Source organism: Shinella sp., from assembly GCF_049651085.1.
Lineage (GTDB): Bacteria > Pseudomonadota > Alphaproteobacteria > Rhizobiales > Rhizobiaceae > Shinella.
On record NZ_JBASBL010000007.1, the window covers coordinates 55728 to 167753 of the forward strand.

The window sequence follows — 112026 nt, forward strand, 5'->3', positions numbered from 1 at the left end:
GGCCGGTGTCGTTGAGCGGGATGTCCTTCTGGCCCTGCAGCCTGCCTTCTGCATTCCACGCGGTCTGGCCGTGGCGGATCATGTAGATAAGCAAGGCAGTTTCCTGAAATCGATCAGTCCTTGATGACGGAAATGTCCGGCGCGTCCACGGCCTTCATGCCGATGACATGGTAGCCGCTGTCGGCGTGGTGCGTCTCGCCGGTCACGGAACGCGACAGATCCGAGAGCAGGTAGAGGCCGACGTCGCCCACTTCCTCGATGGTGACGGTACGGCGCAGCGGCGCATTGTACTCGTTCCACTTGAGGATGTAGCGGAAATCGCCGATGCCGGATGCGGCAAGCGTCTTGATCGGGCCTGCCGAGACGGCGTTGACGCGGATGTTCTTCGGGCCGAGGTCGACGGCGAGGTATTTCACGCTCGCCTCGAGCGCAGCCTTGGCGACACCCATGACGTTGTAGTTCGGCATGACCTTCTCGGCGCCGTAATAGGTCAGCGTCAGCATCGCGCCGCCGTCGGTCATCAGCTTTTCCGCACGGCGGGCGACCGACGTGAAGGAATAGACCGAGATCTGCATCGTCTTGGCGAAGTTGCCGGGCGTCGTGTCGACATAGCGGCCGGTCAGCTCGTCCTTGTCGGAAAAGCCGATGGCGTGCACGATGAAGTCGATCTTGCCCCACATCTTCTCGACGTTGTCGAAGACGGCGTCGATCGAAGCCTCGTCGGAGACATCGCAGTCGCCTGCCAGCACGGCGCCGATTTCGGCGGCCAGAGGCTCGACGCGCTTCTTGAGCGCATCGCCCTGATAGGTGAACGCGATTTCGCCGCCCTGGGCGTGGATAGCCTTGGCAATGCCCCAGGCGATGGAGCGGTTGTTGGCGACGCCCATGATGACGCCGCGCTTGCCCTTCATCAGACCAGATGCCTGAACCATGGTTTGCTCCCTGATATCTGAAAGCAATTCCAGCAAGAGTGTAAAGTGGTGCTGCGTTCGGAATTGCTTGAAATAAGTTGAAAGTGCCTATGGCATAGGCGGCAATCCGGTTCAAGCGCGTGAGGGTTCAGGAACTGTTAGCATCCGTAACAATGGGTGCATCTTTCACGGAACGATCATAAATCGATTAGAGATAGAGCCCTTCCCGTAGCGAGCGCATCAGGTCGATCATCTTCGCATCCGGCTTCTCCCACAGGAGAAGGCGGATTTCGGCGACGAGATCGCCGCGTTCGCCGTTGTCCTTGACGAGACCTTCCCCCTCCAGGCGGATCGTCTGGTCGGAACCGGACCATGCCGGAACCGTGACCGTGAGCGGGCCGAGCGGACCGTCGATCGTCGTCTCGCAGCCGAGCACGGCGTTCTCGATGGTGATCGGCAGGTCGATCCTGAGGTCGAAGCCGTCGGTGCGGAAGCGGCCGGGCGCGACGCGCACGGTGATCACGGCGTCGCCGCGCTTGAGGTTCTCGATACGGTGGCCGGCTTCCTTGAGGCGGATCACCTGGCCGTCGGACGTTCCCGCGCCGATCGGCACCCGGATCGTCTGGCCTTCCGGCGTCTCGACGGTGGGGCGCACGCGATTGAGGATATCCTCGACCGTGACGGCGACGGTGGCCACGAGGTCGGGCGCCTTGTCGAGCTTGGCGCGGCCGCCGCGGATACGGCGAATGATGGCGGAGATGAGGGCGGCGGCCGGTGCGCCGCCGCGTGCCGGCATGGCGTCGACGGCCGCGGCGTCATCCACAGTTTTCCGTGCGTCCTGCATGGGCGCGCCGTCTGCCTGGGCCTGCGGTTGCGGGCGGGCCTGGCCCTGCTGCCGTGCATCGGCCTGCTGGCTGCGCGCATCCACTCCGAAGATGCGGGAGATCATGTCTTCTGCCGCTTCGTCCGACGTGCGGGGAGCTTCGGCCTTTGTCTTGCGCTCGGCCTGCTGGCGGCGCATCTGCTCCATGCGGCGGAACTCGGCCTCGCGCTGCTGGCGGTCGTAGCGGCTGCGCTTGTCCGGATCGCGCAGCAGATCGTAGGCGCGGCCGGCTTCGGTGAAGCGAACGGTCGCCAGCGGGTCGTCGTGATTCTGATCCGGATGCACGGCCTTTGCCACCGAACGCCAGGCGGCCTTGATTTCCTCCTGCCCGGCGTTTCGCTTCACGCCGAGGACCGAATAAGGATCACGCATAACTTCCACCCGCTTCCGTTTTACCGTCCATGGTAGCGATGAACGTCCTAACCGGTGGTTACGGGTCAGGGTTGAAAAATTGCAAACATGCGCGCGGAGGGCTCATCCCTGGCGATCGAAGGCCAAAAGCAGCCATTCGCCGGAATTTCCGAGGCACGTGCGGCCGCTGAAATTGGCGATGCCCTGATAGGAATGTTTTGTCGTGACGAAATCGCGGCAGGTGCGGCCGTTATTGTCGTGGTTTTCCGCGATGCTGCTGATGACGCCGGCGCTGCCCGAGGCCGAATTGGCCCATGGAATGGGGCTGCCGCCAGTGCGCAGGATATCGGCCGAGGAAACGGCGTTGCGCACGGTGATCTCGTCGGTCAGGCGTTCCGTATTGCCGTTCGTCACGGTGTTGGTGCGCACTGTCTTGTCGACATTGCTGTCCGAAAACATGTCAAGGCCGCTCATGCAGCCTGACAGAACCGCTCCGCAAATCATTGCGGCGGCGATACCGAGGCAGCATGTCCAGTATTGCTTTGTCTCCGGTCGTGTCTTTGCTATGACTTTCACTCCAGACTGCCTCACACAGCTAGATAGATCGGCATTGAATCGAATATGAGCGAAAATGCGTTAACAAGCGGTGACTTCACCGAGGAAAACGAACCCTATTCCCTGTTCGGAACCTGGCTCGAAGAGGCGGGCAAGAGCGAGCCGAACGACCCGAACGCGCTGGCGCTGGCCACCGTCGACGAGACGGGTCTGCCCAATGTGCGCATGGTGCTGCTGAAGGGTTTCGACAAGGAAGGCTTTGTCTTCTACACGAATTTCGAAAGCCGCAAGGGCGTTGAAATCCTCGGTGCGCGCAAGGCGGCGATGTGTTTCCACTGGAAGTCCCTGCGGCGACAGGTGCGCGTGCGTGGCGATATCGAGATCGTCACCGATGCGGAGGCGGACGAATATTATGCAACGCGCCCGCGCGGCAGCCGTATCGGCGCCTGGGCGTCCAAGCAGTCCCGCCCGCTCGAAGGCCGTTTCGCGCTGGAAAAGGCGGTCGCCGAATATACCGCGCGCTATGCGATCGGCGACATTCCCCGTCCGCCGCACTGGTCCGGCTTCCGCCTGAAGCCCGTCTCCATCGAGTTCTGGCACGACCGCCCCTTCCGCCTGCACGACCGCGTCGAATTCCGCCGCGCGGAGGACGGCAAGGGCTGGGACAAGGTTCGGATGTATCCGTGACCGGCGGCGCGGTGCGGCGGCAAGCTACCGCCGCATCAGCTTGAAGGGGATGCCCGAGGCAAGGGCGCCGACATATTTGGGCTTCTGGTAGAGCCCGTTCAGCGAGATGCGGGGGATTGCGGTCGGCGTGTCGAAGGAGCGCGCCGAAAGCGTGCCGGGCTCCGTCGTCACGGCGACGCGGAAGCCGAGGTCGCTGGCAAGGCGATGCTCGCGCGGCGAGACGGCGGCACGGTCGCCATAGGGATAGGCGAATGTTTCCGGACGCTCGCCGATGATCGCAGCGATCTGCTCGGCCGATTGGTCCATCTCGCGGCGTGCTTCCTCGTCGGAGAGCCGCGCCAGGGCGCGGTGGCTGACCGTATGGCCGCCGATGGAGGCGAGGGGATTGAGCGCCAGGCTCTTCAGTTCCGGTTCGCGCATGACGAGCCGTTCGGTGATCATCAGCGGGTCAATGTCATGCGCTCTCGCCACCGTATCGAGCTTCTCGATCGCGACGGCCTCTTCCACCTCCGACTGGATGAAGCGCACGAAGCGGCTGTAGGCCGCCTGTTTCAGATCGGGCGTGGCAAGCGGCATGGTGACGGGGCCGGAACCAAAATCGAATTCGAGATGCGGGGCGGCGCGCAACAGCTCTGTCAGCGTTTCCCACCAGATGCCATGCGTCTTGCAGGCAAGGCCGGGCGCGACGAAGACCGTGAACGGCACCTTGTGGCGGGTGAAGACCGGCTGGGCATGCAGTGCATTGTTGCGGTAGCCGTCGTCGAGGGTGAAGGCGGCGAACCGCTCGCCGGCGCGCGCAATGGCCAGCCGTCCCGGCATGTCGGCCAGCGCCACGAACTGGTAGCCTTCCTCCTTCAGATGCTCGATCGCCGCGTCGAGGAATTCAGGCGTGATTTCCAGATGCGCATTCGGATCGAAGGCATGCGGCGCCTTGGGCCGCACATGATGCAGCGTGAAGATCGCGCCCATGCCGCGGGCCGACGCCATCAGCCCTGTCCGTTCGGCCAGACACGCGACTTCCAGTCCGCCCGTGATCACGGCGCGCTTCAGCCGCTGTCGCATGACGCTTTGGATCGGCATGTCTTGTTCTTCTTTCTTGGTGGTGTCTTTCAGCCGTTATCGCATCCGGTGGGTATCCGAGTGGTTAACAACGGCTTTCCAATGGCGGGGTGGCGCGGGCCGCCCGGTCTGAAAGGTGAGGATGCGGATGACCTCCATGAAGATCGCGGTGACGGAGCCGAACATGTGCCAGTCCTCCAGGGCTGTTGTATGGCCTGGATTGTCCGCTCGCTTGCCACCGCCGCTCAAACGAGTTTATCGTCGATTTCAGATAACTTGAGATTATGCCATGAGACGCGGCCGGCTGCCCCTGACGGCATTGAGGACATTCGAGGCGGCAGGCCGGCTCGCAAGCTTCACGCTGGCCGCCGACGAACTTGCCGTGTCGCAGGCCGCCGTCAGCCGGCAGGTGAAGGAGCTGGAGGGCGAGCTCGGCAAGCCGCTTTTCGAGCGGCGCCATCGCAGCGTCCGCCTGACGCCCGCCGGACAGGCGCTTCTCGACGTGCTCTCGCGTTCCTTCGATGCGATGGATGCAGGCCTTGCGGAAATCCGCGGCCGGCGCGGGAGAGGGGTGCTGGAGATCAGCGCCGAGCCCTCCTTCGCCGCCTGCTGGCTCGTGCCGCATCTCGACGATTTTCAATCGGACCACCCGGAGATCGACGTCGTCGTCGAATCCGACGGCCGGCTCATCGAGTTCCGCAGGCACGAGGCGGAGATCGCCATCCGCCACGGCACGGACGCGAACGCCTGGCCCCGCGTTCAGGCCGAGCGCCTTGCCGAGGTGGACATGGTGCCTGTGGTCATGCCCTGCCTGGTGGAGGACGGCCCGTTATTGAACGAGCCGGCCGACCTCCTAGCCTATACCTTGCTGCATGAGGAGAACCGCAGCGCCTGGCACCGCTGGTTTGCCGCCGCCGGCCTGCCGGACGCCTCGCTTGGGCGCGCCCAGATTTTCACGGACGGCAATCTGGTGCTGCAGGCGGCGCTGCGCGGGCACGGCGTTGCCCTGGTCGACCGTTCCTTCGCGGCCGGCGACATCGCCGAAGGCCGCCTCGTGCAGCCTTTCGCCCTTTCCATTCCCTACGGCGCCTATTGGCTGGTCGCGCGTGATTTCAAGCGGCTCTCGCCGGAAGCACGCGCCTTCCGGGCGTGGCTTCTCGATCGTATGGCAACGAAGGGCGGGGACGGCGTCTGAGCCGTGCTGTGCAACGCGTGCAGCAGTTGGGCGGACGCTAGGCCTTCGTACCGCCGACCGTGATCTGGTCCATCCTGAGATGCGGCTGGCCGACGCCGACCGGCACCCACTGGCCGGCCTTGCCGCAATTGCCGATGCCGGTGTCGAGCTTGGTGTCGTTGCCGATCATCGAGACGCGGCGCATGGCGTCCGGTCCGTTGCCGATCAGCATGGCGCCCTTGACCGGCGCCGTCACCTTGCCGTTCTCGATGAGGTAGGCTTCGGTGCAGCCGAAGACGAACTTGCCGGAGGTGATGTCCACCTGCCCGCCGCCGAAGGAGACGGCGTAGATGCCGTTCTTCACCGAGGCGATGATCTCCTCCGGCGTCTTGTCGCCGGAGAGCATGTAGGTGTTCGTCATGCGGGGCATCGGGCGGTAGGCATAGCCCTGCCGGCGGCCGTTGCCGGTCGCCTTCATTCCCATGAGGCGGGCATTCTGCCGGTCCTGCATGTAGCCGACCAGCTTGCCGTCCTCGATCAGCACATTGTAGGCCGAGGGCGTGCCTTCGTCGTCGACGGTGATCGAGCCGCGACGGTTGTCGATCGTGCCGTCATCGACCACGGTGACGCCCTTTGCCGCCACCTGTTCGCCCATCAGCCCGGCAAAGGCGGAGGTCTTCTTGCGGTTGAAATCGCCCTCGAGGCCGTGGCCGACCGCCTCGTGCAGCATGACGCCCGGCCAGCCGTTGGACAGAACCACGTCCATCGTGCCCGCCGGCGCCTCGACGGCATCGAGATTGACCAGCGCCTGGCGCAGCGCCTCGTCGGCGCCCGTCCGCCAGCTTTCCCCGGTGAGGAAAGCGTCGAAGGTCGTGCGCCCGCCGATGCCGTAGCTGCCCGTTTCCTGCCGGTCGCCTTGACCGACGACCACGGAAATGTTGACGCGCGTCATCGGCCTGACGTCGCTGACGCGGTGGCCGTCGGCGCGCAGGATATTGACGACCTGCCAGCTCGCGGCAATGGAGGCCGTGACCTGCCGCACCTTCGGATCCTTGCCGCGCAGATAGGCGTCGATCTCGGTCAGAAGCGCCACCTTCTCTTCAAAGGTCGGCGAGCCGATCGGATTGTCCTGCGTATAGAGGCGGCGATTGGTGCCGACAGGCGCATCGGCATAGTCGCCGGAATAGCCGCGCGTCACCGCGCCTGCCGCATCCGCCGCGCGCTTCAGCGCGGAAAGCGTCATTTCGCCGGAATGCGCATAGCCGACCGCTTCGCCGGCAACGGCGCGAAGGCCGAAGCCCTGGTCGGTATTGAAGCTGCCACCCTTGAGGCGGCCATTGTCGAAGGAAAGCGATTCCGCCTGCGCGTGCTCCAGGAAGAGCTCGCCGTCGTCGGCGCCCTTCAGCGTCTCCCTGAGCGCCGCCTGCACGGACGCCTCGTCTGCATCGAAAAGGGAAAGGAGGTCGGTGTTCATGGCAGGCTCCGCAGGCATTTGAATACGGGGTTCATGTAAGTCCCCCGGCGGCGGGCGGCAAGCCCGCCGGGCAGATGCTTACGGCAGCGCGTCGTAGCCTTCGCCGAAGCCCTTGAGATCGACGGGGATGCCGATGCCCTCTTCCGGCGACTGGAAGACGATGAAGGTGGCCGTCGCGCCGGAGCGGAAGGTCTTGAGGAGTTCTTCCTCCAGCACCACTTCCGCATAGCATCCGTCGGCGAAGCAGCGCACGAAATAGGCGCGGCCGATATCCTTGCCGTCGACATTGAGGCCGAGGCCGTTGGGCAGCAGCACGCCGAGCGGGGCAAGCACGCGCAGGATCTTCGCCTTGCGGTCGGCGGTTTTCAGCACGACGACGGAGAGGCCGAGTTCCGGCCGGTCCTCGGCAAGAACGTTCTGCATCAGCGCGCATTGTTCGCTGGAAGCGCCTGCCGGTTGATCACATACGATCGACCATGCGCCATGGTTCGATTTCACCGTGCCGGGCTGCTGTGCCGTTGCGGCCGACGGAAGCGCCGCCGCGCCGAGCGCTAAGACGGCAAGGCCGAATGCCGCCCGGGACAGCCGGGAAAGGGAGGGAGAGCCCATGAAAACCTCAAAATCTCGAATCAGTCGCGGTATCTTTGAATAGGCGGCGGCGAAATGAAAAGCCCCGGGCGCTCATTTCCGATTGATTGAAGGCGGAAATTGGACGCGCGCCACATACATTATATATAGGCCGGCACGCGATTGCGCGAAATGGGTGCAGACGGCGCATCGGCCGGCGCGGGCAGGGGGGGGCGGCGCAGCCAAACCTTTCATGCTATAGGGAATTGTGAAGAAACTGTGGGGAGAGGCTTCACTCTTTTGCGTTTGCGCAAAAATGCCGCATGGGGTGTCGGCCATGGCGGTTGCGGCGCGCATGAAACTGTGGTTTTAAGCAGTCAGTATAGCAGGGATTCTGCGCATCTGTTTGATCCCAATCAAACGCCTTGGGGAGATATGTTGTGAAAAACAAAGCTCTTGCAGTTCTGGCCGCCATCGGCTGTCTGCTTTTTGCTTCGACCGCCTTTGCAGATCAGCCAGTCGACTGGCAGCTCGGCCTTCAGCCGGCCGCAACTTCGATCATGGAAGAGCTTCGCTGGTTCGAGCAGTACACATTGTGGTTCATCGTCCCGATCACGCTGTTCGTTCTCGTTCTGCTCATCGTCGTCGTCGTCCGGTTCCGCGAAAGCGCAAACCCGGTCCCGTCCAAGACCAGCCATAACACGGCGATCGAGGTCGTCTGGACGCTTGGTCCGGTCATTGCTCTCCTCTTCCTTGCAATTCCCTCGTTCCAGCTTCTGACTAGGCAGCTTGCGCCGACGGAAGAGCCGGAGCTGACGATCAAGGCCACCGGCTACCAGTGGTACTGGGGTTATGAGTATCAGGTCGGCGACAATCCGCTGACCTTCGACAGCCTGATGCTGCAGGAAGGCGATCGCGCCGCTGCCGGCAAGGAAGACAAGTCCGTCTATCCGCGCCTGCTCGCCGTCGATAACGAAATCGTCGTTCCCGTCGGCAAGCATGTCCGTCTTCTCGTTACCGCGGCAGACGTGATCCACGCCTTCGCGATGCCGTCCTTCGGCGTGAAGATCGACGCCGTACCGGGCCGCCTGAACGAAACTTGGTTCAAGGCCGACCGCGAAGGTCTGTTCTACGGCCAGTGTTCCGAGCTCTGCGGCAAGGACCATGCGTACATGCCGATCGCCATTCGCGTCGTCTCGCAAGAGAAGTACGATACCTGGCTTGCTGCCGCCGCGACCAATGTCGGCGAGGCAAACAAGGCCCTGATGGCTTCTGTCGAAGGTGCGGACAAGTCCGTCGCCGTCGCGCAGAACGCCGCGCAGTAATTCCAAGGAGTCTGATCCATGGCCGGAACATCCGCTGCCCACGGCGATCACAACGATCACCACGAACACAAGCCGCTTAGCTTCTTCCAGCGTTGGTTCCTTTCGACCAACCACAAGGACATCGGCACTCTCTACCTGATCTTCGCGATTATCGCGGGCATTATCGGCGGCGGACTGTCGGTCGTCATGCGCATGGAGCTGCAGGAGCCGGGTATCCAGATCTTCCATGGTCTGGCCCAGTTCGTCTACGGCTTCGAAGGCGATGCCGCCATCGACGGCGGCAAGCAGATGTTCAACGTCTTCACGACGGCGCACGCCCTGATCATGATCTTCTTCATGGTCATGCCGGCGCTGATCGGCGGTTTCGCCAACTGGATGGTGCCGATCATGATCGGCGCACCGGACATGGCGTTCCCGCGCATGAACAACATCTCCTTCTGGCTCATCATCCCGGCCTTCGTGCTGGTTCTGATGTCGATGTTCGCCGAAGGCCCGGCAGGCGCCTATGGCACCGGCGGCGGCTGGACGCTCTATCCGCCGTTCTCCACCTCCGGCCAGCCCGGCCCGGCCATGGACTTCGCCATCCTCGGTATCCACATTGCCGGCGCTTCGTCGATCCTCGGTGCGATCAACTTCATCACCACGATCTTCAACATGCGCGCTCCAGGCATGACGATGCACAAGATGCCGCTCTTTGCCTGGTCCGTGCTGATCACTGCCTTCCTGCTTCTGCTTTCGTTGCCGGTTCTGGCAGGCGGCATCACCATGCTGCTGACGGACCGCAACTTCGGCACGGCCTTCTTCTCGCCTGAAGGCGGCGGCGACCCGATCCTCTACCAGCACCTGTTCTGGTTCTTCGGTCACCCGGAAGTGTACATCCTGATCCTGCCTGGTTTCGGCATTGTCAGCCACATCATCTCGACCTTCTCGCGCAAGCCGATCTTCGGCTACCTCGGCATGGCCTATGCCATGGTCGCCATCGGCGCCGTCGGCTTCATCGTGTGGGCGCACCACATGTACACGGTCGGCCTGTCGCTCAACACGCAGCGTTACTTCGTGTTCGCCACGATGGTCATCGCGGTTCCGACGGGTATCAAGATCTTCTCGTGGATCGCGACGATGTGGGGCGGTTCCATCCGCTTCACGACCCCCATGCTCTGGGCGGTCGGCTTCATCTTCCTGTTCACCGTCGGCGGCGTCACGGGCGTCCAGCTCGCCAATGCCGGCCTCGACCGCGCCATGCACGACACCTACTACGTGGTTGCCCACTTCCACTACGTTCTGTCGCTGGGCGCCGTCTTCGCCATCTTCGCAGGCTGGTACTACTGGTTCCCGAAGATGACCGGCTACATGTACTCGGAGTTCATCGGCAAGCTGCACTTCTGGGTCATGTTCATCGGCGTCAACCTGATCTTCTTCCCGCAGCACTTCCTCGGTCTTGCCGGCATGCCGCGTCGTTACATCGACTATCCGGATGCCTTCGCAGGCTGGAACGCGGTCTCGTCCTACGGCTCGTACATCTCGGCCGTTGCGGTACTGCTCTTCCTCTTCGGCGTCGTCGAAGCCTTCGCAAAGAAGCGCATCGCTGGCAACAATCCGTGGGGTGAGGGTGCCAACACGCTGGAATGGCAGCTGTCTTCGCCTCCGCCGTTCCACCAGTGGGAACAGCTTCCGAAGATCAAGTAAGATCTTGAAACGATCGGGGCCGCCGGAAACGGCGGCCCCTTAAATCAAAGGCCGGGAGAACCGGCCGAAGGAGCGACGAAGAGAAATGACGGTTATCGAGCATCACGAAGCGGTTCCGGGCAGCGGCGAGGTCTACCTCTCCGAAGCGTCCCCGCGTGATTTCTTCGAGCTTTTGAAGCCGCGCGTCATGTCGCTCGTTGTCTTCACCGCCTTTGCCGGCCTCATCGTCGCCCCGGGCACGATCAACCCGGTGATCGGCGCGATAGCGATCCTCTGTATTGCCGTGGGTGCCGGTGCATCCGGTGCCCTCAACATGTGGTACGACGCGGATATCGACGCGATCATGTCGCGCACCGCCAAGCGTCCCATCCCTTCCGGCCGCATTCGCCCGAAAGAAGCGCTCGCCTTCGGCCTGACGCTCTCCGCCTTCTCGGTCGCGATCCTCGGCCTTGCGGTCAACTGGCTGTCGGCCGGCCTGCTCGCCTTCACCATTTTCTTCTACGCCGTCGTCTACACGATCTGGCTGAAGCGCTCGACGCCGCAGAACATCGTCATCGGGGGCGCATCCGGCGCCTTCCCGCCGATGATCGGCTGGGCCTGCGTTACCGGCGACGTCTCCATCGGCAGCGTTGTCCTCTTCCTCATCACCTTCCTGTGGACCCCGGCGCATTTCTGGGCGCTTGCCCTGTTCAAGATGCGCGACTATGAAGCCGTCGGCGTGCCGATGCTGCCGAATGTCGCCGGCGAGGCGACCACGAAGGTGCAGATTCTCATCTACGCGGTCCTGACCGCCGTCATCGCCGTCGTGCCGACGTTCCTCGGTTTCGCCAGCCTCGGTTACGGTCTCTTTGCCGCAGCCCTCGGCGCCGGCTTCGTATGGTATTCTGTCGGCGTGTTGCGCATGCCGGAGGGCGACCGCGCGATGGTGCCGGCCAAAAAACTCTTCGCCTTCTCCATCGTCTATCTGTTCGCGATTTTCTCCGGCCTGATGTTCGACTATGCGATCGCGTCATTCGGATGGGTATTCTAATGGAAACGGTAAATCTGACGGAAAGCCAGAAGAAGTCGCGTCGCGGCCGCAACGTTGCGCTCGGCGTGGTGCTCCTGGCGCTCGTTGTGCTGTTCTATATCATCACGCTGGTAAAGTTCACCGGCGGAATGGCGGGCTAGCATGAGCGAGACGAGCAAGGCCGAAAAGACCAGCCTCGGCAACGGGGCGATCGTCGCGATCTGCTGTTCCTTCGTGATCGGCATGGCCGGCATGGCCTATGCGGCCGTGCCGCTCTACGAGATGTTCTGCAAGGTCACCGGCTACGGCGGCACGACGCAACGCGTCGAGCAGGTCTCCGAGGTCATTCTCGACAAGACGATCAAGGTGCGCTTCGACGCCAACGTCGGCCCGGGCCTTCCCTGGAGCTTCACGCCGGTGCAGCGCGAGGTCGAGGTGAAGATCGGCGAGACCGTGCAGATCCTCTACAAGGCGCGCAACAATGCCTCGACGCCGACGACCGGCCAGGCGACGTTCAACGTGACGCCCCAGGCGGCCGGCGCCTATTTCAACAAGGTCCAATGCTTCTGCTTCACGGAAACGACGCTGAAGCCGGGCGAGGAAATGGAAATGCCCGTCGTCTTCTTCGTCGATCCCGAGATCGTCGATCCGGTCGAGACGAAGGACATCCACACGATCACGCTTTCCTATACCTTCTTCCCGCACGAGGGGACGAAGCCTGTGGCTTCGTCGGCGAAGATCAAGGTAGAAGGCGAGAACAAGCTTTGAAAGACACGTGTTCCCGGCTATGCCGGGGACTGAACGCGATACATTCGGGGATAATCAAATGGCCGATGCGCAGAAAAAACACGACTACCATATCATCGACCCAAGCCCGTGGCCGTTGCTCGCCTCCATCGGCGCCTTCGTTCTGGCGCTCGGCGGGATCGGCTACATGCGCTACAATTCCGGCGCGGCATTCAACCTGTTCGGAATGAATCTGGCGACGCCGTGGCTGTTCTACATCGGCCTGCTGATTGTGTTCTACACGATGTACGGCTGGTGGTCGGACACGGTGAAGGAGGCCCATGAGGGTCACCACACCCGCGTCGTCTCGCTGCATCTGCGCTACGGCATGATCATGTTCATCGCCTCCGAGGTGATGTTCTTCGTCGCCTGGTTCTGGGCCTTCTTCGATGCCAGCCTGTTCCCGGGCGAAGCCATCCAGGCCGCTCGCGTCGAGCATACCGGCGGTATCTGGCCGCCGAAGGGTATCGAAGTGCTCGATCCCTGGCACCTGCCGCTCTACAACACGGTCATCCTGCTGCTTTCGGGCACCTGCGTGACCTGGGCGCATCACGCGCTGCTGAACAACGACCGCAAGGGCCTCGTCAACGGTCTGGCGCTGACGGTTGTCCTCGGCATGCTCTTTTCCTACGTGCAGGCTTACGAATACGCGCACGCTCCGTTCGCCTTCAAGGATTCGATCTACGGCGCGACGTTCTTCATGGCGACCGGCTTCCACGGTTTCCACGTTCTCGTCGGCACGATCTTCCTGCTGGTCTGCCTCATTCGCGCCATGCGCGGCGACTTCACCCCGAAGCAGCATTTCGGCTTCGAGGCAGCTGCCTGGTACTGGCACTTCGTTGACGTCGTCTGGCTGTTCCTGTTCTTCGCCATCTACGTCTGGGGTGGCTGGGGCGCACCGGTCGCGCATATGTAAGCGAACGACGTTCGAATTTCGGAGACGGCCGCAGCGATGCGGCCGTTTCTGTTTTGGCGGCTGGCTGCTTTGTCGCAGCTTTTCGGTTGGACGCGGGCCGGGCCGGGCGCTACCTATCGCAAACGCGGCCTTGCGGCCGGAATCTGTTTGATTGGAACCACCCATGGACGAGGACAAGGCGCTCTATCCGCCGGTCGATCCCTTCAGCGCCGGTGCGCGGGGCCGTTGCCCACGCTGCGGCCAGGGCAAGCTGTTCGATGGCCTGCTGAAGGTGAAGCCTGCCTGCGGCAGTTGCGGGCTCGACTATTCCTTCGCCGATTCGGGTGATGGCCCGGTCGTCTTCGTGCTGCTCATCGTCGGCTTCATCGTGGTCGGTGCGGCGCTCTGGCTGGAGGTGAATGTCAACCCGCCGCTCTGGGTGCATTTCCTGTTGTGGATCCCGATGGTCCTTGCCCTCGGTCTCGTCCTGACACGCATCCTCAAGGGGCTGCTGATCACGCTGCAATATCGCAACAATGCACGACCCGGGGAGATCGACCGTGGCTGAGGTTCCCGCGAACTATAGCCCGCAACGGGGCAAGGGCAGGGCGGTCCTGGCATGGATCGCATTCCTCATCACGCTCGCCATCCTTTTGACGCTCGGCACCTGGCAGGTGCAGCGCCTGCACTGGAAGGAACAGTTTCTCGCCGAGATAGCCGAACGCCATGTCGCCACTCCCGTCACGCTGGGCGATATCGAGGCGATGGCGGCGAAGGGCGAGGATATCGAATACCGCCCCGTCACCGTTACGGGCGTTTTCGCCAACAACAAGGAGCGCCACTTCTTCGCTACCTGGCAAGGCAAGACCGGCTACTACATCTATACGCCGCTCCAGCTTGCCGACGGCCGCTTCCTGTTCGTCAATCGCGGTTTCGTGCCCTTCGAGGCGAAGGAGCCGGAAATGCGCAAGCAGGGCCAGCTCACCGGCGAACAGACCATCACCGGCCTTGCCCGCGCCCGCCTGGCGGAAAAACCGTCCTCCATCGTGCCCGACAACGATCTTTCCAAGAACATCTTCTACTGGAAGGATCTCGACACGATGGCTTCGAGCACCGGTATTCCGGCGGACAAGGTGGTGCCGGTCTTCGTCGATGCCGGCAATGCGCTGAACCCCAAGGGCTTGCCGATCGGCGCGGTCACGCAGTTCGACCTGCCGAACAACCATCTGCAATATGCCGTCACCTGGTACGGTCTTGCCGCCGCGCTGGTCGGCGTTGCCCTTTACGCGCTGTTTCGGCGAAAAGGCGATCGCCCGGCGTCGTAAAACGGCGAAGGGCCGGGGAATGCAGGCTTTCCGGCCCTTGCTTCGGTGCGCTGCCCGGCCTGTTCCGTCCTCTGCCTGAGGAAATGATTGTTTTTCCTTGGCGCGGTCGTGGTCGCCGGCCTATATGGAGGGACGATGGCGCTGCGGCGGATTTTCCGGCTCCCGGCGTTTCCGTGACCATCTTCCTTGTTGTCGTCCTCATTGCCGGATAATCGATGCGCATGATTGAAAACCGACCGGATCTGACCATCAGGCTATGTGGCCCGCGCGGTTTCTGCGCCGGCGTAGACCGCGCCATCCAGATCGTTGTGCTGGCGCTGAAGTCCTATGGCGCCCCCGTCTATGTCCGCCACGAGATCGTGCACAACCGCTATGTCGTGGAAGGCCTTGAGGCGAAGGGCGCGATCTTCGTCGAGGAACTGAACGAAATTCCGGAAGAGCATCGCAAGCAGCCCGTGGTGTTTTCCGCGCATGGCGTGCCGAAGTCCGTTCCGGCCGACGCCGAGCAGCGCAACCTTTTCTATCTCGACGCGACATGCCCGCTTGTCTCGAAGGTCCACAAGCAGGCCATGCGCCACCAGCGCCTCGGCCGCCATGTGGTGCTGATCGGCCATGCAGGCCACCCGGAGGTCATCGGCACGATGGGCCAGCTGCCGGAAGGCGCGGTCTCGCTGGTCGAGACCGTCGAGGACGCGGAAACCTATATGCCGCCGGACCCGGACAATCTCGGTTTCGTCACCCAGACGACGCTGTCGGTGGACGATACGGCCGGCGTGATAAAGCGCCTGCACGAGCGCTTTCCGAACCTTACCGCGCCGGCTGCCGATTCGATCTGCTACGCCACCACGAACCGGCAGGAAGCGGTGAAGCAGGCGGCGCCCGGCTGCGACCTCTTCCTCATCGTCGGCGCGCCGAATTCGTCCAACTCCAAGCGCCTCGTCGAAGTGGCGCTGCGGGCGGGCGCCACAAAGTCGGTGCTCGTGCAGCGCGCCTCGGAAATCGACTGGGAGACCATCGGCGACATCAGGACCGTCGGCCTGTCGGCCGGGGCGTCCGCGCCGGAAGTCATCGTCAACGAGATCATCGAGGCCTTCCGCGAGCGCTACAACGCCGTGGTGGAGCTTGCCGATACGGTCGAGGAGAACGAGCACTTCCTCGTCAATCGCGAGCTGCGCAACATCGAGCTGACCTCCGGCGACATGGCCTTCGTCAATGGGGAATGAGGCATTGCACGCCGCGATGTTCGCGCCGTGAATTGCCTTCATCCCGTCCCATCCGATTGATCCATCCTGCAATTTTGAGACCTGCCGTGGCCGTCTATACCGATATTAACGAAGACGATCTCTCCCGCTTCCTGACCGCCTATGACGCGGGCACGCTTTTGTCCTACAAGGGCATCGCCGAGGGTGTGGAGAATACGAATTTCCTGCTGCACACCACCAAGGGCGCCTTCATCCTGACGCTCTATGAAAAGCGCGTGGACCCGAACGACCTGCCGTTCTTCCTTGGCCTGATGCATCATCTCGCCGAGCGGGGCCTGTCCTGCCCGCTACCCCTGCCGCGCAGCGACGGCGCGCTGCTGGGCGAACTGTCCGGCCGCCCCGCCGCGATGATCTCCTTCCTCGAAGGCATGTGGCTGCGCAAGCCCGCGGCAAGACATTGCCGCGAGGTCGGCCGCGCGCTTGCCGAAATGCACCTTGCCGGCGAAGGCTTCGAGATCACCCGCAAGAACGCGCTCTCCGTCGATGGCTGGCGTCCGCTGTGGGACAAGTCGGCCGAGCGGGCCGACGAGGTGGAGAAGGGCCTTCAGGACGAGATTGCCGGCGAACTGGCCTTCCTCGAGGCCAACTGGCCCAAGGACCTGCCGGCCGGCGTCATCCATGCCGATCTCTTCCAGGACAATGTCTTCTTCATCGGCGACGAGCTGTCCGGCCTCATCGATTTCTATTTCGCCTGCAACGATCTCCTGGCCTATGACGTCGCCACCTGCCTCAATGCATGGTGCTTCGAGAAGGACGGCTCGTTCAACCTCACCAAGGGCATGGCGCTGCTTGCCGGCTACGAGAGCGTGCGTCCGCTTTCCGCCGGGGAAGTCGAGGCCCTGCCGTTGCTTGCGCGCGGCTCGGCGCTGCGCTTCTTCCTGACGCGGCTCTACGACTGGCTGACGACGCCCGCCGGCGCGCTGGTCGTCAAGAAGGACCCGCTCGAATATCTGAGCAAGCTGCGCTTCCACCGCCAGGTGAAAAACGCTGCGGAATACGGACTCTCCCGATGAAACATGTCGATATTTTTACGGATGGCGCCTGCTCGGGCAATCCCGGTCCCGGCGGCTGGGGCGCGGTGCTGCGCTATGGCGAGGTCGAGAAGGAATTGTCCGGCGGCGAGGCGCATACGACGAACAACCGTATGGAGCTCTCGGCGGCTGTCGCGGCGCTTGGCGCGCTGAAGTCGCCCTGCGAGATCGATCTCTACACGGACTCGAAATACGTCATGGACGGTATTTCCAAGTGGATTTTCGGCTGGAAGAAGAATGGCTGGAAGACCGCCGACAAGAAGCCGGTGAAGAACGGCGATCTCTGGCAGGCCCTCGACGAGGCGCGCATGCGCCACAAGGTCGAGTGGCACTGGGTGAAGGGCCATGCCGGCCACCCGGAAAACGAACGCGCCGACGAACTCGCGCGACAGGGCATGGCGCCGTTCAAGAAGGGCTGAAGAAATGCTCCTCTTCCCGCAAGCGGGGAGAGGATGCCGGTAGGCAGGCGAGGGGCATCGCCCCCCGCTCATGAAAAGCTCAGCTCAAAGCTGCTCGATCATTGCGGCGGCGCCCGAGACGGTCGCCTGGCCGGGGCTTTCCTCGACGTTCAGCGTCTTCACCACACCGTCTTCGACGAGCATGGAGTAGCGCTTGGAGCGCACGCCGAGCGTGCCGGCGGACAGGTCGATGTCCATGCCGAGCGCCTTGGTGAAGGCGGCATCCCAGTCGGCCAGGAAGCGCAGCTTGCCCGCGCCGCCCGTCGATGTCGCCCAGGCGCCCATGACATGGTGGTCGTTGACGGCGACGACGGCGATGTCGTCCACGCCCTTGCCGAGGATCGCGTCACGGTTTTCCAGATAGCCCGGAAGGTGGTTCAGCGAGCAGGTCGGCGTGAAGGCGCCGGGGACGGCGAACAGCACGACGCGCTTGCCCTTGAAAAGGTCGTCGGTCGAGATTTCGGCGGGACCGTCCGGCGTGCGCTCCTTGAGCTTGAGGTCGGGCAGCTTGTCTCCAACGGCAATGGTCACGGCGTCTCTCCTTACTGGTAAGCGTAGTGGCAACCGGCCCCGATGGGCCTTGCCGCGGCACTATAGGGGAGCGCTAGTCGATGGCAAGCGGGCTTTCCATCGACGTCTCGCCCGCGCGCAGGGTCAGGAGAATCGGGTTCTTTTCGAGATCGAAGACCTTCGGCCTGTGCAGCACCGGCACCTCGGAAACGAAGGCGTCGCCCTCGCGGCGCACGGAGGTCGCCGCGCCGAATTCGAAGCTCGACGAGGCGGAGAGGAAGACATCCGGCAAGGGGCCTTCGGTAGGAGCCTCGAAGCGGACCGTCACGCTCTTGCCATCGGCGGCCCATCGGCCCGACAGCGGCTTGAAACCATCGCCTGCGCCACGGGGAAGCGATGCCTCGGCGCCGGCGATCGCCGTTTCCTCCAGCGGGTTGGCAAAGGGTTCACTGGCCGCATCCACCGTCAGCTCCGCCTGTACGGGAATGCAGATATCCTTGCAGACACCGAGAAAGACGGTCGCGGTGATCGCCGTGCCCACGGCCTTGTCCAGTCTGAGCGGCAATTGGACGGGTTCGTCGTAACCGACATAATGCGCTTCGTCGTCGCCCAGCCGCTTGGGCGCGGGATAGCCGATCGAGACAAGCTCCGCGCCGCTGATGGTGATCGATGGTGGAATGCCACTGCCGCCCGGATTGCGCCAATAGGTCTTCCAGCCGTCATGCAGGCGAATATCGAGCATGGCGCGCACGGAACCGTCGGCGGCGGCCGGTAGCGCGACGAGGCGCACGTCGCCACCCGGCGTCTCGACCCAGGCAGAGGTCTCCGCGGCGGCGGTCGAATTGACAAAAAGCAACGCTGCGAGAGCGGTTTGCAGGCGGTTCATGATTCCATATCTAGCCCCGGCTGGGTGCCCTTTCCAGCAGCAAACAGCGCCCGGCGATCATAATTGCTTGATCGCAGGCCGTTTTATCCTTGCTTTTTTTGCAAGGCTGGCGCGGACTACCAGCGAAAAAGAACGCTTTTCATTTGGCGGCGAATTGATAGGCTGGCCCGCACTATGGCTATGTCAGTGCTGAAGAACAGGCGAGAGCGCGGCTTTCTTGACGGTCAGTTCCTGATCGCCATGCCAGGCATGTCTGACGCAAATTTTGCCCGCACCGTCGTCTATATCTGCGCCCATTCCGCAGACGGGGCCATGGGCTTCGTGATCAACCGGCCGCAGCAATTGAACTTTTCCGACGTGCTGCTGCATCTCGACCTGTTGGGAGAGGACGAGGTGATCCGCCTGCCGGGCGAAACCCGCGATTTTCCGATCCGCAGCGGCGGCCCAGTCGAGAGCGGGCGCGGCTTCGTCCTGCATTCGGACGACTATCTGTCGGAATCGAGCATTCCGGTCAGCGACGATATCTGCCTGACGGCGACACTCGATATCGTGCGCGCCATATCCCGCGGACGCGGGCCGCAGCGCGGCCTCATGATGCTCGGCTATGCCGGCTGGGGGGCAGGGCAGATCGAGAATGAGATCGGCGCCAATGGCTGGCTTTCGTGCCCGGCCGAGGAAGAGCTGATCTTCGATACGAACCTCGACAACAAGTACGAGCGCGCGCTCGGGCTCATGGGCATCTCGCCCGCGATGCTTTCCGTCGAGATCGGCCACGCCTGAAAGGCGGCGTACTTCATCTTTCTTTCGGGAACCTGCCAGCGCCCAGCGACGTTGTTTGGCTGCGTGAATGGTCACGCTCTGACAACAGGAGTACGACGGTGGGCAGCACGAGCGACAAGATCAAGGGTACGGCAAACGAACTGGCCGGCAAGGCCAAGCAGGCAGTCGGCAAGGCAACCGATAACCCAAAGCTGCGCGCCGAGGGCGCGGGCCAGGAACTCAAGGGCAAGACCCAGAAGGCCGTCGGTAAGGCGAAGGATGCCGTGAAGGACAAGATCGACCGCCTCTGATCCATCGGGGTGACCGGTGTCACCCGTCATTCGTGACAAATGCGTACCCGTGTCGCCTCTGGCCGATGCGGGTATTCGTATGAAGCCACATCCGCCCGCAAGGGGACGTCATGAAGCTCTTTACCTGCAGGACCTGCGGCCAGACCATCCATTTCGACAATCGTCTCTGCGTGCGCTGCGGTTCCTCGCTGGGGTTCCTCGCCGGGGATGTGACGCTGCATGCGCTGGTGCCGCAAGGCGAGGGGGCCTGGTCGATCGCGCCCGGCCAGGGCCTCTACCGGTTCTGCGCGAACGCCGCCCACGACGTCTGCAACTGGCTGCTGCCGGCCGGCAGTCCGCATGCCTTCTGTGAGGCCTGCCGCCACAACCGCATCGTACCGCTGACCGACCCGAAGGGGCTGGAGCGCTGGCGGCGCATCGGATCGGCGCAGCGTCACCTCTTCTATTCCCTGCTGCGTTGGAAGCTGCCGCATCCGACCCGCAAGGAGGATCCGGCCGGCGGCCTCGTCTTCGATTTCCTGGCGGACGAGGTGGATGCGTCCGGCAATGTCGTCAATGCCGCGATGACCGGCCATGAGGATGGGCTGATAGGCCTGCGCGCTGCGGAAGCCGACGACGAGGTGCGCGAAAGCGTGCGCGTCTCGATGGGCGAACCCTACCGCTCGCTGCTCGGCCACTTCCGCCACGAAATCGGGCACTTCTACTGGGCGCAACTCGTTCGCGACGCGGCGACGCTGGAAGAGGCGCGACGCCTTTTCGGCGATGAGCGCGCGGACTATGCGGGCGCCCTGCGGCGCAACTACGAGCAAGGCCCGCCGCCCGGCTGGCAGGAGAACTTCATCAGCGCCTATGCGAGTTCCCATCCGGCCGAGGATTTCGCCGAATGCTGGGCGCATCTTTTCCATATCGTGGATACGCTGGAGACCGCCCGCTCCTTCGGCCTCAACATCGACCCGAAGGGGCATGAGGAACTGGAGGCCGAGGTCACCTTCGATCCCTACCGTGCGCCAGGCGCCGGCCGTCTCGTCGATGCGTGGATACCGCTCAGCGTCGCGCTCAACGCCATCCAGCGCTCCATGGGGCAGCCGGACAGCTACCCCTTCGTCCTGCCGCCGCCCGTCGTCGAAAAGCTCGATTTCATCAACCGACTGGTGCGCACCGCGACGGTCTAGCTGCCGTCCCTTACGCCCGCTTCATCAGCGGAAACCGTTCCTTGAGCAGCCGCAGGACCGAATCGTAGCCGATCGGCGGGCCGAAGAGATAGCTCTGGCCGAACTCGCAGCCCATATTGCCGAGCTCGATGGCGTCCTCCTCCGACTCGATACCTTCCGCGACGACCTGCATGTCCAGCTCGCGTGCCATCGACACGACGGAGCGCAGCAGCACGGTGCGCTTGTCGGAACCGTCGCGCACCAGTGCCTTGTCGACCTTGATCGTGTCGAAGGGGAAGCGCGTGAGATAGGAAAGCGAGGAATGGCCCGTTCCGAAATCGTCGAGCGCGAGGCCGAGGCCGATATCCTTCAGCTTGGTGAGGATCAGGCGGGCCTGTTCCGGGTTTTCCATCACCACGGATTCGGTGAGTTCCAGCTTGATCTTCTGCGGCTCGCAGCGCGTGCGGGCGAGCGCCGCGCGCACATCGTTGTAGAGTTCGTTGTTGAGCAGCTGGGCGCTGGAGAGGTTGACCGAGACGAAGACGGGCAGGTCCCCGGTCTGGTGCTGCCAGTCCATCAGGTCGCTTGCCGCCTTGTCGAAGGCGAAGAGGCCGAGCTGGTTGATAAGGTCCGAACATTCCGCAATCGGGATGAATTCGGTGGGCGAGATGTTGCCGCGCTTGGGGTGATCCCAGCGCATCAGGGCCTCGAAGCCGGCGATCTCGGCATCCGAGAGGCGCACGATCGGCTGGTAGACGAGCGAGAGCTCCTTGCGCTCGATGGCGCGGCGAAGGTCGGACTCGATCTGGAGGCGGTCGGCGCCGAAGGTGCGGAAGGCAGGGCGGAAGGGTTCGACGCGGTTGCCGCCGGCCTTCTTGGCCCGGTACATGGCAAGTTCCGCATCGTTGAGCAGCCCCAGCGCATCCTCCTGCTGGTCGACCCAGGAGACGAGCCCGATGGAGGCCGTCAGGATGATCTCGCGGCCGCCGAAATTGATCGGCACCATGATGGCCTTGCTGACCGCATCGGCGAAATCGGCGACCTTGGCCGGGTCGCGCTCAGACATCAGGATGAGGCCGAACTGGTCGCCGGCGAGGCGCGCCAGCGTGTCCTGTGGCTTCATCAGGCGGCGCAGGCGGCGGGTGAGGGCGATCAGGATATTGTCGCCGGCGGCAATGCCGAGCGCATCGTTGACCTGCTTGTAGCGGTCGATATCGATGGTCAGAACCGTCGGGCGCACGCTCTCGGTGCTGGCGGTGAGCGACAGGAGCGATTGCAGGCGATCGAGGAACACCTGGCGGTTCGGCAGGCCCGTCAGGTTGTCGTGCAGGGCGTCCTGCAGCAGCCGGTCGACGGAATTCTTCTGTTCGGTGATGTCGATGATGGTGCCGACGCAGCGGATGATCTCGCCATTGGCGCCGAGCACCGGCCGAGCGCGGATCGACAGCCAGTGATAGTGGCCGTCCTCGGCGCGCACGCGGAACTGATGGTTGAGGCGGCCCCTGCGATGCTCCAGCAGCACGTCGAGCGTCGCGCGGAAACGGTCGCGGTCGTCCGGGTGCAGGCGCGGCAGCCAGTTGCGCGCCGGGCCGTGCATGACGCCGGGCGCAAGGCCGAGCTGGATGGAGATGTCCGGAATGGTGACGACGCGGTCGCGAGCCACGTCCCAGTCCCATACCGTATCGCCGGAGCCTGTCAGCGCCAGCGACTGGCGCTCGAGATCGGAGAACAGGCCCTGGCTATAGGCGCCGCCGGCAAAGGCGTGCTGCATGACCGTGAAGCCGATGAGAAGCACGATAAGCACGAGGCCGCCGCCGAGAGCGGGCTGGATGATGTCGTTGTTGAGCTGGCCCGTCACCGTCAGCCAGGCGCCAAACAGCCAGACGAGGATCAGCGACCAGGCGGGCACCAGAAGGATCGCGCGGTCGTAGCGGTTGAATCCGAGATAGGCGATGAGCACGATGCCGACCGTGCCCGTGAGGGCGAAGGAGAGGCGGGCAATGCCCGAGGCGATCGGCGGATCGTAGATCGCGACGCCGAACAGCAGGCCGAGGCCGAGGATCCAGGCGAGCGTCGCATAGGACAGATGCGCGTGCCAGCGGTTGAGGTTGAGATAGGTGAAGAGGAAGACGACGAGGCCCGCCGCAAGCGATACTTCCGTTCCCGCCCGCCATATGCGCTCGTCGCCGGCCGTGATGCTGATAAGCTTCGACAGGAAACCGAAATCGACGCAGATATAGCCGAGCACCGCCCAGGCAAGCGCCGCCGTCGCCGGCAGCATGGATGTGCCCTTCACCACGAAGAGGATGGTGAGGAACACGGCCAGCAGGCCCGCGATGCCGAGCACGATGCCGCGGTAGAGCGTGAAGGCGTTGACCGTGTCCTTGTAGGCGTCCGGTTGCCAGAGATAGATCTGCGGCAGCTCGGGGGTGGCCAGTTCCGCAACGAAGGTGACGACCGTGCCGGGGTTGAGCGTGATGCGGAAGACGTCCGCCTCCTCGCTCGCCTGCCGGTCCAGCGCGAAGCCTTCGCTCGGTGTGATCGAGATGATGCGCTTGGCGCCGAGGTCCGGCCAGAAGAGCTTGGATTGCACGAGGCGGAAATGCGGCGCGACGATCAGGCGGTCGATCTGCTCTTCCGAGACATTGGCGAGCGCGAAGACGGCCCAGTCGCCCTGATGCGCGTCCGAGGTGGCGCGCACCTCGATGCGGCGCACGATGCCGTCCGTGCCGGGCGCGGTGGAAACCTGGAAGGCTTCGCCGCGGCCGGTGTAGATTTCCGTGGTGGCGGTCAGGTCCAGCGCGGTGTCGTCACGGGAGATCTTCACCGGCTCGACGGCAAGGGCCCGGCCCGCGAAGACGCCGAAAAGCAGCATCGCCGTGAGAAGGATGAGGGCGAGCAACCGGCTGGCATGCAACGCTTGCGGCGCGGATGGAGACGTCATTGAAAGTGCACTGTCCTTCGGTACTGCCCAGTCCTGCCGCGCCCTTCGCACCGCTTACGACTGCCGGTCGGCCGCCAGAAGCGAGAACATCACGTGGTCGCGCCACTCCCCGTTTATCTTCAGATACTCCCGAAGGTAGCCTTCCTGCCGAAAGCCGACCTTTTCAAGGAGACGGATGCTTCTTGTATTGTCTGGAATACAGGCTGCCTCGATACGGTGCAACTGAAGGCTGGAAAAGATATAGGGTATGGCCAGTTCCAGGGCACCGAACATGTGGCCCTGGCCGGCATGGCGCTCGCCCATCCAGTAGCCGATCATGCAGCATTGCGCCGCGCCGCGCCTGATATAGCCGATGGTCAGCCCGCCGAGCAGCACGTTTTCCGCACGCGTGAAGACGAGCAGCGGCACGGCCTGGCCGGATGAAAATTCCTGTTCATTTCTGATGACGCGGGTGCGGAAGGAGCTTTCCGTCAGCTCGTCGTTGCGCCAGGCCGGTTCCCACGGTTCGAGGAAGCGGCGGCTTTCCGAGCGCAGCGAATACCATTGGCGGTAGTCTTGATAGCGGGGAAGGCGCAGCAGGTGCCGGTCGCTGGCAAGCTCAAGGGTGTCGGGCTGCCGGGACAAAAACCGAAAAACCGACCGTGTCATTCCATCCTCCGCACACGACGCGCCAGTGGCGCGCCATTCCTTCAGATTATGCCGAGAGGCTCGGCATCGTCAAATGGTGCGCCGGCAGAAAACAAAACCCGCCTCGCGGCGGGTTCGATACGAGCAGGGTATGTTTCAAGCCACCACGAGGTGGAATGGCAGATGACCGGAACAAGCGCCTGTCGAAAAGCGCGCCATCGTCATCATGCCCGGCGCTTGGCCGTTCAGCCGAGTACCGTGAGGCCCTTTACGGCGGACTGGATGTTCGAGCGCGAAATGCCGAGATCCTGGAGGGCGCGGTCGTCGAGGGCGCTGAGTTCGCGCATTGCACGGCGGTCGGCGACGTTCTTTTTGAGCTTTGCGAAGATGTTCATGGTCAACTCCTTTGGGTTGCCCATGATATAAACAATCGCGTGCCCGGGGAAAATGCATATGCTTGCAGCGGAGGCATGCTTCCATTGCATAGCGGCTGGTTGATGATGCCCAAGAATGCGGCGCGTGGCGGAAGCGGTCGCTATTCCAGGTTCTCCTGGATCAACTCGTCGGATACGTGAAGATCGGTCGTCTCCAGCCGGCCGGGGCCGAGATTGATGAATTTGTGCGGCACATTGGCGGGGCCGAACACGATCTGGCCCGCGGTCGCCTCAAGCTGCTGGTCGCCCACCGTAAAGAGTGCACGACCTTCGCGCACGATGAAGACCTCGTCATAGGGGTGCCGGTGGAGCGGTGGCCCGCGCCCGGGTTCGTCCGTGGTGTAGAACACGACCGAGACATTGGTGCCGAACCGTTTTCCCTCGAATTCGCCCTTCCAGACGTCCGGCTTTTCCGCCCATTGGGCGCGTTCGAGCAAGGCGGCGATTTTTTCCATGGGCTTCCTCCCTTTCCTTCGCTCAACGCGCGGCGGCAAAACCGTCCATCAGGATGAAGGTGCCCTCCTTGCGCTGGTGGGCGTCGATCTGCGGGACGAGACGGCGGAAATGCTCCGTGGAGCAGTGAAGGTCCAGCGCTGCGCGGTCGGGCCAGGTTTCGATGAAGATGAAATGGCCCGGGTCTTTCTGGTCCGTGAAGAGATCATAGCTGATGCACAACGGTTCGCGGCGGGTGAGGTCCACGAGCTCTTCATAGAGCGGCGTAACGATGCTGATCGCTTCGGGCCGAATGAAATCCTGCGCAATGACCTTCAGCATCCCTGTCTCCGCTGTCCACACGTTCGCCGCGACGACTATCGCAAAAGCCGTATCGTGGCGAGGGGGTCAGTCCGCCCTGGCGAAATGCGCCATCTGGTCGGCAAGCGCTTTCCTGAAGGCCGGCCGGGCGGTGGCGCGGGCGATGTAGGCGCGGCACGCGGGCTGTTCCGCCAGCCCGTCGAACCGATCGATCAGGCGAAGCACATCGGCCATCAGGATATCGGCGATGGAGAAGGGCCCGGCCAACCATTCGCGCTGCAATAGGATCGGTTCCATATGCTGTACCCGCGCCTTGAGAAAGGCGTCGAGGGGTTTGCGCGCGGGCGTATCTGCGGGAAAGCCGGAGAAGATCATGATCGACCAGGGCACGCTCGCCATCTCGATGGAATTGAGCGCGGCAAACGTCCATTCCGTGACCAGGGCGCGGCCATGCGGGTCGGTGGGGATCAGCTTGTCGCTGCGTTCGCCAAGATGGAGCAGGATCGCGCCGGTTTCGAAGATCGAGATATCGCCGTCCACCAGCCACGGCACCTGCCCGAACGGCTGGTGGACATAGTGCCCGGCCTTGCGATCGCGGAAGGGCACGCTTTCCACCCGGTAGGGCAGACCGGCTTCCTCCAGCGCCCATCGCACGCGCAGGTCACGCACATGGCCGCGCGGCGTCTCGGGCACCCAGTCGAAGGTCGTGAGGACAAGATCGGTCATGGGGCGTCGCGTCTCCTTTCCCGTCTAAAGACAAGAACGGACGAACGGTTCCCATTGCGACATTGCTGGCGGTGTTATTTTTTCCCCGGCGGCTGACCGTCGGGGAAAGGCCGTCGGCTCTCAGCCAGCCGCGCGCTCCGGCAAGGCGGCGCGTGACAGGGAGCGGGCGATGTCGCCGGTCGGCACGAGGTGTTCCAGCGGGCCGATTGCCGAGATGGTCGGCATCGTGTCGAAGAACAGGCGGCCGGCAAGGTCCGTCAGGCGCTCGATGGTGATGCCCTGAAGGCGCTCCATTAGTTCCTCGTTCGGGATCGGGCGGCCGTAGAGCATCATCTGGCGGGCGATCTGGCCGGCGCGGGCGGCCGGGCTTTCCTGCCCCATCAGGAGCTGGGCGCGGATCTGCGCGCGGGCGCGCTCGATTTCCTGCTGCTCGATGTTTTCCGACGACTTCTTCAGTTCGTCGAAGATCACCGGCATCAGCTCGGGTAGGTTCTCGCCGCCGGTCGCGGCGTGGATGCCGAAGATGCCGGTATCGGAAAAGCCCCAGTGGAAGGCATAGATCGAATAACAGAGGCCGCGATGTTCGCGCACTTCCTGGAACAGGCGGGAGGACATGCCGCCGCCGAGGATGTTGGCAAGGATCTGCGAACAGTAGAAATCGCGGGCGTGGTAGGCCTTGCCCTCGAAGCCGAGCAGGACCTGCGCGTCCATGAGATCGCGCGTTTCGCGAATGTCGCCGCCGGTATAGCGCGCCGGCTCGAAGACCGGCGAAATCTTCGGCGCGGTCGGCAGGCTGGAGAAGCGATCCTCCACCTGGTGCACGAATTCGTCGTGGTTCACCGAGCCGGCCGCGACGACGAACATGCGGTCCGTCGTGTAGTTGCGGTCGAGATAGCTGCGGATTTCGCCGGGAGAGAAGGAAAGAACGCTGTCGGGCGTGCCGAGGATCGCGCGGCCGATGATCTGGTCGCGGTAGGCGACTTCGGAGAACTTGTCGAAGACCACGTCGTCCGGCGTGTCGTTCGCAGCGCCGATTTCCTGAAGGATGACGTGCTTTTCGCGGCGCAGTTCTTCCTCGTCGAAGACCGATTCCGTCAGGATGTCGGCGAGGATATCGACCGCGAGCGGGACATGGTCCTTCAGGACGCGGGCGTAGTAGGAGGTGGTTTCCGTCGAGGTGGCGGCGTTGACCTCGCCGCCGACATTCTCGATTTCCTCGGCGATCTGCCGGGCGGAGCGGCGCTCCGTGCCCTTGAAGGCCATGTGCTCGAGCAGGTGGGCGATGCCGTGCTCGTCCGAGGTTTCGTTGCGTGAGCCTGACTTGATCCATACACCGAGAGCCACGCTCTCAAGATGGGGCATGTTTTCCGTTACCACGGTCAACCCGGACGAGAGCCGGGTGCACTCAACTTTCATCATGCGCACTTTCTGCGTTCCAGCATTTCCGTCTTCTCGAGAATGACGGAAATGGCCTCCCTGTGATCACGCAATTCCGGTCGCGAACGCTCCTGGAAATGCTCTAGCCCCGGATTCGCGAGTGGTTGCCGATGAAGGCTTCCACGACGTCGAGTTCCGCACTCAGGACGTCGAACCGCTCCTCCCTTTGCATCAGGTCAGCAAGCCACGTCGGAAGCGCCGGGTCAATACCGCATGCCGATTTTACTGCGGCGGGGAATTTCGCCGGATGCGCGGTGGCGAGCGTCACCATGGGGGCGTTCGCCTTCTCGTGCTTTGCAGCCACGAAGACCCCGATCGCCGAGTGCGGATCGAGCAGATAGCCCGTGTCCTTCAGCGTGTCGCGGATGGTTGCCGCCACCTGTTTTTCCGAAGCGCGGCCGGCGCGGAACTCCTTGCGGATCGCCTTCAGCGCACGCTCCTCGATGTCGAAGGCGCGCGATTGCTTGAGGCTGTCCATGGCACGGCGCACGGCGCCTGCATCGCGGTCATTGGCCTCGAACAGCAGGCGTTCGAAGTTGGAGGAGATCTGGATGTCCATGGACGGCGAGGTGGTGGCCTTGACGCCCTTCATCTCGTAGCGGCCGGTCTTCAGCGTGCGGGCGAGGATGTCGTTCTCGTTCGTCGCGATGACCAGCTTGTCGATCGGCAGGCCCATGCGCTTGGCGGCATAACCGGCGAAGATGTCGCCGAAATTGCCGGTCGGCACGGTGAAGGAGATCTTGCGGTCCGGGCCGCCGAGCGCGACGGAGGTCGTGAAATAATAGACGATCTGGGCCATGATGCGCGCCCAGTTGATCGAGTTTACGCCGGAAAGCTTCATCCGGTCGCGGAACTTCGTGTCGTTGAACATCGCCTTCACGAGATCCTGGCAATCGTCGAAATTGCCCTTGATGGCGAGTGCGTGGACGTTCTTCTCGGCGGAGGTCGTCATCTGGCGCTGCTGCACCGGCGAGACCTTGCCTTCCGGGAAGAGGATGAAGATATCGGTGCGCTCGCGGCCGGCAAAGGCGTCGATGGCCGCGCCGCCCGTATCGCCCGACGTGGCGCCGACGATGGTGGCGCGTTCGCCGCGAACGGCAAGCGCATGGTCCATCAGGCGGGCGAGCAGCTGCATCGCGACGTCCTTGAACGCCAGCGTCGTGCCATGGAACAGCTCCATGACGAAGGAATTGGGGCCGGTCTGCACCAGCGGCGCGATGGCCGGATGGCGGAAGGTGGCATAGGCTTCGTCGATCATCGCCCGGAACTTGTCCGCCGGGATATCGCCCTCGACGAAGGGCAGGAGCACCGTGAAGGCGATCTCTTCATAGGATTTTCCGCGCAGCGCCCGGATGGCCTTCTTGGAGAAGGTCGGCCATTCGCGCGGCACATAGAGGCCGCCGTCGCGGGCAAGGCCCGCCAGAAGCGCATCGGAAAAGCCGAGGGAAGGGGCCTCGCCCCGCGTCGAAACATAATCCACGTTCACAGGTCCTTGAAATCGTTGGGGCTTGCGGACGGGATCGTCCGCCGGTCGTTCGGTCGCTGTGCTGCCATCGTCCTTCCGACCCTATCCGAAAGGCCACGGCCGCCGCAGGTCTCCTTGCGGCAGGTCGTGGCAATGTCATTGCGTCTTGCCCGTTCGCCTGGCGGAAAACGGGCCTCTCCGAAATTCTGCGCGCGGTTTCATTCGACAATCGATTTTTCACCACGCCGCTGCTATAGACCATCGCCTAGGGTCGTGAAAAGGCCCGTAAAACGAGTTCCGAAGGGCTTGGACGCCGGGGGCGGGGCCTGATTGCAGGGGTTGAAGCAACGTGTTTGGAATGACCATCCGCCGTTTTCTCGGCATTTCCCTTCTCGCCGTCGTCGCAGGCTGCAACCAGACAGACAAGCCCGCCGATCTCGGAGTGACGAGCGATCCGTCCGGCGTTCAGGCCGCGCACCAGCAGCAGACACAGACCGCTGTCGTGCAGGGTTCGTGCCCGCAGGTCTACCTGCGTGACGGCACGGCCGTGCTCCAGCGCCACGGCAAGGGTGCCAAGGACGACCCGCAGAACCTTGCCTATCAGGTGACGCTGGCCGACACGACGCGCCAGTGCGTGCTGAACGAAAACCAGCTCGTGATGACCGTCATGGTGCAGGGCCGTATCGTGACCGGACCGGCGGGCGCCGGCGGAAACTCCGTCAACGTGCCGATCCGCGTCAGCGTTCTCGATGGCAGCACCTCGCTCTATTCCGAGGTCGTGCAGCATCCGGTTGCGATCCCGGCCGATGGCGGCGCGGCGCAGTTCGTCTTCACGAAGACGGGCGTCGCCATTCCCGGCGGCTCGGGCGGCTTCACCAAGGTCTATGTGGGCTTCGACGACGGTGCGGTGCGCAAGAAGAAATAACGGGGCCGAAAGCCCTTGCAGGACAAAGGCCGCGGAAGATGCTTCCGCGGCCTTTGTTTTTGGCATGTCGCAGGCCGCTGCATGGTTTTGCGCGGCCCGCGTGAAATCAGATCGCGCCCTGCCATTCCGCCAGCGCGGCGATGACATCCGGCAGTTCGTTCATGCGCGAGATCACTGTTTCCGCGCCGGCTTCCGTCAGGCGGTCGGCGTGGGACGGATAGGTGTGCGAGGCGCCGGTGAAGCCGACGACGCGCATGCCTGCGGCCTTGGCGCCGGCGATGCCATGCACCGAATCCTCGATGACCAGCGTATGGGCCGGGTCCGCGTCGAACTGTTTTGCGCCGTGCAGGAAGATATCCGGCTTCGGCTTGACGCGATCCGGGCCGAGATCCTTGGCCGAATAGATATGCGGCGCGAAGACCTCCTTGAGGCCGACCTTCGAGAGCATCAGTTCCAGGCGGTGCGAAGCCGAGTTCGAGCAGATGCAATAGGGCTTGCGGATGCGCGAGAGCATCGACTTGACGCCGTCGATCACCTGCACCTCTTCGGCAAGCCGCGCATCGAGCAGCTTTTCCGACTTATCGAGCAGGGAGGCGGAGAGCGGAATCGACGCCTCGCGCTCGATGGTGAGCAGGATGTTGTGCCAGGTCATGCCGGCGAAACGCTCGCCCATTTCCTCGACACCGATCGGGTAGCCCGCCTCGGTGAGCAGCCGCGATTCCACTTCCGCCGCGATGATTTCCGAATCGACCAGAACGCCGTCGCAGTCGAAAATGATGAGATCGAAACCGTCCATGACCTGCTGTCTTTCAAAGAAGCAATCCCGGCAAGCGCCTGAAGCGGTTTTCGTCCGGAACTGCGGGAGAATGATGGGGCGTGACCGCCCGTGAAGCCGCCGCTTCCCTACACGAAAGGGGCCTGTGCGACAATTGCCGATTCCGGGAAAGAGCCATGCAGCGGCTTGCGTTTCAGGGAAACAGCGCCATGAACCGCCGCTCGCCCTCGCCGGTGAAGCGGATGGCGCGGCTGTCCTTTTCGCGTTTCGCCCAGCCGTCGCTGATGAAGCGGGCCAGCATCGCCTCGCCGAGCGAGCCGGAAAGGTGCGAGCGCCGCTCGCTCCAGTCGAGGCAGGTGCGGCAGACGGGGCGGCGCTGTGCCCTCAGGGCGGGAACGTCGATGCCAAGCGCCGCCACGCGCGCCTCGCCGGAGGGCGTCAGCGTTGCGTCGTCGCCGTCGAGCGTCACGTCGCCATAGGCAACCATCCGGTCCAGCATGCGCACGCCGAAATCTCCGGCGAGATGGTTGTAGCAGACGCGCGCCTTGCGAAGCGCCGGATCCTTCGGGCCGGGCCGGGTGCGCAGCAATCCGCGGCTGGCCGCAAAACCCATGATGCTTTCGAGCAGCAGCCCCACCTCGTCGTCGGCAAGCGCGAAATAGCGGTGCCGGCCCTGCTTGCGCTGGGCAACCAGCCCGCCGGCCTCCAGCCTTGAAAGGTGGGAGCTTGCCGTCTGCAGGGTGATGCCAGCCGCACCGGCAAGTTCCGTCGCGGTCAGCGCCTGCCCGCCCATCAGCGCGGTCAGCATGTTGGCGCGGGCGGGGTCACCGATCAGCGCGCCGATCTGGGAAATGTCCGGTCCTTCTTTCATAGTTCGATGATAACCGAAGCATTCGCGTCCGGCAATGTGGGAAAAAGACTCCGTCAGACAAGGAGACCCCGATGATCACCTGCTTCATCCGCTACGAGATCGACCCGTTCCGCAAGGACGACTTTGCCGTCTATGCCCGCAACTGGGGACAGGCGATCCCGCGCTGCGGCGCCGACCTGATCGGCTATTTCGGCCCGCACGAGGGCTCTTCCACCATGGCCTACGGCGTCTACAACATCGAAAGCCTTGCTGCCTACGAGGCCTATCGCGCCCGGCTTTCGGCCGATCCGCTGGGCCGGGAGAACTACGCGTTCGCCCGCAAGGAGCGCTTCATCCTCAAGGAGGACCGCATCTTCCTGAAGAACGTCTCGCTGCCGCACGCGCCGAAGGTGACGCCATGATCGCGGTGATCTTCGAAGTGGTGCCGGCGCCCGGCCGCATGGACCTCTACCTCGATACGGCGCGGGACCTGCGCCCGCTGCTCGAAAACATCGACGGCTTCATCTCCATCGAGCGCTTCCGCAGCCTGACCGACCAGACGCGGCTGCTGTCGCTCTCCTTCTGGCGCGACGAGGCGGCGGTGAAGGCCTGGCGCAACACCGAGGAGCATCGCGCCGCCCAGTCCCTCGGCCGCAACAACGTTTTCGACGCCTACCGGCTGCGCATTGCGAGCGTCGTTCGCGACTATGGCCTCAACGATCGCGACGAAGCGCCGGAGGACAGCCGGGCGTTTCATGCGGCCTGAAGAGAAACGGCCCGCTCCTGGCGGGCCGCTTGCTGTTCGCGGTGCCTACTGCACCGTCACTTCCGAGCGCTCGCCGGCCGTAACTGTCGCCTTCGCCTCCTTCGGCGCCACGTCGCCCTCGTATGTCACGCGAACCACATAGTCGCCGGGCGGCACCGTATCCTGGACCTCGGCGCCGTAGCTGGTGGAGATGGACTTCTGCTTGCCCTGGATGTCCTTCTTCGCGTCGAGAATCTCGATGCTGGAGGCGTCGGGCGCAGTGATCGCCAGCACGCCGGCATTGATGTTGACGATGACTTCCGTCATCTCGCCGGCCTTGACGGTGAAGGGAACTTCTCCCGTCGCCGAGCCGAGCTTGGCGGTCATCACGAGGTCGCCGGGCGGCACGTCCAGTTTCGTGCCGGTGCCGTAGCTGTAGGCGATGCTCTTGCGCTTGCCGTCGATGGCCTTTCTGGCCTCGACCACCTCGAAGAACACGTCGCCGGAATCGACCTCCGGCCCGCCTTCCGCATAGACCGCCTTGTTGAGCACGATGCCCGCGCCGATCACCAGATCGCGCTCGAGCGTCTCGCCGGCCTTGATCGCGACGGTTTCCTCGACGCTGGAAGGCCCGATCTTGCCCCTCAGCCGCACGTCGCCGGCAGATGCATAGAATTTCGCCGTGCCGTAATAGGTCGTCGAATAGCCGCCGAAGGCGATTTCGACCGACGCATTGGAATCGGCCTCCGCATCCTGCGGCGTGCGCTTCGGGTTGATCGTCAGGTGGCCGGCATCGAAATTCACGAAGGGCCTGGCGATTGCCCCTTCCTTCACCTCGAAGGGCGCCTGGCGGTTGATCGCGCGTTGCAGCATCGCGACGGCGACATATTTGCCCGGCGGGTAGTTGCCGGAAAAAGCGCCCTTGTACTGGCTTTCGATGGAATCGCCGGAAGGCGCGCCGTTCGCATCCGCCTTGTAGATCTCCCAGAAGACATCGTCGCTCGTGCCAAGCGACGGGCCGCCTTCCGCAAGAACGCTGTCGAATTCGGTGTTGAACTCGATGGCCGGTTCCGGCTCGGGTGCGGCTTCCACGACTTCCTGTTTCGGCTTGGACATCGGCGCGTCCACCACCGTCTCCGTCAGCGCGGCGACAAGCTGGGGCGCGTCGGCGGCCTGGAAATATTTGCCGCCGGTGTTTTCCGCAAGGCAGGCGACCTGCTTGCCTTCCTCTTCCGTCAGGCCGAAGCCGACGACATGGGTGGTGAAATCGACGCCCTTGCTTTCAAGCGCCGAGGCGAGGGCGCAGGGATCGGCCTCGCAGGTCTCCAGCCCATCCGTCACCAGGACGACCGTCGCCTTCTCCTCGGTATATTTGAGGATGTCGGCAGCCTGCTCGACGGATTGCGTCAGCGGCGTCTTGCCCTTCGGGTTGAGGCCGTTGACGAAGGCGGTAATGGTGTCTTGCGTGCCTGCGCCAGGCGGCACGGCCAGCTCGATATCGTTGCACGAGCCCTTCTCGCGGTGGCCGTAGACCATCAGGCCCAGCTCGGTGCCGGAAGGCACCGATTTCAGCACCGTGCCCAGCGTCTCGCGGGCGATCTCGATCTTGCTTCGTCCGCCGATCTGGCCCCACATGGAGCCGGAAGCGTCGAGCACGATCATCGTCTTGTCGGCGGCGATGCCCTCGGTGGCGGCAAGCAGCCCCGCCACAAGCATGAAGACGGCTTTCAATCGCACGATTGTCCTCCTCCTTTGCGAAAGACGCAGCCACCCTCGTTCCCCGGATGCGGCTCTGTCACCCGGGAAACGTGCGGGGAGCGGCGTCTATTCGCCGCTGCTTGAATTCAATGTCTGGTGCCGCTGGCGAATGGTTTTCGCTTTTTCTCCAATCCCTTCAGTCTTTGGTAACCATCTTCGGTAACCATAAGCACCATCAAACGCCGTTCCCAGTAAGCGTATCAGCGAGTATCAAATGCCATCTGTTCTTTCGCTTGCAGACGTCTCCCGTTCGCCCCGCAAGAGCGGTTGGCTCGACACGATCATCAAGGGCGATTGCGTCGCCGCGCTCGAGGCGCTGCCGGACCAGTCCGTCGACGTCATCTTTGCCGATCCGCCGTACAACCTCCAGCTTGGCGGCAATCTGCACCGGCCGGACCAGTCGCTGGTCGATGCCGTCGACGACGAATGGGACCAGTTCGCCTCCTTCGAGGCCTATGACGCCTTCACCCGCGCCTGGCTGCTGGCCTGCCGCCGCGTGCTGAAGCCCTCCGGCACGATCTGGGTCATCGGCTCCTACCACAACATTTTCCGCGTCGGCGCGACCTTGCAGGATCTCAATTTCTGGATCCTCAACGACGTCATCTGGCGCAAGACCAACCCGATGCCGAACTTCAAGGGCCGCCGCTTCCAGAACGCGCACGAGACGATGATCTGGGCGACCCGCGATCCCAAGGCCAAGGGCTATACGTTCAACTACGATGCCATGAAGGCCGCCAATGACGACGTGCAGATGCGCTCGGACTGGCTGTTCCCGATCTGCAACGGCGGCGAACGCCTGAAGGGCGCGGACGGCAAGAAGGTGCATCCGACGCAGAAGCCGGAAGCGCTGCTTGCCCGCATCCTGATGGCGTCCTCCAAGCCCGGCGACGTGGTGCTCGACCCGTTCTTCGGTTCCGGCACGACCGGCGCCGTCGCCAAGCGCCTCGGCCGCCATTTCGTCGGCATCGAGCGTGAACAGGCCTATATCGATGCCGCCCGCGAGCGCATCGAGGCGGTCGAACCGCTCGGCAGCGGCACGCTTTCCGTGATGAGCGGCAAGAAGGCCGAACCGCGCGTCGCCTTCAACACGCTGCTCGAGAGCGGCCTTCTCCAGCCGGGCACCGTGCTGACGGATGCGCGCCGTCGGCACAGCGCCATCGTGCGGGCAGACGGCACGCTCGCCTCGGGCAGCGAGGCAGGCTCGATCCACCGTGTCGGCGCGAGGGTGCAGGGGCTTGACGCCTGCAACGGCTGGACCTTCTGGCACTATGCGGACGGGGCCGAACTGAAGCCGATCGACGCGCTGCGCGCCGTCATACGCTCGGGAATGGCCGGCCTCGAATAGATCGCCGTTTCCCGTTAAAACTGTTCTCCAGCTGCGACCTCCGGTGTTCCCTGCACCGGGGGTTGTGGCTTTCAGGGGCTATGGTCCCGCTATTGCCTGTCCCCAACTTCGGCACGTTCGATTCAGGTGATGTTAACCATCATGCGCTTACTGTCATCTGGCAAATACATCAGGCCAAGCAACGGAAAACGTTGTGGAAAGCCAAGGCCGATCAACCGGCAAGGCAGGCCGGATATCGCTTTTCCGGTTTTTGTACCTTCAGTCCCGGAAATGCGAAAACGCCCGGAGCCCAATAGGCTCCGGGCGTTTCGGTTTCTGGCTTTTTTCAAAGCGCGATGCCGTGCGCGGCAAGGTCGCTCTTCAGCTTTTCCGGATCGGTGAACAGCACGGCGTTCCAGCCGGCAAGGCGCGCGCCCTCTACATTCGCCGGGGCGTCGTCGATAAACAGCGTATGGGCCGGTGACAGGCCGAAGTCGCGTGCGTGCTTCTCGTAGATCGCCAGATCAGGCTTGATGAGGCCGACCTCGCCGGACACGGTGACGCCGCGCGGCATGTCGAGGAAGGGGAAGAGCTTGCGGGCTTCCTTGAACGTATCGGCCGCGAAATTGGTGAGCATGGTCACGTCGCGGTCCTGCCGGATCAGCGCCTCCATGATCGCGACGCTCTCCACATAAGCGTGCGAGACCATCTCGTGCCAGTATTTGCGGAAGGCGCGGATATGCTCGACGCGGTCGGGAAAAGCCTCGATCAGCAGCGCCTCGGCCTCCTGCCAGTCGCGCCCGCGATCCTGCTCCAGGTTCCAGTCGTGGGTGCAGACATTGGCGAAGAACCAGTTGCGGTCGGCATCATCAGGAATGAGGCGGGTGAAGGGAATATGCGGATCGTAGTGGATCAGCACCCTGCCGATGTCGAAGACAATGTGTCGGATTTCGATGCTGGTCATGCTTTCCTCGCCTTCTGAAATGCGTCGGGTATCGCTTGTTTTATTGCCTTCTTCATGACGGTCGGCAGCGCTTCGCCGTCGAGCGTCTCCTTCGGCTGCCACCACCCGTCGCCCGCGCCCGCAGTCCGCAACACCTTGGAACGGTAGACGGTGAGGCGCAACTCGAAATGGGTGAAGACATGGGTGACGGTACCGCTCGCCTGCCATTCGGCCGGGAAGGGCGCGGCCGCGATGTCCGTCTCGCCGTCGATGCGCGCCGTCCAGGCGCTGCCCGGCACTTCCGTCATGCCGCCGAGAAGGCCGGTTGTCCCGCGCTTGCGCAGGAACACCGCGCCCGCCTCGTCCTCAGCGATGAAGGCCGCGCCGAGCCGCACCGGCTTTTCCTTCCTGGCGGCCTTGCGCGGATAGAGTTCCGGGTCCTCTCGCCCGAGCACCCGACAGTCCGCGTTGAAAGGACAGAGCGCGCAGGCCGGCCGGCGCGGCGTGCAGATCGTCGCGCCGAGGTCCATCATCGCCTGTGCGAAATCGCCGGGCCGGTTCTCCGGCGTCATGGCGGCCACGAGCGCGCGCATTTTGGGCTTTGCGGCGGGAAGGGGCGTCTCGATGGCATGGAGGCGCGAGATGACGCGCTCGACATTGCCGTCCAGCACCGCGCTCTTACGGTTGAACGCGATGGCGGCGATGGCGGCGGCCGTATAGTCGCCGATGCCCGGCAGGGCCTTCAGCCCCGCCTCGCTATCGGGAAACACGCCGCCATGCTCGAAGGCGACGGCCTCGGCGCATTTCTTGAGGTTGCGGGCGCGGGCATAGTAGCCAAGCCCGGCCCAGGATTTCATGACGTCTTCCGTGTCGGCGCGGGCAAGATCGTTCACCGTCGGCCAGCGCCCGGTGAAAAGCGCGAAATAGGACTTCACCGCCCCGACCGTCGTCTGCTGCAGCATGACCTCGGACAGCCAGATGCGATAGGGATCGGGCGTCACGCCGCGCGCCGCCATCGGCGGGCTCACCCGCCAGGGCAGATCGCGGTGGTGCCGGTCGTACCAGGCTAGAAGGAGGTCTGCGGGCGCGGTCCGGTGGGCTTGGGTCATGGTTTGCCTGAACGGATCGGAGCGACCCTCTTTCGTAACGCGGTGCCTGGCGCAAAACCGCTGCACACTTTCGCTGGAATTGCCCTATAACTGGCGGAGTGATCCGCGATCTTCAAGTGCTTCGCGGCGGAAACAGGAATATTTTCCCTGCCGCAACTCCAGTGAAAATGTGCGGCGGGATCGAATGAAACACAGACAAGGCAAAGCGTGAACAGCAAACCCCAGAAGCAGCGCCGTGGCATCGTGCAGATCAGCGAAGTGGCCAATGCCCTGATCGATCCGGTTCTGGCCAAGCGCGCCGGCATCAACACGATGCTGCTCGGCTCGTGGGACGAGATCGCCGGTTCGCAATTTGCCGATTGCACGCGACCCGAACGCATCGCCTGGCCGCGCCGGGCCTCCGAGATGGCGGGCGAGGGCGGCGGTTATCAGCCGGGCGTGCTGACGATTGCCTGCGAAGGCGCGCGCGCGCTCTTCCTCAGCCACCAGCAGGGCGAGATCATCCAGCGAATCAACGGCTTCTTCGGCTTCCCGGCAATCAGCCAGATCCGCATCGTGCAGAAGCCGGTTGCCGCCCAGTCGCGCCGCCGTCCCAAGCCGTGTCCGCTGACCGGCGAGGCCGCGCGCCACCTCGACGAGCTGGTGGAGGGCATCGAGGGCGAAGCGCTGAAGGCGGCGCTGAAGAGGCTCGGTACTGCGGTGATCGGACGCCGCCGCTAGGCCGGATGCGATCATCGAACGGTCACAATTCTTTGAAGTTACTGGCCTCAACGCCGCTTGTTCCTGCCCCAAAGCAGGTATAACGGGGGTACGCAGAGCAATTCCGGGAAAAGTGCGAAGCGGTTTTCCGGCCTATTGCATCAACGGATCAAGAATTCCCTATCCCTTCCGACAGGAGAGACCATGTCCCTTTCCGAAATGAGCCTGATGAAGCGCCTCTTTTCCGGCGTTGCCGTTGCGGCGCTCGCCGTGACGCTGGCCGCCTGCTCCGACGACAAGAAGGAGGAGACCGCCAAGGCTCCCGAAACCAGCCAGACGGCGACCAGCGAAAGCGCAAGCTCGACGCCGGCGACGACCGAGGCCGAAACCACGACGACCGCCAGCACGACAGAGACGGCCCAGGCCCCTGCTGCCGAGGCGAAGTCCGTCGAGCTTCCCACCGCTGACGGCGATGTGGACATGGCCGAAGCGGTGAAGCCCGGCTCGCTGCCGGACATGACGCTCGGAGAGGCCAATGCGCCGGTGACCATCGTCGAATACATGTCGACGACCTGCCCGCACTGCGCGACCTTCCACAACAACACGTTCGATGCGATCAAGACGAAGTATGTCGACAGCGGCAAGGTTCGCTTCATCCTGCGCGAATTCCCGTTCGACCCGCGCGCTGCCGCTGCCTTCATGCTGGCGCGCTGCAAGCCGGCCAACCCGGCCGAGCTGTCTGACGCTTCGCAGTATTTCCCGATGATCTCCATGCTGATGAAGCAGCAGGAAACCTGGGCTGCGGCACAGGACGGCCGCGAAGCGCTGCTCCAGATGTCCAAGCTTGCCGGTTTTACACAGGAGAGCTTCCAGGCCTGCTTGACGAACCAGAAGCTTCTGGATGATGTGAACGCGGTACGTGAACGCGGTGCCAAGGAATTCGGCGTCAATTCGACCCCGTCCTTCCTCATCAACGGCAAGCGCTATTCGGGGGACATGTCGGTTGACACCATGTCGGCCCTCATCGACAGCATGCTCTGATCCTTCGACCGGATTTCCGGCGGGCGACGGCGGAAGCCGTGCGCCCGCTTTTTACTTTGAGGGCAAGGTGAACGCATGAAGTTCACCAAGCTTCGCCTGCTGGGCTTCAAGTCCTTCGTAGAACCCACCGAATTCGTCATCGAGCGGGGCCTGACCGGCGTCGTCGGGCCGAACGGCTGCGGCAAGTCGAACCTTGTCGAGGCGTTGCGCTGGGTGATGGGGGAGAACTCCTACAAGAACATGCGCGCGTCCGGCATGGACGACGTCATCTTCTCGGGATCCGGCAACCGACCGGCGCGCAACACCGCCGAAGTCGGCCTCTATCTCGACAATTCCGACCGCACCGCCCCCGCCGCCTTCAACGGCGAGGACGAGATCCAGGTCACGCGCCGCATCGAGCGCGAGAACGGCTCGGTCTACCGCATCAACGGCAAGGAAGCGCGCGCGAAGGACGTGCAGCTGCTGTTTGCCGACGCCTCGACCGGCGCGCGCTCGCCCTCGATGGTCGGGCAGGGCCGCATCGGCGAACTCATCCAGGCCAAGCCGCAGGCCCGCCGCCAGCTGCTCGAAGAGGCGGCCGGCATTTCGGGCCTGCATTCGCGCCGCCACGAGGCGGAGTTGCGCCTGCGCGCCGCCGAAACCAATCTTGAGCGGCTGGACGACGTCACCTCGCAGCTCGAAAGCCAGATCGAAAGCCTGAAGCGCCAGTCGCGCCAGGCGAACCGCTTCAAGGCGCTGTCGGCCGATATCCGTCGCCACGAGGCGATGCTGCTGCATATCCGCTGGGTGCAGGCCAAGGAGCAGGAGGGTGAGGCGGAAAGCCAGCTCAACCAGGCGACCTCGCTTGTCGCCGAGCGCGCGAATGCGCAGATGCAGGCCGCCAAGGACCAGGCCGTCGCCAGCCTGAAGCTGCCGGAATTGCGCGAGAACGAAGCGAAGCTTGCCGCCGTGCTCCAGCGTCTCCAGATCGCCCGCACGCAGCTGGAAGAGGATTCCGCCCGGCTGCTGCGCCGCCGCGACGAACTCACCCGCCGCCTTGCGCAGCTTGCCGAGGATATTTCCCGCGAAGAGCGCATGGTGGCTGACAATGCCGCCGTGCTGGAGCGGCTGACGACGGAAGAGGAAGAAATCGGCGAAATCCTCGCCGAGGCCGACGAGCGCGCGCAGTCTGCTCGCGAGGCGATGGACGGGGCCGCCGGGAAACTTGCCGAAAGTGAAGCCGCCCTTGCCACGGTCACCGCCGCGCGGGCGGAAGCGCAGGCAGTGCGCAACCAGCTTGAAAAGGCGATCCGCGATCTTTCCGAACGCCACCTGCGGCTCGACCAGCAGCTCGATGCACAGGCGCGCGAGCTGACCGAGATGGACGCCCGCATCGCCGCGCTGCCCGACCCGGAAGAACGCCGGGCGGACGTTCAGCGGGCGGAGGAAGCGGTGGAAGCGGCGGGCGAGTTGCTCGTGGCTGTCGAGGAGGCGCTGGAGGAGGCCCGCTTCAACGAATCCGCCCTGCGCGGTCCGGTCGATGGCGCCCGCGCCCGCCTTGCCGGTATCGAGACGGAGGCCCGCACCATCCGCCGCATGCTGGAGGCGGGTGTTGCCGGCGGTTCCTTCGCGCCGGTGGTCGAGGATGTCGATGTCGACCGGGGATATGAAACCGCGCTCGGTGCCGCGCTCGGCGACGATCTCGATTCTCCGGCGGATATCGCCGCCCCCGTGCACTGGCGCCTGTCGGGTGACGCTTCGGGCGATCCGGTGCTTCCGCCCGGCGTTTCCGCGCTGGATGCCCATGTCCGCGCGCCTGAGGTGCTGCACCGCCGCCTTGCGCAGATCGGTGTTGCCGGCAGCCTGGAACAGGCGTTGTCGCTGTTGCCGCAGTTGAAGCCCGGCCAGCGGCTCGTGACCCGCGAAGGCGCGGTCTTGCGCTGGGACGGCCATGTTACCGGCGCCGATGCGCCGAGTGCCGCCGCGCTCCGCCTCGAACAGAAGAACCGCCTCGCCGAGCTCCAGGCCGAGCTGGAAGAGGCTCGCGCCGCCCTTGCCGGCGCCGAAGCCGATCTTGCCCGCGCCACGGAAACGATCCGCGCCGAAACGCAGCGCCAGCAGCAGGCGCGCGAGGCGCAGCGCGCCGCCGTCCGTTCGCTTGCCGAAGCCCGCGAGGCGCTGGAAGCCGCCGAGCGCGCTTCCGGCGATTTCATCCGCCGCCGCGCCGTACTCTACGAGACGAGGGGACAGGTTGAGGCGCAGGTGGAGGAGGCGGCAGAATCGCTGGAGGATGCACGCGCCGCGCTGGAAGACGCACCGGATCTCGCCGATCTGGAACTCGGCCTTCGCAGCCGCACGATGGAAGTTGCGACCGACCGGGCGACGCTTGCCGAAGTGCGCGCTGCCCATGACGGTCTTGCCCGGGAAATGGCCGACCGCCAGCGCCGGCTGATGTCGATTGCCGCCGAGCGCGAGACATGGCGCAGCCGGGCGGCCAATGCGCAGGGCCACATCACGACGCTGCGCGAGCGCGAGGAGGAAGCCCGCGAGGAGATGGAGGAACTGGCCGAAGCGCCGGACGAGATCGAGGAAAAGCGCCGGGAGCTTTTGACCGGCCTCACCAATGCCGAAGCCGCCCGCCGGGAGGCCGCAGACGCGCTTCAGGAAGCGGAGAACCGCCAGCGCGAGGCCGACCGCATCGCCGTGACGGCCCTGTCGCAGCTTGCCGAATCGCGCGAAACCCGCGGGCGCGCCGAGGAGCGCCTTGTTTCCGCCCGCGAACGCCGGGTCGAGGGCGAGACGCGCATCCGCGAGGCGCTATCCTGCGCGCCGCACGAGGCGCTGCGGCTCACCGGCCATGCGGTCGATGCGCCGTTGCCGGACCCCCGCGAGCGCGAACGCGAACTCGACCGGCTGAAGATCGAGCGCGAGCGCCTTGGCGCGGTGAACCTGCGCGCCGAGGAAGAGCAGACGGAACTCACGGAAAAGCGCGATGCCATCGTCGCCGAGCGCGAGGATATCATCGAGGCGATCCGCAAGCTGCGCTCGGCCATCCAGAGCCTCAACCGCGAGGGCCGCGAGCGGCTGCTGGCCGCTTTCGACGTGGTGAACGTGCAGTTCCAGCGCCTCTTCACCCACCTTTTCGGCGGCGGAACGGCGGAGCTGCAACTGATCGAGAGCGACGATCCGCTCGACGCCGGTCTTGAAATCCTCGCCCGCCCGCCGGGCAAGAAGCCGCAGACCATGACGCTGCTTTCGGGCGGCGAGCAGGCCCTGACGGCCATGGCCCTGATCTTCGCCGTCTTCCTCACCAATCCCGCGCCGATCTGCGTTCTGGACGAGGTGGACGCGCCGCTCGACGACCACAATGTCGAGCGCTACTGCAACCTGATGGACGAGATGGCGGCCTCCACCGAGACCCGCTTCGTCATCATCACCCACAACCCCATCACCATGGCCCGCATGAACCGCCTCTTCGGTGTCACCATGGCCGAGCAGGGCGTCTCGCAGCTGGTGTCGGTTGACCTGCAGACGGCAGAACAGCTGCGCGAAGCCGTCTAGCTTTGCGAGGCGGCGGCGCGATGCGCGGCCGGAAAAATACAATTTGTAATTTTGAAGCACTGCCATACCCTGTCGCAGGATATTCCGGGAACGATATCCGGGGGGTGTCATGGCTGATGTTGTCGATGGCAATGGCGGGCCGCAGGACGGACGCGAGCAGCAGGCGGGAAAGGCCACCACACCGCAAGAGGCGGGCAGGCGGGTCGAGCCCCGGACGTTCGACACGGTCTTCAAGGAGGAACTCCGCGAGGTCGTCGGCGCGGCCGAAATGGAAACCAAAGCGGAGTGGGCGGCGCCGCGCAAATCGAAGGATTCCCGGGAGATCGGCCTCTCGCTGTCCGGCGGCGGCATTCGCTCGGCGGCCTTCAGCCTCGGCGTCGTGCAGGCCCTTCACGTCCATGGCCTCTTTCCCAAGATCGACTTTCTCTCGACCGTTTCCGGTGGCGGCTATACCGGCGCGGCGCTGATTGCCGGCATCAAGCGGCTTCAGGGCAAATTCCCCTTCGGGATCGATGAAACGACCGACCGGCTCGGCATGGGAGCGAACGAGATCGCCGACAACGATGTCGTGCGGGACCTGCGCGACCGCAGCCGCTACCTGATGCCGACGGGCAAATTCGACCTTGTCGTCTCGCTCGGGATCATCCTGCGGGGGCTGGCGGTCAATGCGGTCATGGTGGCGGCCGCGATTTTCCTCGCCGCTAGCCTGACGCTTCTCGCCAGTCCCACGCGGGAGGCGCTCGGCCTTTCCTGGGTCCATACCGCATTCGGAGAGGAAGCCGGCAGCAAGGTCTATCTTGGCACATGGCTGGTGCTGACGAAGCTATTGGGTGTGGCGCTCGTCCTCTGGCTTGTGCTGTGGGGGCTGGTCCGGTCCGCCGCGCGCGGCGACAGCGATCAGTCGGACCCCGGTTCCCGCTGGGCCGGGCTCACGGCCGTGTTTCTCGTGGTGATCTTCGTGGTCTTCCTCTGCGAGTTGCAGGCGCCGATCATCGCGAAGCTGCTGCAATGGCGCGATACGGGCAGCATCTGGACAGGCTGGTTCTCGTTCCAGACATCGGCCTTCGTGTTGCTTTCCGGCAATGCGCTCCTCACCGTCTTCTGGCGCACGCTCGTCGGCTACATGCAGGCCGCCGACAAGAACGGCCCGTGGCGCGCCCGCTTCGACAAGATCGTCAGCGGTCTGGTGCTCGTCCTGCTCGCCGCCGCGCTGCCTCTCCTGCTCTACGTTCTCTATCTCTGGGTGGTGGTGCTGGCCCTGCATGATCATGGCAAGGGGCTCCCTGCCGCGTTCGTCTTCCTGCCGGATCGCCTCGGAGCGATCTGGCTCCTGCTTCTGCCGCTCTGGCTCATGGTGTCGGTCGCCATCTGGTCCTTTATGGTCGGGCTCGTGGGCGAAACCCTCCTGAGCCGGCGCTGGTGGAAAGAAGGCGCGTGGCGGAGCGCGGGCAGCGTCCGCTCGCTTGTGGCGATCGTCCTGCTTCTGGCGGTCGTCCTGTTCGTCGGCTGGAACCTGGCGCCGCATCTGGAGGCGTGGCGGCGCGGGGTCTATCGCATCGCGATCGACTATCTGGCGCTCTCCATGGTGCTGGCGATGGTGGGCAGCCTTTTCACCGAGAATGCGAATTCCCTTCATCGTCTCTATCGCGATCGTCTCAACACCGCGTTCAACATGGGGGACGGCAACCGGAGCTATCGGCTCACGGAACTTGCCACGGTGGGAAGCGGCGCGGACGAGCGTCCGCTACGGCCGCAGCTGATCGTCAATGCGGCGGTCAATATCCAGCATTCCGAGCACAACAAGCGGGCGCGCGATGCGGATTTCTTCACCTTCACGCCGCGGCATGTGGGGTCGGAAACGACGCAATATGTGCCGACGGAAGAGTACCAGAAGGCGGAGCCGTCTCTCGATCTTGCCACGGTGGCGGCAATTTCGGGGGCCGCCGTTTCCTCCGCCATGGGGCGGGCGGGGATCCCGCTCGTTGCGCCGACGCTAGCGCTGCTCAACATTCGCCTCGCCTACTGGCTGCGCAACCCCAACCGTCTTGTCGTCGGCAAGACGGGCAGCAAGGCGTCCGCATCGGACTTCAAGATCCCCTATCTCTTTCTCGAGATGTTCAAGCGGCTCGATGAGAACCGGCCGAAGGTCTATGTCTCGGACGGCGGGCATATCGACAATCTCGGGCTCTACCAGCTCCTCAAGCGCCGCTGCGACGTGATCGTGGTGTCCGACGCGGAGGCCGATCCGGCCATGACCTTCTCCGCCTTCGTCGATGTCGAGCGCTTTGCCCGCATCGACCTCGGCATCCGCATGGACGTGCCGGTCGCAGCCATCCGCGAGGCGGTGCTGAAGCGGCAGGCAGAGCTGAAGAAGGCGGATGTCCTGTCCTTCAAGGCGCCGGCGCATGGCCACGCGGTCGTCGGAAAGATCAGCTATCCCGCGCTTTTCGAGGCGAACAGGCAGGTCGCGCCGGAGAAGGAGGGGATCCTCGTCTATATCAAGGCTTCGGTCACGGGCGACGAAAGCACCTATGTGCTCGACTACGAGAAGCGCTACCCGAGTTTCCCGCATGAATCGACCGGCGACCAGTTCTTCTCCGAAGAGCAGTTCGAGGCCTACCGGGCGCTGGGTTTCCACGCCATGTCGCATGGGCTGAAGGATTCGGACGGGACGGCGCAGTCCGATACGCTGCGCAACCGGCTCCAGATCATGCTGACGCGCGACCCGCCGGAACAAAATCCGCCCTGACGCATTGACCGGCGCCTGTGCGATCCACAGGCATCCAGTTCAATTGGGGATCAAACGTGAATAGAAATGCACTCTACATGATCATCGGCGCCCTCGTCGTCGTGGTGGCCGGGTTTTCCTACTATGCCTACCAGCAGGAAAAGAAGCCGGACGGCGTCGAAATCCGGGTGGACGAGCAGGGGCTATCCATCGAAGGAAACTAGAACATTTCCAGCTGAAGCGGCATCGCTATTGCGGTGAAAATCGTTTCATCTGGCGGTCGCAGGCCGCGTTCCTCCCGGAGCGCGGCTTTTTGCATGGGATTTCCTGCGTTGTTGCGCTGCCGTCGCAATTTTGACGCAGTGCAGCAAATAACCTGTCATGCCGCGTTTTCAAAGGGATGCACTTCCTGTAGATTGCGCTAACGCATTTGGGGAGGCGTCGATGGAGAAGTGGGTCTATACCTTTGGGGGAGGCCGTGCCGAAGGCAGCGCGGGCGATCGCAATCTGCTCGGCGGCAAGGGCGCGAACCTTGCCGAAATGTGCAATCTCGGCTTGCCGGTGCCGCCCGGCCTCACCATCGTCACCGCCGCCTGCAATCATTATTACGACAATGGCCGCGCCCTGCCTGAGGGCCTGAAGGCCGAGGTGCGGACAGCGCTCCGCCAGATGGAGACGATCACCGGCCGCGTCTTCGGCGATATGTCCAGGCCCCTCCTGCTGTCCGTGCGCTCGGGCGCGCGCGCCTCCATGCCCGGCATGATGGACACGGTGCTGAATCTCGGCCTCAACGACCACACGGTCGAGGCGCTCGGCCACGACGCCGGCGATGCGCGCTTTGCCTGGGACAGCTATCGCCGCTTCATCCAGATGTATGGCGATGTCGTCATGGGGCTCGACCACGAGGTCTTCGAGGAGATTCTGGAGGATGAGAAGGGCCGGCTCGGCCACGAGCAGGATACCGAACTCTCCGCCGTCGAGTGGCAGCACGTCATTGCCCGCTACAAGGAAATCATCCGGGAAGAACTGGGCGAGGAATTCCCGCAGGATCCCGAGGTCCAGCTCTGGGGGGCGATTGGCGCCGTCTTCGCCAGCTGGATGAACGCCCGCGCCATCACCTATCGCACGCTGCACAATATCCCCGCCGTCTGGGGCACGGCCGTCAACGTCCAGGCCATGGTCTTCGGCAATCTCGGCAATTCGTCCGCCACCGGCGTCGCCTTCACGCGCAACCCGTCGACGGGCGAGAACAAGCTCTATGGCGAATTCCTCGTCAATGCGCAGGGCGAGGATGTCGTCGCCGGCATCCGCACGCCGCAGAACATCACGGAAGAGGCGCGCATCGCGTCGGGTTCCGACCGCCCGTCGCTGGAAAAGCTGATGCCCGAGGCCTTTGCCGAGTTCCGCGGCATCTGTGACCGGCTGGAGCGGCATTACCGCGACATGCAGGACCTCGAATTCACCATCGAGCGGGGAAAACTCTGGATGCTCCAGACCCGCTCGGGCAAGCGCACCGCCAAGGCGGCCCTGCGCATCGCCGTCGACATGGCGACCGAGGGGCTGATCAGCGAAGGCGAGGCCGTCGCGCGCATCGATCCCGCCTCGCTCGACCAGCTGCTGCACCCGACCATCGATCCGCGTGCGCGCCGCGACGTCATCGGCTCCGGCCTGCCGGCCTCGCCCGGTGCCGCGACGGGCGAGATCGTCTTCACCTCGGAAGAGGCGGTGAAGGCGGAGGACGAAGGCCGCAAGGTCATCCTCGTGCGCATCGAGACAAGCCCGGAAGACATCCACGGCATGCATGCCGCCGAAGGTATCCTGACCACCCGCGGCGGCATGACGAGCCACGCGGCGGTCGTCGCGCGCGGCATGGGCACCCCTTGCGTGTCCGGCGCGGGCACGCTGCGCGTCGACCTGCGCAACGAGCTGCTGATCGCGCAGGGCATCACGCTGAGGAAGGGCGACATCATCACCATCGACGGGTCTTCCGGCCAGGTGCTGAAGGGCGAGATTCCCATGCTCCAGCCGGAGCTTTCGGGCGATTTCGGCCGCATCATGGAATGGGCCGACCGCACGCGCCGCATGAAGGTGCGCACCAATGCCGAAACCCCGGCGGATGCGCGCGCGGCCCGTTCCTTCGGCGCGGAAGGCATCGGCCTGTGCCGCACCGAGCACATGTTCTTCGAGGGCAGCCGCATCAATGTGATGCGCGAGATGATCCTGGCCGAGGACGAGGCCGGCCGGCGCGCGGCGCTCGGCAAGCTGCTGCCCATGCAGCGCTCGGATTTTGCCGAACTGTTCGAGATCATGCACGGCCTGCCGGTAACGATCCGCCTGCTCGACCCGCCGCTGCACGAATTCCTGCCGAAGAGCGACGAGGAGATCGCCGAAGTGGCGAGCGCGCTCGCAATCGACGAGACCGTGCTGCGCCGCCGCGTCGATACGCTGCACGAGTTCAACCCCATGCTCGGCCATCGCGGCTGCCGGCTCGCGATTTCCTATCCGGAGATCGCCGAGATGCAGGCCCGCGCCATCTTCGAGGCCGCCGCCGAGGCGGCCCGCACGACGGGCGCTGCCGTCGTGCCGGAGATCATGGTGCCGCTCGTCAGCCTCAAGGCTGAGCTGGATTATGTGAAGGCGCGCATCGAGGCGGTCGCCCAAGCGGTGATCGCCGAGACCGGCGTTGCCATCGAATATCTCGTCGGCACGATGATCGAGCTGCCGCGCGCGGCCCTTCGCGCCCATGTCATCGCCGAATCGGCGGAATTCTTCTCCTTCGGCACCAACGACCTGACGCAGACGACCTTCGGCATTTCGCGCGACGATGCGTCCGCCTTCCTCTCGACCTATATCCAGAAGGGCATCGTCGAGCAGGACCCGTTCGTGCAGCTCGATTTCGACGGTGTGGGCGAACTCATCCGCATCGCCGCCGAACGCGGCCGGCGCACGCGCAACGACCTCAAGCTCGGCATCTGCGGCGAACATGGCGGCGATCCGGCCTCGATCCATTTCTGCGAAGAGGCGGGGCTTGACTACGTGTCCTGCTCGCCCTTCCGCGTGCCGATCGCGCGGCTTGCAGCGGCACAGGCCGCCTTTAACGGCAATTCCAGCAAAAGCGCGTAGCGGTTTTGCGCCAAAACAAGGCCTGAACCGCCTCAGTGGCGGCGTTCGTGTACGACGATGACGGGCGGCGGCATGAAGAGCGCGTCGCGGCTCGACTGGCGCAGGCTTTGCCTGCGGTCGAGGTCGATGCGCTGAAGGCATTCGGCAAAGGCATCGGTGCGGGGGCGGAAGCCGTATGATGCGCAGCGGTTCTCATCGTTGGCGCGAACCTCCTCCGCCGTCTGGCACCCTGCCAGAAGGATGGCGGCGGCGGCGAGGACGGCTAGTCTTGGAAAGATCGTGGACATGCAGGCTCCGGGCGAACTGTTACGCGCCATGGAGATAGGCCTGTCGGCTCCTGCCGGCAAGGTCTCAGATGCGTTCGAGCACATCGACGAAGGCATCAGCGAAACGCTTCAGGCCCTCGGTGTTTTCATCGGGATGCTCCACCCGGATCGTCGCGCCTTCTGTATCGAGCAGAGCGAAAACCACGGCAAGCGCGCCGTCTTCGCCCTTCGGCACGCGTAGCGCCGCGATGCGCAGGCAGTCTTCAGCAAGGCCGGAGGCGGGCAGGTCGAAGAGGAAATCGCCGCCGACCTGTGTTGCGGCATGGCGCACCGCCTCGGCAAAGCCTTCCTCCTCGCCGGCAAAGCCGTCGAGCGAAAGTTCGAGTTCCAGAAGTTCCAGGGGGAGGGCGGGCTCGCCAGCATTGGTGGCGACAGGTGTGTCGGCAGCGGTCTGCGTCGGCAACATCGTCTTGCTCCTAGCGCAGTTCCGTCGGCGCGGAACCGCATGAAAACAAACTTCCCCCGTCGGTGAAAACTCGTTAACGAGCATGGCAATTTTGCGGCACGCAAGGATTTTCGCCGCGCGTGGCCGGCAAGTCACGGACGCAATGCCGCACCGGAGCGGTGGAAAAACGCAGCGCTCTGCGCTAGGAACAGGAAGCGGCAGCGGCGCCGCGCGCATCCGGTGAGGCCATGGCAATCACGATCCAGTACGAACGGCCCGTTTCCCATGCGGCGCACTGGGCGCGGCGTCTGGCGCTGTTTTCCTGCCTGCTGTTCATTGCCGTCGTGCTGTCGCACCGCTTCGGGCCGCTGACGACGCCGCATTTCCTCGTACTCGCCGGATTTGCCGCCGCCATGGCGGGGCTCGCCTTGCTGCTGGCGGCGTTCGGCCTGGTGCGCCTCTGGCAGATCGGTGCGCGGGGCGGCAAGGCGTCCTTCATGGCGCTGCTGCTGTCGCTGCTGCCGCTCGGCGTGGCCGGGGCGGCCGCCTATTCCTATTTCTATAATCCCGCGCTCTACGACGTGACGACGGACGCCGCGATGCCACCGCCGTGGCTTGCCGTGCCCGCCGTCCAGCAGGACTGGCTGCCGCGCTCCAGCGTGGTGACGCAGCGTGACCGCGAGGTGCAGCTCGAAGCCTATCCCGGCCTGTCCGGGCGGCGCTATGAAGGCGCGCTCGATCGCGTCTATCAGGGCGTGCGCAAGGTGGCGACGGCCTATGGCATCACGATCACCGTCGAGGACGGGCTCGACAACATCCTGGCCGACCTCGAAGACCTCGTCGTCGATCCGGCCAAGACGGCGCGCAGCGCCGAACTGGCCAGCGAGGTGCCGATCCCCGAGGCCCGGCCGCTCGAAACGCCGCTCACCCCCCGCATCGGCGGCCCAGGCGACGTGCTGCTCCAGGGCGAATGGCGCTCGCCGGTCTTCGGCTTCCGCTTCGACGTGGTCATTCGCCTGCGCGAGGAGGCGGAAACGACGCTGGTCGACATGCGCGCGGCCTCGCGCTACGGGTCGCACGATCTGGGCATGGGCGCGCGCATGGTGGAAGGCTACCTCAAGGCGCTCGACGCCGAACTGCTCGGCATTGCGGGCGACTGAGGCGGAAGGGAACGTCAGGGGGCAGGGAAATAGAGCCCGGCCAGCGAGGGCGGTCCCTCGGTGACGACCTCGCCGCGCGCCACGAGATCCTCCAGATGCGCCAGCACCGAGAGCGCCGCTGCGCCATGCAGGCGCGGATCGGTCTCGCGGTAGATCACCTTCACCATGTCCGCGATCAGCCGGTCGCCGACACGGATGCGCTCGCGCACCGCCCGCTCGCGCATGCGCCGGTGGGTGCGAAGCCCCCGCAGGAACGCGGCAGGCTCCGTCACAGGCCCGCCATGGCCGGGGAAGTAGATGCGGTCGTCCCGCTCCAGCAATCGCTCCAGCGAGGCCATGTAGTCCGCCATGGCGCCATCGGGCGGGGCGACGATGGTCGTCGCCCAGGCCATGACGTGGTCGGCGGAAAACACGATGCCGTCCGGCCCGTCCAGCGCGAAGGCCGCGTGGTTGGCGGTATGGCCGGGCGTCAGCAGCGCCGTCAGCGCCCAGCCGTCGCCCTCCACCCTGTCGCCATGGCCGAGCGTGACATCCGGCACGAAGTCCGTATCGGAGCTTTCGGCGAAGGGATTGCTTTCGCCGGCATGCAGCGGACGCGCCGCCCGGTGGGGGCCTTCCGCCACTATGGTCGCGCCGGTCTCGGCCTTCAGGCGGCGGGCGAGGGGCGAGTGGTCGCGATGGGTGTGGCTGACGGCGATATGTGTCACCTCGCGGCCGGCAAGCGCCTGCATCAGCGCGTTGAAATGCGCCTCGTCTTCCGGGCCGGGATCGATCACCGCCACCGAACGGTCGCCGACAATGTAGCTGTTCGTGCCGTGGAAGGTGAAGGCGCTTGGATTGTTGACGGTGAGCCGCTGCACGCGCGCGGCCACCGGCAGGGCCTCGCCATAGGCCGGCTTGAATTCCAGATCGAAATGCGGGCTTTCGTCCTTGCCGGTGCTCATGGCGCGCGTCGCCTGTATTCGAGTTCCATGGCACTCATCGGCCTGTCGCCGCCCGGCTCGAAATCCGGGCACACGGCGCACGCGAGCCCATCGTCGAGAAGAGCGCTGGGCACGGCCGGCGGACGGGCGTGGGACTGGGGCATGCGGGATCCTTGGCAAGGGCAGGTTTCGGGCCGGACCCTATCGCCGCGCACCGGACCTGCCAAGCGCGAAGCGGCCCGGCCGGGCGAAATCGGCGAGGGGCTTGAGAATAATCGCACGAATGCGGAAGTTAACCATTGTCCGCACCGTCCCGCTTTGCTATCAGGCTCCCGCCGTGGTGGGGCGTCGCCAAGCGGTAAGGCACCGGTTTTTGGTACCGGCATTCCCAGGTTCGAATCCTGGCGCCCCAGCCACGGTTTATTTTTCAATAAAGTACTTGAAAACATTGGCGTTGAGTAAGTGTTGCGGACGCATGGATGCTTCACGCGGACCTTCTTTGCTCAGCAAGCGCACGAGCATGCCGAAGGGCAGCTTGCCTTGAAAATATCTGGCTCGTTCTGGGCCATCTGACCCGAAATGAAACCTATGCTGTTTTCTTTCTATTTTAGGGCGGAGATATCTAAACGGCGAATAGGGGGCGGGGCTTAACTGCCGGAAGTGCTCTCAAAGCGGTCGTGTTTTAGCGATCAAATTTATATACGATTAACCGACTTATTTATGCCTTTTTCAATCTCCGGTGGGCATAGTTGCTTCATCTGAGACACATGGAACCTTCTCAGTCACCTGTTCATATGGAGAAACTACATGACGAAGCTTCTTGCACGCCTGATGAAAGATGAATCTGGCGCGACGGCCATCGAATACGGCCTGATCGCTGCACTTATTTCTGTTGCTCTCATCGCGGGTGCAACGACGCTCGGCGGAACGCTGAACGAAACCTTTGGCGCACTCTCGAATAAGATGGACGAGGCACAGGGCAAGCATCTCGGCGGCGCCGCTGGCGGCACTGGCGGCACGGGCGGCACCGAGTAAGCCTCACGCAATCTTGACGTCGCGTGAGTTCCGCTCCGCCTAGGAGTTGGAACAATACAAACTGTAAGCCGGCCTCGCTTTGCGGGGCCGGTTTTTTGTTGCATGAGTAGCCGGGCGGCGAGTTCACCTATTCTAGGGGATTGAGCTTTTCCTTCAGCTTTCTGACTCCGGTATCGGCTTTTCCCCGAAAGCGTGGCGGAGCGTGGACGCCAGGCGGCAGGCCGGCGATCTGCCGGCGCGCGGGAATACGAAGCAACTTCATTGAAATGACGGGCAAGCTCCCTATTATCTCGTCACGCGGGGTCAGAGCCGGCGAGAATCAACAGGGAGTCAGATATGGGTATTTTCAGTTCCATCAAGGAAAAGCTGTTTGGCAAGGCAGCGCAGGACACGTCTGCGGAAACCGCCGCAAACGAGACGATCACCGCCGGAAGCACCAAGCCGGTGACGGCCGACGTTTCCGCGACGCCGACCACCGCCGGCAACGATGCGGCTGCAAAGCCGGCCGAGAACAAGACGGCTGGCGCTGCGGTGGATGTCGCCGCCATCATGGATGCAGCGGTCAAGAAAAACGGCCAGAAGCTCGATTGGCGCCGCTCCATCGTCGACATGATGAAGGCGCTCGACCTGGATTCCAGCCTTTCCGCCCGCAAGGAACTGGCCGATGAACTCGGCTATACCGGCGACAAGAACGATTCCGCCACCATGAACGTCTGGCTGCACAAGGCGCTGATGAAGGCGCTGGCCGAGAACGGCGGCAAGGTTCCGGCCGACCTCCTGGACTGATCCACGATCCCGGACCGATCCACAATGAAGCCCGCCGGTCATGCCGGCGGGCTTCGCATTTCCAGCCCTGCCATCCAGCCGTGCATTTTGCACGCAAGCCCCTTCGTTCATGCCGGCAGATAGTGTTATCACCGTCTTTCAACAATGGGAGACAACAGCATGAGCATGAACAAGGTAGCGGTCATCACAGCCGGCGGCAGCGGGATGGGGGCGGCGGCTGCACGGCGGCTGGCAGCGGACGGATTCAAAGTGGCGATTCTCTCCTCCTCCGGCAAGGGCGAGGCGCTGGCGAAGGAACTGGGCGGCCTTGGCGTCACCGGCTCCAACCAGTCGAACGACGACCTCAAGGGGCTGGTGGACCTTGCCGTGTCGACCTGGGGCCGCATCGACGTGCTCGTCAACAGCGCCGGCCATGGCCCGCGCGCCGAAATCACCGCGATCACCGACGAGGACTGGCACAAGGGCATGGACACCTACCTGATGAACGTCATCCGGCCGGTGCGGCTGGTGGCGCCCGTCATGAAGGCGCAGAAGTCCGGCGCGATCGTCAATATTTCCACCGCCTGGGCCTTCGAGCCTTCGGCGGTCTTCCCGACCTCGGCCGTTTTCCGCGCCGGTCTTGCCGCCTATACGAAGATCTTTGCGGACACCTATGCGGCGGACAATGTGCGCATCAACAATGTCCTGCCGGGCTGGATCGACAGTCTGCCGGGCACCGAGGCGCGCCGCGAAAGCGTGCCGATGAAGCGCTACGGCACGATGGAGGAAATCGCCGCCACTGTCGCTTTCCTCGCCTCCGAGGGCGCCGGCTACATCACCGGCCAGAACCTGCGCGTCGATGGCGGCATGATGCGTTCGATCTAGCATTTCCAGCCGAAGCGTTCTCGCTTCGGCGTCGGACAATGCGGCAGGCGAACACTGCATTTCCAGCCGAAGCGATTTCGCTTCGGCCTCGGACAATGCGTTAAAGCCTGATGTTGCGCATGTCAGGCGAGGGCGCCGAGGGGGATCAGTTCCTTGGCGCCCGGCTGCCATGCATTGCCGTCCCAGTCGCCCAGCCAGCGCTCGACCGCAAGGCCGGCTTCGGCGATCAGCGCCTCCAGCTCCGCCTTTTCGGGGAAGGCGATGCGGGACGTGGCCGAAAGGCGCACGCCCGTCGCGCGGATCTCGTAGTGGGTCTCATAGGTGACGATGCCGATCGCGGCGTCGAAATCCACGTCGTTCCACGCGGCGACCGTACCGAAGCGAGGGTGCTCGACGAGACGCATGGAGGCTTCCGGCCCCCATTCCTCCCATTCCCGACAGGTGGGGTTGCGGCTGTCGAAGATGAAGCGGCCACCGGGCGCAAGATGCGTGGCGATGGTGGCAAGGACCGCCCGGCGATCCTCTACCGTCAGGAAGACCTGGAAGGCGTGACCGGTCAGCACGACAAGATCGAAGCGGCGGGCAAGGCGCACCGTGCGCGCGTCGCCTTCCACGAATGTCACGCCCTGCGCGCCGGTTTTTTCCCTGGCGATGGCAAGCATGGGAGCGGCCGGATCGACCCCGGCAACGGTTCTGCCGCCCGACAGGGCAACGGCAAGTTCACCCGTGCCGCAGCCGAGGTCGAGCACGCTTGCCGCGCCCTCCGCAAGCGCCCGGCAGAAGGCGAAGTCTCCCGACCGATCCCAGGCGTTTTCCAGATCGTAGAAATCGGCAAGCGCCGGGTCGTGATACAGGCGGTCTTCGTCCATTCTCTCCTCCAGAAAAAAGGGCCATGCGTTGCCGCACGGCCCTTCGAACGATCGGTCTCAGCCGGCGATCACTTTGCTTCGCCGGCGGCGTCCAGAACCTTTTCACAATGGGTCGGGCCGCCCTTCGGATCGACGCGGTCGCCGACAGCGCGGATGTTGTTGATGCGGTAGGCCTCGTTGACAGTCAGTTCGACCGTACAGGACTTGCCCTTCACGAAACCGCCGCGCCACTTGTAGAGCGTCGTGCCGCCCGCGCTGGCCGTGTCGGAGACCGGCGGACCGTAGGCTGCGAAGAAGCTGCCGGCAGTCTTGCCGTTCCAGCGCGCCTGCAGCGGATTGGAAGCGATGGTGGCGGTGGTGCATGCGGTGAGGGCAAGCGCGAGACCTGCCAGGATTGCAATGCGGGACGTCATGGGTGCGATTTCCTCGGATTTCGTGCGCCATGCTCCGGCGACTCGGAGCTTGGAGCTTCGATTCGCCATAGCGCAGCTCGCGTAAAAGGGGAATTGCCGCCGCGCCGACTTTGCAACCGTCCCTATCGAAGGGTCGGGAAACTTGCGGATTTGCAACAGTTCGCGGGCCCCGCCGCACGCGCCGGCTCGTTGAATACTTCCTTTACTATTGTATCCGACAATATTCCCGCATGGCGTGTGCGGTGGCGAGGAGACTCGAAATGGCAGTACGGACAGAAAAGCAAAAGGCCTATGACCGGACCCTCATGCGGTTCGCTCTGGCAACGCTGGCCAGCCTGCTCGCTCTGGCGATTCCGCCGCTGATGTTCCTGATCTGACGGCAAGGGCGGTCATCGGCAAGCATGCCACCCGCCGTTGACGGGGCAGGCGATCGAATACTTTCGCCCTTTCATCCGTAAGTAATGACTGGAATGCAACCCGGTCGCTCATTTGTGGAGGGCAGATATGTCAAGCGCCGTGATCGTCAAAGTCTACAGTTCCGCAGTGCCGCCTGAATTGCTCGCGATGGTCCCTGTCTATATCGACAACGTGACGCCAGAGGATCGCGATCTGGTGGAGTTCGCCAAGTCGCAGCTTCAGACACGCATGTCATGTTCGGAAATTGACAGCTGCCGCTTCAAGATAGAACGGCCGCACGACGCACGGCCGCCAGAACCTGAACCAGAACCTGAACCCGCCCCGCATCGCGAAAGGCTCGCCTCGTCACGCAGCGTGGCAGGCTTGTCGTCGGCGGTCAGGTCCGCCAATCTTCAGCCATAGGCCTACGCGCTTCCGGCAGGTGGTCCTTCCAGATTGCGCGGCCGTCAATCGTCGATTGGCCCGTAGAGGCGCCGGCTCACGATCTCAAGCGATCGGTCCGGCAGGATCCGGTACACTTCCACATAATCCTGCCTCGTCGATGGATCGGAGACGTTGTGGCTGAACGTGCTGCCGATCGGAGCCTTTGTGAGCTTCGTGCGCGGCTGGCCGTTATAGGTGATGCTGCCCGGGATTGGCTCCAACCCGCCCGCAACGGCGGGAAGCGCCAAGAGAGCGGCGGTGAGGCCGATCAGAGAGGCCTTGAGGGCGTGCGACATGATGGTCTCCTTTCCTGTGCCACGCTAACCCGTAGCGTAGGGAGAGATTCCGACAGGGGGAAGACGTCGATCAAGCCGTTTTCCCCGCCTGCCGCGGATAGGCCCGGCCAGCCCGGATTTCCGGCAGGCAGCAGCAAGCGCGTTCCGACACGGTCGGCTTCAAATAAACTTGGATTTCTATGGTTTTTTTCGGGAAGTATCAAAGCCCCGAAAGTTGAGGCTTTTCCGCTGGTCGGAGTGGCAAGATTCGAACTTGCGACCCCCACGTCCCGAACGTGGTGCGCTACCAGACTGCGCTACACTCCGTGACCAGCGGCGCATCCTATAGAACAGGGTTTCCGTTTCGACAAGCGCAAAATATCAAAAAAATCCACTGGCTTGACGAAAATGCCGATGCGCCGGCAGAATTCTCGCATTCGTTCGCCTTCGAGCGGAACCGCTTCACGTTTCGCCCGTTTCCATCGCCATGGAACAGATCCTCGCCGATTTCTTTCCGAGAACCGAAGTGCCCTATCCGGTCATGCTTGCGCGCATGCTGGGCGCGATTCTGCTGGGCGCCGTTTTGGGCGCGGAGCGGGAATACCGGTCCCGGCCGGCGGGACTGAGAACGCACATCCTCGTGTCGCTTTCGGCCTGCGTCTTCTCGCTTCTTTCCATCGAGAGCGTGCACATGGCCGGCTTTTCCGACGAGCAGGTGCGCATTGATCCGTTGCGCGTGATCGAGGCGGTCACCTCCGGCGTCGCCTTCCTTGCCGCCGGGATGATCGTCTTTTCACGGGGCGAGGTGAAAGGGCTGACGACGGGGGCAGGCATGTGGCTGGCCGGCGCGGTCGGTCTTTCCGTCGGGCTCGGCTACTGGTTCGTCGCCGCCGTCGCCACCGCTGCTTGCTTCGTCGTGCTCTTCATCCTCGGCAAGATGGTTGTCCAGGGCGCGGAACGCGTTTCGGCCGAGGCCGCACCGCAGGACGGGAAGGATTGAAGCGCTGGCTGTCTTGCGAGGCTTTCCGATAGTTTCGTTGCATGCGCCCCAAGGAATGCAATCTTTCGGGGAAGAGGCATCGGGCGCAATTTTTCGCTAATTTTAGCGGGTTGAAATGCAGGGCCGCGAAGCGTAGGCCGTGCGCATGTCAACACGTGGAGTAAAACCGTGAAAGCCATTGCTTCTCTTTCCGCCTTCGTCGGAAAGACCTTCGCCCTCTGGGTCATCCTCTTTGCCGTTCTCGGCTTCATCCTGCCCGATACCTTCAAGCAACTGACGCCCTACATCGTTACGCTGCTCGGCATCATCATGTTCGGCATGGGCCTGACGCTCTCGCTGGACGATTTCAAGGAAGTGGCCAAGCGGCCGGTCGATGTCGGCATCGGCGTGGCGTCGCAGTTCCTGATCATGCCGCTGATCGCTGTCGCGCTCACCATGATCATCCCGATGTCGCCGGAAGTCGCCGCAGGTGTCATCCTCGTCGGCTGCTGCCCGGGCGGCACCTCGAGCAATGTCATGACCTACCTCTCCAAGGGCGACGTGGCGCTCAGCGTCGCCTGCACCAGCGTCACGACGCTGGCGGCCCCGATCGTCACGCCGTTTCTCGTCTGGCTCTTCGCCAGCCAGTTCCTGCCGGTCGATGCCATGGCCATGTTCATCAGCATCGTGAAGGTGATTCTCGTGCCGCTCGCTCTCGGCTTTCTGCTGCAGAAGCTGCTGCCCGGCGTCGTGAAGGCCGCCGTTCCGGCGCTGCCGCTCGTCAGCGTTGCGGGCATTGTGCTCATCGTTGCCGCCGTCGTCGGCGCCAGCAAGGGCGCCATTGCTACGTCCGGCCTGATGATCTTCGCCGTTGTCGTGCTGCACAACGGCATCGGCTACCTGCTTGGCTATTTCGCCGCCCGCGCCACCGGCCTTTCTGTCGCAAAGCGCAAGGCGATCGCCATCGAGGTCGGCATGCAGAACAGCGGCCTCGGCGCTGCGCTGGCGAACGCGCACTTCTCGCCGGTCGCGGCCGTGCCGAGCGCCATCTTCAGCGTCTGGCACAATATTTCCGGCGCGTTCCTGGCCAACTACTTCTCGCAGGTGCCGAACGGCGAGGAAGCCACCCGCGCCGAAGCGCCGGCCCGCTGATCGCAAGGGCGCTTCGGCGCCCTTCGTCGCCAACCGGCGATGGAACAAATCGCACCAGAGCACGTTTCCTGTCAGACAAGATTATGAAAGGAAAATGCGATGGCTCGGGCTTTGATCCTCTGGCTGATGGGCGTGCCGCTCTTCCTCGTGGTCCTGCTCTGGTACTTCTTCTTCTGAGCGGGATTCGGGGCTGCAAGTAAAAAGGGGCCTGAAGGCCCCTTTTTCATGTCTGCGGCAGCAAAATTCTATTCGTCCAGATCGGCCAGAAGTTCGAAGGCGCGGCCCGCGCTCGTGTGGCGCACGTCGACATCCTGGCGGCGGCTTGCGAAGAGTTCGCTCGCCATGATCCTTTCGGCGAGGTCCGCCGGCAGGGAGAGCAGCACGCGCTGGTCGTCCTTGTGGATGCCGCCAAGCTCCGAGCGGCGGCCGGTGATCATGCCGCCGGCCACCGTGTTGTTGGTGTCGGGATCGATCAGGATGAAGGCGCCGGTGGTGCGGTTCTGCTCGTAGGTGTCGAAGATCGCCTGCTCGTCGAAGGACAGGTGCACCTTGCCGATGCCGTTCATGCCGAGCTTTTCCGCCGCATTCCACTTCGAGGTTTTCAGGTCCAGCTGGCTGACCGGCTCGATGCTGACGCGCTGGCGGCGCGACCCGCTCTTCAGCCAGTAGCGCTTGCCCGGTTCGATGCCTTCCGGCTGGAGGGCGACGAGCTGGGCGTCAAAGCCCCGGCCGGTCATGGGCTGGCTGTCGATGGCGACGATCATGTCGCCGCGCGCCACATCCACCTGCCGGTCGAGCACGAGCGTGACGGCATCGCCGGCGACGGCCGCGTTGCGCACGAGGTCGAAGGTAACGATCTTGCTGACATTGGCCACCATGCCGGAGGGCAGCACGACGACCGAATCGCCCGGCTTCACCGAGCCGCCGGCGACCGTGCCCTGATAGCCGCGGAAACTCTCGCCGGGGCGCGAGACGCGCTGCACCGGCAGGCGGAAGCCGACCGTCTGGTTCGAGCGGGTCGTCGCCTTTTCCAGCGTCTCGACCAGCGTCGGGCCGTCATACCAGGGCATGGCTGCGCGGCCGTCATAGACGACGTTCTCGCCCTTCAGCGCCGAGATCGGGATGGCGGTGATCTGCTTGACGCCGAGCGTCAGGGCGAATTCCTTGAAATCGTGCACGATCTCGATGAAGCGGGCGCGGTCGTAGTTCGTCAGGTCGATCTTGTTGACCGCGAGCACGAACTGGCGGATGCCCATCAGCGTGGCGATGGTGGCGTGGCGGCGCGTCTGCTCGAGAATGCCGGTGCGGGCATCGACCAGAAGCACGGCAAGGTCCGCCGTTGAAGCGCCGGTCGCCATGTTGCGGGTATATTGCTCGTGGCCGGGCGTGTCGGCGACGATGAAGGAGCGGCGATCCGTCGAGAAATAGCGGTAGGCGACGTCGATCGTGATGCCCTGTTCGCGTTCGGCCTGCAGGCCGTCGAGCAGCAGCCCGAAATCGGGCAGGCCGAGATCGTTCTGCTTGCCGCTGTCGCGGTGGAGCGTGGCGGCCTGGTCTTCCTTGACCGCCTTGGTGTCCCAGAGCAGGCGGCCGATCAGCGTCGACTTGCCGTCGTCGACAGAGCCGCAGGTGATGAGGCGAAGCGGGCGGGAATCGCGGATCGCGCGTGCGGGCTCTTCGACCGGCAGGACGGCTGCGGTTGCAGTGGCGGAAACGGTCATCTCAGAAATACCCTTCGCGTTTCTTCTTTTCCATGGAGCCGGACTGGTCGCGGTCGATCGCGCGGCCCTGGCGTTCGGAGACGGTGGCGGTCTCCAGCTCGGCGATGATGTCGTCGAGCGTGGTGGCGGAGGAGCGGATGGCGCCGGTCAGCGGGAAGCAGCCGAGCGTGCGGAAGCGGATGACGCCTTCCTGCTTCGTTTCGCCGGGCAGCAGTTCGAGGCGCGGATCCTCGGCCATGATCATCATGCCGTCGCGCTCGACATAGGGGCGCTTGTTCGCGAAGTAGAGCGGCACGATCGGGATGTCTTCGGCCTGGATGTAGCGCCAGATGTCCACCTCGGTCCAGTTGGAGAGCGGGAAGGCGCGCACGCTCTCGCCCTGGCGGATCATGCCGTTATAGACGTTCCACAGTTCCGGGCGCTGGTTGCGCGGGTCCCAGCGGTGGTCCGGCGTGCGGAACGAATAGATGCGCTCCTTGGCGCGCGAGGCTTCCTCGTCGCGCCGTGCGCCGCCGAAGGCCGCGTCGTACTTGCCGGCATCGAGCGCCTGGCGCAGCGCCTCGGTCTTCATGATGTCGGTATAGCGGGAAGAGCCGTGGGTGAAGGGCGTGACGTTTTCGTCCGCACCGCGCGGATTGATATATTCGATGAGGTCGAGATCGTAGTCGGCGACGATCCTGTCGCGGAAGGCGATCATCTCGGAAAATTTCCAGCCCGTGTTGACGTGCAGCAGCGGGAAGGGCACGCGGCCGGGATAGAAGGCCTTGCGCGCCAGATGCAGCAGGACGGAGGAGTCCTTGCCGACGGAATAGAGCATGACGGGACGCTCGAATTCGGCGGCGACTTCACGGAAGATGTGGATGGCCTCGTTTTCCAGCGCCTTCAGATGCGGATCGAGCGGGGGTTTCTGCGTCGCATTGTGCTTGGCTTCCGCTTCGGGACGGATATCGGACATTAAAACTCTACTCCGGATGGATCGCCTTGGGAGGGGCGGGGTGTCTGTCAGGCGGCGGTGGGGGCCGGGATGGGGGAGGCGGCGGCCTCGGCAACGTGCAGGCCGCATTCGCGCTTCTCGTCGTTCTCCCACCACCAGCGGCCGGCGCGCTCGGGCTCGCCCGGCTTGATGGCGCGCGTACAGGGCTCGCAGCCGATGGAGGGATAGCCGCGGCCATGCATCGGGTTTACCGGCACCGCATTGTCGGCCACATAGGCCTTGATGCGCTCGATGTCCCAGTCGGCCAGGGGGTTGATCTTGACGAGATTGCGATCGGCGTCGAACTCGGCAAAGGGCGTGTCGGCCCGGTTGCCGGACTGGCCGCGGCGAAGGCCGGTGATCCAGAAGGATGCCCCGTCGAGCGCGCGCGCAAGCGGCTTCAGCTTGCGCACGCCGCAACAGGCGTGGCGGGCCTCGACGCTCTCGTAGAAGCCGTTGAGGCCGTATTTTTCCGCATAGGCGTCGATATCGTCCTGAACCGGCGCATGGCGGGTGATGGATATGCCGTACTGGCCCTCGGTCTCGTCGATGAGATCGACGGTCTCCTTGAAGAGCCTGCCGGTCTCCAGCGTCACGACGTCGATGGCAAGTCGGTCGGTGCCGATGGCGGCGGTGATGACCTGGTCCTCGATGCCGAGGCTGGTGGTGAAGACGGTGCGCCCGCCAAGCCCGGCCACGAGCGCAAGCCGCCCGCCAAGGTCGAGGCTGGCGAGTTTGTCGTTCAGGGCCTCAGCAGCCCCGTTTCCGGTGAGAGCAGTCATGCCGTGTCGTGCCTTTGCGAGAATTTCCCGGATTATCGCAGGCCCGGCAAAGGGGAGACAGCAAAACGGATTTCCAAAGCCTCAGGCGCAAGAGCAAATATCTCTCCATCTTCGCCCGGCAGCAGAAATCCTGCCGCCGGGGAAGGCTTTGATATTATTCTACAAAAATAGTAGATTATTGCCATGCCGTGCCCGCGCGGACGCCGTTCAAAAATGCTTGAACGCTCTCGCCGGGCAGCAAGTGTATTCTATCTTCTCCAGGGTTTCAGGAAGGAGCATGTCATGCAGATCGCAGGAAAGATGCCCGCCCTTGCAGCCGCCATCGTTGTATTGACCGCTATCGCCGCTTTTGCCCATCATGGATGGGGTTGGGCGGAGGAGGAGCAGACGGAACTCACCGGCAAGGTCGTTTCCGTCGTGGTCGCGCCGCCGCATCCCTCGCTGGACGTCGAGGCCGCCGACGGTCTGTGGAAGATCGAACTCGGCAATCCGCGCCAGACGGAGCGGGCGGGTTTCGACGATATGTCGGCCAAACCCGGCGACGAGGTCGTGGTGCTCGGCAACCGCTCGCTGGACGCAAACGAGAAGCGCATGAAAGCCGTGCGCATCACGGTCGCCGGCAAGGTCTACGATATCTACCCGGAACGGATACGGACCAACTGACGAGGCCGGGATGGAGGCGCTCGCCTGGCTCGCTGCAACGCCTGTCGCCGTCGCCCTGAAGGGGTCGGCGACGCTCTATCTCGCCGTGAATGCCGCGCATATCCTGGCGATCGGCCTCATCGTCGGCGCCATCGTGCCGCTCGATCTGCGGCTGCTCGGAGTTGTCCGATCGGCGCCCATCGCGGCCATCGGTCCGCTCCTGTCGCGCAGCGCGGCCGTCGGCGTCGCACTGGCGATCCTCACCGGCCTCTGTCTCTTCTCCGTCCGCCCGCAGGAATATGCCGGCAATCCCGCCTTCCTGGCGAAAGTGTCGCTTGTCTCCCTGGGCATTGCCAACGCCCTGCTCCTGCACCTTGGCGGCGGTTGGCGCACGGCGCTGGAAACGAGCACGATCAGCCCGGTGCTGCGGGTGCAGGCGCTATTGTCATTAGCGGTCTGGATCGGCGCCCTGCTAGCCGGGCGCTGGATCGCCTTCATCTGACGTCGGGGGTGGATGCCCCCCGACGTTCGCCCCACGGACCCTCCTCGTCGATGACGAGGCCGGAAATATCGGGCTGGGTCCGTGGGATTCCCTATGGTCCGAATTTCTACCGGTCGCTCACCGCGGCGCGGGGGTTCGTCCAGGGCTCCTGGTTGGAGCGGGCCAGCGGCTGCTTGCCGAGAATGTGGTCCGCCGCCTTCTCGCCGGTCATGATCGACGGTGCATTGAGGTTGCCGTAGGTCACATGCGGGAAGATCGACGAATCGGCGACCCTGAGGCCATCGACGCCGATGACGCGGGTTTCCGGATCGACCACCGCCATCGGGTCGCTCGCCGCACCCATGCGGCAGGTGCCGCAGGGATGGTAGGCGCTTTCCAGATGCTCGCGCAGGAAGGCGTCGATCTGATCGTCCGTCTCGACACCTTCGCCCGGCTGGATTTCCGGCCCCCGGAAGTCGTCGAACGCCTTCTGGCCGAAGATTTCGCGGGTGAGGCGCACGCAGTGGCGGAACTTCACCCAATCTTCCTCGTGGCTCATATAGTTGAAGCGGATGACCGGATCGGCCATCGGGTCGGACGAGCGCAGGGTCACGTTGCCGCGCGACTTCGACAGGTTGTAGCCGACATGCACCTGGAAGCCGTGGCTCTTGGCCGCCGCCTTGCCGTCATAGGAAATGGCGACGGGCAGGAAGTGATACTGGATATCGGGCTGCTTCAGCCCCGGCGCCGAGCGCAGGAACGCGCAGGCCTCGAACTGGTTGGAAGCGCCAAGCCCGCCCTTGGAAAGCAGCCATTGCGCGCCCGCCACGCCCTGCCAGAACCACGGCAGCCAGGAATACAGCGAGACCGGCTTGGTGGAGATCTGCTGGAAATAGAACTCCATGTGGTCCTGAAGGTTGGCGCCGACGCCCGGCCGGTCGACCTTCACCTCGATGCCCATGTCCTTGAGGTGCTGCGCCGGGCCGATGCCGGACAGCATCAGGAGCTTCGGCGAGTTGAAGGAGGAGGCCGAGACGATCACCTCGCGGTTCGCCTTCACCACCTCGACCTTGCCGTTCCGCTCGATCTCGACGCCGACCGCGCGACCGTTTTCGATAACGACCTTGCGGGCGAAGCAGCGCACCAGCGAAACGTTCTGGCGCTTCATGGCGGGGCGCATATACGCGTTGGCCGCCGACCAGCGCCGGCCGTTGTGGATCGTCTGCTCCATCAGGCCGAAACCTTCCTGCTTGGAGCCGTTGTAATCGTCCGTCAACTCGAAGCCTGCCTGCTGGCCTGCCTGGATGAAGGCGTGGAAGAGCGGGTTCGTCACCGGCCCGCGCCGCACATGCATCGGCCCGTCCGTGCCGCGCCAGCCAGCTTCGCCGCCCTGCGAGGTCTCCATGCGCTTGTAGTAAGGCAGCACGTCCGCATAGGCCCAGCCGCGCGCGCCAAGCTCTTCCCAGCGGTTGAAGTCCTCCGCATGGCCGCGCACATAGACGAGCCCGTTGATCGAGGACGAGCCGCCGAGCACTTTTCCGCGCGGCGCGGTGATGCGCCGGTTGTTGAGGTTCGGCTCGGGTTCGGAGAGGTAGCCCCAGTTGTAGCGCTTCATGCTCATCGGCCAGGCAAGCGCCGCCGGCATCTGGATGAACGGCCCGATATCCGAGCCGCCATATTCCAGCACCATGACCGTATGCTTGCCGTCCTCCGAAAGCCGGTAGGCCAGCGCCGAGCCTGCGGAGCCCGATCCGACGATGATGTAGTCTGCGTTCTGCATGGCGGTCCCCAGCCCGTTTTTCTTCATGCGCCCATCGTCAGGACGGGCGAAACCTCAGTAAGGCGCCTCGACCTTGCCCATCGAGACGTACACCGTCTTCAGCTCGGAATAGTGCTCCAGCGCGGCCAGCGAGTTCTCGCGGCCGAAGCCTGACTGCTTGGAGCCGCCGAAGGGAATCTCGACCGGTGCAAGATTGTAGGTGTTGATCCACAGCGTGCCGGCTTCCAGCTGGTCGACGACGCGGTGCGCCCGGGTGATGTCGGTGGTGAAGACGCCGCCCGACAGGCCGAATTCCGTGGCATTGCCGCGCGCGATCACCTCGTCCTCGTTGTCGAAGTCGAGCACGCACATGACCGGCCCGAAGATCTCTTCGCGCGCGATGGTCATCTCGTCGGTGACATCGGCAAAGACGGTCGGCTGGATATAGTAGCCTTCGCCCGAAACGTCGTTCGGAATGCCGCCGCCGGTGATGAGCGTTGCGCCTTCCGCCTTGCCCTTCTCGATATAGTCGAGAACCTTGTCGCGCTGTGCTTTCGAGACCATCGGTCCGAGCTGCGTCGCCTCTTCCATCGGGTCGCCGATCAGGATCTTTTCCGTGCGCTCCTTGAGGCGGGACAGGAACCGGTCCTTGATGCCCTTCTGCACGAAGACGCGGGTGCCGTTGGAGCAGACCTGTCCGGTCGAATAGAAGTTGCCGAGCATCGCGCCGCCGATGGCGCTTTCGAGGTCGGCGTCGTCGAACACGATGAGCGGCGACTTGCCGCCAAGTTCCATCGTCACATGCTTGAGATCGGAGGCGGCGGCGCCCGCCACCTTCTTGCCCGTCGGCACGGAGCCGGTCAGCGACACCTTGGCGACATCGGGATGGTTGACGAGCAGCGGCCCGGTCGTGCGATCCCCCTGGATGACGTTGTAGAGGCCCTTCGGCAGGCCGGCTTCATGGAGGATCTCCGCGATCTTCAGCGCGCCGAGCGGCGTGTTTTCCGAAGGCTTGAAGACCATGGCATTGCCGCAGATGAGGGCAGGCGCGCCCTTCCAGCAGGCGATCTGCTGCGGGTAGTTCCATGCGCCGATGCCGACGCACACGCCGAGCGGTACGCGCTTGGTGAAGGCGAAATCGCCCCCGAGCGGGATATAGTCGCCGTTGAGCCCTGCCGCCGCTATGCCGCCGAAGAATTCGAAGGCGTCCGCGCCGGAGGTCGGGTCGGCGACGATGGTCTCCTGGATCGGCTTGCCGGTATCGAGCGTTTCGAGTTCCGAAAGCTCGCGGTTGCGCTCGCGCATGATGTCGGCGGCGCGCTTGAGGATGCGGCCACGCGCCGTCGGGCTCATCGCCGCCCATTCCTTCTGTGCGCGCTTGGCCGAGGCGATCGCCTTCTCGACGATGGCGGGTGTTGCGGCATGGAGCTTCGCGATCACCTCGCCGGTGGCGGGGTAGAGGCTCTCGAACGGCGCGCCGGCAACGTCTTCGACATATTCGCCGTCTATGAAATGCGAGGCTTTCGGTTGGGCTCTCATCTTATTCTCCCCGCGGGTAGCGTTTGGATTCCTCGAGATTGTCGAGGTTCATGTGGTTGCGCATGTAGCGTTCGGATGCCTTTTGCAGCGGCTGGTGGTCCCATGGATAGTAGGCACCGTTGCGCAGCGCCTCATAGACCACCCAGCGCCGCGCCTGGCTCTCGCGCACGGCTTCGTCGAAGGCGGCCATGTCCCAGCGCGCCTCGCGCATCTGTCTAAAGGCCTCTAGCGTCGCCTTGATGACCGGGTTTTCCGAGGTCGCGAGATTGGTCAGCTCCAGCGGATCGGTTTCGAGGTCGTAGAGCTGTTCCGGGTCGAGTTCGCAGTGGATGTATTTCCACTTGCCCTCGCGGATGCCGACGAGCGGCGCATAGGAGGCTTCCGCCGCATATTCCATCAGCACGGGCGTGGTGCGCTCGGCGCCGTCGATGACGGGCAGGAGGCTTTCGCCGTCCGTCCATGGCATCACCTCGTCCATGGAAATGCCGGCAAGGTCGCAGAGCGTCGGCGTCACGTCGAGATTGGAGACGGGCGCGAGATGCAGGCCGGGCGTCACCCCGGGGCCGGATATCATCAGCGGCACGCGTGCCGAGCCCTCGAAGAAGTTCATCTTGAACCAGAGGCCTCGCTCGCCGAGCATGTCGCCATGGTCCGAGCAGAACAGGATCAGCGTGTCGTCCAGCATGCGCGTTCGGGTCAGTGTATCGACCAGTTCGCCGACCTTCTCGTCGAGATAGGAGATGTTGGCGAAATAGGCCTGGCGCGAGCGGCGCACGTCCTCGCCGCTGATCGCGAAGGCGGGGTAGTCGCAGGAATGCAGGATGCGGGCGGAATGGGGGTCCTGTTCCTCCAGCATGCCGACCTCCGGCATCAGGTGTTCGCAATCCTCGTAGAGATCCCAGAACCTGCGGCGCGCCACATAGGGGTCATGCGGATGGGTGAAGGAGACTGTGAGGCACCAGGGGCGGCGGTACTGGTCGTCGTTTTCGCGCGCGAGCTGGTAGAGCTTCTGGCCGGCGAGGAAGGCGACCTCGTCGTCATATTCCATCTGGTTGGTGATTTCGGCGACGCCCGCGCCTTTCACCGAACCCATATTGTGATACCACCAGTCGATGCGCTCGCCGGGCTTGCGATAGTCCGGCGTCCAGCCGAAATCGGCCGGGTAGATATCGGTGGTCAGTCGCTCCTCGAAACCGTGCAACTGGTCCGGCCCGACGAAATGCATCTTGCCCGACAGCGCGGTGTAGTAGCCGGCGCGGCGCAAGTGATGCGCGAAGGTGGGGATGGAGGAAACGTATTCGGCGGCGTTGTCATAGACCCGCGTGCGGCTCGGCAGCTGCCCGGCCATGAAGGAGGCGCGGGCGGGGGCGCAGAGCGGCGAGGACGTATAGTTGTTGCGAAACCGCGCCGAGCGCGCGGCCAGCGCCTTCATATGCGGCGCATGCAGCCAGTCCGCCGGCCCGTCCGGGAAGAATTTCCCGTTGAGCTGGTCGACCATGATGATCAGGATGTTCGGTTTGCTGGCGGTCACGGAGCAGTCCTTGAAAGGCAGGGGAGCGGCATCTGGATGTTCTACGCCTCCCGTGCGACGGGTGATCGCCGGGCTGCGGCGGCGGAGGAAGCGCCTGCGACAGCGGCAAGCTGGGCAGTCAGGTAGCGTTCCGTCAGTGCGATGGAGGATTCGATGCTGACGGGCGCGGATTTCAGCGCCTGGCGCAGGTATAGGCCATCGATCATCGCCGCTGCGCCGTCGGCGATCTGCGCCGCATACCCGGCGGGGCAGAGCAGCCTGAGGCTCGACAGCAGGTTGGAATTGAGCCGCCGCGCATAGACGACGAGGAGCCGCCGCACCGCTTCCGAGCGCTGCGCCTCGGAATAGAAGGCGAGCCAGGCGGCGACCGTTTCCGGCGCGAACTGGTGCGCCTGGAAATTGACGCGGATGATCGCCGAAAGCTTTTCGCGCGGTGTGGCGGCGGCCTTCAGCGCGGTTACCGCATCCTGGCGCAACTGGCGCAGCAGGCTGCGGATCGTCTCGATGACGAGCTGCTCCTTGGAGCCGAAATAGTGATGGGCGAGGGCAGGCGAGACGCCGGCATGGCGGGCGATTTCCGACATGGTGACGGTCAGCGAGCCGTGATCGCCGACCGCCCGCAGCGTCGCGTCCACCAGCGCCTTGCGGCGCACCGGCTCCATCCCGACCTTCGGCATTCCATCCTCCAGAGTTGCGGCAAGGGTATTTTTAATTGAGTGATCAATCAATAAAAATCTTGCACATTCGGACGCCCGCAATCAGATGTCGCAAGAGCAATCGTTTCTGTGCTAACCTACCTTTGTTTTCATTCAATTTTCGAGGTGTGTAATGGTCCTCTCTCCCGGAATGAACCCTCTCTCGGAGGTCCGCGCCAAATGGGGCTGGTTCGTCGCCCTCGGCGTCGTCCTGCTCGTCTTCGGCGGCATCGCGGCGGCCAACCTGTTCATGGCGACGGTCGCCTCGGTCTATTATGTCGGCATGTTGATGATCGTCGGCGGCGCGGTGCATCTGGCGCATGCCTTCCAGGTCAAGGCCTGGCGGGAGACGATCGCCTGGGCGCTGAGCGCGCTGCTCTATCTTGCGGCCGGGGTGCTCGCTTTCGTCAATCCGGTGCTGACCTCGGCCGTGCTGACCCTCCTGATGGCGGCGGCCCTCCTGGTTGCCGGTGTCTTCCGCATCTTCGCCGCCTGGCGCGTCCGGCCGGAAAAGGGCTGGGGCTGGCTGATGGCCGGCGGTATCGTCACGGCGCTCGCCGGGGTGGTCTTCCTCATCGGCTGGCCGGTGAACAGCCTCTGGCTGCTCGGTCTCTTCCTCGCCTTCGACCTTGCCATGCAGGGCTGGGCGCTGATCGCCTTCGGCCTGGCGCTGCGCAAGTAGCCACCGGCCTCCGCCTCCCGCCGCACCGGCCCACGATGCCGGCGGGAGGTTTCCTCGCGTGTACCGGTCTCGAACGGCGGCGCCGAGCCGTTTGACAGGCACGGCATCAGCGCCTAGAAATCGCCTTGTGGGATGGGGATGGAGCTCCCCGACAACCGCCGTTCACCGGCTGATAGCTCCTGCCAGACCGGCCAAGGATGGCCGTCGACGGCGGGAGCATGTTTGGCGACCGCCCGAGGGCGGTTTTTTGTTGTCCGGATGTCGGATCGCTGAACCTTGAGGGCAACGGGCATGAACTATCTGATCGTCTTTCTCGGCGCGGGCATCGGCGGTGCCGGCCGCCATGGAGTGAACGTGCTGGCCGCGCGGCTCTTCGGCACGGCCTTTCCGGCCGGAACGCTCGTCATCAACGTGCTCGGCTGCCTGATGATCGGCATCGTGGCCGGCATCTTCGCCTTCCGCGGGCACCTGCCGCAGGAAATGCGCCTCTTCCTGACGACGGGCATCCTCGGCGGCTTCACCACATTCTCCGCTTTTTCGCTTGATGCGGCGCTGCTGTGGGAGCGTGGCGAGGCGGGGCTGGCGGCGCTTTATGTCGGCGGCTCGCTCGTCCTGTCGCTCGTCGCCGTGGCGGCCGGGCTTGCGTTGACACGGACAATGCTCGCAGGAGGTGTAGTGTGAAGGCGTTTTTGACATCCTGGCAGGGCTGGGCGCTCGGCTCTGCCGTCTTTGCCGCGCTCACGGCGATTTTCGCCAAGATCGGCATCACCGACGTCAATTCCGACTTCGCGACCTTCGTGCGCACCGTCGTCATCCTCGTCGCGATCGCCCTCATGCTGACGCTTGCCGGCAACTGGCAGGCGCCGGGTTCGGTGCCGGTGAAGAGCTGGGTTTTCCTCGTTCTCTCGGGCCTGGCGACCGGCGCCTCGTGGCTCTGCTATTTCCGCGCCCTGCAGATCGGCAAGGCCTCGCAGGTCGCGCCGGTCGACAAATTGAGCGTCGTGTTCGTGGCGGTCTTCGCCGCGCTCGTCCTCGGCGAGCAGCTTTCCACCGCTCACTGGATCGCCGTCCTGATGATCGGTGGGGGCGCCCTGCTGCTGGCGCTCCCAATATGAGAGATGTCTTTTTCAACTCCTTGTAGCCGTTGAGGTTTCATGGAACTGTCATACTAGCGAAACGGTTTCTTCAGGGATGACGGCGGACACTTCGCGGCAAAGTCCCCATGCCGGAGCCATGCATGTCCGCCGCCGAACTGCTTGCCCTCAGACGTTTCGGCGACGGCGAAATCGTCACCCTCGCCAAGCTGGTCATCGAAACCGCATTCCAGCCCATCGTGGAAGCGGCGACAGGCGTGGTGTTCGGCTACGAATCGCTGATGCGCGGCTTCGACCGGCTCGGCTTCCGCTCGCCGCTCGATCTCCTCGACCGGGCTCATGAAGCGGGTCAGCTTCTGGCGCTGGAGCATATGGTCAACAGCCGCGCCATTGCCGCCTTCGCGGCGCTGCCGGATTTCCGCTCGCGCACGCTCTTCGTCAATCTCGATTCCCGCCTCGTGCCCGAGGGCGCCGATCTCGTGGAACGGCTTGCCGGCTACCTTGCCCGCGCCGGCATACCGGCCTCATCCATCTGCTTCGAGATTTCCGAGCGTTTCGACAACGAAGCGCTGCCCGATTTCGCCGTGCTGGTGCGCAAGCTGCGCCTTGCAGGCTTCAAGCTCGCCATCGACGACTTCGGCGTCGGCCATAACGGCCTGAAACTGCTTTGCGACCACCCGGTCGACTATCTGAAGATCGATCGCCACTTCATTTCCGGCATGGAAGGAGATGCCCGCAAGCGCCATCTGGTGCGAAACACGGTCAATGCCGCCCATGTGCTCGGCACGCGGGTGATCGCCGAGGGCGTGGAGACCGAAGCGGAGTTCGTCGCCTGCCGCGAGGCGGGCTGCGATCTCGTGCAGGGCTGGTTCGTCTCCCGGCCGGTCACCGATTTTTCAGCGTTGAGCCCGGTCTATGCGCAGGTGACCCGCGCGGGCGGCACGCGCCGCAATTCCCGCTCGCTCGACAGCATCCTCATCCGCCGCGAGATCGAGCAGGTCGCGGTGCTGCGCGAGGACGACTGCCTGGAAGCGGTCTTCGAGTTCTTCCGCCGCGATCCCAAGCGCACCTTCTTCCCGGTGCTCAACGCCAATGACGAGCCGCGCGGCATCCTGCACGAATATCATGTGAAGGAGATGAGCTATCATCCGTTCGGCCGCGACCTGCTGAAGAACAGGCTCTACCAGAAGAGCCTGTCGCACTTCGTCACCGCCGCGCCGATCGCCGATCTCGATACGCCCGCAGAACAGCTTCTCGACGTCTTCACCGGCATGGGCGGCAATGAATGCGTGATCCTGACGGAGAACCTGCGCTATGCCGGCATCCTTTCGGCCTCCTCGCTGCTCAAGATCATCAACGAGAAACGGCTGAAGACGGCCGAGGACCAGAACCCGCTGACGGGGCTTCCCGGCAACCGCTCGATCCGCGACTACCTGCAGGACAAGGCCCTCGATGGCGATCAGCTCCGGTGCCTTTGCTATTTCGACTTCGACAATTTCAAGCCGTTCAACGATCACTACGGTTTCCACAAGGGCGACCTCGCGCTCTCGCTCTTCGCCTCGCTGATGCGCCGCGAATTCATCGGCGAGGATGTTTTCATCGGCCATGTCGGCGGGGACGATTTCTTTGCCGGCGTGTGCGGCCGGCCGGTGGAAGCGGTGCGCGAGACGCTGGAGCGCCTGCTTGCCGATTTCACCCGCGAGGTGCGCCTGCTCTATCTGCCGGAGGACCAGCTGGCCGGCGAAATCCGCGGCCACGACCGCTCCGGCAATGCGACGAGCTTTCCGCTGATGCGCTGCTCGGCCGTGGTGCTGGTCGTGCCGCAGGGCGAGGTGATCGGCGAGGCGGGGCAGATCAGCAGCCGGATCGCTGCCCTGAAGGCCGATGCCAAGGGCAGCGATCTCGGCATGGTGGTGTCCTCGACGCTGGACTGAGAGTTCAGCTTTTGCCCGGAACCGATTCAAAAGACTCGTGCTTTGGGCTAGAACCTGAGAATTAAGGTTCTACTTGAAGCGCGGGAAGGAAAGCCATGTCAGTTCCATCGTCCATGTCCCATGTCGGGCTCAGCGAACACGGCGGGCCGGACAATCTGGCGGTCACAACGGGCGAGACGCCGCAGGCGCGGGCCGGGGAAATCCTCGTGCGCGTCGAGGCGGCGGGCATCAACCGGCCGGATGTTCTCCAGCGCAAGGGCGAGTATCCGCCGCCGCCTGACGCCAGCCCCATCCTCGGCCTGGAAATTGCCGGCGAGGTCGTGGCGCTCGGCGAGGGCGTGCGTGACTACCGGATCGGCGACCGGGTCTGCGCGCTGGCCAATGGCGGCGGCTATGCGCAATATTGCGCCGTGCCCGCCACGCAGGCGCTGCCCATCCCGAAAGGCTATGACGCGGTGAAGGCGGCGGCGCTGCCGGAAACATTCTTCACCGTCTGGGCGAACCTCTTCATGATGGCGGGCTTGAAGCCGGGCGAAAGCGTGCTGATCCACGGCGGCTCCAGCGGTATCGGCACGACGGCCATCCAGCTTGCCGCCGCCCTCGGCGCGCGCGTCTTCACCACGGCCGGTTCGGCCGAGAAGTGCAAGGCCTGCCTCGACCTCGGCGCCAGCCGCGCCATCAACTACCGCAGTGAGGATTTCAGCGCGGTGATCGCGCAGGAGACCGGCAAGGCGGGCGTCGACGTCATCCTCGACATGATCGGCGCGGCCTATTTCGAGCGGAACCTCAAGTCGCTCGCCCGTGACGGGCGGCTGTCGATCATCGCCTTTCTCGGCGGCGCCGTAGCGGAAAAGGTGAACCTCGTGCCCATCATGCTGAAGCGCCTTCACATCACGGGCTCGGCGATGCGCCCGCGCACCGCGGCTGAAAAGCAGGCGATCCGTGACGAGCTTCTCGAAAAGGTCTGGCCGCTGCTGGAAGCGGGGCGCATCGCCCCGGTCATCCATGCGGTCATGCCCTATGGCGAGGCCGCCGCCGGCCACCGCATGATGGAAGAGGGCGATCATATCGGCAAGATCGTGCTGACCTTCGACTAGGGTATTTCCGGGCCGGTCAGTCCGCCCGCGCCGCCTTTTCGTTCGGAAGGGTGATGGCGAGCAGGATCGCCAGCGCCGCCGGAATGGCGAGCAGGGCATAGAGCCAGCGCGCTGCCGTCACCGCGCCCTCGGTGCCGCCGGGCTCCACGAGGCCGGTCGAATTGACGATGACGCCGGCAAGCGCCGCACCGAAGGCTGCGCCCAGCGCCTGCATGGTGGTGATCGCCGCCGAGGCCTTGTCCGTCTCTCCGCTCGGCGCAAGGTGCAGCACATGCGTCACGAGATGCGCCCAGCCCATGCCGATGCCGAAGCCCATCAGGAAGATGAAGACGGTGGCGAGCGTCAGCAGCATGAGGCTGCCGTCCGGGTTGTGCCGGGCGAGCGCGAAGACGAGGAGGGCGGTGGCGAGCGCCTCCAGCGCCGCGCCGGCGATGATGACCCGGTTCGCGCGCCGCCCCTTGAGGCCTGCCGTGGCGAAGGCCGCCGCCGTCCAGCCGAGCGCCAGCAGCGCCACGAGATAACCGGAGACGAGCGGCGTCACCATGTGCAACACCTGCAGGAAGTAGGGGATGTAGATGTCCGAGCAGACCGTCACCAGCAGCATCAGCATGATGAGATAGACGCGGGCGAGCGGCGAGGAGAGGCTGATCGTGCCGGCCGGCAGCAGCCGCGCCTCCGCCCGCCGTTCGATGGCGATGGTGACGATGACCGCAATGACGGCGGCGCAGGCCAGAGCCGCGCGCAGCGCCGGCGCGCTCACCGAGCTTGCGAAGGAAAGCGTGACGACCGCCGAGACGAGCAGCACGATCTGGAGGAAGGGCGTCTTCGTCGTCACCCGGTCGCCTTCGCCGGAGGGCAGCAGCTTCGGCGCGGAAACGGCCATGAGGATGGAGAGCGGAATGAGCAGCGCAAAGGCTTCGCGCCAGGCGCTGCCGGCCGCGAAGATGCCGCCGATCGTCGGCCCGAGGAAGGTCGCGATGCCCCAGGCGGCGGCATAGAGCGTCGAGGCCGTGCTCCACAGCGGTTCGGGATAGACGAAGCGGATGAAGGCATAGCCGAGCGCGACGAGGAAGCCGGCGCCAAGCCCCTGCACCGCCCGGCCGGCCAGCACCGTCTCCATGGTCGGCGCGATGGCGCAGACGAGGCTGCCGATGCCGAACAGCACCGCACCGACGACATAGCAGCGGTTGAGCGTCACGCACTCCGGCCGCACGGCCACGAAGGTGGACCCGAGCACCGAGGCCGCGACATAGATCGTCGTTGCCCAGGCAAAGAGCGACAGGCCGCCGATATCTCGCACGATCGAGGGCATCAGCGTCGCGGTGATATAGGTCTCCACCGCATGCAGCATGATGCCGCCGCCGAGCATCAGCGTCCCGAACAGATAGGCGCGGGAAAACAGGCTGGAAAGCCGCGGTGCGGCTTCCTTGGGGGTGGTGACACTCTCGGACATGGAAACGGGCCTTGATATGCGAAAAATATGGCGACAGACGTCGCATGGCCCCAAACGGAGCGCAAGCCACGACTTTTCACGCTGAAGGCGCGGCCCGGAGCCGCGCCTTTTGCGTCAGGGGGTCCACTCGCCTGCAACCTGCCGCGTCGCGACGTTGAAGCGGTTCCAGACGTTGATGGCGGCGATCTCGACGACGAGGCCGGCGAGGGCCTTTTCGTCATAGTGCCGTGCGGCCTCGTTCCAGATCGCATCCGGCACCGGTTCCTCGCGGTCGGCGATGCGTGTCAGCGCTTCCGTCAGCGCCAGCGCGGCGCGCTCAGCCTCCGTGTAGAACGGCGCTTCGCGCCAGGCGGCGACGGACAGGATGCGCCGGTCGCTCTCGCCGGCCTTCTTCATGATGCGCGGGTGGAGATCGACGCAGAAGCCGCAGCCATTGATCTGGCTTGCGCGCAGATGCACCAGGTGGGCGGTCTTTTCCGGCAGCTCCGTCTTTCGAGAAGCGCCCTGAAGCGCGCCCATCGCGGCCATGACGTCGGGAAGGACGCTAACGATATTGGTCATACGGGATTGCATTTTCTGGCTCCTTGCCTTGATTTTCGCTTCGACGCTTGCGAGCCCTGTCACACCGGTGCGGCTTCGTTCGTCATGGTCTTGACGCCACGGAGCGAAGGAGTGTGACCGATGGGTGGAAGAAATATCTGGGCTGACCGTTTCGAGGCCGAGCGCGGACGTCTTCGCGCTGTCGCCTACCGCATGCTGGGCTCGCAGGCGGAGGCGGAGGACGCGGTGCAGGAGGCCTGGCTGCGGCTGGAGCGGGCGGATGGCGACGGCATCGACAATCCCGGCGGCTGGCTCACGACCGTCGTCGGCCGCATCTGCCTCGACATGCTGCGCGCCCGCACGAGGCGGCGCGAAGACCCGATCGACGGCGGGGAGGGCGCGTTGCAGCACGCCGATCCGGCCGCCGGCGCCGACGAGCAGGCGGCGCTTGCCGACACGGTCGGCCTTGCGTTGCTCGTCGTGCTGGAGCGCCTGACGCCGGCCGAACGCCTCGCCTTCGTCCTGCATGACATGTTCGACGTGCCCTTCGAGGAGATCGGCCGCATCGTCGATCGATCGCCGGTCGCCGCGCGCCAGCTTGCCAGCCGCGCCCGCCGCCGGGTGCAGGGCCTGCCGGAAACGCCGTCGGCCGATTACGACCGCCGCAAGGGCGTCGTCGCGGCCTTCCTCGCCGCCTCGCGCGACGGCGATTTCTCCGGCCTGCTCGCCGTGCTCGACCCCGAGGTTTCCTTCCACGCGGATGCCGATGCGATCCGGCTCGGCGCGCTTGCCGAAATCCATGGCGCGGAGGCTGTGGCGACGAACTTCAAGGGCAAGGCGACGGCCGCAAGGCTCGCGCTCATCGACGGTGCCTTCGGCCTTGCGGTCATCCTCGGCGGCCAGCTCCGGATCGTCGTGCGCATGGAACTGGAGGGCGAGCGGATCGTCGGCATCGAATCGATTGCTGACCCGGCCCGCATCGCCGCCTTCGACGTGGAGTATCTCTAGATCCCGATGCGCCCGATCGCCGGTATCTTGATCGCCGGCCGTGCGAAATCCACGCCGGCGACGAGGCCCATGATGTGCAGTTCGATCCCGGAGCGCAGGCCGGCCGAAATGCCGAGAAGGCCGTAGAGCGTCGCATGCACGTCCCTGCCGTCGGGATCGACCGCGAAGAGCTTGCCCTCCGGCAGGTAGTCGCGGCCCACCGCATCCGGCGGCAGTACGACGCCGAGTTCCGGCACGGAGCGCAGCACATGGGCGACGAAGGTGTTGGAGTTCGGTCCCGGCCAGATGCGGTAGCCACCGGGCCTGGAATAGGGATAGGCGGCGATGGCCGCTTCGATCTTGGGGATCAGCCGTGTGGCTTCATCGCCGCTGACGCTCACCACCACGCGCGGCGTGTTGGAGTACCAGTAGGCATCCGGCGCATAGCCGTTCTTGCGCACCGGCGTACCCCAGCCGACCTTGTCGTAGCGGTTGTAGGTCCTTGCGTTCGCCTCCTTGGTGACGATCCAGGCATGGCTTGCCACCGCGCCCTTCATGCCGCCCGTCGCGGCGGAGAAGATGTGGATCGTCGCCTGCGGCGTCTCTTCCGCATTCGGCAGGACGCCGGCGGATTTCCAGTTCGCGTCGCGCCACGTCTGCGGCCGGTCCTTGATGTACCAGTAGCCCGCAGAGGCGAGCACCGGCATCAGATAGATCACCAGAAAGAGGACGAGGACGTTCCTCAGCATTTTCATGGACGGCTCCGAAAGCGAGTGTGCACCGGCGTGGTTTTCGGGTAATACCGCACCCGAAACCGGAAATTTGAGGGCATGATCATGGCAAACCCCGTCCTTGTTGAAGTCACGCGCGGCAATCTCGTCGAAAGCCGTCATCGCGGCATGGTTGTCGCGGTCGATGGCGATGGCAAGGTGGTGTTTTCGCAGGGCGATATCGAGGCAGGCGTGTTCCCGCGCTCGGCCTGCAAGGCCATGCAGGGCCTGCCACTGGTCGAAAGCGGCGCGGCGGACGCCTATGGCTTCGGCAACAGAGAACTGGCGCTCGCCTGTTCTTCCCATAGTGGCGAGCCGGAGCATGCGCGTCTTGCCGGCGCCATGCTTGCCGCGGCCGGCGTCGATGAGAGCGTCCTGGAATGCGGCGCGCACTGGTCCTTCGATCAGCCGGTGCTGATCGATCAGGTCCGCAGCCTCGACCACCCGACCGCCCTTCACAACAATTGCTCCGGCAAGCATGCCGGCTTCGTCTGCGCCGCCTGCCACACCGGCAAGGACCTCAAGGGCTATGTGCGCTATGAGCATCCCGTGCAGGCGGAAATCCGCGGCGTCATGGAAAGCCTGACGGGCGCCGCGCTCGCCGCCGACAATTGCGGCGTCGACGGCTGCTCGATCCCCACCTATGCCATGCCGCTGAAGAGCCTGGCGCACGGTTTTGCCAGAATGGCGACCGGCACCGGCCTTGCCCCCGTGCGCGCGAAGGCCGCGCGCCGTCTGGTCGAAGCCTGCATGGCCGAGCCCTTCTACGTGGCCGGCACCAAGCGCGCCTGCACGCGCCTGATGAAAACCGCTCCGGGCCGCATCTTCGCCAAGACCGGCGCCGAGGGCGTCTTCTGCGCCGCCATCCCGGAAAAGGGCATTGCGATCGCGCTGAAATGCGAAGACGGCACCACCCGCGCCGCCGAAAGCATGGTCGCCGCCACGCTCGCCCGCTTCTTCAAGGACGAGCCCGACCTCAACGCCGCCCTGATGGCCCAGGCCAACCGCTCCATGTCCAACTGGAACGGCATTCATGTCGGCGACGTCCGCGTCACGGACGCCTTCGCCGCCTGAACTGACGAGCGACACATAATTTTTCGCACGTCTTGTCGGGAAGGGAAGGTCCGTTACGTCCTTGTGGCACGACGGGGTTAAGGCCCCGCGTCAAAACCAACCAGGAGGACTTCCATGCGCATGATCTTCGTCAACCTTCCCGTCAAGGACCTGCCGGCAACCCGCCGCTTCTTCGACGCACTCGGCTTTTCCTTCAACGAGGACTACAGCGACGACACGGCCGCTTGCATGGTGGTGGACGAGAACATCTTCGTCATGCACCTGACGGAGGAAAAGTTCGGCCAGTTCGTGACGGGTGCGGTTGGCGATCCGGAAAAGGCGACGCAGGTGCTGACCTGCCTGTCGGCCTCGAGCCGCCAGGAAGTCGACGACGTCAAGGCCAAGGCGCTTGCCGCGGGCGGGCGTGAATGGAAGCCGAACATGGAGTTCGGACCCATGTATGGCTGCTCCTTCCAGGACATCAACGGCAATGTCTGGGAGTTCATGCATATGGACCAGTCGGGCGGCTGATCCGGAACACCCGGATCCGAATGAGCGCCCCTCAGCCGCCCGCAGGCGGCTGAGGGGCTATTGCATCAATCGTCGTGGCTGTGCGCCTCGGCGACGAAGCTCAGTGTCGCGGTGTAGCCGGTCTTGTCGGCCCTGGGGTCGTTTTCCAGCGGCACGCTGTTATCGGCCGCAAGCACGTTGAGCCCGTCATTGCGGATCGTCACCACCACTTCGCCGTCCGCGTCCGTCGGGTCGCTCTTCAGCGATGCCTGGTTCACGTAGTCGAGCGCTACGACCGCGCCGGCGAGCGGCTTGCCATCAAAGAGCACGCGCAGCCGGATCGGATCACCGGCCTTGCGGCCGACCGGATTGTCGAGCGGGACGATCTGCAGGTCCTGCTTCGGAAAGGCGGGCAGGGCGTCGTGTACGTGGATGAGCGAGAGGCTGTTCTTGATGTAATGGCCGGTTTCCTTTGCGTCCTCGACCTTGTCCTTCGGTTCGTTCACCCATTTTCCGTCAGCCTTTTCCGTCCAGTAGCCGTTGTCGAAGGTGAGTGCGATGGCGGCCGGTTCGCCCTCCGGCTTGAGGATCGCGTGTTTCTCGCGTCTGTCGATGGCAAGCGGGCTCGCCGTTCCGTCCTCCGCAATGGCGACGGCCTCGGCGATGCGGGCCGGGTCATAGGCGTCGTCCCCTGCGCCGTGGCCGTAGACGACGCCGAGTTCGCCCCAGCGTTCCGCCACCCATGCGCCATGTGCGCCGGCCATTGCGGGGATGGAAAGGACGAGCGCGAGCGCGCCCGAAACAGCCATGATCTGTCTCAGCATTTTGGTCTCCAGATTCGTAATGTTATTACGTTACTTGATTGGTGTAGCCTTCCGCCCGGAACGCTGTCAAGCGCCGATGAAGAGGAGGGGATGGGTCAGTCGCGCTGCTTGCGGATCTTCGCGGGGGCCTTCGCAGTCCAGGCGTCGACGAGCCGTTGCCGCAGCTGCGCATCATCGATCGCGGCGGCGCGCACGAGAAGAGCGGGCCAGCTCCGGTAGTGATCCGTCTCGTAATAGATCTCGGGCGCCATCTCGATCAGGCGCTCCTTCTCGTCCAGTGGGGCCATCAGCACCAGCGTGCCGGCATCCTTGATGCGAACGAAGAGCTTGCCGCCGACTTTCAGCGCCGGCGTGCCGTAGGACGTGCCCGTCTCGACGCCCGGCAGGCCGTGCGCGAGGCGCTGGAGCCGCGCCAGCAGCGGCGCATCGTCATTGTCCGGCATGCGAAGATCCTCCCCGGTGGAGCTTACACCGGGGAGGGCGGGACTTCGAGGGAGGATCAGGGGAGGATCAGGCTGGACGGCAGGTGCGCGGCCGGGTCTCGGCAGCGCAATTCAGCGGGCGGAAGAGGCCGAAGGGCAGGTCGCCGAGCGAACGGGAATCCATCGTCCTGATATCGGGATGGGACAGCGGGTCGCGCATCCAGACGGGGGCTTCCGCAGCCTCTGCCTCGGCTTTGAGAGCGTCGGCAACTCTGGAGAAAATCTTGAAGATTGCCTTCTCCTTTCAGTTCGTTACCATTGGGTATGCTCGATAATCGCGCCAAAAGGCCAGAACGGCAATCGAGTAGTTCAAGATGAGGCTATAGGAAATCTATATGCGAAACCTCAATCGCGTTCATCTCAACGGCTTGCGGGCGCTGGAGGCGGTGGGGCGGCTCGGCTCGCTGCAGGCCGCCGCCGAGGAACTGGGCGTGACGGTCGGCGCGGTCAGCCAGCAGGTCATCAAGGCGGAGGAGCAGCTTGGCCGGGCGATCTTCGAGCGCACCGCGCGGGGCCTGCGCGAGACGACATTCGGCGCGCCGTTCCTCGCCCGGCTATCCACCGCCTTTCGCCAGCTTTCCGAGGCCGTCGCGACCACCCGGCGTCGCGACGACGCGATCCTGACGATCTCCGTCGCGCCGATCTTCGCCTCCCGCTGGCTGATCCACCGCATCGACCGGTTCAGCGCGGCCCATCCGGATATCAGCCTGCGCATCGAGGCGACGATGACGCTGGTCGATGTGGCGCGTTCGGATGTCGATCTCGGCATTCGCGTCGGGCCGGGCGGCTGGCCGGATGTGGCGGCGGAGTTCCTGATCCCGCAGGTCGTGTTTCCGGTCTGCGCGCCGGCGCTGGCCGAAAGGATCAGGACACCGCAGGATCTCGCCGCCCAGCCGGCGGTGGTCGACGGCAACGATGCCTTCACCTGGGAGCGCTGGCTGAAGGCGGCGGGCTTCGACGTGCCCGCGCCGAAGACGCGCCACGTCTTTTCCGATGCCTCGCTGTGCCTCGATGCGGCGCTGTCGGGGCAGGGCGTGCTGCTCGGCTATCCGGTGCTCGCCTCCTGGGCGCTGAAGGAAGGGCGGCTCGTCGCGCCGTTCCCGATCCGGGTGGAAACCGGCATGGGCTACTATTTCGTGGTGGCCCCGGGCATGCCGGAGCCGCGAAAGGTCACGGTCTTCAAGCGCTGGCTGCGCGCCGCCCTCGCCGAGGACGAGGACGGCTTTGCCGGCGCCGTCATTCCGGCTCGGTCTGCCGCACTGCCATCATCGCCTTGAAGGCGGCGCGCGACTGGCAGGCCGCGAGCCAGGCCTTGACGTTCGGCGCTTCGTCGAACAGCTGCGGCTGGCCCATCGCGTAGCGGAACACTTCCGCAAGGTTGAGGTCCGCCACGGTAAAGCGGTCGCCGACGACATGGCCGGTCGCGGCAAGATGCGCGTCGAGCCGCCTGAAGCACTTCTTCAGCGCCTTGGCCGCGCCGCGGATGGCAAGGCGTCCCTGTTCGCTCTCGGCGGCATTGGCATCCAGCGTCAGGATGATCCGCACGGCATGCGGCTCCACTTCGGTGGCCGCCCACATCGTCCATTGCAGCATTTCGGCCTCTTCCGTCACCGTCTGGCCGGAAAGCGTGCCGCCATGCTTGCGCACGAGATAGAGGTTGATGGCCAGCGATTCCGTCATCACGAAGCCGCCGTCGTCGATGCAGGGAATGAGGCCGGTCGGGTTGACCGCGAGGAAATCCGGCGACTGGGTGTTGAGCGGAGCGTCGGCCGCCAGCGGATCATCGAGGCGGCGGGCCTGCAACACCGGAACGGAGGCGAAGGGCAGGCCAAGCTCGCCGGCGAGCCAGTAGTTGCGGGACGCGCGGGAACGGTAGACGCCGTAGATGGTGAGCATGGATCCTCCTTGGACGACCCGCTATGGCGCGGGCTTGTGTCAACAGGCAGCTGCGGCGATTTCGGCGCTGGAAGGAAGGCGAAACGGTCGAGCGGCGCCGTCACCATAGGCTGCGGCCCGGTTCGGCGGTAGGGTGCGCGCCTGATCGATCCATCAATTGTCGTGATGGGGCGCACCCTTTGTCGCATTGACCTTCCGCCGGCATGGGTCTAATCGCGAATTGTCCCGCGCATCGCGGACGAGGACGGACGATGACACGACGTATGACACGCTGGGCCGCCTGCCTGCGCATTCTCTGCGCGGTCGCCCTGCTGTCTGTCGGCTTCGCCCACCAGCCGGCCTTCGCCGGCCAGCCGGATGCCTACGAGCTGGCCCAGTATGTCCTGCCGGACGGCACGATGCCGGACCTCTGCCTCAACGACATGGTCGATGGCAAGGTCGGGCATGTCATGCCGGTCAAGTGCGAGGCCTGCCGGATCGGCAGCGCCATGCTGATGCCGCAGCCGGCCGATCTTGCCGGCGCGGTGCTCGCCTTCCGTCAGGTCGCCGCCCTCCCGCTTGTCGAAGAGGCGCTGCATTCCAGGCGTGAGCGCCCCGGCGCGCCGCCGCGCGCGCCACCCCTCCTGTCCGCCTGATCTTTCGCCCGCACGCGGCAAGCCGTGTTGCGCCTGAACTTCAGCTGACGGGACGTCTTCATGTCCGTAATCTCCGATGCGCCGGCCATTGCCGCCGGCGAACCCTCGGCGCTAGCACAGCGCCTCTACCGCGCCATCTGGCGCTGGCATTTCTTCGCCGGCCTCCTGGCCGTTCCCTTCATGATCAGCCTCGCTCTCACCGGCGGGCTCTACCTGTTCAACGACGAAATCGACGCCAGCCTCTTCCGCTACCGCAACTATGTCGCGGCCAGCGGCCCGGAACTGCCACCATCGGCCATCGCCGAAAAGGCCGTCGCCGCGGTGCCGGGCTCCACGCTCGCCTCCTACCGCACGCCCGCCGATGCGGGCCGGTCGGCGCGGGTCGCGGTCTCCACGCAGGCCGGCAAGGTGCTCGTCTTCGTGGATCCCTACAGCGGCGCCGTGCTCGACACGGTCGGCGCGAACGAGGAATTCAACCAGGTCGTCGAGGACCTGCACAGCCTCGATTATTTCGGCACCTCCTGGGAGCGCATTGTCGAGGTCGTCGCGGGCTTTGCCATCGTGCTCGTCCTCACCGGCATATATTTGTGGTGGCCGCGCAGCCAGAGCGGCGGCGTCCTCAGCGTGCGCGGCACACCGGCCCGGCGCGTCTTCTGGCGTGATCTCCATGCCGTCACCGGCATCTTCGCCGGCGTCGTCATCCTGTTTCTCGCCTTCAGCGGCCTGCTCTGGTCCGGCTTCTGGGGCGCGAAGGTCAACGCCACGCTGACGGCGAACGGCATGGGCTATCCTGCCCAGCTCTGGGACAGGGTTCCGCAATCCATGCTGATCACCACCGATGTCCTGTCCAAGCCCTCCTGGCTGATGGAAAATGCGCCGGTGCCGCAATCCGCGCTGCCGGGCGAGGGGCAGATGGCGTTGCCGCCGATCGGCCTCGACAATGCGGTGAGCATCGCCAGCGCCGCCGGCATGCTGCCCGGCTACGAGATATCGCCGCCCGCGGGCGCAACGGGCGTCTACACGGCGGCGATCTATCCGGCCGACCTGCAATTCGAACGCACCATCCATATCGACCAGTATTCCGGCGAGCGCCTCGTCGATATCGCCTATGGCGATTATCCGGCGACCGGCAAGGCCATCGAATGGAGCATCAACCTGCACAAGGGGCAGGAATGGGGACTGTTCAACCAGCTCCTGATGCTCTCTGCCTGCCTCGCCGTCATCGCGATGAGCGTATCGGGCGTCGTCATGTGGTGGAAGCGCCGGCCGAAGGGGCGCATCGGCGTACCGCCGGGCCCGCGGGATGCGCGCATCTATGCCGGCCTCTGGGGCATCGCGCTCGTCTTCGGTCTGCTCTTCCCTCTGACCGGCCTCACCATTCTCGCCATGATCGTCCTCGATCAAGTCGTCATCCGCTTCGTGCCGCCGCTGCGGCGCATCTTCTCCTGATCAGAAACCGGAAAGGAACCTCCATGAAACGCATTCTCGCAACCGTCGTCGCGCTGGCGCTTTCGGCCTCCGCCGCCTTCGCCCATGACTTCACGCTCGGCAATCTCGAAATCCACCACCCGGCCTCCAAGGCGACGCTGCCCGGCCAGCCCGTCGGCGGCGGCTTCATGACCATCACCAACAAGGGAGCCGAGGCGGACCGGCTCGTTTCCATCACGGCAGCGGATGTCTCCGATGACGTGCAGATGCACGAAATGGCCGTCGAGAACGACGTGATGAAGATGCGCCAGCTGCCTGACGGCATCGAGATCCCGGCAGGCGCCAAGGTGGAGCTGAAGTCCGGCGGCCTGCACGTCATGTTCATGAAGATCAAGCACCCCTTCAAGGAAGGCGAGAAGTTCAAGGCGACGCTGACCTTCGAGAAGGCCGGCAAGATCGACGTCGACTTCAAGATCGAGGCGGCAAAGCCCGGTGCGGCGCATGGTGAGGGCGCTTCCGGGAACCACGAGGGCCATCAGCAGTGAGCATGTCGACGAAACGGGAAGCAGCGGCCAGGCGGCCGCTGCTTCTCAGGCTTCTCTTTGCCGTTCCGGTGATCGGCTGGATGCTGAAGGAAGCCGTCGGAGGGTCCGAAACCGCCAAGACGCTGTTCGTGATCAACTGCGTGCTGATCTGGATATTGGCGATCGTCTTCTTTGGCTATCCCGCCATCATCCTGCCGGCGCTTGTCCTCGTGCCGACTGTCTTTGTCCTGCTGATCCTGATTACCAAGGGGTGATCCTGATTGCCCAGGGGTAGTCCTGACTGCCTGGGGATGAGAAGCGGATGAGGGGGCAAGCGCAATGCTACCCCCTCATCCGCCCATTGCGCCTCCCCGTTCGGGCAGAAGAGGAGACGCTTGCCGGGACGGGCTCAGCCCGTCCGGTTCCGTTCGATCGTCAGGTGCGCAGGCGCCGCGCTGCCGTCTGGGGCAAGCTCGCCTGTCGTGCGCTCTTTCCAGCGGTAGCCGGCGATCGCAGCCTCGGGGGTGTCCTCGAAGATATTGCCGGAGATCAGCGCCGATCCGGCATTTTCCACCACCGTCACCGCGCAGCCGACCGGGCTCGAGCGTACCAGATTGCCGGAGACGACGAGGCCGCGCATGTAAGGTCCCCAGCCGAGCACCAGCCCCCATTTCGGGGCGTTCTCGATGGTGTTGCCGGAGACGACCGTATCGGCCTCCACCGCGATACCGAAGCCGAAGCCCGCGCCGTCATGCACATAGGGGCCTTCGAGCCTGAGATTGCGCACGACATTGCCGCTGACCGTGGCAAGCCTTCCTCCCTCGTCGAAGTTGACGATGAGGATGCCGTTGGCAGCCCCGTCGATCAGGTTGCCGTTGACGATGGCGCCGGTGAAGCCGAATTCGGAATAGATCGCCGTCTCACCGCTCTCGAGGCAGGTATTGCCGGTGATCTGCACGTTCGAGCCGGCATTGGCGCGGATGGCGGAGAAGGCGCAGCCGGAAATGTGGTTGTTGGTAATCATCACGTCGTCGGCGCGGAAGATGTTGATGCCGTTGCCATATTGCCCCGTGCCGCCATTGGTGGCGGCGATGCGGGCGATGCGGTTGCCCGAGACCATCGTGCCGTCGCGGCCCTTCTGCCAGCGATGGATGAGGATGCCGCCGTTGCCGCAGTCGAAGACGTGGTTGCCGGTGACGGAGAGGTCCCGGCTCTCGACGGCGTAGAGGGCATGTTCGGCAGCGCCCGAAAGCCGGTTGCGCTCGATGCGCCCGCCGGAACGCTCCAGGCTGATCGCGGTTTTCGAGGAGCCCTGGATTTCGCAGTTCTCGATGATGACATTGGCGACATTGCGCAGATGGACGAGGCCCTGCACCGTGTCGTCCAGCCAGCGGTTCGCGCCGTCGATGACGAGATTGGCAAGTTCGATCCGGTTCGCCCCGTCGGCGGCGAAGAGGTGGCCGTCGCCGCCATAGACGATGCGTGTCGCGCCCGGCACGCCGGTGAGCCGCGTGTTGTCGGGCAGGGCGATGTTGGAAATCACATAGTCGCCGGGCGGCAGGAAGACCGGCGTGTTCTTGGCGGCGGCATCCTTCAGGAGCCTGGCAAAGGCCTTGCTCTTGCGGTCGCTTGCGCCGGGGCGCACGCCATGCTCGGAGGCATCGATGCTGCCCCGCAGATCGACATCGACGATCGGCAGCCGCTGCGTGCGGGCCGCTGCCGTACCGGCGATACCCGCTGCACCGAAACCGAGGCCTGAGAGAAATAACCGTCTGGTAACCATGGAATCTCCTTGCCAGGTCTCGTAGCAGGAAGCGTGCCAGATAATTCTGTGCCGAAACGGAGCACGTCCGGTTTGCTCCTCCAGGTTGTTTAAGCTGTCCGGAAATCGCTCGTTCAGCTGCATTTCGTCGGTTTTTTTCAGGGTTGGCTAACGAGTCCGGGTGTATTTTCAGGCGTTCCGGAAAGAGGAGCGGCCGGCAGGGTCCTTCCTTTCGTCAGGAAATTGCAGGGGCCCCATGTCGACGAAACCGTCCCACCTTGGCAATGAGGACACCGACGCAACAGAGCGCCTGATGTCCGCCAGCCAGCGCCTCATCGACGAGGCGGCGCGGCTTTTTCCGCTGGCGCTGGCACAGACCGACCGCACGATCTGGCTCGAAGCCATGATCGACGAAGTACCGGACTACCTCTATTTCAAGGACCGGAACGGCCGCTTCGTCGTCGCCAACCGCGCCATCGTCAATGACAACCGGCGCGAAGGGCTCGACGGTCTCGAAGGCCTTTCCGATTTCGACATCCACCCCGAGCCGCTTGCTCGCGGTTTCTTCAATACCGAACAGGAGATCATCCAGACCGGCCGTGCCATGCTCGACATGGAGGAGTTGATCCGCGATTCCAGCGGCCGGCTCAAATGGCTGCTCAGTTCCAAGCTGCCGGTGCGCAACGGCGCGGGCGAGGTGATCGGTATTGTCGGCATCGCCCGCGACATCACCGAGCGAAAGCGCGCCGAGAGCCTGCATCTAGGCCAGGCGCACCTGCTCAAGATGATCGCGGTCGGCGCGCCGCTGCTGGAGATATTCTCCTCGCTCATTCTCTTGATCGAAGCGCATGTGGAGGGTGTCACCGGCTCGATCCTCGTGCTTGGGCCGGATGGCAAGCGCATTGTCCACGGAGCCGCGCCGAACCTCGATCCCGCCTTCTGCAAGATGATCGAGGGGGCTGAAATCGGCCCGGTCGCCGGCTCCTGCGGCACGGCCATGTGGCGCGGCGAGCCGGTCATCGTCTGCGATATCGAGACCGATCCGCTCTGGGCGGATTTCAGGTCGCTGGTTGCGCCATACGGTTTTCGCGCCTGCTGGTCCTCGCCGATCCGTTCCTATCAGGGAAAGGTGCTGGGCACCTTCGCGCTTTATTCGCGCAAGTCCGGCGCACCCACGGCCGAATGTATGAAGCTCGTCGGTATGGCGACGCACATCGCCGGCATCGCCATCGAGCGCAAGGCGGCGGAAGACAGCATCCAGTTCATGGCCCACCATGATACGCTGACGGGCCTTCCCAACCGCAGCGTGCTGGAGGAACGCGTGACCTCGGCCATCAAGGCGGCGGACAAACGCGGCAGCACCACGACGCTTGCCTTCCTCGATCTCGACAATTTCAAGCTGGTCAATGACAGCCTCGGCCATCATGCGGGCGACGAGCTTCTGAAGATCGTTGCCGGGCGGATGCTGGGCTGCATACGCGCCAGCGACACCATCGTACGCCTCGGCGGCGATGAATTCGTCGTGCTGATCAACGGCGCGATGCGCAAGGGCGAGAGCGTGGAGGACCGGCTGCGCGCCGTACGAGACGCGATTGCCGAACCGGTGGAAATCGAGGGCCGTTCCTTCCAGATCACCTGTTCCATGGGGGTTGCCGCCTATCCAGAGCATGGCCGCAACGCCACCGAGCTGCTGGCGCGCGCCGATGCCGCCATGTACCGGGCCAAGGAGATCGGCCGGGACGCCATGCAGGTGTTCACTGCGGAACTTGCCAACCGCGCGCATGAGAAGCTGGAGCGGCAGGAAGAACTGCGCCGCGCGCTCGCGCAGGACGAACTCTTCCTGCAATACCAGCCGCAGATGGACCTTGCGACCGGCCGCATCTTCGCCGTCGAAGCGCTGATCCGCTGGCGGCATCCCGAACGCGGCCTCATGTCGCCGGGCGATTTCATCCCGTTGGCCGAGGAGACGGGCCTGATCGGTCCCATCGGCGACTGGACCCTGCATGCCGCCTGCCGGCAGAACAAGGCCTGGCAGGTATCCGGCCTGCCGCCTGTCGTCGTCAGCGTCAACGTGTCCGCCCGGCAGTTCCAGGAGAAGGACTGGGTGGAGCGCGTTGCAGCGGCGCTGGAGCAAAGCGGGCTGGAGGCGCGCTATCTCGAGCTGGAGCTCACCGAAAGCATGATCATGCAGGATGTGCAGCAGGCGGTGGAAACCATGCACCGGCTGTCACAACTCGGCGTGCACCTTGCCATCGATGATTTCGGCACGGGCTATTCCAGCCTTTCCTCGCTGAAGCGGTTTCCGGTCGGACGGCTCAAGATCGACCGCTCCTTCGTGCAGGACCTGCCGAGCAACAGCGACGACGCGGCGATCGCCCGCGCCATCATCTCGCTCGCCCGCACCCTCCAGCTGCGCGTGATCGCGGAAGGGGTGGAAACCCGCGAGCAGATCGATTTCTTGCGCGAAGCCGGTTGCGACGAGATCCAGGGCTTCTATCTCAGCCGTCCCATCGACGCCCGCGCCCTTCAGGCGATCCTCTGCATTCCCGATCACCAGCCCTGATTCTGCTGCCGTTTCGAGCCAGCGCGCGCCATTTACGCATGCGCCACTTGACATTGTTATGTTGATATCAACAGTAGGTAATATGTCGGACGATGCCCTGATTCCTTACGAAGCAACGCTGTTCGTGCGAGACCATTGCCTTTGCCTGCATGCGCAGCGCGCTGCGCGGGCGCTTGCCCGCCGTTTCGACGATGCGCTTCGCCCGATCGGCCTCACCAACGGCCAGTTTTCGCTGCTGATGGCGCTGAACCGCCCGCAGCCGCCGCCGATGGGGCCGGTCGCCGCCGTGCTTGCCATGGACCGCACGACGCTGACGGCGGCGCTGAAGCCGCTGGAGCGCCGCGGCCTCGTCATCGTCGAGCCTGATCCGCGCGACCGGCGCGGCAGGCTGCTGCGCCTGACTGAGGCCGGTCGCCGGCTCCTGACGGAGGCTTTCCCGATCTGGAAGGACACGCATGCGAAGGTAGATGCGCAGCTCTCCGCCGTCGACATGGCCGCACTTCGCGCCGGCATGCTGGCGATTGCCTGAGCGGCCACTGGCAGAGCGGGCGAAAGCCGCTATCTTTCCTGCCATGAAGCCCGATCAGCTCCTCCATCCGGCCCCCGCCGGCCTCTATTGCCCCGCCGGTGATTTCTACATCGATCCCGTCCGCCCCGTGGCGCGGGCGCTGATAACGCACGGCCATTCCGACCACGCACGCGCCGGCCACGGCGCGGTGCTGGCGACGCGCGAGACGCTGGACATCATGGAAATCCGCTACGGCGCGGATTTCTGCGGGTCCAGGCAGGCGGCCGCCTTCGGCGAGCGCATCGATCTGGGCGGCGTCACCGTGTCCTTCCATCCCGCCGGTCATGTGCTCGGTTCGGCGCAGATCGCGGTTGCGAAGGATGGGCTCACCATCGTTGCCTCCGGCGACTACAAGCGTGGTGCCGACCCGACCTGCGCGTCCTATGAGCCGGTGCCCTGCGACGTCTTCATCACCGAGGCGACCTTCGGCCTGCCGGTCTTCCACCATCCCGAGCCGAGGGCTGAGATGGGCAAGCTCCTCACCTCGCTCAGGCAGTTCCCCGAGCGCAGCCACCTCGTCGGGGCCTATTCGCTCGGCAAGTCCCAGCGCGTCATACGGCTGCTGCGTGATTGCGGCTATGACGCGCCGATCTACATCCACGGTTCGCTCGCCCGGCTCTGCGACTACTATGTCAGCCGTGGCATCGATCTCGGCGACCTGCGACCCGCCACGCTGGACAAGGGCGACACGACCGATTTTCGCGGCGCCGTCATCGTCGGTCCGCCATCGGCCTTCGCCGACCGCTGGGCGCGGCGCTTCAACGAACCGCTCATCGCGTTTGCCTCCGGCTGGATGATGGTGCGCCAGCGGGCGAAACAGGGCGGCGTCGAGCTGCCGCTCGTCATCTCCGACCATTGTGACTGGCCTGAACTGACCCAAACGATCCGCGAGCTTGCGCCGGGCGAGGTCTGGGTGACGCATGGCCGCGAGGAGGCGCTAGTGCGCTGGTGCGAGCTTGCCGGTATCACCGCAAGGCCGCTGCATCTGATCGGCTATGAGGACGAGGGGGACTGATGCGCGCCTTCGCAACCCTCCTCGACCGCCTGGTCCTCACCCCCTCGCGCAACGGCAAGCTGAAGCTGCTGGCCGACTATTTCCGTGATACGCCCGATCCCGACCGCGGCTACGGCCTTGCCGCCATTGCCGGCACGCTGGACCTGAAGAGCGTCAAGCCGGCGCTGCTGCGCGAGCTTGTGCTGGAGCGCATGGACGAGGTGCTGTTCCGCTATTCCTACGATTATGTGGGCGACCTTGCGGAAACCATTGCGCTGGTCTGGGACCAGGAGCGCAGGGAGCGCGTGGCGGACGAGGACCAGCCGCGGCTCGGCGCGGTCGTTGCCCGCATGAACGCGCTCGGCCGCACCGAGGTGCGCGGCGCGGTGCGCGACCTCCTCGACCGGCTCGATCCTTCCGCCCGCTTCGCCTTCCTGAAGCTGGCGACTGGGGGCCTGCGCATCGGCGTCTCGGCGCGGCTTGCCAAGCAGGCGCTGGCCGATTTCTCCGGCAGGGACATCACCGAGATCGAGACGCTCTGGCATGGCCTGACGCCGCCCTATCAGCCGCTCTTCGCCTGGCTGGAGGGCACGGCCGAACGCCCGGTGCTGGCGACGCCCGCCATCTTCCATTCCGTCATGCTCGCCAATCCGGTGGGCGAGGGCGACCTCGACAATCTCGACCCCGCCGATTTCGCCGCCGAATGGAAATGGGACGGCATTCGTGTGCAAATGTCGTCTGCCGGCACGACGCGCCGCCTCTATTCCCGCTCCGGCGACGACATTTCCGCAGCCTTCCCGGACGTGCTGGACGCGATCAGTTTTGCAGGCGTGGTGGATGGCGAGCTGCTGGTCGGCGGCACGGCGCGCACCAACAGCCCGACGCGTACCTTTTCCGATCTCCAGCAACGCCTCAACCGCAAGACCGTCAATGCGAAGATGCTGGAGGACTATCCCGCCTTCGTGCGCGCCTATGACGTGCTGTTCGACGGCGAGGAGGACGTGCGCCATGAAACCTTCTCAGTCCGCCGCACCCGCCTTGCCAGCATCATCGAAAAGGCGCCGCACGATCGCTTCGACCTCTCGCCGCTGGTGCCCTTCGAAAGTTGGGATGAGCTGGAAACGATCCGCCGCGAGCCGCCCGATCCGGTCATCGAGGGGGTGATGATCAAACGGCTCGACAGCCCCTATCAGGCCGGCCGCCTGAAGGGGCCGTGGTTCAAGTGGAAGCGCGATCCGTACAATGTGGATGCGGTGATGATGTATGCCCAGCGCGGCCACGGCAAGCGCTCGAGCTATTATTCCGACTTCACCTTCGGCGTCTGGACGGAAGGCGAGGGCGGCGACGTGCTGGTGCCTGTCGGAAAGGCCTATTTCGGCTTCACCGACGCCGAACTCGAAGTGCTCGACCGCTTCGTGCGCAACAACACGACCGAGCGCTTCGGCCCGGTGCGCGCCGTGCGCGCCGAGCCCGGCCACGGCTTCGTGCTGGAAGTCGCCTTCGAGGGCATCAATCGCTCCACCCGCCACAAATCCGGCGTCGCCATGCGCTTCCCCCGCATCGCGCGCCTGCGGCAGGACAAGCTGCCCGCCGATGCCGACCGGCTGGAGACGCTGATGGCGTTGGTGGAGGCGAAGGAGGGTTAGAGCCCCAGCGCCGAAAGGTCCGGCCCCAGCGGCACGATGCGGTTGGGGTTGAGCGCCTTGATCGAATAATAGCCGTGCTTGATGTGGTCGATGTTGACCGTGTCGCGCACGCCGGGAAGGTCCAGCACGCGCTTCGTGTAGGCCGTGAGCGCCGGGTAATCGGCAAGGCGCTGGCGGTTGCACTTGAAGAGGCCGTAATAGGCGGCGTCGAAGCGGATGAGGGTGACGAAGAGGCGGATGTCGGCCTCGGTGAGGGTTTTTCCCGTCAGGAACGGCCCGCCGTCGGCAAGGCGCGATTCCAGTTCGTCGAGCATGGCGAAGACGCCCTGATAGGCTTCCTCATAGGCGACCTGCGTGGTGGCGAAGCCGGCGCGGTAGACGCCGTTGTTGAGCGCGGGATAGATGCGTTCGTTCAGCGCGTCGATCTCCTCGCGCAGCGCCTCCGGGTAGAAGTCGACGCTCTCGTCGGCCAGCGCGCCGAAGCCGGTGTTCAGCATGCGCACGATATCGGCGGACTCGTTGTTGACGATGGTCTTGCGGTCCTTGTCCCACAGCACCGGCACGGTGGCGCGGCCTGTAAAGGTCGGCTCGGCGCGGGAATAGAGTTCGTGCAGGTAGGTCGCGCCGTTGAGGTCGTCACGGTCGGACCCCGGATAGTCGCCGAAATGCCAGCCCTGATCCGACAAGGCGGGTTCGACGACGGAGACCGAAATCACATCCGAGAGCTTCTTCAGCTTGCGGGCGATCAGCGTGCGCGAGGCCCAGGGGCAGATCAGCGCGACATAGAGGTGGTAGCGGCCGCTGGCGGCGGCAAAGCCGCCTTCGCCCGTCGGGCCGGCGCTGCCGTCCGGCGTCACCCAGTTGCGGAAGCTCGAGACCTGCCGCACGAAGCCGCCCTTGGTGTCTGTCGCCTGAACCGGCTGCCAGTCTTCCGTCCATTTGCCGTTGACGAGCATCGCGTCACCTCACATCGGTTGATCCTGCTACCGGCGTATCGCGCGCGCGCGAAAACGGCAATTGCCCGGCCGAGAGACACAGCGTTCACCAAATCACGCCATCAGCCGGTCGATCAGTGCGGAAGCCGCATCCGCGATCACCGTGCCGGGCGGGAATATAGCGTCGGCGCCGGCCTTTTCCAGTTCGGCAAAATCCTGCGGCGGGATGACGCCGCCGACGGCGATCAGCATGTCGCGCGCGCCGCGCTTGACCAGCGCCGCCTTCAGTTCCGGCACGAGCGTCAGATGCCCGGCGGCGAGCGACGAGGCTCCGACGATATGCGCGCCCTCGCGGATCGCCAGCTCCGCCACTTCCTCCGGCGTCTGGAACATGGCGCCGACGATGACGTTGAAGCCGAGATCGGCAAAGGCGGTGGCGATGACCTTCTGGCCGCGGTCGTGGCCGTCCTGTCCCATCTTGGCGACGAGGATCGAGGGCTTTTCCCGCTTCAGCTTCTCGAAGGCGGCGACCTTGTCGATCGCCGTGTTGAAGGCCCGGTCGTTGGCGCCCATCTCCTTGCGATAGACGCCGGAAATGGTGCGGATTTCCGCGACATGCCGGCCGAACGCCTTTTCCAGCGCGAGCGCGATCTCGCCCACTGTCGCGCGGGCGCGGGCCGCCTTCACCGCGAATTCGAGCAGGTTGCCGTCGCCGCTTCTCGCAATGTCGGTGAGCTTGTCGAGCGCGCTTTCGGCCGCGCCTGTGTCGCGCGTGCCCTTCAACTGCTGGAGCTTGGCCAGCTGGCGGGCACGCACCTCGGAATTGTCGACCTTCAGCACATCCACCTCGATGTCGCGCTCCGGCCGCGAGAAGTTGACGCCGACGACGGTCTGCTGGCCCGAATCGATGCGCGCCTGCGTGCGTGCGGCCGCTTCCTCGATGCGCAGCTTCGGAATGCCCTTCTCGATGGCCTTCGCCATGCCGCCGAGCGCCTCCACCTCCTCGATATGGGACAGCGCGCGGGCGGCCAGGTCGTGCGTCAGCCGCTCGACATAGGCCGAGCCGCCCCAGGGGTCGATGATGCGCGTCGTGCCGCTTTCCTTCTGCAGCAGGATTTGCGTGTTGCGGGCGATGCGGGCGGAATGGTCGGTCGGCAGCGCCAGGGCCTCGTCGAAGGAATTGGTGTGCAGCGACTGGGTATGGCCCTGCGTCGCGGCCATCGCCTCCACCATGGTGCGCATGACGTTGTTCATCGGGTCCTGCGCCGTCAGCGACCAGCCGGAGGTCTGGCAATGGGTGCGTAGCGCGAGCGAGCGGGCGTCCTTCGGCGCAAAATTCCGCTTCATCAGCGCGGCCCAGATGAGGCGGGCGGCCCGCATCTTGGCGACTTCCATGAAGAAGTTCATGCCGATCGCCCAGAAGAAGGAAAGCCTTGGGGCAAAGGTGTCGATATCGAGCCCGGCGGCAACGCCGGCGCGGGCATATTCGATGCCGTCGGCGATGGTGTAGGCCAGCTCCAGGTCCGCCGTCGCCCCGGCTTCCTGCATGTGGTAGCCGGAGATCGAGATGGAGTTGAACTTCGGCATGCGCCGGCTGGTATAGCTGAAGATGTCAGAGATGATCCGCATCGAGGGCTGCGGCGGGTAGATATAGGTGTTGCGGACCATGAACTCCTTGAGGATGTCGTTCTGGATGGTTCCGGACAGCTTGTCCTCCGAGACGCCCTGCTCCTCGGCCGCGACGATGAACAGCGCCATGATGGGCAGCACCGCGCCGTTCATGGTCATGGACACGCTCATCTGATCGAGCGGAATGCCGTCGAAGAGCTGGCGCATGTCGAGGATGGAATCGATGGCGACGCCCGCCATGCCGACATCGCCGGCAACGCGCGGATGGTCGCTGTCATAGCCGCGATGGGTGGCAAGGTCGAAGGCGACGGAAAGGCCCTTCTGCCCGGCCGCAAGGTTGCGGCGGTAGAAGGCGTTCGATTCCTCGGCCGTCGAGAAGCCGGCATATTGCCGGATCGTCCAGGGCTGCTGGACATACATGGTCGGGTAGGGGCCGCGCAGATAGGGGGCGGCGCCCGGCCAGGTGTCGAGATAGGGAAGGCGGGCAAGGTCGGCCTCGCCATAGGCACCGCTGACCGCAATGCCCTCCGGCGTCAGCCACGGCGCCTCGCCGGTGGCGGCGGCAGGCGCTGCGGCCTTCGTCCAGGGAAGGGTGGAGAAATCGGGAATCCGGCTCATGCGGCGGCTCCTGCAATGCGATGGTGCTGACGGGTCGCGGCGGTTCGCATCACGCGGCCTCCACGCTATCGGCCAGCAGCTGCGGGCGAAGACCGGATGTCGCAGCCGGGTCGGACAGCGGCCCGAGCACGGTGACCGGCCGCTCGTCCTTCAGCGCAAACAGCGTGGTGCCGACGATGGGTCTTGCCTTGCGCGCGGTGCGTGACGCCTCGACCATGGCCCCGATCTCGCCCGACGCGATGGCGGCGGCAAGGCCGCCCTTCTTCTCTATCTGCGTGAATATCTCCCAGGCCTTTTGCGCCAGCGCATCCGTCAGCGCCTCGATGCCGCCAGCGCCCGCGGCGGGATCGACGACATGGGCAAGGTTGCTTTCGGTGATCAGCACGACCTGCGTGTTGCGGGCGATGCGCCGTGCGAACGGGTCCGGCACGCCGAGCGCCAGCGTGTGCGGCAGCACGGTGACCTCGTCCGCCCCGGCGGTGCCGGCGGCGAAGACGGCGATGGTGTTGCGCAGGATGTTGGTTTCCGGGTCGCGCCGCGTCAGCATGCGCCAGCTCGTCTCGGCATGGATATGCGCCGGCTTCGGCCCGGACAGGCCGCAGGCGACCTGCATGCGGGTGTGGATCAGCCGTGCGGCGCGCAATTTCGCGGTGGTGAGGAACTGATCCTGATCGGCGGCAAGCGACAGGGTGGTCGCGGCGAAGACGTCTTCAGGGGCGATGCCCGCAGCATCGAGCAGGCGGAGGTTTTCGGCAAGCGCCGCCGCGACGATGGCTAGCTCCAGCGCCTCGCTTGCCCCGGCATTGTGCGCGAGCCGCCCGTCGGCGTTCAAGACCGTTCCGGAAAAGCCGAAGCCGATCAATGTCTTGACGAGTTCGGCGGAATCTCTTGCTTCACTGGAACCGCCGCTGAGCGCGGCGGTGAACGGATTGAGGCCGAAATGCACCGGCGCGGTGCGCGCGCCCGCCTTGTCGAGGGCATCGGCGAGCGTCGTCGCCAGTCCCCGATCGGCGAAGCCGGCTTCGAGGCGCAGCGAGAAAGGTGCGGCGGCGCGCGAGGCGGCGGTCTTGCCGAAGGCGGTGTCGCTCCTGGCCGCAATGCCGGCGCCATGCGCTGCGGCGCTGCCCGAAAAGACGAGGGCGATGCCGGTCGCGCCGTTTTCGAGGTCGTCGGCCATCTGCGCGCGGGCGCGGACAGGATCGGCATCGTCGCGGCGCTGGTTTACGGTCCAGGCATCGCCGGCATGGGGCGTGGCTGTATGGCTATGGGAGAGCGGCAAAGCGCCTTCCCGGCGGGGGTAGATCGGCCGGATGGCAATTCCGTCATCGCTGTGGGAGACGAGCGTTGCGTCGAAATCCGCGCCCTTCAGCGCCTTTTCCGCCAGCGCCCGCCAGACCGCTTCGTCGACGGGCGTAAAGCCCGCCTGCTTCAATATCCTCGCGTCCATCCCGTCGAGTACTCCGTTTTCCGGCATTTCTATCTATCCGGAATACAGCGTAAAGCTCCACTTTGGTAGCGTGACCTACAGACGACAGTGGATGCAAATTGCGGCGCGCAAGCTTGAGGTCAGCCGCATTTGCCACAATTAGGGCAGGGTTATGGACCTAGTTCGCCTTTCGTTAGCTAGTGATTCAGCCTCTTCGTTCATCCTGCCTTTCCGTCAAACGGATATCGATTGCCCCCATGACAGATACCGCGCTTTCCCGCCGCCGTTTCCTCCAGTTCTCCGGACTTGCCATGGCGAGCGGCCTTGCGGGCTGCAGCACCTCGTCCATGGATACGGACCGTTTCCGCGAGGAGACCCGTCCCTATTTCCGCAATCCTGCGCTGGAAGGCCGGCCGGAACAGTTCGACGGCAGGGGCCCGATAAGCATCTACGGCCAGACGCCGCCATCGGGCCTCTTGCCCGAATCCTCGCGCTACGCCTCGATGTATTCACAGGTCTACGATGGCGGCTATCAGGTGCCGGCCGTGCCCTACCAGCAGATCGATCCGCGCTTCTACCGGCAGGAGGTCGAAAGCCCCTTCGCCGAAAAGCCGGGCACGATCATCGTCGATACGGGCAACCGCTTCCTCTATCTCATCCTGCCGAGCGGGCGCGCCATGCGCTACGGCGTCGGCATCGGCCGTCAGGGCTTTTCCTGGTCGGGCCGCGGCGTCATCCAGTGGAAGCAGGCCTGGCCGAAATGGACGCCGCCGGACGAGATGATCAAGCGCCAGCCGGACCTTGCGAAATATTCCGGCGCCAATGGCGGCATGGCGGGCGGGCTCGCCAACCCGCTCGGCGCGCGCGCGCTTTACATCTTCCAGAACGGACAGGACACGCTGTATCGCCTGCACGGCTCGCCGGAATGGAAGTCGATCGGCAAGGCCGTCTCCTCCGGTTGCGTGCGCCTGCTCAATCAGGACGTCATGGATCTTTATGATCGTGTGAAGGGCAAGGCGCCGATCCTCGTCATCTGAGGACAGGCGCCGCTTGTTCGGCGCCCCTTGCTATCCCGCCGCCGGCGAGATCAGATGCGCGCCGTCCAGTTGCGGCAGGTCCATGGCCGAGACGGCCTTGCCGTCTTCCATGCGCACCTTGCCCTCGGCAACGAGGCGCAGCCCGAGGGGATAGGCGCGATGCTCGACGGTGAGCACGCGTCCGGCCAGGATATCCGACGTATCGCCCGGCAGGACCGGCACGGCCGCCTGCACGATCACCGGGCCTTCATCCATGCCTTCCGTCACGAAATGCACGGTGCAGCCGGCGATCCGCATGCCCGCGTCGATGGCGCGCTGATGCGTATGGAGGCCGGGGAAGAGCGGCAGCAGGGACGGATGGATGTTGAGGATGCGGCCTTCATAGCGATTGATGAACGTGCCCGACAGCAGGCGCATGTAGCCGGCAAGGCAGACGAGATCGGGCGAGAGCGCGTCGAGCGCCTCGAGGATTGCCGCCTCGTGCGCTTCCTTGCTGGCAAAATCCTTGCGCAGGAAGGCCCGGGTCGGGATGCCGAGCGCCTCGGCCTTCGCAAGGCCGCCGGCCTCTGCCTTGTCGGAGAAGACCGCGACGATCTCGGCCGGGTAGTCCGGCGCCTGCATTGCCTTCGCCAGCGCCAGCATGTTGGAGCCGCCGCCGGAAATGAAGGCGACGACGCGCTTGCGGGCCGCTGCGTTCATAGGGCGAGCGTGCCCTTGTAGATCGTGCCGGCGGCGCCTTCTTCGCGGGCGACCATGCGGCCGAGGTGGAAGACGCTCTCGCCTTCGCCCGAAAGCGCGGCGGCAACCATGTCGGCCTTGTCAGCCGGCACGACGGCGATCATGCCGACGCCGCAGTTGAAGGTGCGCAGCATTTCCGTGGCTTCCACGCCGCCCGTCCGGGCGAGCCAGGCGAAGACGGCCGGCGCCTTGATGGCGGAAAGGTCGATCTCGGCGGCGAGGTGCTTGGGCAGCACGCGCGGAATGTTTTCCGGGAAGCCGCCGCCGGTGATGTGCGCCAGCGCCTTGATCGCACCCGTCTCGCGGATCGCCTTCAGGAGCGGCTTCACATAGATCTTCGTCGGCGTCAGCAGTGCTTCGCCGAGGCTCTTGGCGGTGTCGAAGGGGGCGGGGGCGTCCCAGCCGAGGCCGGAAACCGTGACGATCTTGCGCACCAGCGAATAGCCGTTGGAATGCACGCCGGAAGAGGCGATGCCGAGAATGACGTCGCCTTCCGTGATGTCGCCGGCCGGCAGCAGCTTGCCGCGCTCGGCCGCGCCGACGGCAAAGCCCGCAAGGTCATAGTCGCCGTGCGAATACATGCCCGGCATTTCGGCGGTCTCGCCGCCGATGAGGGCGCATCCGGCCTGACGGCAGCCCTCGGCAATGCCTTCGACGATGGCTGCGCCCTGGTCGGGGTCGAGCTTGCCGGTGGCGAAATAGTCGAGGAAGAAGAGCGGCTCGGCGCCCTGTACCACGAGGTCGTTGACGCACATGGCCACGAGGTCGATGCCCACCGTGTCGTGGCGGTTCGCGTCGATGGCGATCTTGAGCTTGGTGCCGACGCCGTCATTGGCGGCAACGAGCACCGGATCCTTGAAACCTGCCGCCTTCAGGTCGAACAGGCCGCCGAAGCCGCCGATCTCGCCATCTGCGCCGGGACGACGGGTCGAGCGCACCGCCGGCTTGATCTTCTCGACCATGAGGTTGCCCGCGTCGATGTCGACGCCCGCATCGCTATAGGTGAGGCCGTTCTTTTCCGACTGGCTCATGCTATCGATCTCCTGGAGTGCCACGATTGGCTAGGGCAGCGGCAAGGCCGTGCATTTTCCGTGCGATTGGCATGATGGGGCCTCAAGTGCAAGCGCGATGCCGGGAAAACCGGCATTTTTTCACCGATTTACCCATGATGCCCACCCTTCGCGCCGCCGAGCCTTGACCAGTCTCGGCTACGCATCTTATCTCCGTCGGTAACGGCGGCGGTCCGGCGACCGGCCAGAACATACGGAAAGAGCACGATGGCAGCCCATATCAGCGGCGCGGGATTGAAGCGGCAGGTGGTCTTCTGGCTCATTGCGTTCGTCTTTTTTGTCCTTTTCCTCCTGGTGTTCAGCAATATCCTGCTGCCCTTCATTGCCGGCATGGCGCTGGCCTATTTCCTCGACCCGGTAGCGGACCGGCTGGAGCGCATCGGCCTCAGCCGCATGATGGCGACGGTGGTCATCCTCGTCGCCTTCGTCGTGCTCTTCGCGCTGTCGCTGATGATCGTCATCCCGCTGCTGGCCACGCAGGCGGCCGATTTCCTAGAAACGCTGCCGGGCTATGTCACCCAGCTCCAGGAACTTGTGGCGAGCTTCAATCCCGACCTGCTGCCCACCTGGATCAGCAGCCAGATGGGCACGATCAAGCAGAGCTTCTCGACCATCCTCGCGGAAGGCGCGGGCTTCCTCGGCACAGTGTTCAAGCAGATCTGGAACTCCGGCATGGCTTTGGTCAACATCGTCTCGCTGCTCGTCATCACGCCGGTCGTCGCCTTCTATCTGCTGCTCGACTGGGATCGCATGATCGCCAAGGTCGACAGCTGGGTGCCGCGCGACCATGTCGCCAATGTGCGCCAGATCGCTGCTGAAATGGACGCGGCGATCGCCGGCTTCGTGCGCGGGCAGGGCTCCATCTGCATCATCCTCGGCCTGTTCTACGGTATCGGCCTGTCCTTCGCGGGCCTCAATTTCGGCCTGTTGATCGGCCTGTTCGCCGGTCTTATCAGCTTCATTCCCTATGTCGGCTCGATGGTCGGCCTCGTGCTGGCGATCGGCGTCGCCGTCGTGCAGTTCTGGCCGGACTACTGGATGATCGTCCTCGTCGCCGTCATCTTCTTCGCCGGACAGTTCATCGAGGGCAACATCCTTCAGCCGAAGCTGGTCGGTTCGCGCGTGGGGCTGCATCCGGTCTGGCTGATGTTCGCGCTGGTCGCCTTCGGCGCGCTCTTCGGTTTCGTCGGCCTGATGATCGCGGTGCCGGCGGCGGCGGCCGTCGGCGTCCTTGTCCGCTTCGGCCTCAGCCGCTACCTTGACAGCGACCTTTATTACGGGGCGAGCAAGCCCGTTCTTCTCGAAGAGAGCACGCCGGACGGCGAGTAAGAGTGTACCCGAGCAGACCCATGACTTCGCGCAAGACCGCCGAACAGCTGCCGCTGGCCTTTGAGCACGACCCCGCGACGGGACGCGACGATCTGCTGATCGCCGAACCTGTCAATGCGGCGGTCGCGATGATCGACGCCTGGCCGCATTGGCCTGCGCCGGTCGTCATCATCGCAGGCCCCGTCGGCTCGGGAAAATCGCACCTCGCCGCCATCTGGCGCGAAAAGGCCGGCGCAACGCCCGTGGAGGCAAGGGCGGGGCAGGGCGCCGAGCAGGCGGCCGAGCTCGGCCCGGTTCTCATCGAGGATGCCGACCGCGCCGGTTTCGACGACCGCACGCTGTTCCACATCATCAACAATGTCCGCCAGCACGGCCATACGCTGCTCATCACAAGCCGGCTCTGGCCGATGTCCTGGCCGGTCGAGCTACCGGACCTGCGCTCGCGCCTCAAGGCGGCGACGGTGGTCGAGATCGGCGAGCCGGACGACGAATTGCTGTCGCAGGTCATCGTCAAGCTCTTCGCCGACCGACAGCTCTTCGTCGAGGAAAAGTTGGTCGCCTATATCGTCGCGCGCATGGAGCGCTCGCTGGAAGCCGCGCAGACGCTGGTGGAGCGCCTCGACCGTCTGGCGCTTGCCCGCGGCAGCCGCATCACCCGCACGCTGGCGCAGGAAGTGCTCGGCGAGATGATCGGCGGCGAAGATTTGGCGGACTGAGTGCGCAAACGCGACCGGAGTTTTCACCGCAAGCATTGACTGTCACAGTTCTGTCGTCAAACTGCGCTAAGCGCTTCGAGGAAAAGCAGAAATTGTTCTCCGTTCGAAACCGCGCCGGATATTCGGCCGGGCTGACGGCAAAGTGGGCGGAACCTTCAATGGATACAGCGACTTCTGATCTCTCCCAGGAAAATCCCGCCGAGAATGGCGCGCCGGAAGGGGAGACCGTTGATCTCGCCGCTCTGATGGCAAGCCCCGAGCGTTTCATCAACCGCGAGTTCTCCTGGCTCCAGTTCAACCGTCGCGTCCTTGAGGAAACGCTGAACACCGCGCATCCCCTGCTGGAGCGCGTGCGTTTCCTGTCGATCTCGGCGGCCAACCTCGACGAGTTCTTCATGGTGCGTGTCGCCGGCCTTGAAGGGCAGGTCCGCCAGGGCGTCGGTATCCGCAGCCCCGACGGCAAGACCTCGGCCGAACAGCTCGACGGCATCCTCAAGGAGATCGACAATCTCCAGATGGAACAGCAGGCATCCTTTGCCGTGCTGCAGCAGTATCTCGCCAAGGAAGACATCCTGATCGTCCGCCCGACGGCGCTGTCCAGCGATGACAAGGTCTGGCTGCAGCAGGAGTTCACCCAGTCGATCTTCCCGGTGCTGACGCCGCTTTCCATCGACCCGGCGCATCCGTTCCCCTTCATTCCGAACCTCGGCTTCTCGATCGGCCTCCAGCTCGAAAGCACCATGGGCAAGGAACCGATGACGGCGCTGCTGCGCCTGCCGGTGGCGCTCGATCGGTTCATCCGTCTGCCCGACGCCAAGGGCGCCATCCGCTACATCACGCTGGAGGATGCCGTTGGCCTCTTCATTGGGAAGCTTTTCCCCGGCTATATCGTGCGCGGCTCGGGCACCTTCCGTATCATCCGCGATAGCGATATCGAGGTGGAGGAAGAGGCGGAAGACCTCGTGCGCTTCTTCGAGACCGCGCTGAAGCGCCGCCGCCGCGGGTCGGTGATCCGCATCGAGACCGATTCCGAAATGCCGGAATCGCTGCGCCGTTTCGTGGTCGGCGAGCTCGGCGTGCCGGACAATCGCGTCGCCATCCTGCCGGGCCTGCTCGCCCTCAACATGCTGTCGGAGATTGCCAAGGCTCCGCGCGACGACCTGAGGTTCGAGCCCTACAATGCCCGATTTCCCGAACGCGTCCGTGAACACGCCGGAGACTGCTTCGCCGCCATCCGCGAAAAAGACATGGTCGTCCACCACCCCTACGAAAGCTTCGACGTGGTGGTCCAGTTCCTTCTCCAGGCTGCGCACGATCCTGACGTTCTGGCGATAAAGCAGACGCTCTACCGCACCTCCAACGACAGCCCGATCGTGCGTGCGCTGATCGACGCGGCCGAGGCCGGCAAGTCGGTGACGGCGCTCGTCGAGCTCAAGGCCCGCTTCGACGAGGAGGCGAACATCCGCTGGGCGCGCGACCTCGAGCGCGCCGGCGTGCAGGTCGTCTTCGGCTTCATCGAGCTGAAGACCCATTCCAAGATGTCGATGGTGGTGCGCCGCGAGGAGAACAGGCTTCGCACCTATTGCCACCTCGGCACGGGCAACTACCATCCGGTGACCGCCAAGATCTACACGGACCTGTCCTTCTTTACCTGCAACCCGACCATTGCCAGCGACATGGCGAACATCTTCAACTTCATCACCGGCTACGGCGAACCGGAAGCCGGCATGAAGCTCGCCTTCTCGCCCTATACGCTGCGCCCGCGCATCCTGCGTCACATCGACGAGGAGATCGCGCATGCGAAGAGCGGTGCGCCTGCGGCGATCTGGATGAAGATGAATTCTCTGGTCGATCCGGAGATCATCGATGCGCTCTACCGCGCCAGCCAGGCGGGCGTGGAGATCGATCTCGTGGTGCGCGGTATCTGCTGCCTGCGCCCGCAGGTGCCGGGGCTCTCCGACAATATCCGTGTCAAGTCGATCGTCGGCCGGTTCCTGGAACATTCCCGCATCTTCTGTTTCGGCAACGGTCACGGGCTTCCCTCGGACAAGGCGCTGGTCTATATAAGCTCCGCGGACATGATGCCGCGAAACCTGGACCGGCGCGTCGAGACACTTGTGCCTCTGATCAACCGGACTGTGCATGAGCAGGTTCTCTCGCAGATCATGTTGGGCAATCTCATCGATAACCAGCAGAGCTACGAGATTCTTGCGGACGGAACGTCCCGGCGCATGGAAGTGCAGCCCGGCGCCGAGCCGTTCAACGCTCAGCACTACTTCATGACCAACCCCAGCCTGTCCGGCCGGGGCGAAGCCCTGAAGTCCAGCGCACCGAAGGCGATCGCGGGCTGGCAAGGCCGCCGGAAGAAGTAAACTGGATATGCATGGTTGAGTCTGAAGCCCAGGGGCGTCTGCCTGGAATTGCCCCGGTGTCAGTCGTGGATATCGGTTCCAACTCGATTCGCCTCGTTATCTACGAGGGCATGAACCGCTCTCCCGCTATTCTCTTCAACGAGAAGGTCATGTGCGGCCTCGGCAAGGGGCTCGCCAGGACCGGCCGCATGGATGAGGCGAGCGTCGAGCGGGCGCTGGCCGCCCTGCACCGTTTCAGGGCCCTGTCGAAACAGGCCCGTGCCTCCACCATGTTCGCGTTGGCGACTGCCGCCGCGCGCGAGGCGGAAAACGGCCCCGACTTCATCCACAAGGCGGAAATGATCCTCGGCCAGAAGGTTCGCGTGCTGACCGGCGAGGAGGAAGCCTATTTCTCCGCGCTCGGCATCGTCAGTGGCTTCCACTATCCCGACGGCATCGTCGGCGACCTCGGCGGCGGCTCGCTCGAACTCAGCGACATTGCCGGCGGCATGATCGGCAAGGGCATCACGCTGCCGCTCGGCGGCCTGCGGCTGTCGGAAGCCTCCGGTGGATCGGCCGCGCAGGCGCGGATCGTCGCGCGCAAATACCTGCGCACCGCAAACCTGCTGAAGCGCGGCGAGGGCCGTGCCTTCTACGCCGTGGGCGGCACCTGGCGCGCCATCGGCAAGCTGCACATGGAGGTGCAGAACTATCCGCTGCACATGATGCAGGGCTACGAACTCGGCTTCTCCGACGCCATGGATTTCCTGACGGATATCGTCACGGCCAGGGAGCCGAAGGATCCGGCCTATGCGGCCATCTCCAAGAGCCGCCGCAACCTCCTGCCGTTCGGCGCCGTCGCCATGCAGGAGGCGATCGCCATCATGAAACCGTCGCGGATCTTCTTCTCCGCGCAGGGCGTGCGCGAGGGCTATCTCTATTCGCTGCTGCCCGAGCGGGAAAAGGCGCGCGATCCGCTGCTGTCGGCGGCGAGCGAACTGGCCATCCTGCGTGCCCGCTCGCCGGAACATGCGCGCGAACTGGCCGAATGGACCGGCCGCATGATGCCGCTCTTCGGCATTACCGAGAACGAGGAGGAGCGGCGCTACCGCGAGGCGGCCTGCCTGCTCGCAGATATCAGCTGGCGGGCGCATCCCGACTATCGCGGCCTGCAGGCGCTGAACCTCATCGCGCACGGCACCTTCATCGGCATCACCCATCCCGGCCGCGCCTTCATCGCGCTGACCAACTATTACCGTTTCGAGGGGTTGAACGACGATGCCGTCAGCAGTTCGCTGGCGGGCGTCGCGACACCGCGCCTGCGCGAACTCGCCAAGATCGTCGGTGGCCTGCTGCGCGTCGTCTATCTCTTCTCCGCCTCCATGCCGGGCGTCGTGCCGAATATCGCCTTCCGCAAGTCGGAGGGGCCGGATACCGACCTCGAACTCGTCGTGCCGGCGGACTATAGCGAGCTTGCCGGCGAACGGCTCGATGGCCGTCTCCAGCAGCTTGCCAAGCTGACCGGCAAGAAGCTCGCTTTCCGGTTCCTGTGAGGCGCGCCATGCGGACCCTGCCGACGCTCGCCTTCATTGCCGGCCTGTTCGTGGCAGGAAGCGCTGCGGCTGACGGCTGGCAGGCGGTCGAGCGCGTCGAGCCCTACACGGTGCAGGGCACGACGGGCCTGGAAATCTACCAGTCGATTGGCGAACGCGGCCCCAAGCTCGGCGTCGCCCGCGTCATCGCCCATACCGGCTTCAAGCTCACCTGGACGCGCAAATACGAGCGGCAGGGCAATGCCTGCGTGATCACGGTCAACAAGCCGAAGCTGATCATCACCTACACCCTGCCGAAGCTGAAATCGAAGCTTTCCGGGCCGCTGCAAAGCCGCTGGGAAACCTTCATTTCCGGGGTGACCGCGCATGAAAAGATCCACGGCGACTTCATCAGGGACATGGTGAAGGAGATCGAGGCGATGAGCGTCGGCATGACGGTCGAGAACGACCCGGACTGCAAGAAGATCCGCCCGCAGCTCCAGGCGCGTCTCGGCGAACTCTCGCAGGCCCAGCGCGCCCGCAGCCGCGATTTCGATCAGGTCGAACTGAGCGAGGGCGGCAACGTGCACCAGCTCATCCTGCAGCTTGTCGATCCGCGGTAGATATGGCGGGCCATTGAAAAGAGACGGCAGCGCCCGAAGACGCTGCCGCTGGCCTGATCACTCGGCTTTCAGAAGCTCACCCACTTCGAGCAGCACGAACTCGTTGTCGTCTGCCTTGTCGAGTGCGCGGCCGGCCGAGAAGGGCAGGTTGTTGTCGTTGCCGACGATGATGTGGGTTTCGTCCACGCGGTCGACATTCTCGATCGTCAGGAACGGCATGTCGTAGAACCCGTCGCCGCCGCCCTGGCGCTTCCTGTTGTCCGGGTCGGCGATCTTCAGAAGATCGATATATCCGATCTTGCGCACGGCCTTGCCGACGTTCTCCTCGGTCATGGCGATCTTGTAGATGCGCTTGACCTTGGAGGCGGGTGCGAAGCAGTCCGGCTTCGGGTCCTTCGGATCGGCGCAGGCCTTGTCGGCCGTGCCGACGCCGTTGTCGCGCTCGATCACCAGCGCCGTGGTTTCGTCCAGCATGTTGAAGTCGCCGATCGCCTCGCCGCCTTCGGCGAGCGGATAGAGCCAGCTGCGGCCCGTCCATGCCTTGGAAGCGACGTCGAGTTCGATGATGCGCAGCGCCGGGCGGCCGTCCGCCTGCTCGACGCTCTCGCTGTCGACCCAGAGCGGGCCTTCCAGCAGGCCGTAGAGCTTGCTGCCGTCCTTCGACATGGCAAGGCCCTCATAGCCGCCGGAGCGCTTGAGGTTGAAGGCGGGCATCTTCTTGGACGGGTCCGCCTGGACGGCAAGCGTCGGGTTGTCCGGCGACGTGACCGGCTTGTCGTCGACTTGCGTGCCGATCACGTCGGTCAGCTTTCCGGCAAGGTCGAACTTCAGGATGTAGGGGCCGAATTCCTCGCCGACCCAGAAACCGTCTGCCACCGGCTGGATGGATTCGACGTCGAAATCGCCGCCCGTGAGATAGCGCGTGGCCGCGCCTTCCATGACGATGGGGAAGGGCGCCTTCTTGTCCAGATCGGAAAGGAAGACGGTGGTGATCGGCTCCATCGTGCCCTTGTCCCAGTCGAAGCGGACGTGATGGAGCATCAGCATGGCGTCGGTCGAGTTCAGCTTGTTGCCGAAGCCGTTGTCGGAGAGCGTCCAGAAGGTGCCGTCCTGCATGGCCTTGATGCCGGAAAAGCCCTGCATCGGCTGGCCGTCGAAGGGCAGCGAAAGGCCGGTCTCGCGCACGCCGTCCTTGCCCATGACGGTGCCGAGCGCTTCGGTGCGCTTGCGGTCCGCCGTGGTGAACTTGCCGGAGGTCTTGAGGTAGTCGGCAGCGTCCGCCGGCGCGGCGATGATGGTGTTGGCCGGCAGGATCGCATGGGCCTTCAACTTGGCCGGAAACTCCTGTTCCGCGGCAAGGGCGGTGGTCGTCATCAGAAGCGCAAGCGCGGCGGTGGTGAAAAGATGTTTGGTCATACTATCCCCATGGGTTGGCAAAGCGACGCCAGTTGATAGGACCCGCAGATGACCGCTGCTTGACAGTTGGATATCGCTTTCGTGACGGGCCTCGGGGTCAGGCCCGCCTTTCGCCGGCAAGCGCAGCGAAGCGCCCGGACGTCATGCCGGTACTGTCCAGCCGGGTTCGGCCCGGCGGACAAAAAAGCGCAAAGCTGGACGTTCGGGAGGCTAGAGCTCCACCGCCTCGATCTTCTTGTCGACGAAGCGCAGCGCCACCTTGCCGCCGATGAGGCTGAGGGCGGTTTCGCCGAACAGCTCGCGGCGCCAGCCGGACAGGGCCGCGACCTCGGCCGCCTCGCCGTCGATGGCGATCTTTTCGAGATCGTCGGAATTGGCGATGATCTTGGCCGCGACGCCTTCCTTCTCGGCGACGATCTTCAGGAGAACCTTCAGCATCTCGGTTGCCGAGGCGGCGCCTTCCGGCACGTGGCTCTGGCGCGGCAGGCGGGGCAGGTCGGTTTTCGGGATGGCCAGCGCCTCGCCGATCGCCTCCAGCAGCGCAGCGCCGGATTGCGAGCGCTCCCAGCCCTTCGGGATGGTGCGCAGGCGCGCCAGCGCCTCGGAATCGGCTGGTTGCTGCTGGGCGATCTCGTAGATCGTGTCGTCCTTCAGGATGCGCGAACGCGGCACGTTGCGGCTGCGGGCCTCGCGCTCGCGCCAAGCGGCGACCTTCTGCAGCACGGCCAGTTCCATCGGCTTCTTGACGCGCATCTTGAGCCGCTTCCAGGCGTCGTCGGGATGCAGGTCGTAGGTGGCGCGCGATTCAAGGACCGCCATTTCCTCGGTCAGCCAAAGTGAACGGCCGGCCTCCTCGAGCTTTTCCTTCAGCGCCAGATAGACGTCGCGCAGGTGGGTGACGTCGGCAAGCGCATATTCGAGCTGCTTTTCCGTCAGCGGGCGGCGGCTCCAGTCGGTGAAGCGCGAGGACTTGTCGATATGCACGCCCTTGATCTTCTGCACGAGCTGGTCGTAGGAGACGCTGTCGCCGTAGCCGCAGACCATGGCGGCGACCTGGGTGTCGAAGATCGGGTGGGGAATGAGATCCCCGCGGTTGACGATGATTTCGATGTCCTGCCGCGCGGCATGGAACACTTTCAGCACCGCCGGATTGCCCATCAGTTCGAAGAAGGGCGTCAGGTCGAGGTCCTTGGCGAGCGGATCGACGATCACCTCGATCTCGGGGCCTGCAAGCTGGACCAGGCACAGTTCCGGCCAGAAGGTCGTCTCCCGCAGGAACTCCGTGTCGATGGTCAGATATTCGGAACGGGCGAGCGTCTCACAGGCGTCGCGAAGGGCTGCGGTGGTTTCGATGATCTGCATGGGGCTCGCGCGGACTTTTCTTGAAATTTTTGATCGGGCAGCTTTAGACGTTCCACCGTTTTGCCACAATCGAAAACTTGACCCCCGCCAAACCTCACGTCACCCGCACATAGCTCGTCATGCCGGTCTTCTGGTGCTCGATGATGTGGCAGTGGAACACCCAGTCGCCCGGATTGTCGGCGACGAGGGCGAGCTGCACCTTTTCGTCCGGCAGGATGAGGTAGGTGTCGGAGAAATGCGGGCGCAGCTGCTGCTTGTTGGAATTCATCGGCCGGAAGACGAGGCCGTGCAGATGGAGCGGATGCACCTGCGGCGTCGGGTTCTCGACGTTGAAGATATAGGTCTTGCCCGCCTTCATCTCGGCGAGCGGGGCGGTCGGGTCGCCCGTATCGTCCGCCCACGGCACCTTGTTGATGGCCCAGAAATTGTAGCCGAGCGAGCCGCAGATGCCGTCCTTCGGGCGCTCCTCCGCCGAAGCGCTGAGGATGAAGGGAATTTGCGTGGCGGCGGAAAGGTCCGGCTCGGGCAGGGAATTGGCCGCCAATGCCGGCAGGTCGCCGATATGGCGCTTCAGGGAGGCGCCGACGGCGCGGAAGGTGGCGAGCGTCGCCGGCCTGGTGCCGCGCAGATCCCTCAGCGTGGCGATGGCGCCTTCCGCGTCGGGCATGCGCAGCACGAGATCGAGCCGCTGGCCGGGGCCGATCAGGAGGTGGTCGGGCACGAAGCGCTCGGCCACCGGATTGCCGTCGGCGGCGATGACCTGCGCCTCGGCACCCTCTACCACGATCGCCAGGATGCGGGTGACGTCGGTCGCGGCAAGACGCAGCCGCACCAGCCCGCCGGCCGGCGCGTCATATTGCGGCGATTGACGCCAGTTGGCCGTGCGCACGGTGCCGAAGGTGCCGGCACGGGCGGCGTCGCGCGGCTTGAACTGGGCGATGAACTGGCCATCGCCGCCAAGCCGCCAGTCGCGCAGGTTGAGCACGATCTCGGCGTCGAAGACGGGGTCGGCCGGGTCCTCGACGACGACGAGGCCGGCAAGGCCGCGGCCCATCTGTTCCAGCGTGTTGCAATGGGGATGATACCAGAAGGTGCCGGCATCGGGCGGCGTGAAGGCATAGTCGAAGCCGTCGCCGGTATAGACATAGGGCTGGGTGAGGAACGGCACGCCGTCCATCCTGTTATCGATGCGCAGGCCGTGCCAGTGGATCGTCGTCGGCTCGTCGAGCCGGTTGTCGAGGCGCAGGTTGAAGGCCGCGCCGCGCCGCATGCGCAGCACCGGCGGCACTTCGCCCTCGCCATAGGTCATGACGCCCTTCGTCGGCCCCTTGTCGGTGATCAGCGCCTCGCCGGTGCGGGCGACCAAGGGCATGGCCGCTTGCGCGCTCGCCATCCCGCCAAGGCGGCCGGCAAGGCCGAGCCCGCCGGCATAGGCCCCGGCGACGAGTGCGCCCTTCATCAGCGTGCGGCGTGTCAGCATGGCAATCCCTCCGGTGCGTCACGCGCTTTTTAAACCTGAGACAGATGCTCAGCAATAAGCGGCCGTTGACCAGATTGCCGCAGCGTCACTGCTCGCCGTTGCGGTCCTTGTCGGAGGCGGCGAGCTTGTTGAAGAAGAAGGAGGTGCGCAGCAGGTTGCGGAAGCGGCTGCGCCGTTCGCCGGCGGGCACGGCGGGACGCACGTTTATGCGCAGCACCGTATAGACCATGAAGGCGACAAGCACGACGGCCGTGTAGAGGAACAGCGCCTGCGGCCCGAAGAACTGCAGCAGCACCGAGGCGAAGAGCGGACCGATGATCGCCCCGCAGGACCAGAAGAACAGCATGCCGGCGGAAACCAGCGCATGCTCGCCTTCGCCTGCGTGGTCGTTGGCATGGGCCGAGCAGAGCGAATAGAGCGGCATGGCGAAAGCGCCGAAGATGAAGATGCCGACAAGGTTCCTCAGTTCGTCGCTGCCGGCGAAGAAGGCGAGGTAGAGCGCCGAAAGTGTCGAGCCGAGCGTCGCGACGAGAATGATGAGGCGCCGGTCGAGCCTGTCGGAATAGAGGCCGAGCGGATATTGCAGCACCACGCCGCCGACGATGCCGGCGCTCATGAAGCTGGCGATGGCCGTCACCGAAAGCCCGATATCATGGCCGTAGATCGGCCCGAGGTTGCGGAAGGACGCATTGGTGAGGCCGACGACGATGCAGCCGACGGTGGCGAGCGGCGAGATGTTCCAGAGTTTCCTGATGTCGAAGCGGATCGCCTCGGGCACGGTCGGGCTGGAGCGGTCGGCCAGCGAGATCGGCACCAGCGACAGCGACAGCGCCATGGCGACGATGGCGAAAAGCTCGAATCCGCCGATGCCGATGCCGGGAATGAGATATTGCGCGGCCGTGACGGAGCCCAAGTCGACGAAGCGGTAGATGGAGAGCGTGCGCGCCCGGTTGGCATTGGTGACGGAGGCGTTCAGCCAGCTTTCGACGGTGGCGAACAGGCTGGCGAAACAGATGCCCGCGACGAGGCGCATGGCGAACCAGAAGAGCGGATCGATGACGAGCACCATGGCGATGGCCGAGGCCGAGGCGATCGCCGCCATGGCGGAAAAGGCGCGGATATGGCCGATGGCGCGCAGCACGCGCGTCACATAGATGCAGCCGATGGCAAAGCCGATGCTGTAGCCCGCGC

At 64.6% G+C, this 112026-nt stretch carries 110 protein-coding genes, 2 tRNA genes and 1 riboswitch (2 of these 113 running past the window's edge); of the genes, 59 read left to right on the forward strand and 53 right to left on the reverse strand.

Translation table 11 applies throughout. The annotated features are described in order from the left end of the window. The 4 genes from WA950_RS03510 to WA950_RS03525 form a co-directional block, all read right to left on the reverse strand. Window positions 1-94, reverse strand: partial view of a histidine phosphatase family protein gene (locus WA950_RS03510; RefSeq protein ID WP_424550295.1) — the 5' end (the start) only. 488 nt of this gene lie to the left of the window's left edge; the window shows 94 of its 582 coding nt (coding positions 1-94); it begins with the start codon at window positions 92-94; its stop codon lies off the left edge, out of view. 19 nt (window positions 95-113) lie between these two features. Next, window positions 114-932 carry an enoyl-ACP reductase FabI gene (gene fabI / locus WA950_RS03515; protein ID WP_424550296.1) on the reverse strand — a complete coding sequence of 273 codons (819 nt, stop codon included), beginning with the start codon at window positions 930-932 and terminating at the stop codon, window positions 114-116. 187 nt (window positions 933-1119) lie between these two features. Then, the gene (locus WA950_RS03520) at window positions 1120-2166 is read right to left on the reverse strand and encodes a DnaJ C-terminal domain-containing protein (protein WP_424550297.1); all 1047 of its coding nucleotides are present in this window, start codon (window positions 2164-2166) and stop codon (window positions 1120-1122) included. A 102-nt stretch (window positions 2167-2268) separates the two neighbouring features. Beyond that, window positions 2269-2721 (reverse strand): RT0821/Lpp0805 family surface protein, encoded by a 453-nt coding sequence (locus tag WA950_RS03525; protein ID WP_424550298.1) that lies wholly within the window; start codon window positions 2719-2721, stop codon window positions 2269-2271. Between the two features lie 45 nt (window positions 2722-2766). Here WA950_RS03525 and pdxH point away from each other — a divergent pair, with 45 nt between their 5' ends. Next, window positions 2767-3387, forward strand: a complete 621-nt coding sequence (gene pdxH, locus WA950_RS03530; protein ID WP_424550299.1) for a pyridoxamine 5'-phosphate oxidase — start codon at window positions 2767-2769, stop codon at window positions 3385-3387. Between the two features lie 24 nt (window positions 3388-3411). Here the strand turns inward: pdxH and WA950_RS03535 are convergent, their stop codons facing one another. Further along, window positions 3412-4467 (reverse strand): polysaccharide deacetylase family protein, encoded by a 1056-nt coding sequence (locus tag WA950_RS03535; protein WP_424550300.1) that lies wholly within the window; start codon window positions 4465-4467, stop codon window positions 3412-3414. A gap of 268 nt (window positions 4468-4735) precedes the next feature. Here WA950_RS03535 and WA950_RS03540 point away from each other — a divergent pair, with 268 nt between their 5' ends. Continuing rightward, window positions 4736-5641 (forward strand): LysR substrate-binding domain-containing protein, encoded by a 906-nt coding sequence (locus WA950_RS03540; protein WP_424550301.1) that lies wholly within the window; start codon window positions 4736-4738, stop codon window positions 5639-5641. A gap of 37 nt (window positions 5642-5678) precedes the next feature. On the opposite strand, the gene tldD is transcribed toward WA950_RS03540, so the two are convergent. Both tldD and WA950_RS03550 read right to left on the reverse strand, forming a co-directional pair. Beyond that, entirely contained in the window at window positions 5679-7094 is a 1416-nt protein-coding gene (gene tldD / locus WA950_RS03545) for a metalloprotease TldD (protein ID WP_424550302.1), read from the reverse strand. A 78-nt stretch (window positions 7095-7172) separates the two neighbouring features. After that, window positions 7173-7703: an invasion associated locus B family protein gene (locus WA950_RS03550; protein ID WP_424550303.1), complete on the reverse strand. Its 531-nt coding sequence runs from the start codon at window positions 7701-7703 to the stop codon at window positions 7173-7175. Window positions 7704-8101: 398 nt separating this feature from the next. Here WA950_RS03550 and coxB point away from each other — a divergent pair, with 398 nt between their 5' ends. The 11 genes from coxB (at window position 8102) to rnhA (ending at window position 17399) form a co-directional block, all read left to right on the forward strand. Then, a complete protein-coding gene (gene coxB / locus WA950_RS03555) occupies window positions 8102-8986 on the forward strand; it encodes a cytochrome c oxidase subunit II (protein ID WP_424550304.1) in 885 nt (294 codons plus the stop codon). Window positions 8987-9004: 18 nt separating this feature from the next. Continuing rightward, window positions 9005-10672, forward strand: a complete 1668-nt coding sequence (gene ctaD / locus WA950_RS03560; protein WP_424550305.1) for a cytochrome c oxidase subunit I — start codon at window positions 9005-9007, stop codon at window positions 10670-10672. Between the two features lie 85 nt (window positions 10673-10757). Continuing rightward, the gene (locus WA950_RS03565) at window positions 10758-11702 is read left to right on the forward strand and encodes a heme o synthase (RefSeq protein WP_424550306.1); all 945 of its coding nucleotides are present in this window, start codon (window positions 10758-10760) and stop codon (window positions 11700-11702) included. Further along, the gene (locus tag WA950_RS03570; RefSeq protein WP_424550307.1) at window positions 11702-11842 is read left to right on the forward strand and encodes a hypothetical protein; all 141 of its coding nucleotides are present in this window, start codon (window positions 11702-11704) and stop codon (window positions 11840-11842) included. The genes WA950_RS03565 and WA950_RS03570 overlap by 1 nt, the downstream gene beginning before the upstream one ends. 1 nt (window position 11843) lies before the next feature. Continuing rightward, entirely contained in the window at window positions 11844-12449 is a 606-nt protein-coding gene (locus WA950_RS03575; RefSeq protein ID WP_424550308.1) for a cytochrome c oxidase assembly protein, read from the forward strand. Between the two features lie 58 nt (window positions 12450-12507). Beyond that, a complete protein-coding gene (locus WA950_RS03580) occupies window positions 12508-13383 on the forward strand; it encodes a cytochrome c oxidase subunit 3 (protein WP_424550309.1) in 876 nt (291 codons plus the stop codon). 163 nt (window positions 13384-13546) lie between these two features. Further along, a complete protein-coding gene (locus tag WA950_RS03585) occupies window positions 13547-13930 on the forward strand; it encodes a DUF983 domain-containing protein (protein WP_424550310.1) in 384 nt (127 codons plus the stop codon). Then, window positions 13899-14687, forward strand: a complete 789-nt coding sequence (locus WA950_RS03590; RefSeq protein ID WP_424550311.1) for an SURF1 family protein — start codon at window positions 13899-13901, stop codon at window positions 14685-14687. Before WA950_RS03585 ends, WA950_RS03590 begins: the two co-directional genes overlap by 32 nt. A gap of 215 nt (window positions 14688-14902) precedes the next feature. Beyond that, window positions 14903-15910 carry a 4-hydroxy-3-methylbut-2-enyl diphosphate reductase gene (gene ispH / locus WA950_RS03595; RefSeq protein WP_424550312.1) on the forward strand — a complete coding sequence of 336 codons (1008 nt, stop codon included), beginning with the start codon at window positions 14903-14905 and terminating at the stop codon, window positions 15908-15910. A gap of 86 nt (window positions 15911-15996) precedes the next feature. Then, window positions 15997-16962 (forward strand): homoserine kinase, encoded by a 966-nt coding sequence (locus tag WA950_RS03600; protein ID WP_424550313.1) that lies wholly within the window; start codon window positions 15997-15999, stop codon window positions 16960-16962. Next, entirely contained in the window at window positions 16959-17399 is a 441-nt protein-coding gene (rnhA, locus tag WA950_RS03605) for a ribonuclease HI (protein ID WP_424550314.1), read from the forward strand. The genes WA950_RS03600 and rnhA overlap by 4 nt, the downstream gene beginning before the upstream one ends. An 84-nt stretch (window positions 17400-17483) precedes the next feature. Here rnhA and WA950_RS03610 read toward each other — a convergent pair whose 3' ends face one another. Together WA950_RS03610 and WA950_RS03615 are read right to left on the reverse strand one after the other, a co-directional pair. Beyond that, complete coding sequence (locus WA950_RS03610; RefSeq protein WP_424550315.1) at window positions 17484-17969, reverse strand: peroxiredoxin; 486 nt, start codon at window positions 17967-17969, stop codon at window positions 17484-17486. A 73-nt stretch (window positions 17970-18042) separates the two neighbouring features. Then, window positions 18043-18834: a protein-disulfide reductase DsbD domain-containing protein gene (locus WA950_RS03615; protein WP_424550316.1), complete on the reverse strand. Its 792-nt coding sequence runs from the start codon at window positions 18832-18834 to the stop codon at window positions 18043-18045. 174 nt (window positions 18835-19008) lie between these two features. On the opposite strand from WA950_RS03615, the gene WA950_RS03620 reads away from it, so the two are divergent. From WA950_RS03620 to WA950_RS03630, 3 genes are all read left to right on the forward strand, one after another. Further along, a complete protein-coding gene (locus tag WA950_RS03620) occupies window positions 19009-19614 on the forward strand; it encodes a YqgE/AlgH family protein (protein ID WP_424550317.1) in 606 nt (201 codons plus the stop codon). Window positions 19615-19712: 98 nt separating this feature from the next. Next, on the forward strand, window positions 19713-19904 hold the full coding sequence (locus tag WA950_RS03625) for a CsbD family protein (protein WP_424550318.1): 192 nt from the start codon (window positions 19713-19715) through the stop codon (window positions 19902-19904). Window positions 19905-20014: 110 nt separating this feature from the next. Then, entirely contained in the window at window positions 20015-21076 is a 1062-nt protein-coding gene (locus tag WA950_RS03630; RefSeq protein ID WP_424550319.1) for a zinc-binding metallopeptidase family protein, read from the forward strand. A 10-nt stretch (window positions 21077-21086) separates the two neighbouring features. On the opposite strand, the gene WA950_RS03635 is transcribed toward WA950_RS03630, so the two are convergent. The 8 genes from WA950_RS03635 to thrC all read right to left on the reverse strand — a co-directional run bounded on the left by WA950_RS03635 (window position 21087) and on the right by thrC (window position 29456). Beyond that, window positions 21087-23930 (reverse strand): EAL domain-containing protein, encoded by a 2844-nt coding sequence (locus WA950_RS03635; protein WP_424550532.1) that lies wholly within the window; start codon window positions 23928-23930, stop codon window positions 21087-21089. Window positions 23931-24053: 123 nt separating this feature from the next. Next, a complete protein-coding gene (locus tag WA950_RS03640; RefSeq protein ID WP_424550320.1) occupies window positions 24054-24647 on the reverse strand; it encodes a GNAT family N-acetyltransferase in 594 nt (197 codons plus the stop codon). Window positions 24648-24871: 224 nt separating this feature from the next. Then, a complete protein-coding gene (locus WA950_RS03645) occupies window positions 24872-25021 on the reverse strand; it encodes a DUF1127 domain-containing protein (protein ID WP_424550321.1) in 150 nt (49 codons plus the stop codon). A 140-nt stretch (window positions 25022-25161) separates the two neighbouring features. Beyond that, on the reverse strand, window positions 25162-25515 hold the full coding sequence (locus tag WA950_RS03650) for a cupin domain-containing protein (RefSeq protein ID WP_424550322.1): 354 nt from the start codon (window positions 25513-25515) through the stop codon (window positions 25162-25164). A gap of 22 nt (window positions 25516-25537) precedes the next feature. Next, on the reverse strand, window positions 25538-25834 hold the full coding sequence (locus tag WA950_RS03655; protein ID WP_424550323.1) for a putative quinol monooxygenase: 297 nt from the start codon (window positions 25832-25834) through the stop codon (window positions 25538-25540). A gap of 66 nt (window positions 25835-25900) precedes the next feature. Continuing rightward, window positions 25901-26539, reverse strand: coding sequence for a glutathione S-transferase family protein (locus tag WA950_RS03660; RefSeq protein WP_424550324.1), 639 nt, complete (start codon window positions 26537-26539; stop codon window positions 25901-25903). A gap of 120 nt (window positions 26540-26659) precedes the next feature. After that, window positions 26660-27958, reverse strand: a complete 1299-nt coding sequence (locus tag WA950_RS03665) for a M16 family metallopeptidase (RefSeq protein WP_424550325.1) — start codon at window positions 27956-27958, stop codon at window positions 26660-26662. A 100-nt stretch (window positions 27959-28058) separates the two neighbouring features. Further along, window positions 28059-29456: a threonine synthase gene (gene thrC, locus WA950_RS03670; RefSeq protein ID WP_424550326.1), complete on the reverse strand. Its 1398-nt coding sequence runs from the start codon at window positions 29454-29456 to the stop codon at window positions 28059-28061. A gap of 343 nt (window positions 29457-29799) precedes the next feature. On the opposite strand from thrC, the gene WA950_RS03675 reads away from it, so the two are divergent. Next, window positions 29800-30366, forward strand: a complete 567-nt coding sequence (locus WA950_RS03675; RefSeq protein WP_424550327.1) for a hypothetical protein — start codon at window positions 29800-29802, stop codon at window positions 30364-30366. 106 nt (window positions 30367-30472) lie between these two features. Here the strand turns inward: WA950_RS03675 and WA950_RS03680 are convergent, their stop codons facing one another. Together WA950_RS03680 and WA950_RS03685 are read right to left on the reverse strand one after the other, a co-directional pair. Further along, window positions 30473-31162 carry an HAD-IA family hydrolase gene (locus WA950_RS03680; protein ID WP_424550328.1) on the reverse strand — a complete coding sequence of 230 codons (690 nt, stop codon included), beginning with the start codon at window positions 31160-31162 and terminating at the stop codon, window positions 30473-30475. A 172-nt stretch (window positions 31163-31334) separates the two neighbouring features. Then, window positions 31335-32012, reverse strand: coding sequence for an ArsR/SmtB family transcription factor (locus WA950_RS03685; protein WP_424550329.1), 678 nt, complete (start codon window positions 32010-32012; stop codon window positions 31335-31337). Window positions 32013-32083: 71 nt separating this feature from the next. On the opposite strand from WA950_RS03685, the gene WA950_RS03690 reads away from it, so the two are divergent. Both WA950_RS03690 and WA950_RS03695 read left to right on the forward strand, forming a co-directional pair. Further along, complete coding sequence (locus WA950_RS03690; protein ID WP_424550330.1) at window positions 32084-32413, forward strand: NIPSNAP family protein; 330 nt, start codon at window positions 32084-32086, stop codon at window positions 32411-32413. Next, window positions 32410-32757, forward strand: coding sequence for an antibiotic biosynthesis monooxygenase family protein (locus tag WA950_RS03695; protein WP_424550331.1), 348 nt, complete (start codon window positions 32410-32412; stop codon window positions 32755-32757). Before WA950_RS03690 ends, WA950_RS03695 begins: the two co-directional genes overlap by 4 nt. A 45-nt stretch (window positions 32758-32802) precedes the next feature. On the opposite strand, the gene WA950_RS03700 is transcribed toward WA950_RS03695, so the two are convergent. After that, window positions 32803-34473, reverse strand: coding sequence for a vWA domain-containing protein (locus WA950_RS03700; protein WP_424550332.1), 1671 nt, complete (start codon window positions 34471-34473; stop codon window positions 32803-32805). A 235-nt stretch (window positions 34474-34708) separates the two neighbouring features. On the opposite strand from WA950_RS03700, the gene WA950_RS03705 reads away from it, so the two are divergent. Then, window positions 34709-35839 (forward strand): site-specific DNA-methyltransferase, encoded by a 1131-nt coding sequence (locus tag WA950_RS03705; protein ID WP_424550333.1) that lies wholly within the window; start codon window positions 34709-34711, stop codon window positions 35837-35839. A 325-nt stretch (window positions 35840-36164) separates the two neighbouring features. On the opposite strand, the gene WA950_RS03710 is transcribed toward WA950_RS03705, so the two are convergent. Continuing rightward, window positions 36165-36782 (reverse strand): HAD family hydrolase, encoded by a 618-nt coding sequence (locus tag WA950_RS03710; RefSeq protein WP_424550334.1) that lies wholly within the window; start codon window positions 36780-36782, stop codon window positions 36165-36167. After that, on the reverse strand, window positions 36779-37870 hold the full coding sequence (gene mutY / locus WA950_RS03715; protein WP_424550335.1) for an A/G-specific adenine glycosylase: 1092 nt from the start codon (window positions 37868-37870) through the stop codon (window positions 36779-36781). Before mutY ends, WA950_RS03710 begins: the two co-directional genes overlap by 4 nt. A gap of 207 nt (window positions 37871-38077) precedes the next feature. Here mutY and WA950_RS03720 point away from each other — a divergent pair, with 207 nt between their 5' ends. The 6 genes from WA950_RS03720 (at window position 38078) to ppdK (ending at window position 49001) form a co-directional block, all read left to right on the forward strand. Then, window positions 38078-38590 carry a DUF721 domain-containing protein gene (locus tag WA950_RS03720; RefSeq protein ID WP_424550336.1) on the forward strand — a complete coding sequence of 171 codons (513 nt, stop codon included), beginning with the start codon at window positions 38078-38080 and terminating at the stop codon, window positions 38588-38590. A gap of 183 nt (window positions 38591-38773) precedes the next feature. Next, window positions 38774-39610, forward strand: a complete 837-nt coding sequence (locus tag WA950_RS03725; RefSeq protein ID WP_424550337.1) for a DsbA family protein — start codon at window positions 38774-38776, stop codon at window positions 39608-39610. 75 nt (window positions 39611-39685) lie between these two features. Continuing rightward, on the forward strand, window positions 39686-43150 hold the full coding sequence (locus tag WA950_RS03730) for a chromosome segregation SMC family protein (RefSeq protein WP_424550338.1): 3465 nt from the start codon (window positions 39686-39688) through the stop codon (window positions 43148-43150). A gap of 109 nt (window positions 43151-43259) precedes the next feature. Next, complete coding sequence (locus WA950_RS03735; protein WP_424550339.1) at window positions 43260-45899, forward strand: patatin-like phospholipase family protein; 2640 nt, start codon at window positions 43260-43262, stop codon at window positions 45897-45899. A gap of 56 nt (window positions 45900-45955) precedes the next feature. Beyond that, the gene (locus WA950_RS03740; protein ID WP_424550340.1) at window positions 45956-46102 is read left to right on the forward strand and encodes a hypothetical protein; all 147 of its coding nucleotides are present in this window, start codon (window positions 45956-45958) and stop codon (window positions 46100-46102) included. Between the two features lie 220 nt (window positions 46103-46322). Next, window positions 46323-49001, forward strand: a complete 2679-nt coding sequence (ppdK, locus tag WA950_RS03745) for a pyruvate, phosphate dikinase (RefSeq protein WP_424550341.1) — start codon at window positions 46323-46325, stop codon at window positions 48999-49001. A gap of 32 nt (window positions 49002-49033) precedes the next feature. Here the strand turns inward: ppdK and WA950_RS03750 are convergent, their stop codons facing one another. Together WA950_RS03750 and WA950_RS03755 are read right to left on the reverse strand one after the other, a co-directional pair. Next, window positions 49034-49288, reverse strand: coding sequence for a hypothetical protein (locus tag WA950_RS03750; protein ID WP_424550342.1), 255 nt, complete (start codon window positions 49286-49288; stop codon window positions 49034-49036). A gap of 64 nt (window positions 49289-49352) precedes the next feature. Then, entirely contained in the window at window positions 49353-49733 is a 381-nt protein-coding gene (locus WA950_RS03755) for a hypothetical protein (RefSeq protein WP_424550343.1), read from the reverse strand. A gap of 233 nt (window positions 49734-49966) precedes the next feature. Between WA950_RS03755 and WA950_RS03760 the strand changes: the two genes are divergently transcribed. Next, window positions 49967-50872 carry a DUF1499 domain-containing protein gene (locus tag WA950_RS03760; RefSeq protein WP_424550533.1) on the forward strand — a complete coding sequence of 302 codons (906 nt, stop codon included), beginning with the start codon at window positions 49967-49969 and terminating at the stop codon, window positions 50870-50872. 14 nt (window positions 50873-50886) lie between these two features. Here the strand turns inward: WA950_RS03760 and WA950_RS03765 are convergent, their stop codons facing one another. Next, window positions 50887-51816, reverse strand: coding sequence for an MBL fold metallo-hydrolase (locus tag WA950_RS03765; RefSeq protein WP_424550344.1), 930 nt, complete (start codon window positions 51814-51816; stop codon window positions 50887-50889). A 320-nt stretch (window positions 51817-52136) separates the two neighbouring features. On the opposite strand from WA950_RS03765, the gene WA950_RS03770 reads away from it, so the two are divergent. The 4 genes from WA950_RS03770 (at window position 52137) to WA950_RS03785 (ending at window position 54480) form a co-directional block, all read left to right on the forward strand. After that, window positions 52137-52211: transfer RNA gene (locus WA950_RS03770), tRNA-Gln, on the forward strand. A 391-nt stretch (window positions 52212-52602) separates the two neighbouring features. Next, complete coding sequence (locus WA950_RS03775) at window positions 52603-52830, forward strand: Flp family type IVb pilin (RefSeq protein WP_424550345.1); 228 nt, start codon at window positions 52603-52605, stop codon at window positions 52828-52830. Between the two features lie 336 nt (window positions 52831-53166). Next, the gene (locus WA950_RS03780; protein WP_424550346.1) at window positions 53167-53616 is read left to right on the forward strand and encodes a DUF3597 domain-containing protein; all 450 of its coding nucleotides are present in this window, start codon (window positions 53167-53169) and stop codon (window positions 53614-53616) included. Between the two features lie 159 nt (window positions 53617-53775). Then, window positions 53776-54480: an SDR family oxidoreductase gene (locus WA950_RS03785; protein ID WP_424550347.1), complete on the forward strand. Its 705-nt coding sequence runs from the start codon at window positions 53776-53778 to the stop codon at window positions 54478-54480. 122 nt (window positions 54481-54602) lie between these two features. Here the strand turns inward: WA950_RS03785 and WA950_RS03790 are convergent, their stop codons facing one another. Next, on the reverse strand, window positions 54603-55349 hold the full coding sequence (locus tag WA950_RS03790) for a class I SAM-dependent methyltransferase (RefSeq protein WP_424550348.1): 747 nt from the start codon (window positions 55347-55349) through the stop codon (window positions 54603-54605). A gap of 68 nt (window positions 55350-55417) precedes the next feature. Further along, entirely contained in the window at window positions 55418-55762 is a 345-nt protein-coding gene (locus WA950_RS03795) for a hypothetical protein (protein WP_424550349.1), read from the reverse strand. 504 nt (window positions 55763-56266) lie between these two features. Here WA950_RS03795 and WA950_RS03800 point away from each other — a divergent pair. Then, window positions 56267-56581: a hypothetical protein gene (locus WA950_RS03800; RefSeq protein ID WP_424550350.1), complete on the forward strand. Its 315-nt coding sequence runs from the start codon at window positions 56267-56269 to the stop codon at window positions 56579-56581. Window positions 56582-56625: 44 nt separating this feature from the next. Here WA950_RS03800 and WA950_RS03805 read toward each other — a convergent pair whose 3' ends face one another. Further along, the gene (locus WA950_RS03805) at window positions 56626-56898 is read right to left on the reverse strand and encodes a hypothetical protein (RefSeq protein WP_424550351.1); all 273 of its coding nucleotides are present in this window, start codon (window positions 56896-56898) and stop codon (window positions 56626-56628) included. A 229-nt stretch (window positions 56899-57127) separates the two neighbouring features. Then, a tRNA-Pro gene (locus tag WA950_RS03810) sits at window positions 57128-57204 on the reverse strand. Window positions 57205-57364: 160 nt separating this feature from the next. Between WA950_RS03810 and WA950_RS03815 the strand changes: the two genes are divergently transcribed. Both WA950_RS03815 and WA950_RS03820 read left to right on the forward strand, forming a co-directional pair. Beyond that, window positions 57365-57877 (forward strand): MgtC/SapB family protein, encoded by a 513-nt coding sequence (locus WA950_RS03815; protein WP_424550352.1) that lies wholly within the window; start codon window positions 57365-57367, stop codon window positions 57875-57877. A gap of 168 nt (window positions 57878-58045) precedes the next feature. Next, window positions 58046-59008 (forward strand): bile acid:sodium symporter family protein, encoded by a 963-nt coding sequence (locus WA950_RS03820; RefSeq protein WP_424550353.1) that lies wholly within the window; start codon window positions 58046-58048, stop codon window positions 59006-59008. A 245-nt stretch (window positions 59009-59253) separates the two neighbouring features. Here the strand turns inward: WA950_RS03820 and cysN are convergent, their stop codons facing one another. Genes cysN through WA950_RS03835 form a run of 3 tightly spaced genes read right to left on the reverse strand, consistent with a single transcriptional unit; the run spans window position 59254 to window position 62484 of the window. Next, a complete protein-coding gene (gene cysN / locus WA950_RS03825; RefSeq protein ID WP_424550354.1) occupies window positions 59254-60729 on the reverse strand; it encodes a sulfate adenylyltransferase subunit CysN in 1476 nt (491 codons plus the stop codon). 1 nt (window position 60730) lies between these two features. Next, window positions 60731-61684: a sulfate adenylyltransferase subunit CysD gene (cysD, locus tag WA950_RS03830; protein WP_424550355.1), complete on the reverse strand. Its 954-nt coding sequence runs from the start codon at window positions 61682-61684 to the stop codon at window positions 60731-60733. Between the two features lie 47 nt (window positions 61685-61731). Continuing rightward, window positions 61732-62484, reverse strand: a complete 753-nt coding sequence (locus WA950_RS03835; RefSeq protein ID WP_424550356.1) for a phosphoadenylyl-sulfate reductase — start codon at window positions 62482-62484, stop codon at window positions 61732-61734. Window positions 62485-62772: 288 nt separating this feature from the next. Here WA950_RS03835 and WA950_RS03840 point away from each other — a divergent pair, with 288 nt between their 5' ends. Together WA950_RS03840 and WA950_RS03845 are read left to right on the forward strand one after the other, a co-directional pair. Next, window positions 62773-63147, forward strand: coding sequence for a DUF6152 family protein (locus tag WA950_RS03840; RefSeq protein ID WP_424550534.1), 375 nt, complete (start codon window positions 62773-62775; stop codon window positions 63145-63147). Between the two features lie 10 nt (window positions 63148-63157). After that, window positions 63158-63628 (forward strand): DUF2214 domain-containing protein, encoded by a 471-nt coding sequence (locus WA950_RS03845; RefSeq protein ID WP_424550357.1) that lies wholly within the window; start codon window positions 63158-63160, stop codon window positions 63626-63628. Window positions 63629-63734: 106 nt separating this feature from the next. Here the strand turns inward: WA950_RS03845 and betA are convergent, their stop codons facing one another. From betA to betI, 4 genes are read right to left on the reverse strand one after another with little or no spacing between them, the layout of a single operon-like run. Continuing rightward, complete coding sequence (gene betA, locus WA950_RS03850; RefSeq protein WP_424550358.1) at window positions 63735-65387, reverse strand: choline dehydrogenase; 1653 nt, start codon at window positions 65385-65387, stop codon at window positions 63735-63737. A 54-nt stretch (window positions 65388-65441) separates the two neighbouring features. After that, on the reverse strand, window positions 65442-66905 hold the full coding sequence (betB, locus tag WA950_RS03855) for a betaine-aldehyde dehydrogenase (protein ID WP_424550359.1): 1464 nt from the start codon (window positions 66903-66905) through the stop codon (window positions 65442-65444). 1 nt (window position 66906) lies between these two features. After that, window positions 66907-68436, reverse strand: coding sequence for a choline-sulfatase (gene betC, locus WA950_RS03860; RefSeq protein ID WP_424550360.1), 1530 nt, complete (start codon window positions 68434-68436; stop codon window positions 66907-66909). Between the two features lie 41 nt (window positions 68437-68477). Continuing rightward, entirely contained in the window at window positions 68478-69113 is a 636-nt protein-coding gene (gene betI / locus WA950_RS03865; protein WP_424550361.1) for a transcriptional regulator BetI, read from the reverse strand. Between the two features lie 169 nt (window positions 69114-69282). Between betI and WA950_RS03870 the strand changes: the two genes are divergently transcribed. From WA950_RS03870 to WA950_RS03890, 5 genes are all read left to right on the forward strand, one after another. Beyond that, a complete protein-coding gene (locus WA950_RS03870; protein WP_424550362.1) occupies window positions 69283-69813 on the forward strand; it encodes an HdeD family acid-resistance protein in 531 nt (176 codons plus the stop codon). Window positions 69814-69938: 125 nt separating this feature from the next. Next, a riboswitch (Fluoride riboswitch) is annotated at window positions 69939-70002 on the forward strand. Window positions 70003-70104: 102 nt separating this feature from the next. Beyond that, entirely contained in the window at window positions 70105-70494 is a 390-nt protein-coding gene (gene crcB / locus WA950_RS03875; protein ID WP_424550363.1) for a fluoride efflux transporter CrcB, read from the forward strand. Continuing rightward, window positions 70491-70928, forward strand: a complete 438-nt coding sequence (locus tag WA950_RS03880) for an EamA family transporter (protein ID WP_424550364.1) — start codon at window positions 70491-70493, stop codon at window positions 70926-70928. The genes crcB and WA950_RS03880 overlap by 4 nt, the downstream gene beginning before the upstream one ends. 122 nt (window positions 70929-71050) lie before the next feature. After that, on the forward strand, window positions 71051-72841 hold the full coding sequence (locus WA950_RS03885; protein ID WP_424550365.1) for an EAL domain-containing protein: 1791 nt from the start codon (window positions 71051-71053) through the stop codon (window positions 72839-72841). 95 nt (window positions 72842-72936) lie between these two features. Next, the gene (locus WA950_RS03890) at window positions 72937-73938 is read left to right on the forward strand and encodes an NAD(P)H-quinone oxidoreductase (protein ID WP_424550366.1); all 1002 of its coding nucleotides are present in this window, start codon (window positions 72937-72939) and stop codon (window positions 73936-73938) included. Between the two features lie 16 nt (window positions 73939-73954). On the opposite strand, the gene WA950_RS03895 is transcribed toward WA950_RS03890, so the two are convergent. Both WA950_RS03895 and WA950_RS03900 read right to left on the reverse strand, forming a co-directional pair. Further along, window positions 73955-75391, reverse strand: a complete 1437-nt coding sequence (locus tag WA950_RS03895) for an MFS transporter (RefSeq protein ID WP_424550367.1) — start codon at window positions 75389-75391, stop codon at window positions 73955-73957. Window positions 75392-75505: 114 nt separating this feature from the next. Beyond that, window positions 75506-75964, reverse strand: a complete 459-nt coding sequence (locus WA950_RS03900) for a carboxymuconolactone decarboxylase family protein (protein ID WP_424550368.1) — start codon at window positions 75962-75964, stop codon at window positions 75506-75508. A gap of 108 nt (window positions 75965-76072) precedes the next feature. Here WA950_RS03900 and WA950_RS03905 point away from each other — a divergent pair, with 108 nt between their 5' ends. After that, the gene (locus WA950_RS03905; protein WP_424550369.1) at window positions 76073-76939 is read left to right on the forward strand and encodes a sigma-70 family RNA polymerase sigma factor; all 867 of its coding nucleotides are present in this window, start codon (window positions 76073-76075) and stop codon (window positions 76937-76939) included. Here the strand turns inward: WA950_RS03905 and WA950_RS03910 are convergent. Further along, window positions 76936-77673: a DUF3750 domain-containing protein gene (locus WA950_RS03910; protein ID WP_424550370.1), complete on the reverse strand. Its 738-nt coding sequence runs from the start codon at window positions 77671-77673 to the stop codon at window positions 76936-76938. The two genes, WA950_RS03905 and WA950_RS03910, sit on opposite strands and share 4 nt — an antisense overlap. A gap of 81 nt (window positions 77674-77754) precedes the next feature. Here WA950_RS03910 and WA950_RS03915 point away from each other — a divergent pair, with 81 nt between their 5' ends. Continuing rightward, on the forward strand, window positions 77755-78762 hold the full coding sequence (locus WA950_RS03915; RefSeq protein ID WP_424550371.1) for an asparaginase: 1008 nt from the start codon (window positions 77755-77757) through the stop codon (window positions 78760-78762). A 114-nt stretch (window positions 78763-78876) separates the two neighbouring features. Continuing rightward, window positions 78877-79272, forward strand: a complete 396-nt coding sequence (locus tag WA950_RS03920; protein ID WP_424550372.1) for a VOC family protein — start codon at window positions 78877-78879, stop codon at window positions 79270-79272. A 65-nt stretch (window positions 79273-79337) separates the two neighbouring features. Here WA950_RS03920 and WA950_RS03925 read toward each other — a convergent pair whose 3' ends face one another. The 3 genes from WA950_RS03925 to WA950_RS03935 form a co-directional block, all read right to left on the reverse strand. Beyond that, the gene (locus WA950_RS03925) at window positions 79338-80075 is read right to left on the reverse strand and encodes a DUF4198 domain-containing protein (protein WP_424550373.1); all 738 of its coding nucleotides are present in this window, start codon (window positions 80073-80075) and stop codon (window positions 79338-79340) included. A gap of 95 nt (window positions 80076-80170) precedes the next feature. Next, window positions 80171-80518: an MmcQ/YjbR family DNA-binding protein gene (locus tag WA950_RS03930; RefSeq protein ID WP_424550374.1), complete on the reverse strand. Its 348-nt coding sequence runs from the start codon at window positions 80516-80518 to the stop codon at window positions 80171-80173. A gap of 67 nt (window positions 80519-80585) precedes the next feature. Beyond that, on the reverse strand, window positions 80586-80717 hold the full coding sequence (locus tag WA950_RS03935; protein WP_424550375.1) for a hypothetical protein: 132 nt from the start codon (window positions 80715-80717) through the stop codon (window positions 80586-80588). 175 nt (window positions 80718-80892) lie between these two features. Here WA950_RS03935 and WA950_RS03940 point away from each other — a divergent pair, with 175 nt between their 5' ends. Further along, window positions 80893-81834, forward strand: a complete 942-nt coding sequence (locus WA950_RS03940; RefSeq protein ID WP_424550376.1) for a LysR substrate-binding domain-containing protein — start codon at window positions 80893-80895, stop codon at window positions 81832-81834. Here the strand turns inward: WA950_RS03940 and WA950_RS03945 are convergent. Beyond that, complete coding sequence (locus WA950_RS03945; protein ID WP_424550377.1) at window positions 81794-82453, reverse strand: glutathione S-transferase family protein; 660 nt, start codon at window positions 82451-82453, stop codon at window positions 81794-81796. The genes WA950_RS03940 and WA950_RS03945 overlap by 41 nt on opposite strands. A 251-nt stretch (window positions 82454-82704) precedes the next feature. Here WA950_RS03945 and WA950_RS03950 point away from each other — a divergent pair, with 251 nt between their 5' ends. The 4 genes from WA950_RS03950 to WA950_RS03965 all read left to right on the forward strand — a co-directional run bounded on the left by WA950_RS03950 (window position 82705) and on the right by WA950_RS03965 (window position 85315). Next, on the forward strand, window positions 82705-83088 hold the full coding sequence (locus WA950_RS03950) for a hypothetical protein (RefSeq protein ID WP_424550378.1): 384 nt from the start codon (window positions 82705-82707) through the stop codon (window positions 83086-83088). Window positions 83089-83157: 69 nt separating this feature from the next. Beyond that, window positions 83158-84537, forward strand: coding sequence for a PepSY-associated TM helix domain-containing protein (locus WA950_RS03955; protein WP_424550535.1), 1380 nt, complete (start codon window positions 83158-83160; stop codon window positions 84535-84537). Window positions 84538-84560: 23 nt separating this feature from the next. After that, window positions 84561-85061 (forward strand): copper chaperone PCu(A)C, encoded by a 501-nt coding sequence (locus WA950_RS03960; protein ID WP_424550379.1) that lies wholly within the window; start codon window positions 84561-84563, stop codon window positions 85059-85061. Window positions 85062-85063: 2 nt separating this feature from the next. Next, entirely contained in the window at window positions 85064-85315 is a 252-nt protein-coding gene (locus tag WA950_RS03965; RefSeq protein WP_424550380.1) for a hypothetical protein, read from the forward strand. Between the two features lie 134 nt (window positions 85316-85449). Here WA950_RS03965 and WA950_RS03970 read toward each other — a convergent pair whose 3' ends face one another. Next, window positions 85450-86823, reverse strand: coding sequence for a TIGR03808 family TAT-translocated repetitive protein (locus WA950_RS03970; RefSeq protein WP_424550381.1), 1374 nt, complete (start codon window positions 86821-86823; stop codon window positions 85450-85452). A 235-nt stretch (window positions 86824-87058) separates the two neighbouring features. On the opposite strand from WA950_RS03970, the gene WA950_RS03975 reads away from it, so the two are divergent. The 4 genes from WA950_RS03975 (at window position 87059) to WA950_RS03990 (ending at window position 92573) form a co-directional block, all read left to right on the forward strand. Further along, window positions 87059-89365 (forward strand): putative bifunctional diguanylate cyclase/phosphodiesterase, encoded by a 2307-nt coding sequence (locus WA950_RS03975; protein ID WP_424550382.1) that lies wholly within the window; start codon window positions 87059-87061, stop codon window positions 89363-89365. Window positions 89366-89447: 82 nt separating this feature from the next. Next, the gene (locus WA950_RS03980; RefSeq protein ID WP_424550383.1) at window positions 89448-89894 is read left to right on the forward strand and encodes a MarR family winged helix-turn-helix transcriptional regulator; all 447 of its coding nucleotides are present in this window, start codon (window positions 89448-89450) and stop codon (window positions 89892-89894) included. A 43-nt stretch (window positions 89895-89937) separates the two neighbouring features. After that, the gene (locus tag WA950_RS03985) at window positions 89938-90948 is read left to right on the forward strand and encodes a ligase-associated DNA damage response exonuclease (RefSeq protein WP_424550384.1); all 1011 of its coding nucleotides are present in this window, start codon (window positions 89938-89940) and stop codon (window positions 90946-90948) included. Then, complete coding sequence (locus tag WA950_RS03990; protein WP_424550385.1) at window positions 90948-92573, forward strand: cisplatin damage response ATP-dependent DNA ligase; 1626 nt, start codon at window positions 90948-90950, stop codon at window positions 92571-92573. Before WA950_RS03985 ends, WA950_RS03990 begins: the two co-directional genes overlap by 1 nt. On the opposite strand, the gene WA950_RS03995 is transcribed toward WA950_RS03990, so the two are convergent. The 3 genes from WA950_RS03995 to WA950_RS04005 all read right to left on the reverse strand — a co-directional run bounded on the left by WA950_RS03995 (window position 92570) and on the right by WA950_RS04005 (window position 97229). Then, the gene (locus WA950_RS03995) at window positions 92570-93529 is read right to left on the reverse strand and encodes a glutathione S-transferase family protein (protein ID WP_424550386.1); all 960 of its coding nucleotides are present in this window, start codon (window positions 93527-93529) and stop codon (window positions 92570-92572) included. The genes WA950_RS03990 and WA950_RS03995 overlap by 4 nt on opposite strands. 93 nt (window positions 93530-93622) lie before the next feature. Then, the gene (gene scpA, locus WA950_RS04000) at window positions 93623-95755 is read right to left on the reverse strand and encodes a methylmalonyl-CoA mutase (RefSeq protein ID WP_424550387.1); all 2133 of its coding nucleotides are present in this window, start codon (window positions 95753-95755) and stop codon (window positions 93623-93625) included. A gap of 49 nt (window positions 95756-95804) precedes the next feature. Beyond that, window positions 95805-97229, reverse strand: coding sequence for a methylmalonyl-CoA mutase family protein (locus WA950_RS04005; RefSeq protein ID WP_424550388.1), 1425 nt, complete (start codon window positions 97227-97229; stop codon window positions 95805-95807). 209 nt (window positions 97230-97438) lie between these two features. Here WA950_RS04005 and WA950_RS04010 point away from each other — a divergent pair, with 209 nt between their 5' ends. After that, on the forward strand, window positions 97439-98218 hold the full coding sequence (locus WA950_RS04010; protein WP_424550389.1) for a L,D-transpeptidase: 780 nt from the start codon (window positions 97439-97441) through the stop codon (window positions 98216-98218). 30 nt (window positions 98219-98248) lie between these two features. Here the strand turns inward: WA950_RS04010 and purN are convergent, their stop codons facing one another. Both purN and purM read right to left on the reverse strand, forming a co-directional pair. Then, complete coding sequence (gene purN / locus WA950_RS04015) at window positions 98249-98917, reverse strand: phosphoribosylglycinamide formyltransferase (RefSeq protein ID WP_424550390.1); 669 nt, start codon at window positions 98915-98917, stop codon at window positions 98249-98251. After that, window positions 98914-99987: a phosphoribosylformylglycinamidine cyclo-ligase gene (gene purM / locus WA950_RS04020; RefSeq protein ID WP_424550391.1), complete on the reverse strand. Its 1074-nt coding sequence runs from the start codon at window positions 99985-99987 to the stop codon at window positions 98914-98916. The genes purN and purM overlap by 4 nt, the downstream gene beginning before the upstream one ends. Before the next feature lie 246 nt (window positions 99988-100233). On the opposite strand from purM, the gene WA950_RS04025 reads away from it, so the two are divergent. The 5 genes from WA950_RS04025 to WA950_RS04045 all read left to right on the forward strand — a co-directional run bounded on the left by WA950_RS04025 (window position 100234) and on the right by WA950_RS04045 (window position 106577). Further along, entirely contained in the window at window positions 100234-101355 is a 1122-nt protein-coding gene (locus WA950_RS04025) for an AI-2E family transporter (RefSeq protein ID WP_424550392.1), read from the forward strand. 20 nt (window positions 101356-101375) lie between these two features. After that, window positions 101376-102071, forward strand: coding sequence for a DnaA regulatory inactivator HdaA (gene hdaA, locus WA950_RS04030; RefSeq protein WP_424550393.1), 696 nt, complete (start codon window positions 101376-101378; stop codon window positions 102069-102071). 158 nt (window positions 102072-102229) lie between these two features. Beyond that, on the forward strand, window positions 102230-104443 hold the full coding sequence (locus tag WA950_RS04035) for an RNA degradosome polyphosphate kinase (protein WP_424550394.1): 2214 nt from the start codon (window positions 102230-102232) through the stop codon (window positions 104441-104443). A gap of 11 nt (window positions 104444-104454) precedes the next feature. Then, complete coding sequence (locus tag WA950_RS04040; RefSeq protein ID WP_424550395.1) at window positions 104455-105975, forward strand: Ppx/GppA family phosphatase; 1521 nt, start codon at window positions 104455-104457, stop codon at window positions 105973-105975. An 8-nt stretch (window positions 105976-105983) separates the two neighbouring features. Next, entirely contained in the window at window positions 105984-106577 is a 594-nt protein-coding gene (locus tag WA950_RS04045) for a DUF922 domain-containing Zn-dependent protease (RefSeq protein ID WP_424550396.1), read from the forward strand. A gap of 57 nt (window positions 106578-106634) precedes the next feature. Here the strand turns inward: WA950_RS04045 and WA950_RS04050 are convergent, their stop codons facing one another. From WA950_RS04050 to WA950_RS04065, 4 genes are all read right to left on the reverse strand, one after another. Continuing rightward, a complete protein-coding gene (locus tag WA950_RS04050; RefSeq protein WP_424550397.1) occupies window positions 106635-107993 on the reverse strand; it encodes an esterase-like activity of phytase family protein in 1359 nt (452 codons plus the stop codon). 210 nt (window positions 107994-108203) lie between these two features. Beyond that, entirely contained in the window at window positions 108204-109349 is a 1146-nt protein-coding gene (rnd, locus tag WA950_RS04055; RefSeq protein WP_424550536.1) for a ribonuclease D, read from the reverse strand. 100 nt (window positions 109350-109449) lie between these two features. Next, entirely contained in the window at window positions 109450-110841 is a 1392-nt protein-coding gene (locus WA950_RS04060; protein ID WP_424550537.1) for a multicopper oxidase family protein, read from the reverse strand. Window positions 110842-110920: 79 nt separating this feature from the next. After that, window positions 110921-112026: the 3' portion of an MFS transporter gene (locus tag WA950_RS04065; RefSeq protein WP_424550398.1), read on the reverse strand. The gene runs 136 nt beyond the window's last position; only the last 1106 of its 1242 coding nucleotides appear in the window; its start codon lies off the right edge, out of view — the gene reads right to left on this strand; the stop codon is at window positions 110921-110923.

Coding starts and splice junctions, on each gene's coding strand:
- ctaD (WP_424550305.1), top strand. CDS start 9,005: ATGGCCGGAACATCCGCTGCCCACGGCGATCACAACGATCACCACGAA.
- WA950_RS03620 (WP_424550317.1), top strand. CDS start 19,009: ATGGCTATGTCAGTGCTGAAGAACAGGCGAGAGCGCGGCTTTCTTGAC.
- WA950_RS03905 (WP_424550369.1), top strand. CDS start 76,073: ATGGGTGGAAGAAATATCTGGGCTGACCGTTTCGAGGCCGAGCGCGGA.
- WA950_RS03895 (WP_424550367.1), bottom strand. CDS start 75,391: ATGTCCGAGAGTGTCACCACCCCCAAGGAAGCCGCACCGCGGCTTTCC.
- WA950_RS03725 (WP_424550337.1), top strand. CDS start 38,774: ATGTCCCTTTCCGAAATGAGCCTGATGAAGCGCCTCTTTTCCGGCGTT.
- WA950_RS03540 (WP_424550301.1), top strand. CDS start 4,736: ATGAGACGCGGCCGGCTGCCCCTGACGGCATTGAGGACATTCGAGGCG.
- WA950_RS04025 (WP_424550392.1), top strand. CDS start 100,234: ATGGCAGCCCATATCAGCGGCGCGGGATTGAAGCGGCAGGTGGTCTTC.
- WA950_RS03935 (WP_424550375.1), bottom strand. CDS start 80,717: ATGCGCGACCCGCTGTCCCATCCCGATATCAGGACGATGGATTCCCGT.
- WA950_RS03645 (WP_424550321.1), bottom strand. CDS start 25,021: ATGAACATCTTCGCAAAGCTCAAAAAGAACGTCGCCGACCGCCGTGCA.
- WA950_RS03680 (WP_424550328.1), bottom strand. CDS start 31,162: ATGGACGGTTTCGATCTCATCATTTTCGACTGCGACGGCGTTCTGGTC.
- WA950_RS03735 (WP_424550339.1), top strand. CDS start 43,260: ATGGCTGATGTTGTCGATGGCAATGGCGGGCCGCAGGACGGACGCGAG.
- WA950_RS03775 (WP_424550345.1), top strand. CDS start 52,603: ATGACGAAGCTTCTTGCACGCCTGATGAAAGATGAATCTGGCGCGACG.
- WA950_RS03970 (WP_424550381.1), bottom strand. CDS start 86,823: ATGGTTACCAGACGGTTATTTCTCTCAGGCCTCGGTTTCGGTGCAGCG.
- WA950_RS03665 (WP_424550325.1), bottom strand. CDS start 27,958: ATGATGAAAGTTGAGTGCACCCGGCTCTCGTCCGGGTTGACCGTGGTA.
- WA950_RS03765 (WP_424550344.1), bottom strand. CDS start 51,816: ATGAGCACCGGCAAGGACGAAAGCCCGCATTTCGATCTGGAATTCAAG.
- WA950_RS03995 (WP_424550386.1), bottom strand. CDS start 93,529: ATGCTCGTCAACGGCAAATGGACGGAAGACTGGCAGCCGGTTCAGGCG.
- ispH (WP_424550312.1), top strand. CDS start 14,903: ATGCGCATGATTGAAAACCGACCGGATCTGACCATCAGGCTATGTGGC.
- WA950_RS03570 (WP_424550307.1), top strand. CDS start 11,702: ATGGAAACGGTAAATCTGACGGAAAGCCAGAAGAAGTCGCGTCGCGGC.
- betI (WP_424550361.1), bottom strand. CDS start 69,113: ATGCCGAAGGTCGGGATGGAGCCGGTGCGCCGCAAGGCGCTGGTGGAC.
- WA950_RS03915 (WP_424550371.1), top strand. CDS start 77,755: ATGGCAAACCCCGTCCTTGTTGAAGTCACGCGCGGCAATCTCGTCGAA.
- betB (WP_424550359.1), bottom strand. CDS start 66,905: ATGAGAGCCCAACCGAAAGCCTCGCATTTCATAGACGGCGAATATGTC.
- WA950_RS03675 (WP_424550327.1), top strand. CDS start 29,800: ATGACCATCCGCCGTTTTCTCGGCATTTCCCTTCTCGCCGTCGTCGCA.
- WA950_RS03590 (WP_424550311.1), top strand. CDS start 13,899: ATGCACGACCCGGGGAGATCGACCGTGGCTGAGGTTCCCGCGAACTAT.
- WA950_RS03565 (WP_424550306.1), top strand. CDS start 10,758: ATGACGGTTATCGAGCATCACGAAGCGGTTCCGGGCAGCGGCGAGGTC.
- purN (WP_424550390.1), bottom strand. CDS start 98,917: ATGAACGCAGCGGCCCGCAAGCGCGTCGTCGCCTTCATTTCCGGCGGC.
- WA950_RS04040 (WP_424550395.1), top strand. CDS start 104,455: ATGGTTGAGTCTGAAGCCCAGGGGCGTCTGCCTGGAATTGCCCCGGTG.
- WA950_RS04010 (WP_424550389.1), top strand. CDS start 97,439: ATGACAGATACCGCGCTTTCCCGCCGCCGTTTCCTCCAGTTCTCCGGA.
- pdxH (WP_424550299.1), top strand. CDS start 2,767: ATGAGCGAAAATGCGTTAACAAGCGGTGACTTCACCGAGGAAAACGAA.
- WA950_RS03790 (WP_424550348.1), bottom strand. CDS start 55,349: ATGGACGAAGACCGCCTGTATCACGACCCGGCGCTTGCCGATTTCTAC.
- WA950_RS03685 (WP_424550329.1), bottom strand. CDS start 32,012: ATGAAAGAAGGACCGGACATTTCCCAGATCGGCGCGCTGATCGGTGAC.
- WA950_RS03795 (WP_424550349.1), bottom strand. CDS start 55,762: ATGACGTCCCGCATTGCAATCCTGGCAGGTCTCGCGCTTGCCCTCACC.
- WA950_RS03755 (WP_424550343.1), bottom strand. CDS start 49,733: ATGTTGCCGACGCAGACCGCTGCCGACACACCTGTCGCCACCAATGCT.
- crcB (WP_424550363.1), top strand. CDS start 70,105: ATGAACTATCTGATCGTCTTTCTCGGCGCGGGCATCGGCGGTGCCGGC.
- WA950_RS03910 (WP_424550370.1), bottom strand. CDS start 77,673: ATGAAAATGCTGAGGAACGTCCTCGTCCTCTTTCTGGTGATCTATCTG.
- WA950_RS03900 (WP_424550368.1), bottom strand. CDS start 75,964: ATGCAATCCCGTATGACCAATATCGTTAGCGTCCTTCCCGACGTCATG.
- WA950_RS03640 (WP_424550320.1), bottom strand. CDS start 24,647: ATGACACGGTCGGTTTTTCGGTTTTTGTCCCGGCAGCCCGACACCCTT.
- WA950_RS03785 (WP_424550347.1), top strand. CDS start 53,776: ATGAGCATGAACAAGGTAGCGGTCATCACAGCCGGCGGCAGCGGGATG.
- rnhA (WP_424550314.1), top strand. CDS start 16,959: ATGAAACATGTCGATATTTTTACGGATGGCGCCTGCTCGGGCAATCCC.
- WA950_RS03800 (WP_424550350.1), top strand. CDS start 56,267: ATGTCAAGCGCCGTGATCGTCAAAGTCTACAGTTCCGCAGTGCCGCCT.
- WA950_RS03815 (WP_424550352.1), top strand. CDS start 57,365: ATGGAACAGATCCTCGCCGATTTCTTTCCGAGAACCGAAGTGCCCTAT.
- WA950_RS03660 (WP_424550324.1), bottom strand. CDS start 26,539: ATGACCGATCTTGTCCTCACGACCTTCGACTGGGTGCCCGAGACGCCG.
- WA950_RS03690 (WP_424550330.1), top strand. CDS start 32,084: ATGATCACCTGCTTCATCCGCTACGAGATCGACCCGTTCCGCAAGGAC.
- WA950_RS03705 (WP_424550333.1), top strand. CDS start 34,709: ATGCCATCTGTTCTTTCGCTTGCAGACGTCTCCCGTTCGCCCCGCAAG.
- WA950_RS03990 (WP_424550385.1), top strand. CDS start 90,948: ATGCGCGCCTTCGCAACCCTCCTCGACCGCCTGGTCCTCACCCCCTCG.
- WA950_RS03655 (WP_424550323.1), bottom strand. CDS start 25,834: ATGCTGAAGGTCATTGCGCAGGATTTCATTCGGCCCGAAGCGATCAGC.
- betA (WP_424550358.1), bottom strand. CDS start 65,387: ATGCAGAACGCAGACTACATCATCGTCGGATCGGGCTCCGCAGGCTCG.
- WA950_RS03845 (WP_424550357.1), top strand. CDS start 63,158: ATGGAGGCGCTCGCCTGGCTCGCTGCAACGCCTGTCGCCGTCGCCCTG.
- cysD (WP_424550355.1), bottom strand. CDS start 61,684: ATGTCCGATATCCGTCCCGAAGCGGAAGCCAAGCACAATGCGACGCAG.
- WA950_RS03780 (WP_424550346.1), top strand. CDS start 53,167: ATGGGTATTTTCAGTTCCATCAAGGAAAAGCTGTTTGGCAAGGCAGCG.
- WA950_RS03975 (WP_424550382.1), top strand. CDS start 87,059: ATGTCGACGAAACCGTCCCACCTTGGCAATGAGGACACCGACGCAACA.
- WA950_RS03615 (WP_424550316.1), bottom strand. CDS start 18,834: ATGAACCGCCTGCAAACCGCTCTCGCAGCGTTGCTTTTTGTCAATTCG.
- WA950_RS04045 (WP_424550396.1), top strand. CDS start 105,984: ATGCGGACCCTGCCGACGCTCGCCTTCATTGCCGGCCTGTTCGTGGCA.
- WA950_RS03575 (WP_424550308.1), top strand. CDS start 11,844: ATGAGCGAGACGAGCAAGGCCGAAAAGACCAGCCTCGGCAACGGGGCG.
- WA950_RS03925 (WP_424550373.1), bottom strand. CDS start 80,075: ATGCTGAGACAGATCATGGCTGTTTCGGGCGCGCTCGCGCTCGTCCTT.
- WA950_RS03835 (WP_424550356.1), bottom strand. CDS start 62,484: ATGACTGCTCTCACCGGAAACGGGGCTGCTGAGGCCCTGAACGACAAA.
- WA950_RS03580 (WP_424550309.1), top strand. CDS start 12,508: ATGGCCGATGCGCAGAAAAAACACGACTACCATATCATCGACCCAAGC.
- WA950_RS03695 (WP_424550331.1), top strand. CDS start 32,410: ATGATCGCGGTGATCTTCGAAGTGGTGCCGGCGCCCGGCCGCATGGAC.
- WA950_RS03920 (WP_424550372.1), top strand. CDS start 78,877: ATGCGCATGATCTTCGTCAACCTTCCCGTCAAGGACCTGCCGGCAACC.
- WA950_RS03965 (WP_424550380.1), top strand. CDS start 85,064: ATGTCGACGAAACGGGAAGCAGCGGCCAGGCGGCCGCTGCTTCTCAGG.
- cysN (WP_424550354.1), bottom strand. CDS start 60,729: ATGACCGTTTCCGCCACTGCAACCGCAGCCGTCCTGCCGGTCGAAGAG.
- WA950_RS03550 (WP_424550303.1), bottom strand. CDS start 7,703: ATGGGCTCTCCCTCCCTTTCCCGGCTGTCCCGGGCGGCATTCGGCCTT.
- WA950_RS03980 (WP_424550383.1), top strand. CDS start 89,448: ATGTCGGACGATGCCCTGATTCCTTACGAAGCAACGCTGTTCGTGCGA.
- mutY (WP_424550335.1), bottom strand. CDS start 37,870: ATGACCCAAGCCCACCGGACCGCGCCCGCAGACCTCCTTCTAGCCTGG.
- WA950_RS03940 (WP_424550376.1), top strand. CDS start 80,893: ATGCGAAACCTCAATCGCGTTCATCTCAACGGCTTGCGGGCGCTGGAG.
- WA950_RS03710 (WP_424550334.1), bottom strand. CDS start 36,782: ATGACCAGCATCGAAATCCGACACATTGTCTTCGACATCGGCAGGGTG.
- WA950_RS03730 (WP_424550338.1), top strand. CDS start 39,686: ATGAAGTTCACCAAGCTTCGCCTGCTGGGCTTCAAGTCCTTCGTAGAA.
- WA950_RS03950 (WP_424550378.1), top strand. CDS start 82,705: ATGACACGACGTATGACACGCTGGGCCGCCTGCCTGCGCATTCTCTGC.
- WA950_RS04035 (WP_424550394.1), top strand. CDS start 102,230: ATGGATACAGCGACTTCTGATCTCTCCCAGGAAAATCCCGCCGAGAAT.
- scpA (WP_424550387.1), bottom strand. CDS start 95,755: ATGAGCCGGATTCCCGATTTCTCCACCCTTCCCTGGACGAAGGCCGCA.
- WA950_RS03650 (WP_424550322.1), bottom strand. CDS start 25,515: ATGGAAAAAATCGCCGCCTTGCTCGAACGCGCCCAATGGGCGGAAAAG.
- hdaA (WP_424550393.1), top strand. CDS start 101,376: ATGACTTCGCGCAAGACCGCCGAACAGCTGCCGCTGGCCTTTGAGCAC.
- WA950_RS03945 (WP_424550377.1), bottom strand. CDS start 82,453: ATGCTCACCATCTACGGCGTCTACCGTTCCCGCGCGTCCCGCAACTAC.
- WA950_RS04005 (WP_424550388.1), bottom strand. CDS start 97,229: ATGCCGGAAAACGGAGTACTCGACGGGATGGACGCGAGGATATTGAAG.
- WA950_RS03635 (WP_424550532.1), bottom strand. CDS start 23,930: ATGCTGCTTTTCGGCGTCTTCGCGGGCCGGGCCCTTGCCGTCGAGCCG.
- WA950_RS03890 (WP_424550366.1), top strand. CDS start 72,937: ATGTCAGTTCCATCGTCCATGTCCCATGTCGGGCTCAGCGAACACGGC.
- WA950_RS03520 (WP_424550297.1), bottom strand. CDS start 2,166: ATGCGTGATCCTTATTCGGTCCTCGGCGTGAAGCGAAACGCCGGGCAG.
- WA950_RS03750 (WP_424550342.1), bottom strand. CDS start 49,288: ATGTCCACGATCTTTCCAAGACTAGCCGTCCTCGCCGCCGCCGCCATC.
- purM (WP_424550391.1), bottom strand. CDS start 99,987: ATGAGCCAGTCGGAAAAGAACGGCCTCACCTATAGCGATGCGGGCGTC.
- ppdK (WP_424550341.1), top strand. CDS start 46,323: ATGGAGAAGTGGGTCTATACCTTTGGGGGAGGCCGTGCCGAAGGCAGC.
- WA950_RS03930 (WP_424550374.1), bottom strand. CDS start 80,518: ATGCCGGACAATGACGATGCGCCGCTGCTGGCGCGGCTCCAGCGCCTC.
- fabI (WP_424550296.1), bottom strand. CDS start 932: ATGGTTCAGGCATCTGGTCTGATGAAGGGCAAGCGCGGCGTCATCATG.
- WA950_RS03960 (WP_424550379.1), top strand. CDS start 84,561: ATGAAACGCATTCTCGCAACCGTCGTCGCGCTGGCGCTTTCGGCCTCC.
- WA950_RS03535 (WP_424550300.1), bottom strand. CDS start 4,467: ATGCCGATCCAAAGCGTCATGCGACAGCGGCTGAAGCGCGCCGTGATC.
- WA950_RS03870 (WP_424550362.1), top strand. CDS start 69,283: ATGAACCCTCTCTCGGAGGTCCGCGCCAAATGGGGCTGGTTCGTCGCC.
- WA950_RS03585 (WP_424550310.1), top strand. CDS start 13,547: ATGGACGAGGACAAGGCGCTCTATCCGCCGGTCGATCCCTTCAGCGCC.
- tldD (WP_424550302.1), bottom strand. CDS start 7,094: ATGAACACCGACCTCCTTTCCCTTTTCGATGCAGACGAGGCGTCCGTG.
- WA950_RS03885 (WP_424550365.1), top strand. CDS start 71,051: ATGTCCGCCGCCGAACTGCTTGCCCTCAGACGTTTCGGCGACGGCGAA.
- WA950_RS04050 (WP_424550397.1), bottom strand. CDS start 107,993: ATGACCAAACATCTTTTCACCACCGCCGCGCTTGCGCTTCTGATGACG.
- WA950_RS03805 (WP_424550351.1), bottom strand. CDS start 56,898: ATGTCGCACGCCCTCAAGGCCTCTCTGATCGGCCTCACCGCCGCTCTC.
- WA950_RS03985 (WP_424550384.1), top strand. CDS start 89,938: ATGAAGCCCGATCAGCTCCTCCATCCGGCCCCCGCCGGCCTCTATTGC.
- WA950_RS03630 (WP_424550319.1), top strand. CDS start 20,015: ATGAAGCTCTTTACCTGCAGGACCTGCGGCCAGACCATCCATTTCGAC.